The following is an 87,683-nucleotide window of genomic DNA, read 5'->3' as shown; positions in this document are numbered from 1 at the left end:
TATTAAAGTGACGGAAAATAGCAAGTAACTTGGACCAGTGTTGATCATTTAGCATTGTTCGAGGCATAGCGAGTGTAAAATTGGGTTTGGCGATTTAATTTTACTATCTCGCTATTTTTTTAATCAACAAATGTCAACAGACCCTAATATTATGATTTATTTTTTTAAGTAATTTAATTCGAGATGTTGGATTAAATCATTAATATTTTCAGGGCATTGTAGGCGATGATGTCCGCCATCCATGACTTGAAGCTGCATATAGTCTTCGAGTTGTTTTTCTGCCTCATACATATCCAAGATTTCATCACCACGTTCGATATAGGCAATTTGTGGAATATCGTGATCCAAATCCATTTCATTGATTGCAGGGTAGTCGTCACGAAAGTCTGGATGCAGACTCGGGTTAGCAATCACACAAGGAATGCGATGAAACAGCGACATTTTCAAAGCCCAGTATGCCCCGAGACTATGACCGACGATGATATCAGGCTTAATGGTTTCAATACTTTCATGATAAAAGTCCGCAACAGTTTGAAAATTTAAGTTGCGATAGTCCACTTCAATGCAGAATTTTTGTTTTGCATCGATGGCATGGAATTTAGTGGATTCACGGGAAGAATCCAATCCATGTAAAAACAGAATTTTCGATAAGCAGGAAGTCATTGTTTTTCTACACACTGTTTTCAGACATTTTGGATGTGTTGAATATTTTATTTTTCAACAATTTTATGACTTCATTGTAGAGAGAATCGTCAAAAAGAGAATTTAGCTTTTGGTCTAATTTGTAGGCATTTAAAAGACTTTAGTCTTAAAGAAAATAGATTAAAAGGTTGAATTAAGCTATTGAAATATATTTCAATATATTGATAGTTATAAATATTTTAAAGTACGTAGTTGTCATTGTAATATCGCTAAATATTGGCTTGCTAAGTTTAAATATTTAACTTTTATCTCGTGCATATCTGAAAGGTATGGATTAAGCAAACCTGAAGGTATAGCTGTCAAAACAACTTACTTTGATAAATTTCAACTTATTGAAAAAATGCGCACATTGCTTACTGCTCAATTCAAAGGAAATCTGCTATGCTATGCAACTTCCGTTTTTTAACTATTTGAGACAGAGATGACGCAACATAACGCTCAATCGACTTCTGAACAAGCCATTTCCGAAAACGATTTAATTGCACAGCGTCATGCCAAGTTAGAGCACATCAAAGAGCACGCCAAGGAAACAGGTGTTAGCCCGTGGCCTAACACATTTAAGCGTGAACACTATGCACAAGATTTACAAGACCAATTCGCTGAAAAATCAAAAGAAGAAATTGAAGCAGGCGAAAAGGTTTATGTAAAAGTTGCTGGTCGTGTGATGTTGAACCGCGGTTCATTCATCGTAATCCAAGATATGACTGGTCGTATCCAGCTTTATGTACCACGTAAAGAGTTGGATGCTGACGTTCTTGCGACCATTAAAGCACTCGATTTGGGCGATATTATTGCTATCGAAGGTTATATTGGTCGTTCTGGTAAAGGTGACCTGTATGTTCATATTGAACATTTTGAGCTTTTAACCAAATCACTTCGTCCTCTTCCAGACAAATTCCATGGTTTGACTGATACTGAAGTTAAATACCGTAAGCGTTATTTAGACCTCATCATGAACGAAGAAACACGTAAAACTTTTGAAATTCGTGCAAAAGTGGTGTCAGGTATTCGTTCATATTTGAGCAATGAGCGTTTCATGGAAGTTGAAACACCAATGATGCATGTGATTCCGGGTGGTGCATCTGCGCGTCCATTCGAAACTCATCACAATGCATTGGATATGCCTTTATTCTTACGTATTGCGCCTGAACTTTACTTAAAACGTTTGGTTGTCGGTGGTTTTGAGCGTGTGTTCGAAATTAACCGTAACTTCCGTAACGAAGGTGTATCAACACGTCATAACCCAGAATTTACCATGATCGAATTCTATCAAGCGTATGCAGACTACAAAGACCTGATGGCTTTGACTGAAAATATGCTTGAAAAATTGGCGATCGACATCTTGGGTTCGACGGATGTGCCTTATGGTGAAGAAGTGTATAGCTTCAAAGGTCCATTCAAGAAGATTTCGATGTTTGATGCGATTCTTGAACACAACCCAACGTTCACTGCTGAAAATGTGGCTGACCGTGAGTTCCTTGCTAACTTCGTTAAAAATGAACTGAAAGAGCAAGTAAAACCTGGTTTTGGTTTAGGTAAACTTCAAACCATCGTATTTGAAGAAACTGTTGAAACTGAACTTCGTCAACCGACATTCATCACAGAATACCCTGCGGAAACTTCACCATTAGCACGTCGTAATGATGATAATCCACATATTACCGATCGTTTTGAATTCTTCATCGGTGGTCGTGAGTTGGCAAATGGTTTCTCAGAGTTAAATGACCCAATTGATCAAGCTGAACGTTTCCAAGCTCAAGTTGCCGAAAAAGATGCAGGCGATGATGAAGCAATGCATTACGATGCAGACTTCATTGAAGCGCTTGAATACGGCTTACCGCCTACAGCGGGTGAGGGTATTGGTATTGACCGTTTGGTGATGTTATTTGCCAATGCTGCAAGTATTCGTGAAGTGATCTTGTTCCCACATATGCGTCATAAAAACTAATTAAGTTTTGAAATGAAAAACCCGCTTAATGCGGGTTTTTTATTTTGTGCTTTTATTGAGCATTTTAATCGAAATGATAAAAAATTAGGGTAGATACAGTTTCGCCCTTGAATAAATGAGTTGAAAAATCTAAGGTGGGCTGTGAATTAAACTTGAGAAAAAGAGCATGTATTTAAGAAAGTCACTCTATGCTGCTGTACTGTTTGGATTATCAGTTCCTGTTTTTGCTCAGGGGATTGTATTAAATAATGAAGAATTACGCGCAGATTTAAATTGGTTAAATCAGCAAGGCGTCATTCAAATTAGCACCTCAACATGGCCGATGAGTGGTGATGAAATACAGCGCGCTTTATCTGCTGCAAAAGCGACGACATCTGTACAGCAAAAAGTATTACAAAACATTCAAAATAAATTGACTGCTGAAAATACACTATTAAAAGCCGAATTATTTGCTGAGTCAGATAAAAATAATTTACCGCAAAATTTTGGTGATCATCAAAAAGCGCAGTATCAAGGTGCACTTGAACTGAACGTTGGTGGTGAAAATTGGGATGGTCGTTTACGTGTAAATGCTGAAGATAAACAACAAATTAATAATGATCAAGATGTAAATGTAGAAGGCACATACATTGCCGGGAAGCTTTGGACCCAATGGTTAATTGCAGGTCAGATTCCGACTTATTGGGGGCCTGGTCATGACGGTAGTTTAATCCGTGGTGATGCGAGTCGCCCTGTGTATGGTTTTACTGCACAGCGTGCAGAACAGAATGCTTTTGAAACACCGTGGTTATCTTGGATCGGCCCTTGGCAGTATCAAGCTTTTGCTGGTCGATTAGATGACTATGCTGCGGTTCCAGATACGAATTTAATTGGTTTTAGACTTACAGCACAGCCATTACCATATCTTGAGTTAGGGGCTTCACGTACTTTCCAAATTGATGGGGAAGGGCAACCAGGAAGTGCTAAGGCGTATTGGAATGCATTCATTGGCAAAGATAATGAATGTACAGATACGGGTTGCGCGGGTGAAGGAAATCCCTCAAATCAATTGGCTGGTTTTGATGCGCGTTTGAATTTACAACCATTATTGCAAGTTCCAGCCAGTCTGTATGGCCAATATATTGGTGAAGATGAAGCAGGTGGTTTGCCTGCAAAAAGCATGTATCTTGCTGGGGTTGATTATTCTTCAAGTGTGAAAAATATGCCTTATCAACTCTATACTGAATGGGTCGATACTCGAACCAATGGTGATGCTAAAGGCATTTCTTATAACCACCACATATATACAGATGGCTACTATCAACATGGCTATCCACTAGGTCATGCCTTAGGTGGTGATGCTCAAATGGTTTCAGTGGGTGGAAATATACGTATTGATCAACTAAACCGTCTAAATGGTCGTGTACTGTTTGCAAAAGTTTCTGAAACAGAGCGTGCTGCTTTGAATAACGCAGCATTTCCTGAAAAAGATGAATTGAAAGCTCTAGACTTAACTTGGACACATTATTTACGTCCAGATATGCCTTTAAAAATTAACGGTTGGGTAAGTGACTCAGATTTAAATGGTAATGATGGTGGAGTGTCAATTGGAATTGAACTACCATTAGATAACCGTTTATTTCATTACTAACTGATGTTACGCGCGTAAAAGTAATTACGCATTTTTAAAATGATTTTTTTAAGTCTATTCGACGGAGTCTTGCATCTAGGGTTTGAATAAAGGGATTAGCCTTCGGCTGGAGGTACTTTTGTTTCGGCAAAAGTACCCAAAACCATTGTCATCCGCAAAACTCGTTTACTAGCGTCAAATTACTCAAAGTATCGCAAAAACTTTTTTGATTAGAAGTAGTCCTGCCTCGAACAGTTGCGGATGACGTTACTGCGTATCGTTCTTTTATTTGAAGAAAATTGCGCTTCTGATGTTACTGCGTAACATCAGTTACTAATTTATATTCATTTTTAAAATGATGTATTCATTGAAAAGTCCGCTTATAGTGGACTTTTGGATATTGGTAGTTGCCAATTTTCAGACAAAAAAATACGCAATGATTGGGGTGTTCATTGCGTATAACAACGAATCTGTTTCCACAGGTTCGGTAAAGGAGAAATGTTATGAATTTAGGTATTCCTAAAACATAAATAGATAATAGAGTGAACGGTCAGTCATTTCATTGGTGTTCACGTTAAGTGATGTTACCTAACGTTAAAACTAAGGAGATTTTGTGAATACTTTCACAAAAAGTGCCTATAAAAAAGCCTTTCACATTGGAAAGGCTTAATTTTATGGAATTTTTTAAATTTAGAAGTGGAATACACCCAGTCCAGATTTAATCTCATCCAACGTTTGTTGGGTAATATCACGGCATTTATCGGTACCGGTTTTTAAAATATCCATGATGTAGTCAGGATCTTTTTGCAATTCTAAACGGCGTTCACGGATCGGGCCGATGAGCTCTTTTAGCACACCTTCAAGACGCTTTTTCACCGTACCATCGCCTAGGCCACCACGACGATAGTGTTCTTTCAGTTCCGCAACAGCATCTTTATCTGGGTCGAATGCATCAAGGTAAGTAAATACCACGTTACCTTCCACTTGACCTGGATCTTCAATACGTAAATGATTTGGATCGGTATACATTGCGTTTACGGCTTTTTTGATATCTTTATCAGTCGCGTCAAGCACAATGGTATTGCCCAAAGATTTAGACATTTTTGCTTTACCATCAAAACCTGGTAAGCGGCCTACATTAGAGAGTAAAGCTTTACATTCAGGAAGTACGTCACGACCAATTTGACGGTTTAAACGACGAACAATTTCGTTGGTTTGTTCAATCATTGGAATTTGGTCTTCGCCCACTGGAACGACAGATGCTTTAAACGCTGTAATATCGGCAGCTTGAGCCACTGGATAGCATAAGAAACCTGCAGGAATATCACGCTCAAATCCACGCATTTGAATCTCAGATTTGATGGTGGGATTACGCTCTAAGCGAGAAACCGTCACAAAGTTCAAATACAACATGGTCAATTCATTCAATGCTGGTAAGCATGATTGAACGCAAATCGTGGTTTTGGTTGGGTCAATTCCTACAGCAAGATAATCGGTTGCGACTTCAATAATATTGCGACGAACTTTTTCGAAGTTATCGGCATTATCAGTTAAGGCTTGAGCATCAGCTAAAAGGAGATGTTGATGATGCGAATCTTGTAAACCTACACGTGAACGTAAAGAACCTACAAAATGACCTAAATGTAATTGTCCAGTCGGACGGTCGCCAGTCAAAATCACTGGACGATTATCTTGAGTACTCATTATCTGTTCCAAAGTGGTAGTCAAAGCTACGGCTGATTTTCAAAGAATGTCCCCATTGTACGGCATTCTATTTTTGATTGTTACTGACACAGCACAATTGACTGAAAAATGGGTGAATATTTTGTTAATTATTAAAAAACTAAATACAATTTTAGCGTTAAATAGAATTAGAATATTAAAAAATGCCTAAAGGATAAAAATAATGGCGAGTAGCTTATTAATCTTACTTGATGATATTGCAACTGTGTTGGATGACGTTGCTGTGATGAGTAAGATGGCAGCCAAAAAAACAGCGGGTGTCCTTGGAGATGATTTAGCACTGAATGCACAACAAGTCAGTGGTGTCCGTTCCGATCGTGAACTTCCTGTCGTTTGGTCTGTCGCCAAAGGATCTTTTGTTAATAAATTAATTTTGGTTCCGGCTGCTTTATTGATCAGTGTGGTTGCACCTTGGCTGATTACACCGCTTTTGATGATTGGTGGTTTGTTTTTGTGCTATGAGGGTGTGGAAAAAGTCCTGCATAGTTTGCATCATAAAAAAGCCAAAACAGAAGAAGTTGCTCGTGAAGAGATGACCCATATTGAAACGGATTTGGTGACTTTTGAAAAAGAAAAAGTCAAAGGTGCCATCCGGACCGATTTTATTTTATCTGCTGAAATTGTGGTGATTTCATTGGGTACGGTTGCAACTGCGGCATTTGGGACTAAGGTCATGGTGCTTTCGGTGATTGCAATTATAATGACCGTTGGTGTTTATGGTTTTGTCGCGATGATTGTCAAAATTGATGACTTAGGACTTTATCTCACGCAACAAGCATCACAATTTAAAAAGACCGTTGGACAAGGTTTGTTAGCATTTGCACCTAAGTTGATGAAGACATTAACCATTGTAGGTACGATTGCCATGTTTTTAGTGGGTGGTGGCATCATTACCCATGGTGTGCCTCTGCTACACCATTTTATTGAAGGCTCTGTGGATTATGCAGAACATATTCCTACAGTTGGCAGTATTGTGGGTGCATTAACACCGACTTTAATCAATTTAGTGACAGGTTTTATTGCAGGTTTAATCGTGCTGTGCGTCGTGTCTTTAGTTCAAAAAGTATGGCCAAAGTCGCAAAAGGATTAATCTGTAAACGCACGGATATCAACTATTTTATATAAGGAAGATCACTATGCGCTGGAAAGGTCGAAGAGTTAGTTCAAACGTAGAAGACCGTCGCGGTGGTGGCGGTGCAAAAGCGGGTGGTATCAGTATTCTCGGTTTGGTTGTAGCATTTGTTGCGTGGAAGTTTTTTGGTGTAGATCCGCAGCAAGCTTATCAGGCGACTAAACAAGTGACTTCACAGGGTCAAACGGCTGAAGTCAAAGGTTTGGATAATCCAACACCTGAACAACAAGAAGCGATGGATTTTGTTGGAACGGTTTTGGCCGATACGGAAGATACATGGACTAAAGTCTTCCAAGAACAGTTAAATGCCCAGTATAAAGCGCCTAAATTGGTCATGTTTAATGGTGTGGTCAACTCGGGTTGTGGTACAGCACAAGCTGCAATGGGGCCGTTTTATTGCCCAGCAGATCAGAAGGTCTATATTGATACTGCATTCTTTAAAGATATGCGTACGCAAATGGGCATCACGGGTGAACAAAATCAAACTGAATTGAGTCGTCAAGATCAGGCGGGTGATTTTGCGCAAGCCTATGTGGTTGCCCATGAAGTTGGACATCATATCCAAACGATTTTAGGTATTTCTGAGCAAGTTCAGCAGGCGCGTGCGCAAGCGTCTAAAGCTGAAGGTAATCGTTATTCGGTCATGCAAGAACTACAAGCAGACTGCTTTGCGGGTATTTGGGCGCATCATAATCAACAGCGTACCCAATTTTTAGAGCAGGGTGATGTAGAAGAAGCGATGGACGCTGCACATAAGATTGGTGATGACTATTTACAGAAAAGTGCAACTGGGCAAGTGGTCTCAGATAGCTTCACGCACGGCACCAGTGAACAACGTATGAAATGGTTCCAGACAGGGTTGAAATCAGGCAATATCAATAGCTGTGATACCTTTAACCAAGCCATTTAAAACAAAAAAAGGAGGATGCAAACATCCTCTTTTTTTCATTGAAAAATAGATTGAAACTTATTTATTAAGAAATGATTTAAAGTTTCGAACAATACGATAGCTGACATACAATGCGGCAAATGCGAATAAAGCCACGCCAAAAACAGTATATTTAAGGCCTGAAATATCGTTTTGATAGAACTGTTTTAATTGGGCATCGCTATAGCGTAATTGTTGTTTTTGTCCAGTGCGGCTATTGGTGAAACTCACATTTTGGATATATTGAAATTGTCCGATTTTCAGTAAATCGAGGTGTTGAATTTGTCGGGTGTGTTGCTGATTAAATTCATCGAGACAAATATCTTGTGCATAGTTTTCACAATTCAGTTTGGCAAGATAACCATTATTCGCCAGCATGATAAAAATCGCACGATCGGGTGATTCATTATTGGAGACCAAAACCAATTGTTCTTTGGGTGTTGAATCCAGTGAAACCTTTTTTGCCTGACTAAAATAGTGCTCAGCACGTAAAATTTCCTGTGTCTTGCTAAAACAAGTCAGGATCAGCGCTGCAGTAATGATAAAGATCACAGCAGCAAAAAAGAGTCGAAAAATAGTTTTAATGGTCTGATGCATAGGAGAAATAAATTAGAGGATAAAAATGCATAAAATCGATGCAGGCTTGCTATGTTAAATGATCTTGATAAAAGATGTGAAAAAAACTGAATTTATACACGGTATTTAGATAAAATTCGTTAAAATATTTTATTTTTAAATACCAAATAATTTAGTATTTATTTTTAAAATACCTATATCTCACTCTGTAGGCGACACAGCACCAAAATTGGGAACGAAATGGGAAATTATTTTTTTCTACAGGTTTTTACCGTTATTTTTGCACTTTCGATTGCAACCACCATTTTTAATAAACGTATCTTGGCTTTTCCACAAGCCATAGGTGTTCCCATTGTTTCTGCAATTTTTGTCTTTATTTTGCAATGGGGTGCGAGTTTACTCAATGGCAATCAATTTGTGACGATTAATTTGCACAATATTGAAGAGGCAGTTCGTCATATCGACTTTTATGACTTTTTAATTAATGGCGTGATTTGTTTTATTTTGACCTCTTCAGCCTTGAAATTTAAAGTTTCAGATTTACGTTTACATTGGAAGCCGATCAGTATTTTGGCCAGTATTGCCTTGGTGCTTTGTGCGGTGTTTTTTGGTGTTGCTTTATATGGTTATCAGTTCTTAATTGGTCATCATGTTGATTTATTGGTGTTGTTATTATTAGGCGCTGCTTTAGGTGCGACTGACCCAATTGGGGTTAAAGGTGTATTAAGTTCTGTACGTGCCCCACATCATTTGATGGTGAAATTAGAAGGCGAATCGCTCTTTAATGATGCCATGTGTATTGCTGTGTTTATGACTTTACTCAATGTTTTGCAAGGTGAACATTTTACCGTCATTGGTACGCTTGAAACACTGTTATATGAAATTGTTGTTGCAGTCATTATTGGTTGGGCATTTGGTTTAGGGATTTTACGTTTACTCCGCGGTAAACATGAAATGGAGTCCTTGATTTTAACCACAGCATTATTGGCAAGTGGTTCATATCTAGTCGCTTTATTCGCACATGCATCTGCACCAATTGCATGTGTTATTGGTGGTCTGATCGTTGGGAATAAATGGAAAGAAATCCTCCAAGACCGAGAAATCAGGGAAGTGAACCATTTCTGGCATACCGTGGAAGGAATCATCAATTCCTTCTTATTTACCCTGATCGGTCTCGAGTTATTTATCTTAGATTTAAGTATCAGCTTAATTTTAGGCGGTATGGTGGCGTTTATCATTTTGCATGCATCGCGCTTTGCAGCAAACTATTTATCTTTTGCATTCTTCCCAAGTTTCCGCAAAAAAAGCTATAACGGTAGTCTTGCGATTTTATCCTGGGGTGGGGTTCGTGGCGGTATTTCATTGGCCTTAATCCTTGCTGTTGCCAATATTCCTGAACTCAGTGAATACAGCAGTATTTTGATTGGATATACATTTATTGCAGTCTTAATGTCGGGCCTCGTGTGTGGCCTAGGTTTACCCGCTGTGATGAATGCTTTTTATTACAACCCGAATGAAGAAACCAAAGGTTTCAAAGGTTGGTATCAAAGAATGTGCCATAAAATGAATAAAAAGGGTTTCCAATATATCGTGGGCGAAGATATACATGGTAATGAAACCATCACGGTATATAACCCAGAAGCATTAATAGATACCAAAGCGGATGATGGTGTTGCTGCTGTACATAATCCAGAGAAAGTGCAAGAAGTTCGTCGATTAGAAAATCCCGAAAACTTCTAAATTGCTTTGTTCGATTTAAAAAAAGGAAATGCTTGAGCATTTCCTTTTTTTATTTCTAGCTGTGTTCCATCATGAAACAGCAAAATGTGGGAAATTATGACTGGTCATTCAGCAGGAGATAAAAACATATTGATATTGCGATTAGCTATCAAAAAAGTTCTGATGGACTACATCTACTTGTTGACTCTATAGGTTTGAAGTTATTAGCTGAAGGTGAATCGAAACCTAATAAACATCAGTCTGAAGGTCGACGACAATGGCGTAAACTTCGTATTGGTATAGATGCTGAAAACATTGCAAACATGGACAATTCAGCTCATGACAACAATGTCAGCAGTTCATAAGTACTAGAAAACTTACTTGCATAAATTTCACCTAGTGAGCCAATGAATTCTAGCTATACCGATGGCGCATATGACACAAAATGCTGTAGGCATATCATTTCAGATTTATAAGCACTCTAGTCATTCCTCAAAGAAAAAATGCGAAACCATGAAAAGACAAAAAACTGTGGCTTTGGGAAGAAATGAATTCTTAAAGACAGTCCGACGTGTAAGGTGTGCCGTCATGAAGCTTTTAGTCACATCATGATAAAGTTTATTTGAAGTTCTGCTTTAAATGACGCTGTCTTTTTGCATAAGAAATACGATATCTCGCCATGTTTTTAATTGCATAAATGCGCTCTCTACCAAGGGGCGATATTTATACAAATGGTTGTCATAGCCCAAATGTGTCGATAAAGTTGAATTACTCACTTTGAAAAATACCGATGTGACTTTACTAGATCTAATCGATCACAACCAATTACTGTACTAATCTGTCAAAATTAAGTATTAATCAAAGAGAACCTTCGGGTTCTCTTTTTTATGCGGCTCAAAGGAGATCAGATGAAGCAGAGTGATGAATTGGCAACGCAAATTTTGTCGGTCATTCAATTGATACCGCAGGCGAAGATTGCCACTTACGGACAAATTGCCAAATTAGCGGGTTTACCGAAACATGCACGACTGGTTGGCTATGTACTAAAGCATCTAGATACAACATCAACGATCCCATGGCATCGGGTGGTGAATGCTCAGGGAAAAATCAGCACGCAGCGTTGCAATGAAAAAGGTGAAAATATCCAGCAATTGAAATTGGCAGCTGAAAATGTCTTTGTGGTGAATGGACGCATCTCATTGAAACAATATCAATGGTTACCCTAAAAAATCCTTGCCTTAAACATAGAATTATAATTTTATAATTGATGAAGTAGTCAATAAAAAGCCCTCTAGGATCAGAAGGCTTTTTATTTCACGCTATAAATCTAATGGCTTATTTGCGTACAACCAAAACAGGAATGTCTGAAGCACCTAGTACGCTTTGAGCTACGCTGCCCAAGAAGAATTTTTTGATCCCTGTACGGCCATGTGAACCAATAATAATCAAGTCCGCATGTGTTTCTTCTGCAGCTTTAACCAGTTCAGTATGCACCACTTGACCTTCAAGTAAGCGAGTTTCAACAGTGACACCTTCAGTTGAAAATTTCGCTTTTGCTTCTTCAAGTGTATTTAAAATCGATGCACGAGCACGTTCAATTAAATCATTGGTTTGCGCTGCTGAAATATACTCTGCAGCAATATATGGATCGAGCGTCAGTACTTGAACCACAGTAATTTTACTGCCAAAAGTTTTTGCAAACTCGACAGCTTTAGCCACCGCAGCATAAGAAGTTTCTGAACCGTCCACTGGAACTAAAATATTATTTAAAGCCATCTTATTTCTCCTTATCTGATCAATTGAATTTGGATGGAAAAACCTGAAAAAAAGCGCTATTACATTGATCATAGTTTCATCATACGCTTTTTTATTTTGGAATAAAACCAAGTAAATTCATAAGGATATTGTGAATTTTGTAATAAAAATATTGCAAAAATATGGACTTGTCTTCACCATGCTTAGCGATAGCAAAAATGCTCAATAATGTAAGCAGCTATGTCTAGATTGTAAGACAATTTGGTGCTGAAAAATTGAGCCTAGATAATTCATCCAACAGCAGACATATTTTCAATCACACCGTTTCTCTTGCTCTGTCAGGGTAATATGCAACGCTTGTTGCTCAAGCAAGCTTAATTTATGCAAAGTATCTTCAGGAAAGATCTGTTTCTGTAGGCGTTGAATCTGTTGAGCTGATAAATACTGATTGGCACAATACATTGCAGCTTCATTGGCGCGAGCAACACTGACTAATTTCTCCTGATCATTGAAGTCGAGACGAATGATAGGCTGCTGTGCTCGGCTAAGTTGAGCCATGCTGCGCTTTTGTTGCATGCTCAGTAAAGGCTGTTTATTAATCCAAGTCGCCACATCACGTCGCACACCATTATAGTCAACAAAAATAGGTGAGACGATTTGGCAGCCCGTTAAGGTCATGACGGCAAGGCTGAGGGTCAGACAGGCTTTTTTTATCGAATTGAATTGCATGATAAAACTCTAATTTTTAATCAAAAAATATAGTAAATAGGGCTAAAAATAGCATAATTTGCTTAAATAGTAACATCTTGAACTTTGCTTGTTTAAACTCTGAACAATTGCAAACAAAAATGCTTGACGATAATGTGTGAAATCTAGATAATGCCACCACAGTTTACGGCTATGTAGCTCAGTTGGTTAGAGCACCGCACTCATAATGCGGGGGTCACAAGTTCAAGTCTCGTCATAGCCACCATTTTTATAGACCAAGCTCTCAGCTTGGTCTCTTTTTTTGTGCCTAGAAAAAGTCAAATAGATTGAAATAATTACAGCACTAATAAAATGATCTGTTCACGATGTTAATGTAGAAATAAAAGAGAACTCAAATCTTTGATGTTATGAATTGATGTCCTAACTTTTGAAATACACATCTCAATTACTTTTTATATTTACTGCTGTGTTTTTTGCGCCTATAAAAAAGCCCAGTTATAGAACTGGGCTTTTTTGATTTGAATTGAGTAATTAGATACCCGGTTTCCAACCATTCACGATTGGGTAGCGTCGTTCACGGCTAAATGCACGTGAGCTAATACGTGGACCGATCGCGCCTTGGCGACGTTTGTATTCGTTTAGATCAACCAAACGGATGACTTTTTTCACGACTTCAGCATCAAAACCTTTGGCAATGATGTCATCTTGGCTCATGTCTTCTTCGATATACGCATATAAGATGGCATCCAATACTTCGTATTCAGGTAATGAGTCTTGGTCTTTCTGATCTGGACGAAGTTCCGCAGAAGGTGGACGAGTAATTACACGTTCAGGGATCACTGGTGTTTCTGAAATGCTGTTACGGTATTTTGCTAGTTCAAATACAATCGTTTTATAAACGTCTTTAAGAACTGCAAAGCCACCGACCATGTCACCGTACAATGTACAGTAACCAACAGACAATTCAGACTTGTTCCCTGTAGAAAGTACAAGATTACCGAACTTGTTCGATAAGGCCATTAGCAACGTACCACGAGAACGCGCTTGTAGGTTTTCTTCAGTCGCATCAGTCGGTGCATCGCCAAAGAAAGGGAATAAGGTTTGCATAAAGCCATTCACAATTGGATTGATTTCGGCAATACCAAAAGTTACGCCCATATTCTTGGCTTGTTCAGCAGCATCTTCAACGCTGATTTGCGCGGTATAGGTATATGGCATCATGACCGCTTGAACTTTATCGGCGCCAATCGCATCGGCAGCAATCGCTAAAGTTAATGCTGAGTCAATACCACCAGATAGACCTAAAATCACGCCAGGGAAGCCTGAACGTTGTACGTAGTCACGGGTTGCGATTACAAGGCTTTGGTAGATTTCAGCCATGGTATTTAATACAGGCGTGATTGCACCTGTTTTAAAGGCTTTTTGTTCAGCATCGTATTCTGCGATATATAGATCTTCAACAAAACTTGGTGCTTGCAACGCAACTTCACCTGAATTGTTCATCACAAAGCTTGTGCCATCAAAGACAAGGTCGTCTTGACCGCCCACTTGGTTGCAGTAAACCAGATTGATGTTCAATTGTTTGGTCAATGCAGTCATGGTTTCAATGCGATGCTGTGGTTTACCAACTTCATAAGGTGAAGCATTCAACACCAAAGCGGTTTCAACATTTAACTGAGCAAGCTGTTGAACAGTTGGTAATGCCCAAACATCTTCGCAAATCAACACACCAAACTTATGACCTAAATATTCAAAGACAAGGTGTTGATGACCCTCACTGAAATAACGTCTTTCATCAAAAACGCTATAGTTTGGAAGATTTTGTTTATTGTAAATCCCGAGAACTTGACCATTTTTCATGACAGCAGCAGAGTTATAGCGCTGACCATCTTCAGTTTGATTCACAAAACCAAAGACTAAAACGATGTCCTTAATGCTCGCTAATTGTTCAAAAGCTTGCTGTGTACGTTTATTTAAACTTGGACGTAATAATAAATCTTCAGCAGGATAACCAACTGTAGAAAGTTCCGGAAAAACAATAATATCTGCATTCTGTTCTTTTGCAGCATTGGCTTGTTGAAGCATTTTTGCTGCGTTTGATTCTAGGTTACCAATATGCGGAGAGAACTGAGCAAGTGCAATTTTAAAACTATTCATTCCAACTAAATCCTATTCCTATAGGTGAATACACTTAACACACTGATTTGTATTATTGTGATTATTCAGCGAGTGTATTTAGATACGAAAAATACTGCCGAAAGGCGAAAACAAAACACCATCATCGTATGATAATTCACTTGTTTTGATGCAAAGCAAAAAAATAAGGTGAGCCTATTTTATCTGAATTTAAGCGAGATACTAGAGGTATTCATAGCTTTTAAAAGCCTAGCTGAGCTTATGTGCCATAAAGTAAATATTAATGCTGTTTTTTTGTACTCAAAATAGCGTCAATGGTCGAGCACTAGTGTGAAATAGAATGATCAGGCGATATTCAATTTTATCTAAAAATATTCGCTACAGAGCATGGAAGCTTTATAGCTCAATTTGATGAACAAGTTCTGGATATAAAATAATATTTTTAATTCGCTTTAAATAGATGTCACGTGCAATGTCACCTTGTTGCTCAATGTTGTAGTCAAAAAATGCCTTGTGTGCTTTGAGGGTATAGCGGTATGGATTATATTTTTTAAAACTGAAGAAATACGCCATCTGCAAAATAGCACCCCGACCCAAAACATTGATCTGTTGCTGGTATTGATAAACATGGGCCATTTCATGAATAAACAGGGCACGATATCCTAAAGACGCTTTGGCATAGTCCGCTTTAAACAGTAAATTTCGTGCATGGATATACCCCTGAGGCGCCATGACCACATGCGCTGATTGCCAAGGCAAAAAAGGGTGATTCATCACTTTCACTTGCTCATATTGAATCAAATCACCAAACACACTGCGACACATGGATATTTCACCTGCCGTGAGGGATCGATATTTAAAACCTTCAAGTTTTAATAGTCGAATGAGTGTGTGAAAAAAGGGCAACATGATGAAAGGTGTCTAAATCTCTAAAGGGATGTGCAGTTTAACTATAACCTGAAAAAAAGATATCGCACTGTTGCGCTGTATTTAAAAAGCGATATTTTTGCATCTGCTACAGCGAAAAATCGGTTAGGGCGTTACAATTTAGTTTTCGGTCAAACAGATAGTCAGATGCAAGCACGGATCAATACTTTAATTTCTGAAATCAGCAAAAATATGTATGAACGTGAGCAGATTATTGCTTTGAGTTTGTTGGCTGGTGTTGCGGGTATGAATACCTTTTTATATGGTTTGCCCGGCACTGCAAAAAGTTTGATTTCACGTCGAATCGCCTCTGCTTTTGAGGTCCATGACTATTTTGAATATTTGATGAATCGTTTCAGTACGCCTGAAGAAATTTTTGGACCGGTATCGATCAAAGCCTTAAAAGAAGATCAATACATTCGTAAAACAGAACATTATTTACCACGGGCAGATTTTGCATTTTTAGATGAAATTTGGAAAGCCAGCCCTGCGATTTTAAATACTTTACTGACCTTGGTGAATGAGCGGAGTTTTAAAAATGGTGACATTGTCCAAAAAGTTCCATTGAATGTTTTGGTCAGTGCATCGAATGAAATTCCCGAACCGAATCAAGGTTTGGATGCCTTATATGATCGTTTTATTTTGCGTTTAGAAGTGCTGCCGATTGCCGTTGCAGAAAACTTTCATGCACTATTACAGGCCAAGCCGAGTCAAGTCAGTGTTGAAGTCGATGCAACCTTAAAAATAAAAAAAGCGGAGCTACAAGGTTGGCGGGAACAGATTTATCAGGTGGAATTACCTGATTCGATTTTAAATCTGTTTGATCAACTTAAAACTCGACTCAACCATAACTTTGAAGATCACGTGGTCTATGTCTCTGACCGTCGTTGGCAACGTGTGGCTTATTTAGTCAAAGCCTGTGCATTTTTAAATGATCGTCCATCAGTGATTTTGAGTGATTTATTAATTTTAAAACATTGCTTGTGGAATCAGCCCGAAGACATTGCCTTTGTTTCACAGCAGATAGATGAAGTATTGGCCGAAAATGGCTTAAATTACGGGTTGCAGTTTGAACAGCATGTGGCAGAGAAGGATGCACTTGAACAGCGGGTGCTCAATCATTTTTATTATACTGATGATGTGTATGAGAGTTATTTAATTCATGGCACTGACTACTTGCGTGCAGTGACCAATCTAGATCGACACTATAAAGATAAAGTGTTGTATCTCGAACTAGATAAAATGGATACGAAAAAGGACTTCTTTGCCTTAGATGATACCGGTGAAGAAGTGCGTGGCATCGTATGTAATTTTAATGGTTCAAGAGTGTGTACGTTAAAAGGTGGCTATTACGGCTTAGAAGAAGTGGTGACGCCGTATATAAAACATACCAAAGGTAGTCCACGCAGCTCTCTTTCAGCACAAAGCCAATATGAGCTGTTACACGAAGTTCAACAGCTCAAAGCACAGTTTCAAACAGAATTGGAACTGTTAACGGAACGATTTAACAGTCAAAAACATCAGTTTAAATCGGTCTTTGTCACTGAACAGGATATTGAACATTTGATTCAATCTATTGAGCAGCAATTGGCACGATATCAGTTGCAGTTGCAAGATTGTGAGCGTCTGGAACAGTTATGTCGCAATTAAAACCGACAAGACACCAAACCCAATCGGCACTCGATGAATTAAGTTCGCAGCTTTATGATGAATTAAAACAATCCAGCTTAAAACATTGGTTGGATGATCATAAAGTGGCAAAAAAGCTCGATCAAAAAATTCAGGAATGGGCCTTTCAGGCAAAATCGAGTTTAGATCAGCAGCATCCCTATGCAGTGGTGCAGCAGCAATTGGAACATTGGCTTGCGTTAAAGCATTGGGAGCAGGGTGATTTTGTTCAATTCCACACTGAATATGCCGCCTTTATGCAAACCTTGGGGATTCCAGAATTCACTGAAATGTGGCAACAGAGCCAACAGTCGTTGCTGACCGAGCAGCAGCGTCAATTACACATTGAGCTATTCAAAGGTAAATGGCAGCGCAAATTGACCGAAGCCATTGCACATTGGGAGTTTGAACAGCTCCGTTTACAACGCGATGCCTTTTTAGATGAAATCAAAGATTTTCTCGCGACATTGTCGAAAATGGTCAAGCACCATGACAGTGTCGGGTTTGAAACAGGGATTTTTCTGGACTATTCCAAAGGGCAATTAACTGAGCATGATGTACAGAACTTTGAGCAATGGGCGAATTATCTCGAGCAAGATCGGGCGCTTAAACGTTTATGTCAAATGATCGGAAGCGCACAGCCGAATATACCACGTAAGCGGATTTCTGCTCAGTTAGAACAAGAGCCACAGCAGCTTATTCACACCCCGATGGCGCAAGAGGAAATTACTGGAATTAAATTGGCACAAGAACTCAGTATGGCTTTACCTAGTGAGTTGGCGCTGTTAGCCGATCCAGACTTGCAAGTTTTATTTGATTTGAAATATTTAGAATCTAATCTGATGAGTTTTAATCGAGAAGGGCAGCAACAGGGAAGGGTGATCGAAGACCCACGCCATACGCAGCGTCGAGTCGGACAAAAAGGCCCGATGATTGTCTGCTTAGATACCAGTGGCTCAATGAATGGGCAACCTGAACTGATTTCCAAAGCGATTTGTCTATATTTATCGATTCGAGCGCTAAAAGAAAAGCGAGCGATGTATTTGGTAAATTTCTCGACCAATTTAACCGCGCTGAATTTACAACATAATAGTGCTTTGGATGATGTCATTCACTTTTTAGGGCAGTCATTTCATGGGGGAACAGATATTATCCCTGCGATGAATCATGCCGTGGACATGCTGAAACAACCGAATTTTGTACATGCCGATGTGGTGGTGATTTCCGACTTTATAATGGGTCAACTGACTGAAGAACTCATGCAAGAGATCACACATTTGAAGCAGCAGGGCAATGGATTCTATGCTGTGGCTATCGGTAATTTTAAACTGGATCATTTAGACGAAAGCCTGTTTGATCATCAATGGGTCTATCAATCTGCGACTGGTGAAATGCAAAAAATCCAATAATCGTCCCTCACAAAAAATACGCCATGACCTTTAATGACAAGCTTTTGAGCCATGCAGCATTGATGTTTTAAAGATTGTCTGACAAAGAAAATATTTGAGCATTTTTGCAAATCGAGAGGTCGGTTTTGCTAATGGTCTAGTGATCTATCTCACTTAATTTGATCCTCAATCTATGTGTTTTTCCTTCAATCGACATGAAGTCAATGAAGGGGAAACACCCAAATTGAGAGCAAAATCATGAGCGCTTTTCAACCGATAAAAAAAACTTTAGCACGCGTATTTGCAGGCCCTGTCTTTAACCCAACAAAACAGTCTGCCGTTGTTCCTATTCGTCATATGAAATTTGATTTCGAACCAGAAAAAATTGATCCAAAATTTTATATGAATGCAGAATTGGCCAGTGCCTATTTTGCGTCATTGTCTATTTTCTTAACCCGTGGCGAAGATTTGGTGATTGATACTGCTCGATATCATCGCGACTTTATTCAAGATCCTGTATTAAGACAACGTGTCACGTCGTTGATTGGGCAAGAGGCCATTCATTCACGTATGCATGAAGAAATGAATGAAGCATATCGCGCAAGAAATCTGCCTGTGCAATTTTTTAGAAAGTTAGAACACTACGTCTTTGCCTATGGTTTTGAACGTATGCCACAGCCAATGCTTTAATGGCAGCAATTGAGCATTTCACCGCAGTGCTTGCGGAATACATGATGAATCATGAAGAAATCTTTTTTAATTCAATAGATGAAAAGCAGCGCGCTATTTGGATGTGGCATATGTTGGAAGAGTCTGAACACAAAGACATTGCCTATGATGTTTATCAAGAATTATCAGGTAATTATGCTTTACGTATTGCTGGCTTTTTCCCTGCATTAATTACCATTTTGGGTTTGATTTCAATTGGTGCATCGATTGTCCCTTTCTACAGAAAGCCATCGAACTTGATTAGCCTAAGTTACTGGAAGGATGTTCCGCGCAGTTTTCAACTGATTTTCGGTTTAAAAGATGGTGTTTATGGCAGCAGCCTCGGGCATATTTTTGACTATCTACGACCAAGTTTTCACCCGAATGACCATGACACTTCTGCATTTCTTGAATATTACAAAAAGCGCCTGCTGAACCCTGTTGATGGTGTGTTGACACCATATTTTGTCAAAGAATTTACACCAGCATTAAAACGATAAAAGGACAAAACCATGGGTCTATTTGGAAAAAAGAACAAGCCAAGTGAAAACGCCTATGCGGTGGTCACCGGTGCAGGCAGTGGTATTGGACGAAGCTTTGCTTTGGAGTTGGCACGTCGTGGTGGGACAGTGGTCTGTGCCGATATTCATTTAGAGGCAGCGCAAGAAACGGTGGATCAAATTCAATCCATGACCTCATCAAACGCATATGCAGTGCAGTGTGATGTAGGTAAAGCTGAAGAAGTTAAAGCACTGTCACAGCAAGCTGAGCAGTTGATGGGACATGCTGTGACCTTGGTGATCAACAATGCAGGCGTCGGGCTGGGTGGTAAATTTGATGAACTGAGTTTAGACGACTGGCAGTGGTGTATGCATGTCAATTTGTGGGGTGTGGTACATGGCTGCCATTATTTTGTACCCAAGCTAAAACAAAATAAGCAAGGCGGCGCGATTATTAATGTTGCTTCTGCGGCGGCATATACTGCTGCACCAGAAATGACAGCATATAACGTGACGAAGTCGAGTGTGCTGGCATTGTCTGAAACTTTATCGGCAGAGCTGCGATCGGCAAATATCCGTGTGAATGTACTGTGCCCAACCTTGGTGCCGACCAATATTATGAAAAATGGACGCTTGCCCAATCGATATTCAGGCTTGGCCGATCAATTGCTGATGAATCATGCATTTACGACGAGCCATGATGTAGCCAATTTGACATTGAATAATTTAGATGCAGGGAAGTTGTATACCATTCCGCAACCTGATGCCAAATTGTTTTGGTGGTTAAAGCGTTTATCCCCGCAAACCTATACCCGTTTATTGGGGGTGGGTTATCCCTTATTTAACAACTATATTAAAAAGTCGGGAGCAAAAGCATGAATATGCCGACACAATTACATGACGAAGATATAAAAGCATTAGATCAAGAGAAAACTCAAACTAAAAAAGGCAACAACGCAAACTAATGCACGTCGTACTGTAACGTCTTCTGCCAAAGCAAAAAAAGCAGTACAAGATCAATCAGAGTCAGAGCCTAGCCTAGAAAAACCAAGCGTAGAAAATCAAGTGCGTGTCTACGATACCATTGTGATTGGTGCGGGGATATCAGGTTTAGCTGCTGCTCATCAAATGAATGAACGGGGTTATACCGATTATGTGGTTTTAGAAAAAGCCAATCGCGTGGGAGGAACATGGCGCGACAACACCTATCCAGGTTGTGGATGTGATGTCCCTTCGGCTTTATATTCTTTTTCATTTGCACCGAGTCATAAATGGAGTCATTTATTTGCCAAGCAACCTGAGATTCTGAACTATTTAGAAGGTGTTGCGGAGCAGCATGCGCTGTATCGCAACATTCAGTTCAATTGTGAATTAATTGCAGCGGAATGGAATGAGCAATTAAAGCAATGGCAATTGGAGACCAGTAAAGGTAAGTATGCGGCAAGAACAGTGATCTTTTCCACTGGGCCGATTACTGAACCGCAAATTCCAAAAATTAAAGGTATTGAAAGCTTTGAAGGTGAAATGTTCCATTCTGCGCGATGGAACCATGCCTATGACTTAAAAGATAAACGTATTGCGGTGATTGGTACGGGGGCATCTGCGATTCAGTTTATTCCTCAGATTCAACCTATTGCCAAAAATGTGGTGGTGTTTCAACGGACCGCACCATGGGTATTGCCAAAAGCAGATTTGCCACTGAATGACCGTGCGAAAGGCATCATTACCCGCTTTCCAACTGTACAAGAAACTTGGCGCAAAAGTGTGGCCGGTATATTAAATGGTATTAATTTAGGGCTGCGTAATCCTTCACTACTAGAGCCTGTGAATTATTTGGGTCGTCAGTTGTTGAAAACACAAATTCAAGATGCTGAATTACGTGAAAAAGTTACACCAAACTTTTCTATTGGTTGTAAGCGTCTTTTATTTGCCAATAACTATTATCCTGCTTTGCAGCAAGCCAATGTCGAACTTGTACCACATGGTTTAGTTGAAATAGAAGGTAATACTGTTATTGCTGCGAATGGTGAACGTCATGAAGTCGATGTCATTATTTGGGGCACAGGTTTTGAAGTTTCTCATCCGCCGATTGGGCAGCGTGTAAAAAATGCCAAAGGGGAGTTATTGTCAGAACTTTGGAAAAACAGTTCTCCTGAAGCGTTTTTGGGTACCAGTATCGCGCAAGTACCTAATGCCTTCTTGGTGCTTGGGCCAAATATTTTGGTTTATGACTCATTTATTGGGATTGCAGAAGCACAGGTTGGGTATATCGTTGATGCTTTGGTAAAAATGAAACAAGAGAAGATACAACGGCTTGAAATTAAGCCAAATGTATTGGCCTATCACAATGCAAAAGTACAGACGCATTTACAGACTACGGTCTTTAATAGTGGCGGTTGTAAGAGTTATTACTTAGATGCCAATGGGCGCAATTTTGCAGCTTGGCCGTGGTCACTGAAACAGTTAAAGCAGCGTCTTAAACAGGTGGACTTGGCAAACTATGAGACTGTTGCCTAGAGAATATTGCTTAATAAAAGTTACTTAACTTAATAAGCTAAAATAAAGCATCATCAATATTTAAACCTTTTGTTTACAGCCTAATTTCTACGTGGAATTAGGCTTTTTTATGACGATATCTGATGAAGCAGTGTGAGATTTTCTAGAAAATGGCGATTTAAAATACATTCAGCAATAAACAGCATACTTTATAACTTGTGAGGCATCGTTTTATCTAATGATTGAGCAGGAAAATTCAGTCAGATGGGTCTGTTTTAAAGTGCAAAATATATCTAGCTGCATAAAAAAACCGCCCCAAAGGGACGGTTTTTAGATTCGCACAATTCTTTCGAATTAACGACCTTGGATATCGCGTTGAGTTTCGCCAGTGTAAAGCTGACGAGGACGACCGATTTTGTAAGGTGCGCTGTGCATTTCTAACCAGTGGCTGATCCAACCAACAGTACGTGCAAGAGCGAAGATTACAGTAAACATTTCTGTTGGGATACCAATCGCTTTAAGGATGATACCTGAGTAGAAGTCTACGTTAGGGTATAGGTTACGTTTGATGAAGTATTCGTCAGAAAGCGCAATACGTTCAAGTTCCATAGCCAAAGCAAGTTGTGGATCGTTGATACCAAGTGCAGTTAACACTTCGTCACAAGTCTCTTTCATTACTTTCGCACGTGGATCGAAGTTTTTGTAAACTCGGTGACCGAAGCCCATAAGTTTAACTTCTTTAGTTTTCACTTTTTCCATGAACGGAGCAACGTTTTCTACAGCGCCGATTTCATCAAGCATCTTAAGAACAGCTTCGTTCGCGCCGCCATGAGCAGGTCCCCATAGAGCCGCGATACCCGCAGCGATACATGCGTATGGGTTAGCGCCAGTAGAACCAGCAAGACGTACTGTAGAAGTAGACGCGTTTTGTTCGTGGTCAGCATGAAGCGTGAAGATACGGTCCATTGCTTTAGCAAGAATAGGGTCAACTTTGTAATCACGGTCTGCAGGAGTAGCAAACATCATGTACAAGAAGTTTTCTGCGTAGCTTAAGTCGTTACGTGGGTAAACGAATGGTTGGCCTACAGTATATTTGTAAGTCCAAGCAGCTAAAGTAGGAACTTTAGCGATTAAGCGAATAGCAGTGATTTCGCGGTGGTCAATGTTTTCAACATCGAAACCGTTGTGATAGAACGCAGAAAGCGCACCAACAACACCACACATGATCGCCATAGGGTGAGCGTCACGACGGAAACCATTGAAGAAACGGCCAACTTGATCGTGAACCATAGTGTGGTTACGAACTTTAGCATCGAATTCTTGTTTTTGTTCAGCAGTAGGAAGCTCGCCGTTCAAAAGAAGGTAGCAAGTTTCTAAGTAGTCTGCTTTAGTAGCAAGCTGGTCGATTGGGTAACCACGGTGTAGAAGAACACCTTTACCGCCGTCAATGAAAGTGATTTTAGATTCACAAGCAGCCGTTGAGACAAAACCAGGATCAAAAGTAAAGTGACCTGCGGCCAACACATCTTTAACGTCAATTACATCTGGGCCTAGAGTGCCACTGTAAATTGGTAAGTCAATTTCTTTGCCATCAAGCTGTAAAACGGCTTTTTTGCCAGTTGCTTCAGACATTCAATAGATCTCCTGTCCTGGTGAATGTTTTATCTGACTCAGTACTAATCTTTTAATGCGAGAATCAGACGGATCAAAAATTTGCTCTAAGATTAGAGGGAACTGAAATTTTGTCAATTATACTTATGGATATAAATTGAGGATCATTGATTGAAATGAAGCACAATTCATCCGCTTAAAAAATGAGTAAAATCACAGTGCCGACGCAGTATAATAAGTCAAATTGCAGGGGAGGTGCAGATTAAAAAAAGCCTATTGCCTTAATTGTAAGCAATTTTTAATTCTTAAAAACTCTGAAACAAATATGAATTACAAGACCGCTATTTCATTAAATTATTATAATTTTCGTAACTTACACACATCTGTGGCTCTAAATTGCTGTTTTCTTATTCATAATTAAAACGACTTAATCGCCCTTAAAAAAAAGTTCGTTTGGTTAAAAAATAGTTAATTAAACGCCTTAAACAGCCTAATAAATGATCATTTTTGTCATTGGAATGGGAAATAATGGTGTTTTATTGAACGGATTTGCTGTTGCTGAGATTTTTATGCACAGACTAAGTACTTATTTCGTTTCATGATCTTTGAGTTTTATCATTTGAGAAAATGATGCACATTTATTTTTATGATTAAGGCTTGGCGAATGTGCTGGAAGATTTTAAAATGTAGTGGGAAAAGAAAGATTTAGATTTGTTCATCTTTAGTCTAAAAGTTTAAATCACCATATACACACAAAAACAATAAATGAAATTTACATTTAACTGATTAAAACCAACAAGATAGTCTGATTTTCTTAGATAAATAAGGTATTTGTTTTTAGAAAAGTTATTGTTAATGATTCTTATTTAAGGATATTTTGCAAAATTCCTAATTGTCTTCGTTTGTGTTTTGAAAGTTCACGTTTTATAATTCCCTGTCGTTTATAAGATCAGACAGCTGCAGAGTTTATTATATTGTAATGTCTGACTATGCTAGCTTTCCTACGAATTAATTCCAACAAACTCCGGATGGAGTTTTTACTTACAGGATGCCCGCTGTGAAAAGCAACAGACCTGTCAATTTGTCCATGGGTCAAGTTTTAGAAGTAAACTTAAAATCCCCTGTGGCTATTGCATCAATTTTACACCGTCTATCAGGTGTTATCGTATTTTTACTCGTACCGGTCCTTCTTTGGATTTTAGACAAATCTCTATCTTCACCTGAAGGTTTTGCGCAAGTTCAGGCTGTGTTTGACAGCTTTATTGTGCGTTTTGTCGTATGGGTATTTGTAGCCGGCTTAATTTATCACCTTATCGGTGGTATCAAGCATCTATTTGCAGATCTTGGCGTTGCTGAAGAACTTCAAAGTGGTCGTATCGCAGCTACTATTTCATTGATCTTGTCTGCAATCGGTATTGTTGCAGCATTTGTATGGATTGTTCTCTAATGAAAAGTGCTACAGGTTTAACAGGATCAGGTTCACGCGATTGGTTTATCCAACGTGTAAGTGCCGTTGTATTGGCTGTTTATACTATTGTTGTACTGGGCTGGATCCTTTGCAATAGCGGATTCACTTTTGAGCAATGGTATGGCTTTATGATGACAACACCAATGAAGATTTTATCTTTATTGTCTGTCTTATCTCTTGTTGCGCATGCTTGGATTGGTATGTGGCAAGTATTCACTGACTATGTGACTACTCGTCAAATGGGTCCTTCAGCAAACGGTCTGCGTTTAGTGCTGACTTCTGCAGTGATTGTTGCAGTATTTGCATACGCGATCTGGGCGATCCAGATTTTTTGGGCAAATTGATAGGAAGATATCATGGGCGCTATAACCCCTAAAGAAGATTACACAAATATTCCACACCAAACTTTCGATGCAGTCATCGTTGGTGGTGGTGGTTCAGGTATGCGTGCTTCTTACCAACTTGCTCAAGCTGGTTTGAAAGTTGCTGTACTGACTAAAGTATTCCCAACTCGTTCACACACTGTTGCAGCGCAGGGTGGTATTGGTGCATCTCTTGGTAACATGCAAGAAGATAACTGGCACTACCACTTCTACGACACAGTTAAAGGTTCTGACTGGTTAGGTGACCAAGACGCAATTGAGTTCATGACTCGTGAAGCGCCGCAAGTTGTATATGAACTTGAACACCTAGGTATGCCATTTGATCGTAACGCTGACGGTACAATTTACCAACGTCCGTTTGGTGGTCATGCTGCGAACTATGGTGAAAAACCAGTTCCACGTGCATGTGCTGCTGCCGACCGTACAGGTCACGCACTTCTTCACACGCTTTATCAAAGCAACGTGAAAATGGGTACTCAATTCTTCGTAGAATGGATCGCACTTGATTTGATCCGTAACGAAGAGGGTGATGTGCTTGGTGTGACAGCAATTGACCAAGAAACGGGTAAAATTGCAGTATTCCAAGGTAAAGCAACATTGTTCGCTACTGGTGGTGCTGGTCGTGTTTACCGTGCATCTACTAACGCTTATATCAACACTGGTGACGGTCTTGGTATGGCAGCTCGTGCAGGTATTCCATTACAAGATATGGAATTCTGGCAATTCCACCCAACAGGTGTTGCGGGCGCAGGCGTATTGTTGACAGAAGGTTGTCGTGGTGAAGGTGCGATCCTTCGTAACGATGCTGGTGAGCCGTTCATGGAGCGTTATGCTCCGACACTTAAAGACTTGGCACCTCGTGACTTCGTTTCACGCTCTATGGACCAAGAAATTAAAGAAGGCCGTGGCTGTGGTCCTAAGAAAGACTACATCTTGCTTGATATGACGCATCTTGGTGCTGAAACAATCATGAAACGTCTTCCATCTGTATTCGAGATTGGTAAGAAATTCGCGAACGTTGACATCACTAAAGAGCCAATTCCTGTAGTACCTACAATCCATTACCAAATGGGTGGTATTCCTACAAACATTCATGGTCAAGTGGTTGTTCCTGTTTCTCGTGAAACTGAAGCTTTGGTTGCGAACTACAACAAAGAAACTGATGTGTACTCACACAACGCGGGCGACCGTGATTTCACTAAACCAGTGAAAGGTTTTTATGCAATCGGTGAATGTTCATGTGTATCTGTACATGGTGCAAACCGTCTAGGTACAAACTCATTGCTTGACTTGGTTGTATTTGGTAAAGCTGCTGGTGAACATATTGTTGACTACGTAACTAAACACCACGGTGATGAATACGCTCCATTACCTACAACTGTACTTGAAAACACTTTGAATCGTGTTCGTCATCTTGATGAATCTACTTCTGGTGAAAATGCTCAAGAAGTTGCAGATGCAATCCGTGACATCGTTCAAGACCACGCTGGTGTATTCCGTACATCTGCACTACTTGAAGAAGGTGTGAAACAGATTCTTGCGATCGAACCACGTGTACGCAACATTCATTTGAAAGACAAATCTAAAGTATTTAACACAGCACGTGTTGAAGCTCTAGAAGTTGAAAACTTGTATGAAGTTGCAAAAGCGACATTAATTTCTGCAGCTGCACGTAAAGAATGTCGTGGTGCGCATACAGTGGTAGATTTCGAATTACCACCTGATCATGCTGACTACCCATACGGCCGTCGTGATGATGAGTGGATGAAACACACTTTATGGTTCTCTGTAGATAACCGTCTTGAGTACAAACCAGTACGTTACAAGCCTTTATCTGTAGATGCTATTCCACCTAAACCACGTACATTCTAATTGGGAGAAGTAAGATGAGTAGAGGTACTCGTACATTTAATATCTACCGCTACGATCCTGATAAGGATGCAGCTCCGTACATGCAAACTTTTAAACTAGAGTTGACTGACAAGCACCGTATGTTGCTTGATGCGCTTCTAGCATTAAAAGTACAAGACGAATCATTAACATTCCGTCGTTCATGTCGTGAAGGTATTTGTGGTTCTGATGGTGTAAACATCAATGGTAAAAATGGTTTAGCGTGTCTTTGGAACCTAAACGACTTACCAGAAGTGATTACAATTCGTCCACTTCCAGGTCTTCCAGTTATTAAAGACTTGGTTGTAGATATGAATCAGTTCTACGATCAGTACAACAAAATCCATCCGTTCCTAATCAACAATCAGCCTGCGCCTCCTAAAGAGCGTTTGCAGTCTCCTGAAGAGCGTGAACATTTAGATGGTTTGTACGAATGTATTCTTTGTGCATGTTGTTCAACTTCATGTCCATCATTCTGGTGGAACCCAGACAAGTTCTTGGGTCCTTCAGCATTGTTGAACGCATATCGCTTCATCATTGACTCTCGTGATACAGCAACTCAAGAGCGTTTGGCTCGTCTTGACGACCCATTCTCATTGTTCCGTTGTAAAGGTATCATGAACTGTGTATCTGTATGTCCTAAGGGTCTTAACCCAACTAAAGCAATCGGTCACATCCGTAATATGCTTTTAGATCTTGGTTAATAGATTTAGCAGTAAAAAAAAGCGCACCATTGGGTGCGCTTTTTTTGTCATATATAAAAATGATGATAGTGAAAGTTATTCGCTGTCATTGCAGAGTGCTATAAATGGATTTCATAGAAACGTAGTGAATTAAAAGTATAAAGTGATAGATAAATGGTTATTTATTGATGAAACGCTCGTTCAAGTCTGTCAAAAGGATTAGAAGATGTTATTATGTAACGTAGTAAAAAGAGAGAGGATAGGAATGTCAGCTCTCTTTTGTTTTTGTATATGAGATGAGGTAAAAATCGAACGTAGACTTTTGTCTTAATTGAAAGATCATTTTATATGTAGCACCATATCATAGATGAAAATACAAACAGTGTATTTCGCTAATTTATGAGAGGTATGTGTCAAAAAAATCAATTGAAAATGCTCGAACGTGTTAGCATTTAAAGTATCACTATATGTAAAAAATGACTTTGAATTAGGTACATTTTTTCTACAATTTAAGCGCTGTAGACGGTATATAAATGTTAATAAAGTCGCTTTAGAAAAGATAATGGTGCAAATTTTATTTTTTCTAAGACGATTTGCAAAAATTGCCCGATTTATGTCGGGTATTTCTCAATGAGTAATGATGCCGCTGAGGGCGTTATTGTTCATTAATCACATTGGGTAATCCTAATGTAGTGATAACGCCTCAAGGCTTAAGCCTAATGGGGACTAATGTCATATTACCAATTTGACATTACTAATCATGGGTTCGCTTAAAAAGCATCCTGAAATGTTTTGCAATAGGAAATGGGTCCACAAATGCAAGAAGTTGCTGACGCACTGCGTCTTGACACTGAACTTAGCGCTGACAGTGCAGCGTATATTGAAGAACTTTATGAGCAGTATCTAACGGCTCCAGACTCAGTAGAGGCTGATTGGCGTGAATACTTCGATAAATTCCCGAAAGGTGATCAACCACACAGCAATGTACGTGAGCAATTCCTATTATTAGGCCGTAATTCAAGCCGTGTTCAGCCAGTAGTGCAAAGTGCAGTAAGTTCTGAGCATGAACGCCGTCAAATCGGTGTATTACAGTTGATCGCTGCATACCGTAACCGTGGTCATCAAAACGCAAAATTAGATCCACTAGGTCTTGCAAAACGTGAAATCGTACCTGATCTAGATCTTGCTGCGCACGGTTTAACTCAGTCTGACTTAGACACTGTATTTAATACAGGTAACCTTGCAATCGGTAAATCTGAAGCAACTCTTGGTGAAATGGTTCAAGCAATGGAAGCAACTTATACTGCTTCGATTGGTGTTGAATACATGCACATTGTTGATACCAAAGAAAAACGTTGGATTCAACAACGCCTTGAAGGTACTCGTGGTCAATTCGGCTACACTGCAGACCAAAAGAAACACGTCCTTGAACGTCTAACTGCAGCTGAAGGCCTAGAAAAATACCTTGGTAACAAATTCGTTGGTGCGAAACGTTTCGGTGTTGAAGGTGGTGAATCTTTCATTCCTATGGTGAATGAACTTATTCAACGCGCGGGTTCAGTAGGTTGTAAAGAAGTGGTTATCGGTATGCCTCACCGTGGCCGTTTAAACCTTCTTGTAAACATCATGGGTAAAAACCCAGCTGACCTATTTGGTGAGTTCGAAGGTAAAGCACTTCATAAAAAAGGCTCTGGTGACGTTAAATACCACCAAGGTTTCTCTTCAAACGTTATGACTCCGGGTGGCGAAGTTCACTTGGCATTAGCGTTTAACCCATCACACTTAGAAATCGTTGGACCTGTAGTTGAAGGTTCTGTACGCGCACGTCAAGTACGTCGTAAAGATATCGGTGGTGATGATGTATTACCAATCATCGTTCACGGTGATGCTGCATTTGCAGGTCAAGGTGTAAACCAAGAAACCTTCCAAATGTCACAAACTCGCGGTTATACCGTGGGTGGTACAGTTCATATCGTCGTGAACAACCAAGTTGGTTTCACAACGTCTGACCCACGTGATGCGCGTTCTACAGAATACTGTACTGACATCGCGAAAATGATCCAAGCACCGATCTTCCATGTGAACGGTGATGATCCTGAATCTGTATTATTTGTTTCTCAATTGGCACACGATTTTCGTCATACATTCCGTAAAGACGTTGTAATCGATATGTTCTGCTACCGTCGTCGTGGTCATAACGAAGCCGACGAGCCAGCTGCAACTCAGCCAATGATGTATCAAATCATCAATAAAAAAGCGACTACACGTACGCTTTATGCTGACAAGCTTGTACAAGAAGGTGTTCTTGATCGTGCTTCTGCTGATGCAATGGTTGAACAGTATCGTTCTGACCTTGAAGCAGGTAAACACGTTGCAAATGCGTTGGTACTTGAGCCAAACACAAAAATGTTTGTGGACTGGAAACCTTACTTAGGCCACGAATACACAGATAAATGGGATACCACTTTCCCAATCGAACGTCTAAAAGAGCTTGGTGCGAAAATGCGCGAGCTTCCAGAAGGCTTCGTGATGCAACGTCAGGTTGCTAAAGTGATTGATGACCGTCTGAAAATGCAGACTGGTGAAATGCCATTGAACTGGGGTGCTGCTGAAACATTAGCTTACGCGTCTCTTCTAGATGAAGGTTTCCTTGTTCGTTTAACAGGTGAAGACGTTGGTCGTGGTACATTCTCACACCGTCATGCAAAACTTCATAACCAAGTAGATGGTTCAACTTACATTCCATTATGTAACTTGAAAGAAAACCAACCACGTACAGCTATCTATGACTCATTATTGTCAGAAATGGCGGTTCTTGCATTCGAATACGGTTATGCAACGACTCTTCCGAAGAGCCTTGTCATTTGGGAAGCGCAATTTGGTGACTTCGCAAACTGTGCACAGGTTGTAATCGATCAGTTCATCGCGTCTGGCGAAACTAAGTGGGAACGTGTATGCGGTCTGACTATGCTTCTTCCACATGGCTTTGAAGGTCAAGGTCCTGAGCATTCATCAGCTCGTTTAGAGCGTTTCTTACAGCTATGTGCTGAAGAAAACATGCAAGTGATCACACCGACTACACCAGCGCAGATTTACCATGCGATGCGTCGTCAAGCACTTCGTCCAATCCGTAAACCAATGATCGTGACTTCACCGAAGTCTCTTCTTCGTCACAAACTTGCAACTTCTACATTAGAAGAACTTGCAAATGGTTCATTCCAAACTGTGATCGACGAAATCGACAACATCAACAAGTCAGACGTAACTCGTCTAGTGCTTTGTGGTGGTAAGGTTTACTACGACTTACTTGAAAAACGTCGTGAAAAAGAATTGAACAACACAGCAATCGTTCGTATTGAACAATTGTATCCGTACCCAGAAACACGTCTTGCTGAAGTTCTTGCACAATATCCAAATGTTAAAGAATTGGTTTGGGCTCAAGAAGAACCGAAGAACCAAGGTGCATGGTTATTCATCGCTCCGCGTCTGTATGACGACGTGATGAAAGCGGGCAAACAAGTTCGTATTAGTTATGCAGGTCGTGAAGCTTCTGCTGCACCGGCTTGTGGTTCACCATATTTGCACGCAAAACAACAAGCTCAGCTCGTAAATGATGCTTTAGCTATCGTAGCTGAATAACAGGAGATTCTTAATAATGGCAACCGAAATTAAAGCACCGGTATTCCCAGAGTCAGTTGCTGACGGTACAGTTGCAACTTGGCACAAACAACCAGGTGAAGCAGTATCACGTGACGAAGTGATTTGTGATATTGAAACAGATAAAGTTGTTTTAGAAGTTGTAGCTCCTGCTGACGGTACGATTTCTGCAATTGTTAAAAACGAAGGCGATACAGTTTTATCGAACGAAGTGATTGCGACTTTTGAAGAAGGTGCTGCTTCTGGCGCTGCTCAAACTCAAGCTGTTCAATCAGAAGAGAAAGTAGAACAAGCTGCTGCGCAAACTCAAGCGGGTGCTGCTCCTGTTGTTGAACGTGCTCAACCTGTTGCTGATCAAGCTCCTGCAGTGCGTAAAGCATTGACTGAGTCTGGTATTGCTGCAGCTGACGTTGCTGGCACTGGCCGTGGCGGTCGCATCACTAAAGAAGATGTTGCAAACCACCAAGCTAAACCAGCTGCTCCTGCTGCTGCGCCATTAAGCGTTGCTGTTGGTGAACGTATCGAAAAACGTGTTCCTATGACTCGTCTTCGTAAGCGTGTTGCTGAACGTCTACTTGCTGCAACTCAAGAAACAGCAATGTTGACTACGTTCAACGAAGTAAACATGAAACCAATCATGGAAATGCGTGCACAATACAAAGATGCTTTTGAAAAGCGTCATGGTGCACGTCTTGGCTTCATGTCATTCTTCGTTAAAGCGGCAACTGAAGCACTTAAACGCTACCCAGCTGTAAACGCTTCGATTGATGGCAATGACATCGTTTACCACGGTTTCTACGACATCGGTGTTGCTGTATCAAGCGACCGTGGTCTAGTGGTTCCAGTACTTCGTGATACTGACCGCATGAACTATGCTGAAGTTGAAAACGGTATCCGTGCATACGCTGGTAAAGCGCGTGATGGTAAATTGGGTATCGAAGATATGACTGGCGGTACATTCACTATTACTAATGGTGGTACTTTCGGTTCATTGCTTTCTACACCGATCTTAAATACGCCACAAACTGCGATTTTGGGTATGCATAAAATCCAAGAACGTCCTATGGCTGTAAATGGTCAAGTCGAAATCTTGCCAATGATGTACTTAGCGCTTTCTTATGACCACCGTCTAATCGATGGTAAAGAAGCAGTAGGCTTCCTTGTAACAATCAAAGAATTGTTAGAAGAGCCAGCTAAGCTAATCCTTGATCTTTAATACTTCAGAATAATGCAATGGGCTTAGAGCGATCCTCTAAGCCCATTTTTGGAGATACACATGTCTCAATTTGATTTAGTTGTTATTGGTGGCGGTCCTGGTGGTTATGAAGCTGCTATCCGCGCTGCTCAATTAGGCTTTAAAGTAGCTTGTATTGAAAAACGTATTCATAAAGGTAAACCATCTTTAGGTGGTACTTGCTTAAACGTGGGTTGTATCCCATCTAAAGCATTACTTGATTCATCTCACCGTTATGAAGATACCGTTCATCACTTAGATGACCACGGTATTACGACTGGTGAAGTGAAATTTGATCTTGCAAAACTACTTGATCGTAAAGACAAAATTGTTAACCAATTGACGATGGGTATTGATGGCCTACTTAAAGGCAACGGTATCGAATGGTTAAAAGGTACAGGTAAATTACTTGCAGGTAAGAAAGTTGAGTTTGTATCTCACGAAGGTGAAACTCAAATTTTAGAACCTAAATATGTAATCCTTGCATCGGGTTCTGTGCCGGTAAATATTCCTGTTGCTCCTGTAGACCAAGACATTATTGTTGACTCTACTGGTGCGCTTGAGTTCCCAGAAGTGCCTAAACGTCTTGGCGTAATCGGTGCGGGTGTCATTGGTCTAGAGCTTGGTTCTGTTTGGCGTCGTCTAGGTGCTGAAGTTGTTGTATTTGAAGCAATGGATGCATTCTTGCCAATGGCTGATAAAGCTTTGGCAAAAGACTACCAAAAAGTATTGACTAAACAAGGCCTTGATATCCGTGTTGGCGCTAAAGTTGCTGGTACAGAAGTCAATGGCCGTGAAGTTACTGTTAAGTATACGCAAGGTGGCGAAGACAAAACTCAAACTTTCGATAAATTGATCGTTTGTGTGGGCCGTAAAGCATATGCAGAAGGTTTATTGGCTGAAGATTCAGGCATTAAACTCACTGAGCGCGGTCTAGTTGAAGTAAACGATTGGTGTGCAACTTCAGTTGAAGGTGTATACGCAATTGGTGACTTGGTACGTGGTCCAATGCTTGCACATAAAGCAATGGAAGAAGGCGTAATGGCTGTTGAGCGTATCCACGGTCATGCAGCTCAAGTGAACTATGACACTATTATCTCTGTAATTTACACACACCCAGAAGCGGCGTGGGTTGGTTTAACAGAAGAGCAAGCGAAAGAAAAAGGCCACGAAGTTAAAACAGGTCAATTTGGTTTCGCTGCAAATGGTCGTGCAATGGCTGCTGGTGAAAACGCAGGCTTTGTTAAGTTTGTTGCTGATGCGAAGACTGATCGTCTACTCGGTATGCACGTGATTGGACCTGCTGCGTCTGACATCGTACACCAAGGCATGATCGCACTTGAGTTCGTATCAAGTGTTGAAGACCTACAGTTAATGACTTTCGGTCACCCGACATTCTCTGAAGTCGTTCACGAAGCTGCACTTGCAGTCGATGGGCGTGCAATTCACGCGATTCAGCGTAAACGTAAATAAGATGTAAAAAGAGCGGCTTAGGCCGCTCTTTTTTGTTTCAGATGGTTGTTTTAATTTGAATAATCATCTAAAAATAAAGATAAGAAATATTTTAAGATTTAAAAAGGTTAAAGCTGCTTTGACGGACGTCTGGGCTTTAATGGGTCATAACAAAGCGAAAAAAGAGTAAAAGGTTGTTCAATGAATCTACACGAATATCAAGCTAAAGCGTTATTAAAAAAATATGGTATGCCTGTTCAAGAAGGCGTATTTGTAACCACTGCAGAAGAAGCAGTCAAAGCTTTTGAGCAGCTGGGCGGTAAATTTGCAGTACTCAAAGCGCAAGTCCATGCTGGGGGCCGCGGTAAAGCAGGCGGCGTGAAAGTGGTAAAATCTGCGCAAGAAGCCACTGATTATGTGAATCAAATGGTCGGTTCACGCTTAGTCACTTATCAAACAGATGCATTAGGGCAGCCCGTCAGCGGTATTTTAGTATCTGAAGATGTTTATCCAGTAGAGCGTGAATTGTACCTAGGTGCTGTCGTTGACCGTTCTAGCCGCCGTGTGACCTTTATGGCATCGACTGAAGGTGGTGTGGAAATTGAAAAAGTTGCAGAAGAAACCCCTGAAAAAATTATTAAAGTTGAAGTAGATCCTCTAGTAGGTTTATTACCATTTCAAGCGCGTGAAGTGGCATTTGCTTTAAACCTAAAAGATGGTCAAGTGAATCAATTTGTCAAAATCATGTCTGCTGCGTATCAAGCATTCATTGAAAATGACTTTGCCTTATTTGAAATTAACCCGTTATCCGTACGTGAAAATGGCGAGATTTTATGTGTGGATGCAAAAATTGGTATCGACTCAAATGCTTTATATCGCTTACCAGAAATCGCAGCACTACGCGATAAAACGCAAGAAAATGAGCGTGAGCTGAAAGCCTCTGAGTTTGATTTGAACTATGTTGCCTTAGAAGGCAATATTGGTTGTATGGTCAATGGTGCTGGCCTAGCGATGGCAACCATGGACATCATTAAACTCTATGGTGGTCAACCTGCAAACTTCCTAGATGTAGGCGGTGGCGCGACCAAAGAACGCGTAATTGAAGCCTTTAAAATCATTTTGGCGGATAGTTCTGTACAAGGTGTATTAATCAACATTTTTGGTGGGATTGTACGTTGTGACATGATTGCTGAAGCAATTATTGCAGCGGTTCAAGAAGTAAATGTGACTGTACCTGTGGTTGTTCGTTTAGAAGGGAACAATGCAGAGTTGGGTGCAAAATTACTTGATGAATCAGGTTTGAAATTGATTTCTGCAAATGGCTTGGCTGATGCTGCAGAAAAAATTGTTGCTGCGGTAAAAGGCTAAGGGAGTAGAGATCATGAGCGTATTAGTTAATAAAGACACTAAAGTATTGGTACAAGGTTTTACCGGTAAAAACGGCACATTTCATTCAGAACAATCTATTGCTTACGGCACAAAAGTGGTCGGTGGTGTGACGCCGGGTAAAGGCGGTACACAACATTTGAATCTGCCCGTATTCAATACCATGAAAGAAGCGGTACGTGAAACGGGTGCAACGGCAACCTCGATTTATGTACCGGCACCATTTGTCCTAGATTCAATTATTGAATCGATTGATTCAGGTGTTGAGCTGATCGTTGTGATTACGGAAGGTGTGCCTACACTCGATATGCTAAAAGCTAAACGTTACCTAGAAACCTATGGTAATAATGCACGTCTAATTGGTCCGAACTGTCCAGGGATTATTACCCCAGGTGAATGTAAGATCGGTATTATGCCGGGGCATATTCATCAACCAGGTAAAATCGGCATTATCTCGCGTTCAGGGACGTTAACCTATGAAGCTGTAGCGCAAACCACCAAGCTGGGACTAGGTCAGTCTACCTGTATTGGGATCGGTGGTGACCCTATTCCGGGTATGAACCAAATTGATTGCTTAAAGCTGTTCCAAGACGACCCGCAAACTGAAGCGATCATCATGATTGGTGAGATTGGTGGTACAGCAGAAGAAGAAGCAGCTGAATATATCCAGTCGAATGTTACAAAGCCTGTTGTTGGTTATATCGCGGGTGTAACTGCACCTAAAGGTAAACGTATGGGGCATGCAGGGGCAATCATTTCGGGCGGTAAAGGCACAGCTGAAGAGAAATTCGCTGCCTTTGAAAAAGCGGGTATGGCTTATACCCGTAGTCCTGCTGAATTAGGTTCGACCATGTACGAAGTGCTGAAAGGCAAAGGTTTGGTTTAATCGCCATACTTAAACATCAAAAGAGAATCTTCGGATTCTCTTTTTTTTTACGCAAAAAAAAGCGTATTTCAGCCGCTATGCAAAAGCCATAAGGGCATGGCTATGTGTTCTGCTTTGGGGTGCAGTGACGCTGCATAAACGGATGGAATATTGGTTGTTCAATAACTATGAAATGTAAAGAACACATAATAATCCGAATATGTGATGATTGCGGGGATGGTCATAGGTTTATGATTTTTAAAAATAATTTCGTATAGCGTGCAGTATATTGATTTTAGGGAAAATAACTAATTTAATTGAGATTTTTAATGGATCTTTATCATCAAAGAGCTTTTTTACTTGGATGAAGCTTAATATTTTCAATAGAAATTATTTTATTTGTAATTTTCTCAAGCCTTATACAAAGGATGGTAGATCAGGAATATGAGAAGGGGGAGCTTTAAAATTGGTGAAATTTGCTATCTCAGTGATGAAATTTTTTTAAGAAAATCTACATGAGCATATACATCTATAGTCAGCTATTATTTTTTAGTTGATGGTTTGAAGTGCAAAAACCTTGTTAGGCCCTATTTTCAATTTAATAAGCAATTTCCAAGTTTTATAAAAACAATAGATAGAACAAAATGTTATCGAGCTGAATATATAGAAGTAAATATCTTATTCTGTAAGATGAGAAGGATATATCAATTAATTGATTTTAAATATTTTGTTTCATAATTTTATGCTGTTTGCTCTATAGCTTCTAAATGAGTATTTTTATGAAATACGCCATTTGTTCATTGATTTAACATCAGGCTGTGATGCGAAATATAAATGTCAGAAACCATTAAAAGCGCTCTGATAAGACAGAAAATGTTGTTCATTTCTTTGGGAGATTGTATGCCCATAAGTACAAGTATCTAAGCCATAAAAAAAGCAGTGCGGACACTGCTTTTTTAATTCATTTAGAATGTGTTGCTCAAGCAATCACTTCTGAATAAAGAGATTTGATGGAGCCCTATCTCAATCAAAAACTTAGTTTTTGCTGGTTTTTAAGCTCTGAGTTAAACCGTTAATATCGCCACCTTGGATACCAAGCTCACTCATCAAGCTATCAATCAGTGGGGCCTGGCTGCGGTAGCGTAGGGCACTATTCACCACTTGGTCTGACAAGGCAACATTACCGCTGCCTTCGTGGTGAGCATCACCTTGGCAAGAACCTGCATGACCACCATTTAGGCCATTCACTTGCAAAATCTTAATGTCATCAATGTTTTCCATTGGTTTAACACTTTCGCGAATGATTTCAGGTAAGTATTTCAGCATCGCTAAACGAATTTGCATTTCAACCTGTTCAGATGACAATACGTTGTTTGCTTCGTTCACTGCACGTGTACCTTCAGCATCAACTTGGTATTGTTTTTCCATCGCCTGAGCCAAGAGAACTTTTGCGTCAGCTTCACCTTTGGCTTTTAAGCGAACTTTTTCAGCTTCGGCTTCAGCTGCAATACGGATAGCTTCTGCATCATCTGCTGCTGCTTGTTTACCTGCTTCTGCCGCGACAGTAATGGCAATCGCATCTTTCTCCGCTTTTTCTTTCGCAGAGACCAATTCAACAGCTTTTTGACGTTCAGCTTGTTGGATTTGACGAACGGTAATGACTTCTTCTTCGGCTTTTACCGCTTGAGCACGGGCTTGATCGGCATGCGCTTTAGCTTCAGATTCAGCACGAGATTTTTCTGCAATAGCAATGGCACGGTCTTGCTCAGCCAACTCAATGGTTTTCTTTTGTTCCACTTGGGCTTGCTGAATAATTTGTGACTTTTGAATATTTTGATTTTCAACGTCACGTGCAGCAGTAATACGCTTTAAGTCAACTTCACGTTCAGCAGCAATACGCGCTTCTTCGGCTTCACGTTTTTTCGAAGCTTCTTGTGATGCAATTTCTGCAAGCTGTTCTGCACGACGAACTGAAATTTCACGTTCTTGTTGCAGTTTTGCATATTCTTCTTCACGCAAAATTTGTAGACGTGCTTGTTCTGCTTCTAAGTTCTTGGTCTTGATTGCAAGATCTGCATCTTGCTCAATCGCATTACGTTTACGACGACGGTCTTCAATGGTTTCTGTCAGTTTAGTTAAACCTTCAGCATCGAACGCATTTTGTGGGTTGAAGTATTTAAAGCCTGTTTGGTCTAAGCCAGTTAATGAAACGGTTTCAAGTTCCAAACCGTTTTTATGTAAATCTTCAGACACCACTTGCTGAACTTTTTGAACGAAGTCGACACGTTTTTCATGCAATTCTTCCATCGCCATTTCTGCGGCAACTGCACGTAGAGAGTCAACGAATTTACCTTCGACCAAATTTTTAAGCTCATTTGGTGACATGGTCTTTTGACCTAACGTTTGTGCTGCTGTAGCAATCGAATCTGCGGTTGGTTTCACACGGACATAGAACTCCGCCATCACGTCGACACGCATACGGTCACGTGTAATCAGCGCTTGGTCATCTGCACGGCGAACTTCAAGACGTAGGGTGTTCATATTGACAGGGATAATTTCATGCAGCACCGGAAGCACAATAGCACCGCCACCTAAAATCACTTTTTCACCGCCGAAGCCTGTACGCACAAATGAAATTTCTTTACTTGAGCGACGATAAAGTCGAGCAATAATAAAACCAATAAAAATAAGTGCGGCAAAAATTATCCCGACTGAAACAAGGATACCGCTTGGAATAATGTCTAACATGGACGTTTATCTCTTTTGTTGTAGTTCAAGTTAACCCTCTAAAGTGCTAACAAGTTTGGTTTAAAAATCAGTATTTTGTTGACTCATCATGACTTCGAGATTTGCTGAACGTATGACGCGTTAAATGTATTTATATGGTGTTAAAAGAACTGATCGAGCATCAATTCATTCAAAATTTAGAGCATGGTGGCTTGAAAGCCTACATTTGTTTTTTGGGTTAAAACCACTGATTGACCTTGGCTGAAAATTTCATCTTGTTCAGGTTCAACCAAAATATAATGGGTCAATCCGTGTTGATCTTTGACTTTGGCTTGAGCAGGAGACTGTGGTCGTGCATCACCCAAAATGATCGTGGCCGTTCTACCGATCAATTCATCACTATAAATGGCGGTTGTTTCATCTTGCGGTAAAATACGGGCAATGAGCATTGCGCTAAAACGTACGAAGGGCATGCACAGAAAAATACAGGCTGGTGCAATAATCCATGCACTGAACATCATACTGGTCATTTGGTTAACGATGGCTTGAATAGCAAAGCCCAACAAACTATAGACACATAAGAAAATGATGAGCCATACAAACAGTGGAATACGACCCAAATACAACCAATCGAGCACACGTGTCACGATACCTGCATCGGCATCTACACCTAGCTCTGCATTATGACCAACATCCTCAGGTAGGAATTGATCTAAGAAGCCTTGAGAACCACCCCCTAAAATTGTTAACACAATCTCAAAAAGTCCAAACAAGAACATTAAGCAGAGACTGATGCTAAACACGATATTAGACGGGTGAGTAAACAATTCCCACATTATATTTATCTCTATATTTATGCTTATAAAAAATCAAAAAAAATAATTCTGGCCGAATTTTTTTCAGTAAATAAAATAACATTATCTGTCGAAATTGTGTAAAAAAATTACAGATCAGATTAACAAAAAGTCGGCTTTTATGTGAGCTATTACTAAGTTTTTCTTTAAAAATAGTTGATCAATTAAGTCAGGATTATCTAAATCTAAAGTTAATAGTATTTCTGCTTTACCCATTTAAGATTTAAGTCATTGTGATCAATCAAATTTTCAGTCTAATTGCAGATATATAAGTGGTCGTGCTCAAGGGAGAGAAATGGCTTGTTAAAAGGCACAGAAAACAATGTTAGGAAATGTAAATTTATAAGCGTCACGGCAGTGCTGAGAGCTTTACCGTGACTTTTGATGTCATATGGAGATTTGAACTGGTGTTCAATAGAGCTATTTTTAGGTGGCTTTAACCGTTTTTATAACAATGAAGTTTGAATGCGTACTTTCATATCTAAAGCCGCTTGAACAATAAAGGTTTTCATCCACTTCACTTGTTCGCCCATCGGATTGGTTTTAATCGCAGTGTCTAAAAAGCCCATGCTTTCAAGTTGAAACAATTGCTTTTCGATCTCTTCTTCTAACTGGGTGCTATTGGCTGCGAGCGGGAAATGGATTAAGTGAAATGCTTTGGGAAAATTATAAAAAGCATAGAGCAGATTAAATGCGCGTTGATCGGCCTTTAAATTGCCAGCGCCAATTTCGTAGCCGCGATCTTGGTTGCTGTGAGTCACCCCAATCAAAAATTCGAGTTTATTGTCCAAAAGTCGTAGGCCGAACTGAAGGCCAATTTGGTCTGCACTCAGCTCATGTTGGATAAAGTTATTCAGCGGGCTGCCGTCATCATTTAAGGCTTCTTGGAGCACGAGGATGTGTGAAGAATGCTGATAAATATAGCCAGCAAGACCTGCGGCTTCAATCAGCGACTTTAAGGTTTCAAGCGTATAGTGACTATATGGCATATCAATAACTATTGGAGAGCGATATAGCTACTTTAGGTAGTTTGAGCGAGTTTGAATACTGATTGTTTAGAGGATTTAGCGATTAGTTAATTGATAAAAAATTGCGTAAACTTAAGGATCTCGGACTAGAATAATAATGAAATTGATAAGTCTATTGTATTAAATTAATTAAAATTGATAAGCAGTATCAGACAATTTGTATATGACGAATAAGAATATCAATATCACAAAACAAGCAATCGTTATGAAAGCTTAATCACTATAATGTATATATATCTTTAAAAGTGTAATAAGTACACATATTCTAAGCTGGTGTTGTCCATGTCATTAAATGAGGAAAGACTTACTCATCTTAAACAGCTTGAAGCTGAGAGTATTCATATCATCCGTGAAGTTGCTGCTGAGTTCGAAAACCCAGTCATGCTGTATTCAATCGGTAAAGATTCAGCGGTCATGCTGCATCTTGCTTTAAAAGCATTCTATCCTGCCAAACTTCCATTCCCACTACTGCATGTAGACACGGGTTGGAAATTTAAAGACATGATTACTTTCCGTGACAACATGGCAAAAGAGCATGGCTTTGATTTGATCGTGCATCAAAACAAAGAAGGTAAAGACGCAGGCGTGAATCCGTTCGATTACGGTAGCTCAAAATATACTGACATTATGAAAACTCAAGGCTTAAAACAAGCACTTGATAAATATCAGTTTGATGCGGCTTTCGGTGGTGCGCGCCGTGACGAAGAGAAATCTCGTGCCAAAGAGCGTGTTTACTCATTCCGTGATACTAAACACCGTTGGGACCCTAAAAACCAACGTCCTGAACTTTGGAATCTTTACAATGGTAAAGTGAACAAAGGCGAAAGTATTCGTGTGTTCCCATTGTCTAACTGGACTGAGTTGGATATTTGGCAATACATCTACCTCGAAAATATTAAATTGGTTCCTTTGTACTTGGCTGCTGAACGTCCAGTGGTTGAGCGTAACGGTACACTGATCATGGTTGATGATGAGCGTATGCGTTTAAACGAAGGTGAAGTGCCACAAATGAAATCGGTGCGTTTCCGTACTTTAGGTTGTTACCCACTTACAGGTGCGGTTGAATCAACTGCAACAACTTTACCGGAAATTATCCAAGAGATGCTTTTAGCCACCACATCTGAACGTCAAGGTCGTATGATCGACCATGACGAAGCAGGTTCGATGGAAAAGAAAAAGCAGGAAGGTTACTTCTAAGAATCTCATAATCTCCCTTGCGCAGCAGTGCTGCTCACCCTCTTTACGAAAGAGGGGGAACTCCCGAGAAAGAACGGAGCCAAGTCTCCCTTTCTTAAAGGGAGATTTAGAGGGATTAAAAAGATTCAGAAACCGATTTCAAAAGAATATGTGGAGCTTTGAGCAATGTCTCATCAATCAGATTTAATTAGCCAAGACATCTTGGCGTATTTAAAACAACACGAAAATAAAGACCTTCTACGTTTCCTCACTTGCGGTAACGTGGATGATGGTAAATCGACTTTAATTGGTCGTTTGCTTTACGATTCAAAATTGATTTATGAAGATCAATTACAAGCTGTGACTCGTGACTCTAAAAAAGTAGGTACAACGGGTGATGCGCCTGACTTGGCTTTACTTGTCGATGGTCTACAAGCAGAGCGTGAACAAGGTATTACCATTGACGTGGCTTACCGTTATTTCTCTACTGAAAAACGTAAGTTCATTATTGCTGACACCCCGGGGCATGAGCAGTACACACGTAACATGGCAACTGGTGCGTCGACTGCCGATTTAGCGATCATCTTGATTGATGCGCGTTATGGCGTTCAAACGCAAACTCGTCGTCACTCATTTATTGCGAGTCTTTTGGGTATTCGTAATATTGTGGTTGCTGTGAACAAGATGGACTTGGTTGAATTCTCTGAAGCGCGCTTCAATGAAATTCAAGCAGAGTACAACGAGTTCGTAAACCAATTGGGCGACCGTAAACCTGCGAACATTATCTTCACGCCTATTTCTGCGTTGAATGGTGATAACGTTGTAAACAAATCGCCAAATACGCCGTGGTACCAAGGTCAGACTTTAATGGAGACTTTGGAAACTGTTGAAATTTCGCATGATACGAGCAAGCACGAATTCCGTTTCCCAGTTCAATATGTCAACCGTCCGAACCTCGATTTCCGTGGCTTCTGCGGTACGATTGCACTTGGTGAAGTGAAAGTTGGCGATACCATTACTGCATTACCATCTGGTAAGTCGTCTACGGTTAAAGAAATTGTAACTTTTGACGGTAACTTAGACCATGCTGTTGCAGGTCAAGCGGTGACTTTAACACTGAATGATGAAATTGATATTTCACGCGGTAACGTGTTGGTAAAAGCGGGCGAACAGCCTCTAATTTCACGTTCTGCACGTGCCTCTGTGGTATGGATGACGGATGCGCCTTTAGTAGTTGGCAAACCGTATAATGTGAAGTTTGGTACACAAACTATTCCTGCGAAAGTTGCGAAAATTAACTACCGTACCAATGTAAACACATTGGAAAAAACGGAAGTTGAACAGCTTGAACTGAATGCGATTGCAGATGTAACGATTGAGTTTGATGCGCCAGTGGTATTTGACCGTTATAAAGACAGCCGTTACACAGGTTCATTTATATTTATTGACCGTTTAAGCAACGTGACTGTTGGTGCGGGTATGGTTGAGTCTGCAGTGGAATGGACTGCACACAACGAGCCTGTTACTGCTGAAGCGCGTGCTGCACGTTTAGGTCAAAAACCTGCTGCGGTAACTGTAACTGCTAAAGCCCTTGAAAATGCGCAAGCGATTGAAAGCTTGTTGATTCAACAAGGTGTGGTTGCGATTGCGAAAGCAGGTTTAACTGTAGAGCAAGTTGCGCTTGTACGTGAAACTGGTGTGGTTGTGATTACTGATAGTGCTGAAGGTACTGATGTGACTTATACAGTGGAGACTGCTGAAGAAGTTGCTGAGAAAATTGTGGAATTGGTTCGTCTGTAATAGATTGAATTGATTTAAAAAAGACCCGCTGAGAAGCGGGTTTTTTATTGTCTTGAATATAATTGCTGATAAATAAAACACTTGGATTATGTGTGATGGTTCACATAAATATTTTCTCTATAAAATGCTCTTATAGAGGGGTGTTTATGAAAAAAATATTATTTTTAATGGGGTTATGTGTATTAACTTTTAGTGTTGATGCAAAACAGGATAGTCAAAGTACTGAAAAAATTAAGCAGAAGATTATTCAGCAATCAATTGAGAATTATCCTGGTAATTGTCCTTGTCCTTACAATACTGCAAGTAATGGTAGTCGGTGTGGTAAGCGCAGTGCATATAATCGCGCAGGTGGATATATGCCACTTTGCTATCCTGAAGATGTGAGTGATCGGATGGTAAAAGAATTTATTAAGCTATAAAATGCTTTTTTGCGTTATGTATTATTAATTTGGGGGATTTTATGTTAAGAATATTTTGTGTACTTATATCTATGTGTGCATCTTCTTTAGTTTTTGCTAATGATCAATGGCAACGAATAGGTTATGACTCTGATCGTGAATTTTTTTATGAATATAATATAAACTCGATTAGCCAAGTCGCAGAATATCCTTATACAAGTAATAAAAAGGTTTGGGTGAGAAAAACTGTTGTGAATGATATATCTCAGGATGGTTTGTCTGTTGGAGATTATACAATGCAATTAATGTGGATAAATTGTTCAGCTAACACTCTTGGTTTAAAATCTATAGTAGGCTATAAAAAGACTGGTAAGGTAATTCCAAATTATAGCAATACTAATTCATATGTTCAGATGCAAGATGCTATACCCGGGACTATGGGGGAAGCGTATGTAGATAGCGTATGTAGCTGATAAGGTAATGAAACCAAAATTATATATAAGCCATTTCACAGTGGCTTTTTTTAATATCTTAAATAAAACATGACAAATAATAAATTTATGTTAAGATATATCTTAAATAATCTTAAGGTGTATCTTTGCGATGTCAAATTCAGACCTTCTCGACAGTAGCGATAGTCCAGTCAAAACCCGCAAACGCCTGTTTGAAGCAGGGCACATGAAACTATTGGTGCTGCATCTCATATCCCAAGCGCCTAAGTTCAGCTATGACATTATCAAAGATGTCGGCGCAATCGTCGGCGGCGGTTACAGTCCAAGCACAGGTACAATTTACCCAACGCTGAATTACCTCGAAGAACAGCAATACATCCATGCAGAACTGAATGCAGAAGACCGTAAACAATACAACGTTACGCAGTTAGGCCTACAGCACTTAGGTGCAGAAAAGGCCACAGTAGAGAAAATTCTGTGTCGTTTTGATACCCGTAAGCAGATTCATAACAACGAACAATACGTTGATATCAAACGTGCGATGGAAAACCTAAAAGCATCATTGCGTATCAAAATTCAGCACTGTGAACTGACACCTGAACAGGTCTATGCCATTGCAGAAAAAATCGATCAGGCGGCCGTCGAAATCAGCCGTATGGAGGTAACACAATGAAGCAGCATCAATATGAAATCACGCTCAAACACATTGCCGATGCACAGGGCAATCCATCGACCTATACCGAAGCTTTGCAGTTTAATGCTTACAACCATGATGACATGTTTAAGGTGCTAGAGCATTTGACTAAAGCGCAGTTATTAGATGATGAAAAAACCAAAGCCTTTGCCGTGGGGCTGAAACTGTTTGGTGAAACCTTGCTGGAAAATAAAGACCTTCCTTTATTTAAAGATTTCATGCCGCATTTTGGTCAGTTTATGAAAACACTGAAACAAACCGTAAAAGCCCAGAACGCAGCCCAAGACGAATAATAGGTATTTACAGATGAATCAACTCCCAAAATTTCATCCCAAACACATGACTTGGCTGATGCCCCTAATTCTGTCCGGTATTATGAGTGGCTCAATTTCTTGCTTTAACATGCTGATGAATAAAGGCTTAGTTGAAGGCTTTCTTGGCATTTGGCTGCGCGCATGGAGCATGTCGTGGATGATGGCCTTTCCGCTCATTTTGATCGTGTTGCCATTGGTGCGTAATACGCTAATGAAGTTTGTACGCCTACCAAATGAGCCTGCATCCAAATAAAAGGTACATCTATTTAGTCATGAGTTGAGTGTGACTGCATCGCATCTTGAATGATGGCTGTTAATTCAGTCAGTGATTTGACACCTGCAATACGTTGAATCACTTTCCCGCGATAAAACAGCAAGGTAGAGGGTAGTCCATAAACGTTATAACGCAATGTCAGTATCGGTGAGGAATCAATATTCACTTTGCCAAATTTAAGCCGTGTATGCTGCGCTGACATTTGACTTGCGCACTGCTCAAATACTGGGAAGTTCTGTACACAGGGCGCGCACCAGTCTGCATAGAAACGAATCACGGCAAAACCATCAAACCATTCATAGTCGCTGGCGTTATCTTCATTGTATTCAAAGATCTGAGACATGCTTGCCCTATTATTCATTTACGAAATACAGTACAGATTATACATAAGTCCATGTTTATTCATTCTGCGGCATTTCTATGTTCAAATAGTGCAGAGATAGATGAATAGTCAATAATTGAAAAGGAAAAACAATGTCACAGCAAAGCATGCAGCAGGTCATTATTACTGAACCGGGTGGTGTCGATAAACTGGCCTATGAAAGCGTTGCCATCCCAGAAGCGAAAGCAGATGAAGTGTTGGTAAAAGTGCATGCCTTTGGCATCAACCGTCCAGACATCTTGCAGCGTCAAGGTTTATACCCAATGCCGAAAGGCGTAACGCCAGTACCGGGTTTAGAGGTTGCAGGCGAAGTAGTTGCTGTCGGTGCGGATGTTACTTTGTTTAAGGTGGGCGATAAGGTTTGCGGTTTAACCAATGGTGGCGGTTATGCAGAATATTGCGTGGTGCCTGAAAGCCAAACCATTGCGATTCCTGAAGGCGTCAGCTTTACTCAAGCTGCAGCGATTCCTGAAACATTCTTTACCGTTTGGGCGAATGTATTCCAAATGGGCAAAGCCAAAGCAGGTGAAACGGTGCTGATTCATGGTGGAACCAGTGGTATTGGAACTACGGCAATCATGCTGTGTAATGCGTTGGGCATGAAAACCTTTGCAACAGTCGGTTCAGATGAAAAAGTGGCAGCGATCTCTGATATCACGCATGCGATTAACTACAAGACTCAAGACTTTGAGCAAGTGATTAATGAAGCGACCAATGAGCAAGGTGTAGATGTCATTTTAGATATTGTTGGCGCACCGTATTTGGCGCAGAACCTCAATCTATTACGTCGTGATGGTCGTTTGGTCTATATCGCATTTTTAGGTGGTGCAAAGGCCAAAGAGGTGAAACTGGGTCAAATCATGATGAAGCGTTTGACCATTACAGGCTCAACCATGCGTGCGCGTAATACTGCAGAAAAAGCAGAGATTGCCAAAGGCATTCAGGAAAATGTTGTTCCGTTATGGTCTAAAGGTGAATGCCTGCCAATGATTTACAAAACATTTAAGTTTGACCAAATTCAAGAAGCACATGCAGCCATGGATACAGGCGAGCATGTGGGTAAGATTGTGGTTGAAGTGATCTAAAGGATTATTTTTAAAACGCGATGTATTTGCAGGGTGTTTTAAAATAATTAAAGAGGGCAATGTCCCTCTTTTTTATTGTATTCCTATCTGATTTGACGCAGTAACATCAAAAGCACAATTTGATTCAAATAAAAGAATGATACGCGGTAAGGTCATCCGCAAGTGTATGAGACAGGGTTGTTTTTAATCAAAAATGTTTTTGCAATACTTTGAATAAGTAGACGCTAGTGAACGAGTTTTGCGGATGACAATGGTTTTGGGTACTTTTGCCGAAACGAAAGTACCTCCAGCCGAAGGCTAATCCCTTTATTCAATCCCTAGATGTAAGACTCTGTCGAGTAGATTTAAATATCGGTAAATAATGTGAAATTACTTTTACGTGCGTAACATCTGTTGCTAAATTTTAGGCATAAAAAAACCAGCTTATCGCTGGGTTCTTTATTACACCATCTTCAGTAGTAGAAGAATGGTGCCCGAGGCCAGACTCGAACTGGCACGCTTTGTGGGCGGGGGATTTTAAATCCCCTGTGTCTACCGATTTCACCACTCGGGCTTAACAAGATTGGAGGCGGAGGTCGGAATCGAACCGGCGTACACGGAGTTGCAGTCCGCTGCATGACCACTCTGCCACCCCGCCATGTCTTGTTGATGCGTATATTAGCAAGCTCTGAAAAAAAAACAATAGCAGATTCATCTGTATGAGCATAAAAGCAGCATACAAGGTAAAAAATTTAAAATAATCATGTATTATGTGCAAAATTGATTCATATCATCACTTGGAGAAGTGCCGTGGCATTAGTTTTAGATGGTCGTGCATTGGCGAAGAAAATTGAAGCTGACTTGTTGACTCGCGTAGAAGCGCTAAAAGAGAAAACTGGTCGTACCCCAATTCTTGCGACTATTTTGGTAGGTGACGATGGTGCATCTGCAACTTATGTACGAATGAAAGGGAATGCTTGCCGCCGAGTTGGTATGGATTCATTAAAAGTTGAGCTTCCTAAAGAAACCACAACTGAGCAATTGCTTGCTGAAATTGAAAAATTGAATGCAAATCCAGATGTTCACGGTATTTTGTTACAACACCCAGTACCTGCTCAAATTGATGAGCGTGCATGTTTCGATGCGATCTCTCTTGAAAAAGACGTAGATGGCGTGACTTGCTTAGGTTTTGGTCGTATGGCGATGGGTGAAGCTGCGTATGGTTCTGCGACTCCTGCAGGTATCATGACCATTCTAAAAGAAAACAACATTGAAATCGCAGGGAAACACGCGGTTGTTGTGGGTCGTTCTGCAATTTTGGGTAAACCAATGTCTGCGATGCTACTTGAAGCGAATGCAACAGTGACCACTTGCCACTCACGTACTCAAAACTTAGCTGACTTTGTTAAGCAAGCTGACATTATTGTGGGTGCGGTAGGTAAAGCTGAATTAATTCAAAAAGATTGGATCAAACCGGGTGCAGTGGTTGTTGACGCTGGCTTCCATCCACGTGATGGCGGCGGTGTAGGTGATATCCAATTGGTGGGTATTGAAGACGTTGCTTCTGCTTATACACCTGTTCCGGGTGGTGTAGGTCCAATGACCATTACAACGTTGATTCGTCAAACTGTTGAAGCTGCTGAAAAAGCGTTGGGTTAATCTTTTAATTAAAAGATATTTATGTCACAACGGAGTCTTACCGTTATGACTTTTAAATGTAAGAAGACCGTATGTTACTTTTGTTTCGGCAAAAGTAACCAAAACCATTTGTCATCTGCTGAACTCGACATAATCAGTTTTTTGATTAATGGTGTCGCAGAAAAAGTGTTCATTCGATTGAGGTCTGTCTCGCACAGCAGCAGATGACGATGTCGCGTATCTGATACGTTTATAAATTCAAATAAAATCATCCCCAAGGCTTAATATGAGCTGTACTTTCCAATTTCCTAAAGCCCCTGAACATTTACTTAAAGCACTTCATGAAGTCATTCCGCATTGTGAATTACATGCACAACAGTTGCCTGAAACCCCGATTTCTCTATGGTTGATTCCACCGGTATTTCCAACCGATAAATTGGATGATGAAGTCATTCGCCGTATATGGAATGACACGCCGTATTGGATCTTTTGTTGGGCTTCAGGACTTGCTATGGCGCAGTGGTTATTGGCTGAGCCGCATCATGTCAAAGATAAAGTGGTATTGGACTTTGGTGCAGGTTCAGGTGTGGTGGCGATTGCAGCAAAAATGGCAGGGGCGAAACGCGTGATCTGCTGTGACATCGACCAAGTGAGCCTAGATGCATGCCGTGCCAATGCAGAGCTAAACAATGTTGAACTCGAATATTTAGATGATCTGTATAAAGCGGAGCAAGTCGATATTTTATTGGCTGCCGATGTGCTGTATGACCAATGCAATCGTTTCTTTTTGGATGAGTTTTTAAAGTTTGCTCCTGAAGTGTGGGTGGCAGACAGTCGTGTGAAAAACTTTAGTCATCCTAAATATGAAAAACTCGATGAACGAAGCGCGACAACATGGCCTGATTTGGATGAATCACCTGAGTTTCGTAATGTGAGTTTTTATAAAACCCTATAAATATTAAACCCATAAAAAATAAGACGCTTTAAGCGTCTTATTTTTATCTTTTGAACAGCAAATTTGATTAAGAACAGGTATAGCGAACCACACGTAAGGTTGCAGGGCGAGCATCGAGTGCATCACGCGCGCCTAAGTTTTCAGAGTTACGTAGATCAGGAGTATTTGATAGACCGAAGTTCGCACGTGTATTACCAATTTGACGGCCGTACTGGGTATTTTCCAAAGCAGGATTTGCAATTTCGTTCACGCTTAAGATTTGTAATTTATAGGTCTTTTGCGTATTTAATACTTTTTGGCAAGCACGTTGTAATTTATTGGCATCCAGTTGTTGGTTTTGGCGACCCGCTAAAGTATATGCAAGTGTTGCGCTATCTGCAGATTTGGACTCTATTTGAAAGCCCGTTTGACCATTAAAAGCACGTGGAGTGCTTTGGCAAGCAGCCATCGACATTGCAACAATACTCAAACTTAAAACTTTGTAAATATTTTTCATCATTCATTCGCCGTCTTTATTTGTATGCTCAGTATGCCATAGTCCGTCTGTCGACTCGATGGCGAAAACAAAGAAAGCCAAAGAAGTTTGATTAAATCTTTGATGCAGCCGAAACGATGAGTAGATGGAAATGGAGATAAAAAAAGCTCATCAAAATAGGCTTTGATGAGCTTAAGTGGAATAGCAGGGCTGAGCGACTTAATCGTCAGTGATCATGCTATGTTTTTTCGTATCTTTCATGAAGACATACGTGATCAAAGATAAACCAATCATGAACGTAATGTAGTAGAAGAAGTAGTTTTCATGGCCTGCATTTTTGAAGCTCAAAGCCACAAGTTCTGCTGTACCACCAAAGAGTGTATTTGCAATGGCATAAGGCAATGCAACACCTAGGGCACGGATGTGTGCAGGGAACAACTCTGCTTTTACTACGGCATTAATCGCAGTATAACCAGTGACAATCACCATACCGCTCATGCAAAGCATAAATGCTGTGGTTGGGCTGGTAGTTGAACCGATACCATTGAAAATAGGAATGGTAAACAGCACACCAAGCACACCAAAGGCGATCATAATTGGCTTACGACCAATTTTGTCTGAAAGCGCACCGACAGCAGGTTGTAAAAGCATGAAGATGAAAATTGCAGCAGTGGTAATTTCAGTTGCTGTGGTTTTTTCAAAGCCAGACGTGTTGACCAAATATTTTTGTAAATATGTGGTAAAAGTGTTGAACGCTAAAGTACCACCGGCAGTCAACATGATCACAGTGAAGGCTTGTTTAGGGTATTTGGTAAATAACGCTAAAGCACCTGATTTTGGACCACCATTTTTAGCTTGTTCTTGAGCTTCTTTAGAGGATTGAGTTTCAACTAAACCGCGACGAATCCAGAACACCACAATAGCGAGTAATGCACCGATGAAGAACGGAACACGCCAGCCCCATTCAGTTAAAGCTTGTTCTGAGAAATTGCGTTGTAAGATAATTAAAACGCAAAGTGCCAATAGCTGACCTGAAATCAGTGTGACATATTGGAAACTTGAGAAGAAGCCACGATGGTTTTTACCTGCCATTTCAGTCAAATAGGTGGCACTAGAACCATATTCACCACCAACACTTAAGCCTTGGAGTAAACGCGCTAAAAGTAGAATAGCGGGTGCGAGCATGCCTACAGAATCATAGGTTGGTGCACATGCGATCATCAGTGAGCCGACACACATCAACGATACAGACAGCGTTAAACCTGCTTTACGACCTTTACGGTCCGCATAAATACCCATGACCCATGCGCCGATTGGACGCATTAAGAAACCGAGTGCAAAGACTGCAGCTGCTTGTAAGAGTTTTACAGTATTGTCACCGTCAGGGAAAAATTGCGGTGCAAAGTAAAGGGTAAAGGCAGCGTAGACATACCAGTCGTACCATTCAACGAGGTTGCCGGCAGATCCGCCGAGGATAGATTTGACACGAGTTTTTCTATCCAATTGTTCAGGAACAACTGGCTCAGATGAGTTTGACACATCATTCTCCAAGGAATGAATGCAAAACATATCCATTTAAACTCTTTGGGAAAAGTTTAAATCAATATATTTTGTCGAAATGGGAGATGGAACTATATTTATTTAATTTATACTCCTGTTGTCGCAGAAAATCATGCGACTTTAGTCTATAAAATGCGATTTTTTTGATCAGATAGATTTTTCACGACTAAATGAAAACAACAAAGCCTCATCGATTGAGGCTTTGATTGGAAAAACATGCTGTTTTTGATCAGCTTGATCAATAAGTCATCATCAAATGAACCTGATCAATGCTCCTGAATTTTGGAATGGTGTTTGGTGTCTTTCATAAAGACGTAGACCAATAATGAAATAAAAATCATGATGGTTACATAGATGAAGAACCATGTCTCATAGCCAGCTTCTTTGAAACTTAGGGCAAAAAATTCTGCAGTACCACCAAAGATGGTATCTGTAAGTGCATAAACGGGGTACATCAAAACTGAAGGCTTCTGCAGCTGAACATGCAATATATAAAAGCTTGAAATAAAATTTTAAAAAAGATTAGGTTGAAAAAAAATACAAATCAACAACTTGTCATGAATTTTGCTTTGAATAATGGTTTGGGCCTTAAAATGATTGATTTCATACTTGAGCCAGCAGGCTTTTAAACGTACATTTAAAATATAACTTCTCATTTAATGAGGAATACAAAAACTCAGCGTACAGATATCTTGATCAAAATAGGTACTTGATCAAAAAAGCATGATCAATGAGAAAAATAATAAAGCAAAGAAAACGAAGCATTGTTGAATAAAAAGACATAGCGGGAGGGAGCGATGAATACACAACAACAATCAATATATGACATGGTGGTCATTGGTGGTGGAATAAATGGTGTTGGTATTGCCTGTGATGCAGCGGGGCGGGGTTTAAGTGTTTTGCTCTGTGAAAAAGACGATCTCGCGAGCCACACTTCATCTGCAAGTAGCAAATTAATTCATGGTGGTCTGCGCTATTTGGAACATAAAGAATTTCGTTTGGTACGTGAAGCACTGGCAGAACGCGAAGTTCTGCTTAAAAAAGCCCCTCATATTATTCGACCGATGCGTTTTATCATGCCACATGAACCGCACTTACGTCCGGCTTGGCTGATTCGGACTGGATTATTCTTTTATGATTATTTGGGTAAGCGAGAACAGCTTTCAGGCTCAAATGGTATTGAATTTGATGTGGAAGCTAGTCCTTTAGCATCCAAATTTACCCGAGGGTTCGAATATTCCGATTGTGCAGTGGATGACGCACGCTTGGTTGTACTTAATGCGATACAAGCACGGGAACATGGTGCACAGATTCTGACTCGAACAGAATGTTTAAATGCATATAGTAAAGGTGGCATTTGGCGAGTGTGTTTAAAAAATGCTAAGGGTTTGCAAAATGTGCAGGCTAAAGTATTGGTGAATGCGGCAGGTCCTTGGGTTGCTGACTTTATAAAACAGGGGTTAAAGCAAGAGTCACCTTATAGTATACGGCTGATACAAGGTAGCCATATTATTGTGCCAAAGCTCTTTGACGGTGATAAAGCTTTTATTATGCAAAATGATGATCATCGCATTGTTTTTGCGATCCCATATTTAGAACAATTTACTCTGATCGGTACGACAGATCGTGAATATCATGCAGACCCAAATCGAGTAAAGATAAGCCAAGAAGAAATCGATTACTTGCTTGATGTGTCAAATGATCACTTTAAAACTCAATTGACGCAAACGGACATCATTTCAACTTATTCAGGTGTGCGTCCGCTGTGTGATGATGAGTCAGATAATCCAGCCGCAGTCACGCGAGATTATACTTTGGCACTGACCGATGTAGAAGGGGCTGCATTACTTTCAATCTTTGGTGGCAAACTTACCACTTACCGAAAACTAGCAGAAGCGGCATTAGATCAGCTTAAAACTGTTTTTCATCATCGATCCAAACCTTGGACTGCTGATACAGCATTGCCTGGTGCGGAAAATTTAGAATCAATCGAGCAGTTGATAGCTGAAATCCAACAAAAAGTGCGAGGGGTTTCGATCAGTCTAGCCAGTCGTTGGGCGCATGCTTATGGAACACGTGTCTGGATTTTGCTGAATCATTTAACTTCGATTGATGAGCTTGGGCAAAACTTCGGGCATGGCTTGTATGCTCAAGAAGTAGATTATTTGGTTGAGCATGAGTGGGCGAGAAGCTCTGAAGATATTTTGCAAAGACGCACAAAGTTATATTTGCAATTCAGTGCATCTGAAGTTGATGTTTTGGACGAGTACTTAATGGCAATACGTATAAAGCAAAAAGCTCAAGATGTGGCTTAGTTGATATAAAAAAGACCGCGCAAGGCGGTCTTTTAAATCTTTCTTAATCCCTCTTTTAAAGGAGGGAAATTAAAGGCCAATTAAGCAGATTTTTTTACAGCTTCTAAAAGTTCGTCTTGACGTACTTTAAGTGCTTTTGGTAAGCGATCACCAAGTTTGTTGAACAATTCAGTGTGGCTTTCAAGTTCTTTGATCCATTGATCTTTATCTTGAGAAGTTACAAGCTCGAATTGCTCTTTAGTGAAGTCTGAACCAGTCCAGTTCAATTGTTCGTATGTTGGAACAAGGCCGATAGGTGTTTCAACAGCGTCTGCACGACCTTCACAACGGTCAATGATCCACTCAAGAACACGCATGTTTTGACCGAAACCAGGCCATACAAAGTTACCTTCAGCATCACGACGGAACCAGTTCACGTTGTAGATACCAGGAAGTTTATTGCCAGCAGCTTTAGCTTTAGCAGCAACTTCTTCACCAAGTTCTAACCAGTGAGAGAAGTAGTCAGCCATGTTGTAACCCGCAAATGGAAGCATTGCGAATGGGTCACGACGAACGATACCTTGTTTACCAACAGCAGCAGCAGTTGTTTCAGAGCCCATAGTTGCAGCTTTGTAAACACCGTCAACCCAGTCAAATGCTTCTGAAATTAGAGGCACTGTGTCTGCACGACGACCACCGAAGATGAACGCAGAAATTGGAACACCTGCTGGATTTTCCCAGTCAGCATCAATAGAAGGACACTGACCAGCTGAAACAGTGAAACGAGCATTTGGATGAGCTGCTTTTTCTTCGCCGGTGTGTGGTTGACCTTTCCAGTTAGTTAGATTAGCAGGTACTTCTTTAGAAAGACCTTCCCACCATACTTCACCGTTGTCAGTTACAGCAACGTTAGTATAGATTACGTCTTTATGAAGAGTCGCCATACAGTTCGGGTTAGTCTTGGTATTTGTACCAGGTGCTACACCGAAGAAACCAGCTTCAGGGTTGATTGCATATAAACGACCATCTTCACCTGGTTTGATCCAAGCAATATCATCACCTACAGTTTCAATTTTCCAACCTTCGTAACCCGCTGGTGGAATCAACATCGCGAAGTTTGTTTTACCACACGCAGAAGGGAATGCAGCTGCGATGTAGTGTTTTTCGCCTTGTGGGTTTGTCACGCCAAGGATGAGCATGTGTTCAGCTAACCAACCTTGTTGACGACCCATAGAAGATGCAATACGTAAAGCTAGGCATTTTTTACCCAACAATGCGTTACCGCCGTAACCAGAACCGTAAGACCAGATTTCACGAGTTTCTGGGTAATGAACGATGTATTTTTCAGGGTTGCAAGGCCAAGCAACGTCTTTTTGACCTTCTTCAAGCGGAGCACCAACAGTGTGTACGCAAGGAATGAAGTCACCGTCAGTACCAAGTACGTCATAAACAGCTTTACCCATACGAGCCATTTTAGACATGCTTACAGCAACGTAAGGAGAATCAGTAAGTTCGATACCGATGTGAGCAATATGAGAACCTAAAGGACCCATAGAGAAAGGAACAACGTACAAAGTACGGCCTTTCATTGAACCGTCAAATAAACCATTCAGACGAGCACGCATTTCAGCTGGAGCTTCCCAGTTGTTTGTTGCGCCTGCATCTTCTTGTTTTTCAGAACAGATGTAAGTACGACCTTCAACACGAGCAACGTCAGAAGGATCAGAATTAGCAAGGTAAGAACCAGGATGTTTTTCTTGGTTAAGTTCTTGCATAGTGCCGTTAGCGATCATCAAGTCGATATAACGTTGATATTCTTCTGCGCTACCGTCACACCATTCGATTTTTGCTGGTTTGGTTAATTTGGCAATTTCTTCCACCCAAGCAATTAGCTTAGGGTGACGAACGAATTCTGGTGCGTTCACTTGGGTCATGGTGAGGCCTATCTCAAAAATGTACTAACCGTACAAAGTATAATCTGCATCATGGGTTACATCATGCAGATAAAAGATGAAAAAAAGTGGCTGTATTAAAGCATAAAATCATAAAAAAAATAAGACTAAAGAAGTGGTAGATTTTTTTTGGTAGTTAATGCTATTTAAGTTAAATGTAAATAAAATACAATAACTTAATAGATTTTATCGCGAATTTTAACTTTATTTATTAACGTGATGGACAATATTTTATATATTTATTTTTAATAAAAACAAAAAGTTGCATGTATTTGATATTTGAGAATTATTATTGATTAAATAAATGGTGGTAATTCGATTTTTACATAAAGGCGCTATTATTTGCTGTTAAATTCGACAAAATACAAAACTAAGCGGCCAAGATGTATAAAAAGTGATTAAACAAGCCAAGCCTTTATCTATTATTTATAATAAAAAATCAGGATTTCATGCTGCAAACAAAGATGAAGTCTACGAGGAACTTGTGCGGATATTATCCGATCATGATTTCGAAATACAGTCTTTTGAGCTTGGGCAGGAAGCCAGTTTTGATACTTTAATGAGCAAGGTGTTTGCACGCCACCAAGACCCAGATAATTTGGGCGTTGTCGTTGCTGCAGGTGGTGATGGAACCTTAAATGCAGTTGCTCATCGGTTGATGCATACCGATATTCCAATGGGGATCTTACCTTTAGGCACATTTAATTATGTGGCGCGCGTACTCAATATTCCTCTCGATTTAATTCAAGCAGCACAGGTCATTGCGACAGGCAATAATCGACAGGTACATGTGGCGCAAATCAATGAACATATCTATTTAAACAATGCCAGTTTGGGCTTGTATCCTTTATTTATACAAAAAAGAGAATTTTATAATCAGAAGTTTGGGCGTTTCCCATTGCATGCTTATACCTCAGGTTTGGATGTGCTGATTCGAGATCGTAAAGAGCTGAAATTGGAAATCGAAGTGGATCATCATATTTATCCAGTCAAAACGCCCTTGATTTTTTTTGGCAATAATCAATTGCAATTGGCCGATTTAAACTTGCAAATCGCTAAAGATGCAGAGGCAGGTAAAGTTGCAGGTGTGGTTGTCGCAAAAAGTGATAAGAAAACGTTATTTAAAATTTTATGGCAATTGATCCGTGGCAATATCGACAATGCACCAGATGTGTATAGTTTTGCCGCTGATGAAGTCACCATACATACCCAACGAAAAAAAATGACCGTTGCTGTGGATGGTGAGATTGTAGAAATGAAACCGCCGCTTAAAATTCGAGTGCAAAAACAAGCCTTAAAGATACGGGTGCCACATGATACTGCATCTGTCTGATCTGCATTTCGGCACTGAAAAGCCAGAGTGTATGCGCGCTATTCAGCAATTTTGTCGTGAACAGCGTATCGAGGCCGTGGTTGCCAGTGGAGACTTGACCCAGCGTGCGCGTTATCGTCAGTTTTATGCATGTAAGCAATTTTTAGAAAGCTTAAAGCTGCCTTATATCGTTGTGCCGGGGAATCATGATATTCCGCTATATCATTTATGGAACCGTGTTTTTAGCCCTTTTGCACGTTATCAACTTTTTTTTGGTGCCATGGAAAATGTACTGGAAACCGAGCATTTTTATTTAATTGGGATCAATAGTATTCGCCGTCGTTACCATACGCGAGGGCATGTATCGCTCGAGCAAATATATCATGTCGAGGAATTACTTAGACATGCGCCGCCCAATAAAGTGAAATTAATCATAGCGCATCAACCTTTTTATACGCCGCCCAATGACCCGCATGGTGTGAAAGATTGTCCTGTTCAAGGGCGTTTGGCACTCGAACAGTGGAGTCAACACGGTTTAAATGGTTTATTGCATGGACATTTACATGTTCCAGCCAGCTATGACCTCAATCAGATTTATGCTTTAGGTGCTGCGCATCCAGTTTGGGATATTCATGCTGGAACTGCAACGTCATATCGCCTACACGATAACCTTGCCAACAGTTTTAATGTCATTGATGAGCAGATGAATGTGCAGCATTATTTTTATCATTCAAAGTTAAAAATATTCGAAGAAAATCTTAGTACTTATATTTTGGATGAGCTTTAATCCTTTAAATTTAAATTTTGAAGAAAAAAAATACAAAAAAATGAAAAAAATTAAATTTTGCCCTTGAAGGGTTTTTTTCCATCCCCACAAAAGTGTCATCTAAATTATTTTTTGTCGATGGCTTACGGAAATCAAAATGTCATCGTCTTTTATCTAGTAAATAGACTTAGTCTGGAGTTAACTATGAGCAATATTCGTCCTTTGCATGACAACGTTGTGATTCGCCGTGTTGAAAAGGAAACTAAAACTGCTGGTGGTCTTATTTTAAGTACTTCAGCAGCTGAACAACCTGCTCAAGGCGAAGTAATCGCTGTAGGTAATGGCAAAGTAACTGACAATGGCGTACGTGCATTAGACGTTAAAGTTGGTGACAACGTATTGTTTGGCACTTATGCCGGTACAAAAGTAAAAGTAGCAGGCGAAGAGCTTCTTATTATGAAAGAGTCTGACATCTTAGCGGTACTTGAAGCTTAAGTTTCGTACACGCATTTAGACCCTTTTATTCATCATAAATTGTTAAAAATTTTAAAAAGATTCGGAGTTAGACATGTCAGCTAAAGACGTAAAATTTGGTGATTCAGCGCGTTCAAAAATGATCGCGGGTGTAAATGTACTTGCAGATGCTGTAAAAGTGACTTTAGGTCCTAAAGGCCGTAACGTTGTCATCGACCGTTCTTTCGGTGCGCCGCACATCACTAAAGATGGTGTTTCTGTTGCTAAAGAAATCACATTAAAAGACAAATTTGAAAACATGGGCGCTCAGCTGGTTCGTGAAGTGTCTTCAAAAACCAATGACATCGCGGGTGACGGTACAACAACTGCAACTGTACTTGCTCAAGCAATCCTAAATGAAGGGATCAAATCAGTTACTGCTGGTATGAACCCAATGGATCTTAAACGCGGTATCGACATCGCGGTTAAAGCTGTTGTTGCTGAAATTAAAGCGACTGCTAAACCTGCTTCTGACTCTAAAGCCATTGAACAAGTAGGTTCGATCTCTGCGAACTCTGACACCACTGTTGGTAAACTTATTGCTCAAGCAATGGAAAAAGTCGGTAAAGAGGGTGTAATTACAGTTGAAGAGGGTTCAGGCTTTGAAGATTCTCTAGATGTTGTAGAGGGTATGCAGTTTGACCGTGGTTACATCAGCCCGTACTTTGCAAACAAACAAGATACACTAACAGCTGAACTTGAAAACCCATACATTCTTCTTGTTGATAAAAAAATCAGCAACATCCGCGAATTAATTGCTGTACTTGAAGCTGTTGCTAAAACAGGTAAACCGCTTCTTATCATTGCTGAAGATGTTGAAGGTGAAGCACTTGCAACTCTTGTTGTAAACAACATGCGTGGCATTATCAAAGTTTGTGCTGTTAAAGCACCTGGTTTTGGTGATCGTCGTAAAGCGATGCTTCAAGACATCGCGATTTTAACTGGCGCGACTGTAGTTTCTGAAGAGGTTGGTATGTCTTTAGACCAAACTACACTTGAGCACTTAGGTACAGCGCATAAAGTTACTGTTTCTAAAGAAAACACGGTAATTGTTGATGGTGCAGGTGTTGCAGAGCAAATTGCTGAACGTGTAACTCAAATTCGTGCTCAAATTGAAGAATCAACTTCAGAATACGATAAAGAAAAACTTCAAGAACGCGTTGCTAAATTGGCAGGCGGTGTTGCTGTAATCAAAATCGGCGCTGCAACTGAAGTTGAAATGAAAGAGAAGAAAGATCGCGTTGATGATGCACTTCATGCAACTCGTGCTGCAGTTGAAGAAGGTGTTGTAGCAGGTGGTGGTGTTGCACTTGTACGTGCTGCAAAAGCACTTGAAGGTGTGTCTGGTGCTAACGATGATCAAAATGTTGGTATCAATATTTTACGTCGTGCGATTGAAGCGCCGCTTCGTCAAATCGTTGCAAACTCTGGTGATGAGCCTTCAGTTGTAATCAATGCTGTGAAAAACGGTGAAGGTAACTTCGGTTATAACGCTGCGACTTCAGAGTATGGCGATATGTTAGAAATGGGTATTCTTGACCCAGCGAAAGTAACACGTTCTGCGCTTGAGCATGCTGCATCTGTTGCGGGCTTAATGCTTACAACTGAATGTATGATCACTGAAATTCCAGAAGATAAACCTGCTATGCCTGATATGGGCGGTATGGGTGGCATGGGCGGTATGATGTAAGCTAATTGCTGCAAGATAAAATTAAACCCTGCATTTTGCAGGGTTTTTTTTGTGATGTGTGTTGTAATTATGTGATTATTTGAATAACATAACGCAAATTAATGTAAAACATGTGATCATTTTTATTCTTTATATTGAGAATAAGAAATTGTTATTGATTTGTATGATTTATATATTGGAATATTTAAAATTTTAATTTATGATTTTATCAACATGTTCTTTATAAGAATAGCAATGATAAATCAAGACGGTAAGCGAATAAAATGCATGAATAAACATTCAAAAGTATTCGATCCCAATTGTGAAAAAATTCTCGTGAGTAAAAAAGAGTTACAGATGCTTTACAAGACAATACGTGACTATGAAGAGAGAATTAATTTTTACGAACTTGAAAATAAAAAATATTTAAAATTATTGAATAAAGATACTTCTATCTCTGAATGAATTGGTCAATTAGATCTTTAATGATTTGTTTTTGACTTACATTCAATGTCCGAAATTTTAAAAAATAATCAAGTTCTGATTGATCATTTGACTCAAGATTGGACGATCCTAATGTGTTGTCGCCAAAGCGTAACCACTGGCTAGTGACATTGAGCCAAATAGAAAGAATAGCCAGTTTATCTTGATTTGGAATCGCTTTACCTAATAACCAATTATTTGCCGATTGCACTGAAACAGGAGTGCCATCATATCTATGATTAAACTCTTTTGATAAATAAGTTGGGCTAATAGGGTGATTTGAATCTATTAGTGCCTGTTTCAAGCGTTCACTAAAAGCTAACTTTTCTTGTAGATTACTCATATTTCATTGATTCTGCTTACAATAATTAAGGACTCTTAAAAGTAACAGAATGTCGATAAGAGTTCGGTAAATTTTAAATGTTGATTGTAGGAAATAGCCAAATAAATAACAATCATTTTTCGTCTAATTATTGATAAATAAGAGTAATTTTTTGTAAGGAGGATAAACGATACGTGTTTACGAGCAATCAAATATTGATTGATTAAAGAGTAAAAGTTAAAGGAAATATAATTCTTTAATATTAATTGTATTATATAAAAATATCAAAAAAAACAATAAATTATAGTATTTTTTGTATAAAAAAAAGAATTAAAATATTTTTTATTTAAAAATAAATCAAATTTTGATTGATATTAATGTTTCATTTTGTATATTATTGCCACAGCACCGCAGGGGCGGTTGGCTATGAATTGCGGTATCTCCAGACGATAAGCACGCATTCGTATCAGTTTCGCTGGTAAACATCATCCTAGGGTCTACCAGTCTTTTTATAAAAATTGAAGGAATTTGTATGAAATTTCAGAAAACACTTTTGGCAGCAAGTTTGGCATTTTTAGCAGTTGGTGCAAATGCAAAAAATGCAAATCCAACCCAGCAATCTGAAGGTTTGTTTAATAGTACAGGTTATGTGTTCTCACCAGTTCTTAACCAAGGTACTAACTGGGCTGACTTGGGAACTGGTGCTGTTACTTCAGTTACTGGAAGTGGTTCTCAAGTAACTTATGAAATTTTTAACTATAAAACGGCATCTGGTAAAGACGTAGTTAGCGTAACAAAGTTGGGTTCAAAAACATCTGAAGGTTTTTTTGAATTTGTTAAAGATGCTGCTGGAAATGATCAACTAGTAGAATACAAGGGTAATGATGTTTTACTTGACACGCTATCTAATGGCGGTCAATTAACGGATTCTACAGCTGGTACAACAACTACTGGCTATGAGTTAAAAGAAATTAATAATGAACATTTAGTATATGGTTATCAAGGTAATGTTGGTGGTTTGAATCAACAATTACAAGGTGCGTATATTAATCCAGAAGGTGTTTCTACTCAGTTTACAGGTACACTATTCGTTCCAGGTACTTCAAATTCTAAATATGTAAACTCAGGTATTATTGGAAATACTGGTGCATATGATGCCGTAACTGGTCAGCCTTTAGATGTATCAAAAAATATATATGGTGTAAGTGCAAAAGATGGTAATAATTTTGTAGCATTAACAGGTAATGGTATTGCATTAGCTGATCTTAGCTTAGGCACTCTTCAGTATGACGGCAGTGTTATTACAAATGAAAAACAAGTAGGTGCAGCAAATAGTTCGACATTAAAAACTCGTCAATATACTATTGGTGGTCGTACAATTCTTGAAGTTTATAATGATGACGCTGGTAATGAAGTTGCTCCAAAATTCTATGCAGCAACTCAAAATGCTGATGGTAATTATACACTGGCAGGAGTTGCTGATGTAACAGCAGCAGATGTAGCTGATTTATTACCAATTCGTACAGGTACAGCAACATATACAACTGGTAAATTTGAACAAGCAGTTGTTCATAATACAATTACTAATAAAAATGTAACTTATAGCGAATCGGTTACATCTGTAGATAAATCTAAACTTCAAGCAGGTATTGTACAAACTACTACTGCTACTGGTGCTACTGCAGTCGCTAATGAAAACGTTGGTGAGGCTACTATCAAAACTACTCAATCAGTTTCAACTGGTGTGATTAATAAAGTAGATGACCAAAACGTTTATGGCGTTGAAGTTAAGAAAACGACTGTTGATTCAGAAGGTAAGCAAACTACTGCAACAACAAAAATCACTGCTGACTATGTTGACTCTGGTGATTTCCGTATCAATGGCGTAAGTATTGTTGACAACATCAAATCTTCTGTTGATGGTGCTGTAGCAGGTGCAACAGAAGCTATTGATGCTAAAGTTGCTGAAGTTGACCAAAAAATCGTACAAGTTGATGAGCGTTTAACTCAGTTCAATACTGTTGCAGCTGGTTTAAACAGCCGTGTTGACCAATTGAACAGCCGTATTGATGACGTAGAGAAAACAGCTTACCGTGGTGTTGCAATTGCTTTAGCTGCTCAACAACAAATTCCTAACATTGGTGCAGGTCAATTTGCAGTATTTGGTGGTGTTGGTCACTACGAAGGTGAATCTGCAGGTGCTCTAGGTGTTGCAAGCGTATTTGCTGATGGCCGTACTTCACTTAGCGCTGCAATCGGTGTTGCAGGTGGTAGCGAAGTTGGTGGTCGTGTAGGTCTTTCTTATGTATTTGGCGGAAAATAATTAACCCGTTGATACATTTGGATTAAACAAAAAATCCCCGCTTTTGCGGGGATTTTTTATGATTAATATATGACTACAAATGTTAAATAAAACGCTAATCAAGCTTTTTAGTGAGCTGTAAATTTAATTCAGGCATTTCCAATTTTTCACCTTTATCACCACGAAGCTCAATAAAGTTTTCACCTACAAAATAAATTCGATTGTCGCCCTCGGCATCAAGTTGAATCATCCCAGGTTGATCTGGCAAAAACTTAAAACTGCCTTTCACTTTATTTTCAGTGTTCGCAGCTTTACCTAAAAACTCTTGGCTGAGTTCATAGCTCTTATCAAGTTTAAGTTCAAGCTCAGTTTCAATCCCTTTGCAATCATGGCAAGGCAGAATTCCTTTATATTCACCTGCCCAATCAAGTGCATTTTCGGTGTTATCACCTGTAGCAATCGGACTTTCTGAGGCAGCGTCCGTATTGGCAATGACATTATTATCTGGTGGTGTCGCAGTTTCAGATTCATTGCTGGTCTTTGAACATGCCGTTAGGGTTGCACTGACCATACAGAGAGCGAGGATTAGTTTTTTCATGAGATTTATACACCGTATGTACCCAATATAATGCTAAGCTTGACTTTTATTGCTTAAGAAAAATAGCCTATTCCTGTTAACAATTGTGTGTTTGGTTAATACATCAAAACAGAAACTTGATTTTTAAAAATTCGTAAATAGTGAAATATTGGTGACATACCTAAAAGTGAACGCTAAAGGACATTTATATATTAATTGGTGAATAACTAAACAATATAGGCTTTTATAATTATTTTGCGTTGTTAAACTCTGCAGCATAGAAAAAACTGTCGGTGCAAATTGTGTTTGAAAAAACAGCGGAAAAAAGTCTGAACTTAATGGGGTGGCAAATTGATAACCATTGGGATTTAAATATCGACCAATGTGTCATGATTGCAGCGCCACATACCAGTAATTGGGATGCACTTTATGCACGCCTTGCCCTGAAAGCTTTAGGGGTAAATGTTCGTATCACGATTAAAGACAGTTATATGAAATTCCCGTTTGGGCCTTTTGTACGTGCAATGGGCGGAATTGGTATTAATCGTCGTCCAAAACAAGATGGTGAAGCACGTCAAAGTATGGTTGAGCTCATGGCTGACTTATTTAAGCATCATCCGAAATTAGTCATGTTGGTGACGCCAGAAGGGACACGCGCCAAACAAGAGAAGTGGAAAACCGGTTTTTATCATGTTGCCATGCAAGCAGGTGTGCCGATTGCTTTAGCCTATATGGACTATGCGCAGAAAAAAACGGGTGTGGGTAAAATTGTTTATCCTACAGGCGATTATGAAAAAGATATGGCTGAAATCATGGATTTTTACGCGCAAATTCATGCCAAATTTCCTGAAAAATTCAGTGTCGATACACGCTATCACTAATCCAACAAACCAATAAAAAAGGACAGCATCGGCTGTCCTTTTTTATGTTTAGATTCTTCTGTTTAGATTTTTATGTTGATTTTAATCATTAAAGTCGGGATGAATACCGCCCAGATTTTGACATGCCGCCTTATAAATAATGTATTGCTGGTCAACCACATCGATGAGCGGAATACGAAATAACTTTTCGCCATGCTTATAGCTATCGATATAAGACACTACTTTTTGTTTGCTTGATGCTAGTTTTTCTTCATGGAAAGTTGTAATCGAGCTATGAGTCATATGTGAACTTTCAATATTATTGCATTGAAAATGGGAGACTAGTTTTTCAGCTTTTTTAATTTCGCTGGACGTGCCAAACATACAGCCGCTAAGCAGAGTTACACCTGCAAGCAGGATGAACTTTTTCATGGTTTTATTTTAAGCAAAATTATGAGGTGCAATATTCTATTAATTTTCGACAAAAAAATTAATCACTTTTTTACCATTTGGCTAATTTTTATTTAAATGTGAATTGTGTCATTGTTACAAGATGTGAATGTCTAACTGAAAAGGCGATTTTCTAGAATCATCTAGATAAATATCTTTTGGTTTTGAGTCATCAGGTTGAGATACTCATCGTCACCAAGAAGCAGCCTGAAGAAAATAATAGCCCTAACACGATATGCTTAAATTGGCGTTCTGAAATGCGATAAAAAAGTTTGGCACCAAAAATCACGGGAAAAGCCATAATCACCAACAGCACGGCTAAATAGGGCAGATGTTCACGATGGATGATCCCTTGTAGCAGATAGCTGATGAGTGTAACGAGCTGAATGGCTAAATTGAAATGTCGCAAAATATAGCGTTGTTCTGCTTTGGGTGTATTTTTCAGCATGAGCCATGCAGAGGGTAATGCACCACAAAAGCCTCCAAGACCACCCAAGATTCCAGCAATATATCCAATACTAGAATCCGCCCATTTCCCTGATTTTTGGATGAATGAAAATTTAGGATTAAAAAATAAAATTGGGCACCAAAACATTAAAAAAGCGCCCAAAACCAATTTAAATGTATCTGGATTAATGCTGTCTAATAAATACGTACCGAGCGGTACACCTAAAATTCCTGCAATTAAATAGGGATAAATGATTTTTTTATTGATCGGAATGCTTTTACGTTCTGATGATAATGAAATGGCTATAAACTGAAGCGCAGACCACCAAGGGTGCGGCTATTTGAGGGGGGAGTATCCAAACCCAAAATGACATTGCGATAAGGGCGAATGCAAACCCTGTTAATCCTTGTATGAATCCCGCAAAGATGGCACCAAGAATAAAAAACAGCCAAGTCATTAAATTACAGCTTTGAAATACGTGGCGCTATTGTAGTGAATTTTTCTATATAAATGTGGCTGACTGAACAAATGTAGCAAAATTGGATGTCAAATGATGAATAAAACATGAATGTTTAAATACAGCAGATGTACACAGACTTCCGATTGAATTCATTTCGATAAGTGAAAATGCTCTTCATCAAAGAGGAGTGCTACACATGCTTAAACAAGTTGCTTTGCTATCTGTAGTTGCAGTTACATTTACAGGGTGTGTCGTGGCGCCATTTGATGATGGCCGATACCATTCGAATCAATATGGCTATGCAAATCAATATGGTTATTCAGGTCAATATGGGGGGTCATACGGACAGCGCTATGACTCAAGTCAGCGTTATGACCGTTCATATAGTCGAGTGAATAGCCCGCAACATCGACCAAACTCACCACGATCGAATTCGAATAACCGTCCAGACGATACTCATAAACCGAATGTGCATAAACCAAATGCGCATAAACCGAATGTACAGAATCCTTCATCTCAGCATCCGTCAAATGTGCATCGTCCAAGCGCAAAGCCTCAGACGCCAGCTAAACCCAATACAAGCAAGCCCCAGCAGCAAAAACCACAGCAACAACGTCCTAAAGTAACGCCCGTGGATAAAGCTAAAACCCCGGGTGGATTTAACAGCCAGCGTCCACTTCGACCACAGGTTTAATGATTTTCAAGTAATAAAAAAGGACGCATTAACGTCCTTTTTTGTGTGCATTTACATTAAGCCTTTTTATATAAGCCTGCACGTACCGTACCTGCTTTGGTTTGTTTGATTTGCTGCCAACTGCTCGGGAGCTTTAACTGAGCAAGATCACGGTCAGCTTCGATATAAATTAAACCATTGTCTGCAATGCACGGATCGACCAATTCAGCAAGTTCTTGCCATAAATCAAGACTATAAGGGGGATCTAAGAAAATCAGATCAAATTGATCTTTCAAGTTAGGAATGGCTTGTTGTGCCGTCATGTTTTTGAGTTGCACACGTTGTTTGCTCACCCTTAAGAGTTCTAAATTGTCCATGAGAAACTTCGCTTGGGTGCGATCAGGTTCAATTAAAACGGCTTCTGCTGCACCACGTGAGAGTGCTTCAAACGATAATGCCCCTGAACCTGTACAGAGGTCGAGGACTTTGGCATTTTGAACATCCCACATGAGCCAGTTAAATAATGTCTCGCGGACACGGTCAGGTGTAGGGCGTAGACCGTCAATACTGGCAAAAGGCAGTTGACGTCGTTTCCATTCACCCCCAATGATTCTTAATTGATTTTTCATGAATTATTCCTCATCGGTTGCATGTGCTGCACTGGCAGCACGAGGTGGGGTATTTGCAGTATTCGATTGTTGAGTTGCACTGTTGTTCTGCTGAGCTGTTGGGCTCGCATTTGGATCGGCTGATAAAATATTCGAGCCGTTTGGTAACTCACTCGGTTTTAGACCCGCAGTCATGAGACCACCGCTAATTTGATGGCTAGCAGGACGAATTGGATTCTTTTTACGTGTTAATAACCAGTAATCAAACATCGGTTTCGCAATTTGAGCAGCAGAACCACCGTGACGACCATTTTCCCAAACGACGGCAATCGCAATTTCAGGTTTTTCCGCAGGGGCAAAACCAACAAATAAACCATGGTCAAGCTGACGCTCTGTCAATAAAGATTCGTTATAGCGTTTACCTTGGGCAATACTTTTAACCTGTGCGGTGCCTGTTTTACCTGCTATTTGATACATTGGGGTACGAATACCACGACCGGTCCCTGTTTGAACCACATCAATCATGGCATCACGCATTTTGATCCAATCATCTGGCTTACCATTAAATTGAATGCGACCATTCGGGGCGTTATGGACTTTGTGGACTTTAGAGCCTTTACTTTCACGCAAAACGTGAGGTGTAACATGAGAGCCTTGATTAGCGGTAATGGCAGTCGCCATCGCCAGTTGTAATGGTGTTGCTGTAAATGCACCTTGACCAATACTGACAGAAATGGTTTCACCTTTAAGCCAATTGGACTTCCGTGTGCGGAGCTTCCATTCAGGATTTGGATATAGCCCCGTACTTTCACTTGGTAAATCTACACCGGTTTTTTCACCGAAGCCAAACTGACGCATCCAAGTATTCATTTTTTCAATGCCCATACGATAGGACAAGACATAGAAATAGGTATCGCAGGAAATGACTTGAGCTTTGTGTAAATTAACTGAGCCATGACCAGTTTTTTTGTGGTCACGGAAACGATGGCTGTCACCCGGAAGCGTGAAATAGCCCGGATCGGAAATGGCTGTACTCCAATCCACTAGACCATAATGAATACCACCTAAACCAAACATCGGTTTGATCGTTGAACCCGGTGGATAAGCCCCTTGCACAGCACGGTTATATAATGGCTGATCGAGGCTATCACGTAGTTCAGAATAATCTTTGCTGCTAATGCCAGTAACAAATAAGTTAGGGTTAAAACTAGGACTGGACACAAGAGCAAGAATTTCCCCAGTACGTGGGTCAATCGCCACAATTGCACCACGTCGATCTGCAAGCTGCTCTGAAGCGACCATTTGTAGTCCATAATCTAGGGATAAATATAAGTCATTACCACGAATCGGATCTTTACGACCTAGATGTCGTAACACATTACCAAAGGCATCGGCTTCAACCGACTCATTTCCCGGCATACCATGTAAAAGTTCTTCGTATGATTTTTCAACGCCAATTTTACCGATCAGGTTTGAGCCAGCGTATAAATCTTTATCAATCGTTTTTAGTTCTTTGTCATTAATACGACCTACGTAGCCAATCACATGGGCAAACAGTTCACCATGTGGATAGTAGCGAGTCATTTGGGTCTCTATATTGACACCCGGGAATTGATATTTCACCTCACTAAAACGGGCGATATCATTTTCATTTAAATTCAGTTTAATCGAAACGCGTTCAGTCTTTTTAGAGGTTTTAATCCGACTTTTGAAACGTTCGATGTCTTCATCAGTCAGTTCTAACAGAGGCGTTAGGCGCTCTACCGTATCATCAATGTCTTCAACATCCGCACGGCTCATGGTTGCTGAGAAAACCGGATAATTATCCGCTAATAACACACCATTACGGTCATAGATATAACCACGAGAAGGTGCAAGCGGTTGCAATCGAATTCGGTTTTGATCGGCAGCAGTCGAAAAGGTCTCATAACTTTTGATTTGCAAATATGCATATCGTGCCACAAGCAACAGCATAAAGAAGGAGACAATCCCTATCGAAATCACCACGCGATTACGATAAATCCGCTTTTCTTGCTGGACATTTTTTAAAGGATAATGCTGCTTCATACGCGATCGACTTAAAGACTGAGAGCTAAAATAACGGAAGAGGCATATTCTAGCGCAACTGACATTTTTTTGATAAATAAAAACGACTCTGCTGTGATTGCAGTCTATATTTTGACTTTGCAGACATGAAAAATATGGGGCTTTGTGTATAACAGTTCATATTATTCTGCTAAAGTCGAAACGTATAAAAAAGGAATATTCCAAAAAATAATACTAAGGAAGTTTGTGAAAACAATGAATAAATTATATCCATTGCTTGCATTTATGATGCTCGGAAGCATCGCACATGCCAATGACAATTCATTTTTACCTGAGGCAAAGTTAACAGGTAAGGGTTATCAACCATGGAATGTTGGAGCAGGTTTTACTCAAAAAATTATTCACGTGAATGGTGAGTGGGTAAACCCATATGGCATTGCCTATGCAAAAGCTGGTGTTTTCTTGAACGATGATAAAACACCTGGTGGGCAAGTCGGCTTTCGTTACCCAGTTCATTTCACTGGCAAAGATAAAAATGGTTATTATATCGGAGCTTATGCGGGCCACATCGACTCTAAGAAAGTAGATGGTGAAGATGAAGCGCGTTTAGGTGGTGGTATCGATCTTGCTTATGTGATGTTGAGTGCCGAGCGTATTAGTACGTTTAGTGTAGGCTTGGGGGCGGGTGAAAAATTAGAAGACAAATCAGGTAATGTGATTGTGGAAACCGAACCGAGACTACAAATCTCATATACTTTAAGTTTTGGTTTGTAGTGAAAATAATCAACTTTATTTTATAACCGCACTCACTGAATAAAATTAAATATGGAAGTTATGCATGCTTGAGTACGTTAACGAATTGTGGCAAACCTTTTTGCAACGTCCCGATTTTTGGGCTGTGCTGAGTATTATCCCCGTTACCGCATTCGTTACCTGGGCACACGTTTGGATGGCACTGAAAATGGTGTTTTACCCGATTACTTTCTGGGGATTCCATTTAGGTCGATTACCCGTGGGATGGCAGGGGATTGTGCCAAGAAAAGCTGGACGTATTTCTGGCATTATTACGGATAATACATTGTCTAAATTGGGTTCCTTGCGTGAGTTTTTGGAAGCAATGGATCCTGAGGACATGGCGCGCATCATTGGTGAACAAGTTGGCTTTGAGCTTGAACATTTGATTGATGAAGTCATGCTAGACCGAAATGCGGTGCTTTGGGAAAACCTACCGTATTCGATTAAACGTCGTATTTATGCCCAAGCACACAAACAGCTGCCAAATACCTTAAAAGAACTCGTGACCGAACTGACCATGAACGTAGAGTCACTTGTTGACATGCGAGAAATGGTGGTGAGTCAAATGGAAGCGGATCGTCTCTTGATGGTGCGGATGTTCCTTAAAGTTGGCCAGAAAGAAATCAACTTTATTTGGCATATTAGTGCCTTGATTGGGATGTTCTTTGGTATCTTCCAAATGATCGTTTGGTTTGTGGTGCCATGGCATTGGACGGTTCCATTTTGGGCCGCAATCTGGGGCTTTTTGACCAACTGGATTGCCATCTGGATGGTATTTAATCCAATAGAGCCGCACCCTGTTAAGTATTTGCAATTATTTGAATTAACTAAAGATCGTAAATTCCCTTGGATTAAACCTGTGATTCCACGTATTGGAACGTACAATGTTCAAGGGGCATTTATGAAACGCCAAGAAGAAGTTTCAGATGTATTCGCAAGTGTAGTCACAGAAGACCTAATTACGTTAAAATCTATCATGACCGAAATGATGTATGGCGGGAAGAAAGATAAGACTCGTCGCATTGTGAAACGTCATATTAATGAAATTATGGAATCTCCACTGGTTCGTACCTCATTACAGTTGTCTTTAGGTCCAAAAGAGTACGCAAAACTCAAGACAGACTTGATCGATCGCTCAATTGAAATTACGATGGTGCCTGTATGCGACCCTGCGTTTAATGCGAGCCGTGCACAGAAAATCTTTCAAATGTTTAGAGACCGTATTCGTGAGCTAACACCGAAAGAATTTCAAAATCTATTACGTCCTGCATTTCAGGAAGACGAATGGATTTTAATTGTCTTGGGTGGTGTAACCGGTTTTATCGCGGGTACAATACATTTGTTTGTGGCTTTCTTATAATTAGATGCTGGAAGACGATCTGAATCTTGGGTTCAGATCACTACATAGCGTCATATACAATGTTTAAAATGAGGATGTTTTTTTATGCGCATTATATTACTCGGACCACCTGGAGCAGGTAAAGGTACACAAGCTCAGTTGATCTGTAAGCGCTACGATATCCCACAAATTTCAACCGGTGATATGCTCCGTGCTGCGATTCGTGAAGGTACTGAATTAGGTCTACAAGCTAAAAGCGTCATGGACAATGGCGGCCTTGTATCTGATGAGCTTATTATTGGTCTTGTTAAAGAACGCATTGCTCAACCTGACTGTGTCAACGGCTGCATTTTTGACGGTTTCCCACGTACGATTCCACAAGCTGAAGCGCTTGAAAACGAAGGTATCAGCATCGATCACGTAATTGAAATCGATGTACCTGACGAAGAAATCGTTCAACGTTTATCTGGTCGTCGTCAACACCCAGCATCTGGTCGTGTATATCACACCGTTTACAACCCGCCAAAAGTGGAAGGTAAAGATGACGAAACTGGTGAAGATCTTGTTCAACGTCCTGATGACCAAGAAGCAACAATTCGTAAGCGTTTAGGTTCTTACCACGCTGAAACTGAGCAATTGGTTGGTTTCTACCAAGGTCGTGCAGCTTCTGGCGAAAACGCACCGACTTATGACAAATTAAATGGTCTTCGTCCAATCGATCAAGTTCAAACTGATTTGTTCGCGATTTTAGATCAGTCTAAATAATTCAACTTTTTTGAATTTTTGACAATCAAAGAGTCCTACTGCATAGTGGGGCTCTTTTTTTATGTGGCTTTTAGGGCGAATCTGTTATGAAATTTGCTTTGGTTATAATGGTCATCATCGCTGTGGCGGTGTTATTGGGCTTATTATTTGTCAGCTTTAAAATGTTGCGTAAGGTGCAAGTGGAAGAGTTGGCTGAACGCCGTGAAATGCGTAAATTTGTACATGTATCTGAAAAGTATCAGGTACATCCGCAAGTTGAAGAAGAAAAAAAACGCTTGGAAAAGTTAAAAAAAGAGTTAGAAAACAAAGACACCAAATAAAAATGTCTAAATAAATAAGATTTTTTCAGATTATGAGAATTAGATAATGGAGTATTTGAATAGACATACCTGCTTGTTATTTCTTATAAATGTATGCCTTATTGCCTGTAAGAGTGACGTACAAACAGAAGCAGAGATTTTAAAACAGCAATGTCCTGTATTAGTTGAAAGCAATCCGTTATGTAAAATTGTATATGATAAGAATTTAACATCGACAGAGAAAATAGCGGGTATGGGTTTTTTGTATTTTACAGGCCAGAAAAATATTCAAAAAGATTATGTGCAGGCTTTTAATTTATTAAATTTTGCTGCACAACAAGGAGATGCTGAAGCAATCAACATATTGGGTATGATTTATATGAATGGAGCAGGACGAGATCAAGACTTTATAAAAGCAGAAAAATACTTCATGCAGGCAAGCCTGTTAAATGAGCAAAATGCTAAAAATAACTTAGGTACTTTGTACCGAAAACAGAAAAGAAATGCGGAAGCTGAAAAGTGGTATCTTCAGGGAGTAGCTGATGATCCAAGCAAGGCTTACGAAGGATTATCAAAATTATATGTCGAACAAGGGAAATATGAACAGGCATACGAATATTCTATCAAAGCATCTGAATATCGGAATGCGGAAGCTGAGTATAATCTTGGTGTTTTTTATGAGCAGGGGATTCATGTAGAACAGAGCAATGCGCAGGCTATATATTGGTACCAACGAGCAGCAAGTCAAGGGCATCAGGATGCTGCCCATAATATGCGCATTTTGTCAGACAAGGGAGCAATATAGTTCTATTTGAAAGGCTACTCTGATTTAGTAGGCAGAAATTCTTCATTTAATCTAGCTAAATTGATTTAAAGATGCTTTTAATCGCTACTAGGAACGCACTTCGAAATATTGCTATTAGTAAAAAGCTCAACATATTTTTTCATCATTGCTTCTTAAGATTTAACTCTTTCACTGCACCAAACTCATACTTATCATTCCAATTACATACATCAGACACGATACATTCATTGCATTTGGGTTTGCGGGCAATACAGGTATAACGCCCATGCAGAATCAACCAATGATGTGAATCAACAATAAACTCTTTGGGGATGACTTTGACGAGTCGGTGTTCTACTTCCAGAACATTTTTGCCGACAGCCAATCCTGTTCGATTCCCTAAACGAAAAATATGCGTATCGACTGCCATAGTTGGTTGTCCAAAAGCAGTATTCAGCACCACATTTGCAGTTTTACGACCGACACCGGGTAAGGCTTCCAAATCTGCACGATTATTCGGAACGATACTGTTATGCTTCTCAATCAGAATCTTGCAGGCTTTGATGACATTTTCCGCTTTAGAGTTATACAGGCCAATGGTCTTGATATATTCCTTCAGTCCGTCAACACCTAGCGCATAGATAGCTTCAGGAGTGTTTGCCACTGGAAAAAGCTTGTCTGTGGCTTTGTTGACACTGACATCTGTGGCCTGTGCCGATAGGGTAACAGCCACCAAAAGTTCAAATGGACTACTATAATTGAGTTCGGTTTTCGGGTTGGGGCGTTGCTCACGTAAGCGTTCAAAAAAAGTTTGAATTTGCTTCTTAGTCATGTTTTTAACAGCCATGATTAAGCCCCTTGCAGTTGTGTTAGTTGTAGCGTTAGTGTATGGAGTAATTCACGTTTTTTTGCATCTTCTCGAACACTCAGTTGTTTTTCTAATTTCTTAATTTGTGTACGAATTTTTGCAAGTTCAATGGTGGTTTTTGCATCGAGTTGAACGACTGGCGTAGCAGGTTTTTCCACGACTTCAATGACCGGTACCAAGTCTGTCTGGGTCGAAAATTGGGCAAAAAGTTCCGTATCAATTTCTGCGCGTACAATAGGGCCTTTACGATGAATTCGGCGTTTTTCCTCACGTTGAATATGTGCATAGTAGCGGCGACGTAAATCATTCTGTTCTGCGATTCGAACAGGTTCAGATGGCACATGATCAAGCTCTTCGACTAGGTCGATACAATCCACTGGACACGGTGGGATGCAGAGTTCGCAGCCCGTACATAAATCCGTCAAGACCGTATGCATCAATTTGCCTGAGCCAATAATGGCATCGACAGGGCAGGCACTGATACATTTGGTACAACCAATACATTCATCCTCACGAATCACAGCTTTAACCCGTTGCGGGCGTCCATCACTTTGGATTGGCCAAACGCTGGCTTCTGCTGTTAAGTGTGGACGATTTAATAACGCTGCTAGTGAATCTGCCACAGGTTGACCACCGGGTATACATTTATTGGCTTCCTCTCCTTCACTGATGGCTTTGGCATAGGGTAAGCAGCCGTCTCGGTGTCCACAAAGTCCACATTGAGTTTGTGGCAATAGGGCATCAATTTGTTGGATGAGGGAAATTTCAGAAGTCATGGGTAGTCGCGAGTACAAATGAAGGCAGAGAAAAACCAAAGAGGACGTTGAATTCTAGCATGTTTCAGTATGAATTGCTGTGCGCAAAAATGGGTCTATAGATGCATCATAAATGAGCAAAATAATTCATTAAAATATTCCTAAAAGTAATAATATTTATAACTAAAATATCTGATTAATCAATTTAAATCGCTGTTCTTTAAAGAATTTAAAGATTTTTTAAAAAAACTATTGCTGATTAGTTACAAAAGATATTTAATATTTTGCGCCAAAATATATCTTTGATCAAAATTGTGATCAATTTTGATCCATACATCTGCTGAGGATTAAGTGTTGAAATATAACAGCCTTAACGACTTCCTAGACTACGTTAAAACACGTGATGAACATCAACCTGAATTTCTTCAAGCTGTTGAAGAAGTGATGACGAGCCTTTGGCCATTCATCGAAAAGAACCCACAATATGCTGACTACGGTTTGCTAGAACGTCTTGTTGAGCCTGAGCGTGCAATTCAGTTCCGTGTTTCATGGGTAGATGACAAAGGTCAAACTCAAGTTAACCGTGCTTTCCGTGTTCAATACAACTCAGCAATTGGTCCATTCAAAGGTGGTATGCGTTTCCACCCATCAGTGAACCTTTCAATTCTTAAATTCTTAGGTTTTGAACAAACTTTCAAAAATGCCTTAACTACACTTCCTATGGGTGGTGGTAAAGGTGGTTCAGATTTTGACCCTAAAGGTAAATCTGAAGGCGAAATTATGCGTTTCTGTCAAGCATTAATGATCGAGTTATACCGTCATCTTGGTTCTAACACTGACATCCCTGCGGGTGACATCGGTGTAGGTGGCCGTGAAGTTGGCTACATGGCTGGTATGATGAAAAAATTAAGCAATGACACAGCATGTGTGTTCACTGGTAAAGGTTTAACTTTCGGTGGTTCACTTGCGCGTCCTGAAGCAACTGGTTACGGTACTGTGTATTTCGCTGAGGAAATGCTAAAAACTCGTGGCGATAGCTTTAAAGATAAAGTTGTAACGATTTCGGGTTCTGGTAACGTTGCACAATACGCTGCTGAAAAAGCAATGTACTTAGGTGCGAAAGTGGTTTCACTTTCTGACTCAGCTGGTACTGTATACGTGAAAGACGGTTTCACAACTGAACTTCTTGCTGAAGTAATGGAATTGAAAAACGTTAAGCGTGGCCGTATTTCTGAATTTGCATCTAAGCACGGTTTTGAATATTTAGAAGGTCAACGCCCTTGGTCAATCAAATGTGATATCGCACTGCCATGTGCAACTCAAAATGAATTAGATGAAGCTGATGCTGAAGCTCTTCTTGCTAATGGCGTAATCTGTGTTGCTGAAGGCGCAAATATGCCATCTACTTTGGCTGCAGTTGAGAAATTCGTTGAAGCGAAAATTCTTTATGCACCAGGTAAAGCTTCAAATGCAGGTGGTGTTGCAACTTCTGGTCTTGAAATGTCTCAAAACGCAATTCGTTTGGGTTGGACTTTCGAAGAAGTTGACGAGCGTCTACACGCGATCATGAAAGAAATTCACCGCAACTGCGTGAAATACGGTACTGAAGAAGATGGTACTGTGAACTATGTAAACGGTGCGAACATTGCAGGCTTCGTAAAAGTTGCTGACGCAATGCTTGCTCAAGGCGTTTACTAAGTTCTCCGTAAGTTGAACTGAAAACCGAGGCTTCTGCCTCGGTTTTTTTATAGCTTAATGGTTTGGAATATATTGGATTGTTAATTAGTGCTCATCAGGGGAAGTTGGATTTCGCTATCCATAACACTGAAGTGAAAATTTAAGGGCTGGCTGAGCAAACTTTTAATATGAAGCCCTAGCTGATGTAACTGTGGGCGGAACTTCAGAGTACTCCCAACATCTCCTATAAAACGCAAAGTATGCTTTTCTACATCATAATTGCGGCCAATGTGATTACAGCTGCTAAAAAATGTCACAGGGGCATTGTTGAATGTGAGTGTGGTTTGGGAGGTTAGAGCATTATTCTCTACGAGAACCCACGTCTTTTGAGTTAATTGTTCTGCTTCAAAATCGCGTAAATCAGTAATTCACTGTATGCCTTTAAAAATATAGGTCTGTTGATTGTGATTCATCACGATGAATTCAGGCAGGGCATTGGGGCTTTGTAGTAACTTTAGGTTCACATCGCGAAAGCATTGGCTGAACAGCACATTGTGATTTGAAAACTTTGCACGGCTGATTAGCGTTTGCGGTTGTGTAGATATAAAAAACCGAGGCGATGACCTCGGTTTTTTATCGGCTGTAACTTACAAGGTACCTTTTACGGCTTCACGTTCGACTGACATATCAAAAATATAGGCATATTTTGATTGGTCAGCAGCAGGGTTTTTACGTTCAAAACGTTTTACGCGAATAATTTGGCGTTCTGCAGGAGTGTGCTTAAAGCCTTCAATTTGATCGTAAAATAAGGTCCAGTCTTTATCAACTTGTGTTTTTAGGCCTTTTTTATCGTACTTCACTTCACGCACTTGCAAACAAGTTTGTGGAGCAACGCCTGTGCATTGTTTCGTTTCAGGGCTGATTTCAAGGAAAATCGTTTCGCCTTGTGAGTTATATTGGGTTTCAGGTGTTAATTTTCCAGTGAACACCAGTTTCTCACCTGTTGCAGAGATAATGGTTAACGTTGGATTTTGTGGATCTGTAGTATTTAAAACAAAAGGTGCTTTACGGTCACTAAAGAGTGAAGATGCAAGTCCTTCTTGTTTCATCGCATTATCAGGACACGCCATCATGGTAGATGCAATGTTGCCTGTTACAAGTGTATTGTGTTCCACTTTCCATTGGGTTGACATGCTATTACAGCTGGTTGAAATACCCAAAGTGCCATTTTCTAGAAAATTTAAAACTAAAGGTTTTGGTGCATTTTCAGTGGTGGTGCTCCATTGATATGAAGCTAAAGTTTTATCAGCATTTTGTTGTTGTAATACGCTCACGGCTAAATCTCCAGCTTTTTGGATATCGCTTGATTGACATGCTGCAAGGGCTAAAGGGAAGAGGGCAATCGCTAAATATTTTAATTTCATTACGCTAACTGTTCTAAGTGAATTTCAGCCTGTAGCATAACCCATTCATTTTAAAAAAATATGAATACATTCAGCTCAAATAAGTAGCAAAATGTATCCATAAATAATAATTTGTTAACTTATTAATATAAATTATGAATAAGTCAAGCTATCTCGTTTTATTCACGTTTAATCAAAACGATAAATATCCATACCCAGCGAACCCATACTAAAGCTACTGTGAACAATAGAGAAGCGGGGGCCTGCACCCATCGCAAAGAAGATGGGTGCAAAATGTTCAATGGTCGGATGGTTGCGTTGTACAAACGGGATATTTTGCCAATCGAGAACTGCATCAAAATCTTGATGAGTGAGCTTATTGACCACAAAATTACGGAATGTAGACGCCCATTCAGGCACGGCTGCGGCACGACCATCCCAAGCCAATTCACGTAAGTTATGAGTAATACTGCCCGATCCAATCAACAGGATTTGCTTGTCACGTAAAGGTGCAAGCGTTTGTCCAATTTTATAGATCTCTTGCGCAGACATGGTCATCGGCAGTGATATTTCAATCACAGGAATGTCGGCATCAGGATACATATGCAACAACGGCATCCAAACGCCATGATCACGTGGACGAGTGCTGTTGGCATGTGCCGATAATCCTGCATTGGCAAGCAAATGAAGGATTTCTTCTGCAAGCTCTGGGTTACCCGGTGCTGGATAACGAATATCATAAAGTTCCGCAGGGAAACCACGGAAGTCATGCCAAGTTTCAGGACGGGCACTGGTACTTACTTCTAGTGTGTTACTTTCCCAATGTGCTGACATGATAACAATGGCTTCAGGTTTTGGAAGATTCAGGCTTAAACGTTCCAACGCAGGACCGACTTGCTCAGGATTGATGGCAAGCATAGGTGAGCCATGGGAAATAAATAAACCTGGAAGTGTTTGTAAATTCATCGCGGTCGCCGTTGGTTGTTTAAAGGAATATGATGATCATGCACTAAATTATTCAGCGTAACAATTCGGATAATTTCAATGGTTTGTTTCATTGTTGCAACGCTGTAATTGCTGTATACGCTGGATGTCAGTTCGGATTAACCCGCACGATGGTAAGGGTGATTATGATTAATACTCATTGCACGGTATAGCTGTTCGATGAGCATGACACGAACCAGTGGATGCGGCAAAGTTAGTTTAGATAAAGACCAATGCCATGCTGCAGCTTTACGTACTGCTTCAGAATGTCCATCTGGCCCACCAATGGCTAAAACCACATCATTGCCTTCAAGCATCCAGCCTTTCATGGTTTCAGCTAGTTTTTCGGTACTGAACTCACGACCACCGACTTCTAAGGCGATCAGCACTTCAGTCGATTTCATGGCATTTAAAATGCTGTCACCTTCAATTTGACGGTATTTTAAAATGTCGGCTTCTGAGTCGTTTTTGCCACGTTTGGCCATAGGCAGTTCAATGATCTGCGTTTGAACAAAAGGCTGAATACGTTTGAAATAATCTTCAAAACCCGTCAGAACCCATGCTGGCATTTTTTGACCGATTGTCAGAATACGAATTTTCATACAGCGCCTGAAAGTATACAAAAGAGCATTATAACGGTTCGCTTGCACTTTGTATGTTCAGACACAATTTGCAATTGAAATCGTGTTCTGCTTGCTGTTTAAATACGCAGCATAAGCAGATTAGATCGAAGATGAAAATTGGAATAATAACAATGAAAAAAACATGGCAGGACGGTAAATTATTTTTGCTCAAGCAGGCAGCAATGCTTTCAATTTTTGCATGGTGTTCATTTTCGGCGTATGCCAACAATATTAGAACCGCTGAACCGGATAATTTAAAAGTCTATTTAGAACAAATTATTGGTAATGAAGCTGAATATCGTAACTATAAGAACATACAAGAGTTAAATCGCGTGTCTGCTTGGATTCGTGAGCAGATGCGTTTATTTGGTGTGAATTGTCGTTTTCAAACCTATACCGTCAATAGCCAACCATACCGTAATGTGGTCTGTCCCTTAAATGCAGGGCATAGCAATCGAGTGATCATTGGCGCGCATTACGATGTATTTGAGGAGCAGCATGGCGCTGATGATAATGCCTCCGGCGTTGCAGGTGTACTCGAAGCTGCTCGGATTCTTTCGGCTGAAAAAGCGCGTTTAAAACAAAATATTGAATTTGTATTTTATACCCTCGAAGAACCGCCATATTTTAGAACAGAGTCGATGGGCAGTTTTATCCATGCAAAATCGGTAGCAAAGGAAAAGGATAAAATTTCAGGTGTGTATATTCTAGAAATGATTGGTTATTTTGATCCCAAAGTCACCCAAGAATATCCTGTTGGGCTGAAGTGGATTTATCCATCACATACGAATTTTATTGCATCGGTGGGGAACATTCAGTCTCGTGACTTAACCTCATCGTATTGTGCGGCGATGGAGTCATTGAAGCAGTTGCAATGTGAACGCTTAATTTCACCGTCATTTATTCAGGGTGTGGATTTTTCAGATCATATGAATTATTGGCAATTTGATATGCCGGCGATGATGATCACCGATACTGCATTTTATCGTAATAAGCACTATCACACCGAGCAAGATACCCTGGATAAATTAAACTTAGACAAGATGGCTCAAGTGATCAATGGTTTAGTTAAAACCATTTTAAATTTGAAATAGCATGTCTTTAAAAACATGACATAAAAAACGCAGCCCCGAAAGCCTGTGGACTGCGATAAAAGGTCATCTACCTGGAGATGTAGATGACCATCTTGTTCCAATGATCATCACGCTTTTAGACGTGATTGGAACCAATAAAGAAACATACAGCGCGTATATCTCTCTACTATATATGTGGGATAGAGGGCGATATTTCAAGTAATAGCATTCAAATTTTGTAAGACTTTCTTATTGACTATTCTTAATCTTGATGTCGAATTTGAAATAGTAATCCAATCAAAAGTTGTAGCTGTTGTCTTGAGTCTTGTCATAGCGAAGGATTTGAATGAAATTTTTCGAATATTTAGTTGAAAGCATGAATGAAAAAAAGCCCTGTCGAAACAGGGCTTTTTTCTTTTATTGCGAGTTGCTAGCGCTTAGTGACGAGCAGCTTTTCCACCTTCAGTTGCTTTGACAATCGGTGTCTTTGCAAGAGGTTTAGGCATATCAACTAAGGCTAGAGGTAAAATCTCATCAATCGATTTCACTGGTTTAATTTCTAGACCTTCTTTGACATTGTCTGGAATCTCAGTCAAGTCACGAACGTTATCTTGTGGGATAAAGACAAGCTTAATGCCACCACGGTGAGCAGCGAGAAGTTTCTCTTTTAAACCACCAATGCGCATTGCACGGCCACCCAGACTGGTTTCACCAGTCATTGCGATATCTGGACGAATTGCAATGCCTGTAAAAGCTGAAACAAGAGCGGTAGTTAGGGCTAAACCAGCAGATGGACCATCTTTCGGTGTTGCACCTTCTGGTAAATGCACATGCACATCTGTTTCTTCAAAGCGAATCGCTTCAATACCCAGTTCATCTGCACGGGTACGTACAACGGTCATCGCTGTTGTGATCGATTCTTTCATGACATCGCCAAGAGAACCGGTGGTAATGAACTTGCCTTTACCTTTCACTGCTGCAACTTCAATTGTTAGTAGTTCACCACCAACAGATGTCCACGCCAAGCCGTTTACACGACCCACTTCAGCTTCTTCTTCGGCCATACCGAAGTCGAATTTGTGTGGACCTAAGTAGTCAGGAAGATTTTTCGAATTCACTTCAATTTGAAGATTTTTCGCTTTCTTGCTCACTGCTTCTTTTACCACTTTACGTGCAATTTTAGACACTTCACGTTCTAAGCTACGGACACCGGCTTCACGTGTATAACGTTGTACGATATCGCGGATGGCTTCTTCGTGAACGGTTAATTCTTTCGCACGTAGACCATTGTTCTTGATGGCTTTTGGAACAAGGTAACGTTCAGCAATATTCACTTTTTCATCTTCGGTGTAACCCGGTAGACGAATCACTTCCATACGGTCAAGCAAAGCTTCTGGAATATTCATGCTGTTTGCAGTACAGATGAACATCACTTCAGAAAGGTCTAGATCAAGATCTAAGTAGTGATCATTGAACTTGCTGTTTTGTGATGGATCTAGGACTTCAAGCAATGCTGAAGCAGGGTCGCCACGATAGTCTTGCGCCATTTTGTCAATTTCATCGAGTAAGAACAGTGGGTTCTTTACTCCAACTTTAGTCAAAGACTGCACAATTTTACCCGGCATCGCACCGATATATGTACGACGGTGACCACGGATTTCAGCTTCGTCGCGCACGCCGCCAAGCGCCATACGGACAAATTCACGACCAGTTGCTTTGGCAACAGATTCACCGAGTGAAGTTTTACCTACACCTGGGGGACCAACTAAGCAAAGAATTGGACCGCGAAGTTTTTTCACACGTGATTGAACAGCAAGGTATTCCACAATGCGGTCTTTCACGTCGTCTAAACCATAGTGATCGGCATCAAGAATGTCTTGAGCTTTCGCAAGGTTAATGCTGACTTTGCTGGCTTTGTTCCAAGGCGTATCTAAAATAACTTCTAGATAGTTACGCACGACAGCAGCTTCGCTCGAAGCAGGTTGCATTGCTTTTAGCTTACGGAACTCATTTTCAGCTTTTTTACGTACATGTTCAGGTAAATCGGCTTCAGTTAGACGTTTTTCAATTTCTGCAACGTCATCCTCACCACCGCCATTCATATCAGAAAGTTCGCGTTGAATGACCTTCATTTTTTCATTTAAGAAGTATTCACGCTGATTCTTTTCCATTTGGCGTTTCACAGAATCATGTAAGGTTTGCTCAATTTGCTGCTCTTCTGACTGTTGTAATAAATACGTCATGAGCTCAGCTAAATGTGCTTCAAATTCATCATGCTCTAAGAATTTTTGTTTTACATCAATATTCAAAGGCACGCGTGTTGCTACGAAGAATAATAATTGTAGCAAATCATCAATTTTATTGGCTGCTGCAATCAATTCACGTGCGTTACGCAATTTTGCTTCTGCATATTGAGCAAATAAGGTGCGTAATTCTTCCACACGATTATTCTGAGTTTCTGAGTCAACAGAAACCGTCATTGGGCTTAATGAATGCTCGGCAGTCAGGTAATCATCGGCATCGATAATTTTTTCTAACTTGGCACGATATAAGCCTTCAATCAGTACTTTTATACAGTTTTCATCATTCTCATGATTCACAACTTGCACAATCTTCGCGACAGTACCGTATTGATATAAATTGTCGTGATCAATTTCTTCTGTAAGCGAATCTTTTTGTGCAACTACGAATACAAGATTGTCACTGTCACGTGCGACATTGACTGCATTGATCGACTTTTCACGACCCACAAACAGTGCAATTTGCATGTGAGGATATACAACCACATCTCGTAGCGCTAAGAGCGGTAATACGCTCGGAATTGTAGTTTCCAAGCTTTCTTCATTCATAATAATCTCAGACATGGGCACTCCTAATGAGTGACAACGGTGTTGCCATGTTTTTTATAGTGATGTGTATTTTTTAAATTACAAGGGTCATGCCAATTAAAATGTATAAAAAATGACTAAATATGTGATTTATAAGTGTAACTCAGTGTCAAGAATATCAAATTAACGTTTGAAGCTTAAAGTTTGAGATGGGCTAATAAAGCCATCTAGCGGTTGATCCCATGCCTCTCGGACCAAAGAGTCTTGAATGAGTTGAAAATCATGACCAAGTCCTAAACGGTAGGGGGTAGAGTGGGCTGTTGCTAATGTTTTATCGTAGAAGCCACCCCCCATACCAATACGTGTGCCGTACTTGTCGCAAGCGAGCAAGGGCATAATTAAAAGGTCAAGATGAGAAACATGCTTCCCACGACTTGCCATGGGTTCTTTCATACCGAGTGGGTGATGAGAAAAACGTTTACTAATGTATTGATGACGTGAGATTTCAACCCAAACCAGTTGCTGATTCATGTTGCAAATCATGGGTAAATACACGTGTTTTTGATGCGAAAAACAGTAGTGGATAAGCTTTTGAGTGTGAATTTCACCAAATGCATGTAAATAAACGCCTATATGCTGACTGCGCTTAAAATAACTATGTCTGATTAAGCGCTGTAGGACTTGTTGTTCAGCTTGTCGTTGCTCCCATAGGTTTAGGCTACGACGCTGCTTACGGAGTTGTTTACGAAGGCTGGTGGTGCTCAAAGTCATGGTTCATTTCAAAGTAGCACAAAATTCTCAAAGGCATTTTAACGTGTTCAAGCTTAAAAGTCCGAAAAAATAGGTTTTATCTTTTCTTGTAAAAGCGTCCTTAAGAAGCGGTCTGCTCAATGAATGTGTATCTATTTTCCCCCCTCTAATCTTGTTTAAGCCAATGATTTCATAGTTTGAATTTTTGGCTTATTTCGATGGATCAGTAGATGTGCATAGGGACGCGTAAATTTTACTTAAAAAACAGAAATAAGGAATTAAAAAAAGCAGGGCATAACCCTGCAAATAGAGTGAGACAGCCTTTATTTAAGGCAAAAGGATAATAAACCAAGTAAAAAAGATAATTGCTAAAGCAACGAATTGAGCGGCACTCCCCATATCTTTTGCAATTTTAGAAAGTGGATGCTTGTCTAAAGATACGCGGTCGACAACGGCTTCAATGGCAGAATTGAATAACTCAACTATCAAGGCAAATAAGCACACCACTACCATAAGGGCATGTTCAGCACGACTCACATCGAGAAAATAACTGGTAGGAATAAGCACAATATTCATCCAGACAATTTGTCGAAATGCAGCTTCATTTTGATAAGCAGCTTTGAATCCGTCGAGGGAATATTGCGTTGCATTTAAAATTCGTTTAAATCCAGATTTGCCTTTAAACGGGGAAATTTCACTCATAGCACTGTACAGACGTATAGATTTAAAAACTGGCGAAAATATAGCATGCCAAGCTTAAAGTTTTCTTGCATTCAGTTTTTATTTTATTGGGCCTAAAAATTTAAGGGGATTTACATAAGCCTGTATCAAGTTAGTGCTATGTTTATTCATTATTAGACTTAAAATTTGCCTGAATTTCAGGCACAATACAGGCGTTTAAAATTTTTAATTTTGAAGCCTTTGCTTCATTGCATGAAATAATAAAAGTGATATAGGTCAACAATGAAAAACTTTAGTTTTGCTGTGCTTGCAGCAACACTTTTAACCAGCCAGTTTGTCAGTGCAGAGCCGGCAGTTATTCAAACGGAAATCAAAACGAATGTGACACAGCCCATGGGATTTTATCCTTTCCAAGTGGGTGCATATAAAGTCATTGCTTTAAAAGATGGGACACTCGAATTAAGTCCTGATTTATTTAAACAAAATTTAACTCCAGAAGAAGTCAGTGCCTTATTTCAAAAGCTTGCGGTTGATCAGAGCAAAGGCATACAAACCAGTGTCAATGCCTATCTGATTGATGATGGACAAGGTGGCATCAGTCTTGTTGATAGTGGTGCAGCCAGTTGTTTTGGTCCGAACTTAGGATCTATTGCACAAAATATTGAAGCAGCTGGCTATAAGCTTAATCGCGTACGCAGTGTTTTCTTAACCCATTTACATCCTGATCATGCATGTGGCATTGCGAAACAAGGTAAGGCTGTGTTTCCAAATGCAACGATCTACGTCAATGAACAAGAAAGTCAGTATTGGTTAAGTGAAAGCACCGTCGACACTTTAGCTGCTGAAAAGCGTGAAGGTTATTTAGCAACTGTTGCGAAAATTAAAGCTGCGATTGCGCCTTATCAAACCATGCGGAGTTTTAAGACTTTTAGCGTTGGTTCTGTGATTAATGGATTAGAAGTACTACCGAGTGTTGGGCATACACCAGGGCATTATTCTTTTATCTTAAAGTCGCAAGCTAAAAGTTTTGCTATCCTCGGTGATGTGGTTCATTCGTATCATTTACAGTTTGAACAACCCAAGTTATCTGTCGATTTTGATGTCGATCCGGTCAAAGCCAGTGAAACTCGTTTAGCAATTTTTAAACGTTTTACTCAAGAGCAAACCTTCGTTGCATTTGCACATTTACCATTTCCGGGTATTGGTAAAATTAGTGAAATGAATGATGGTCAGTTCCGTTGGAACCCGCTAAATTTAGCTG

At 40.0% G+C, this 87,683-nt stretch carries 74 protein-coding genes, 3 tRNA genes and 4 pseudogenes; 48 read left to right on the top strand and 33 right to left on the bottom strand.

The features are described 5' to 3' along the window. Positions 1-156 precede the first annotated feature (156 nt). Positions 157-663 (bottom strand): YqiA/YcfP family alpha/beta fold hydrolase, encoded by a 507-nt coding sequence (locus FTU79_RS05505; RefSeq protein ID WP_180049141.1) that lies wholly within the window; start codon positions 661-663, stop codon positions 157-159. 460 nt (positions 664-1,123) lie between these two features. On the opposite strand from FTU79_RS05505, the gene lysS reads away from it, so the two are divergent. Further along, a complete protein-coding gene (gene lysS, locus FTU79_RS05500; RefSeq protein ID WP_180003896.1) occupies positions 1,124-2,650 on the top strand; it encodes a lysine--tRNA ligase in 1,527 nt (508 codons plus the stop codon). Positions 2,651-2,816: 166 nt separating this feature from the next. Further along, positions 2,817-4,280 (top strand): capsule assembly Wzi family protein, encoded by a 1,464-nt coding sequence (locus FTU79_RS05495; protein WP_180049139.1) that lies wholly within the window; start codon positions 2,817-2,819, stop codon positions 4,278-4,280. A 669-nt stretch (positions 4,281-4,949) separates the two neighbouring features. Here the strand turns inward: FTU79_RS05495 and trpS are convergent. Continuing rightward, entirely contained in the window at positions 4,950-5,963 is a 1,014-nt protein-coding gene (gene trpS / locus FTU79_RS05490) for a tryptophan--tRNA ligase (protein ID WP_180007457.1), read from the bottom strand. Positions 5,964-6,165: 202 nt separating this feature from the next. Here trpS and FTU79_RS05485 point away from each other — a divergent pair, with 202 nt between their 5' ends. After that, positions 6,166-7,092 carry a DUF808 domain-containing protein gene (locus FTU79_RS05485; protein ID WP_180007458.1) on the top strand — a complete coding sequence of 309 codons (927 nt, stop codon included), beginning with the start codon at positions 6,166-6,168 and terminating at the stop codon, positions 7,090-7,092. Between the two features lie 46 nt (positions 7,093-7,138). After that, positions 7,139-8,044 (top strand): neutral zinc metallopeptidase, encoded by a 906-nt coding sequence (locus tag FTU79_RS05480; protein ID WP_180049137.1) that lies wholly within the window; start codon positions 7,139-7,141, stop codon positions 8,042-8,044. Between the two features lie 57 nt (positions 8,045-8,101). Here FTU79_RS05480 and FTU79_RS05475 read toward each other — a convergent pair whose 3' ends face one another. Then, positions 8,102-8,659, bottom strand: a complete 558-nt coding sequence (locus FTU79_RS05475) for a hypothetical protein (protein ID WP_180026473.1) — start codon at positions 8,657-8,659, stop codon at positions 8,102-8,104. 219 nt (positions 8,660-8,878) lie between these two features. On the opposite strand from FTU79_RS05475, the gene FTU79_RS05470 reads away from it, so the two are divergent. The 3 genes and pseudogenes from FTU79_RS05470 (at position 8,879) to FTU79_RS05460 (ending at position 11,583) form a co-directional block, all read left to right on the top strand. Next, the gene (locus tag FTU79_RS05470; protein ID WP_180007461.1) at positions 8,879-10,378 is read left to right on the top strand and encodes a sodium:proton antiporter; all 1,500 of its coding nucleotides are present in this window, start codon (positions 8,879-8,881) and stop codon (positions 10,376-10,378) included. A 122-nt stretch (positions 10,379-10,500) separates the two neighbouring features. After that, positions 10,501-10,933, top strand: a pseudogene (locus tag FTU79_RS16530) (transposase); the annotation flags it as partial. A 332-nt stretch (positions 10,934-11,265) separates the two neighbouring features. Next, positions 11,266-11,583, top strand: a complete 318-nt coding sequence (locus FTU79_RS05460) for an MGMT family protein (RefSeq protein ID WP_180011029.1) — start codon at positions 11,266-11,268, stop codon at positions 11,581-11,583. A 109-nt stretch (positions 11,584-11,692) separates the two neighbouring features. Here the strand turns inward: FTU79_RS05460 and FTU79_RS05455 are convergent, their stop codons facing one another. Both FTU79_RS05455 and FTU79_RS05450 read right to left on the bottom strand, forming a co-directional pair. Further along, positions 11,693-12,133 carry a universal stress protein gene (locus FTU79_RS05455; protein ID WP_078189919.1) on the bottom strand — a complete coding sequence of 147 codons (441 nt, stop codon included), beginning with the start codon at positions 12,131-12,133 and terminating at the stop codon, positions 11,693-11,695. A gap of 291 nt (positions 12,134-12,424) precedes the next feature. Beyond that, positions 12,425-12,841 carry a hypothetical protein gene (locus FTU79_RS05450; protein WP_180026471.1) on the bottom strand — a complete coding sequence of 139 codons (417 nt, stop codon included), beginning with the start codon at positions 12,839-12,841 and terminating at the stop codon, positions 12,425-12,427. A 167-nt stretch (positions 12,842-13,008) separates the two neighbouring features. Here FTU79_RS05450 and FTU79_RS05445 point away from each other — a divergent pair. Continuing rightward, positions 13,009-13,085, top strand: a tRNA-Met gene (locus FTU79_RS05445). Between the two features lie 266 nt (positions 13,086-13,351). Here FTU79_RS05445 and FTU79_RS05440 read toward each other — a convergent pair. Both FTU79_RS05440 and FTU79_RS05435 read right to left on the bottom strand, forming a co-directional pair. Then, positions 13,352-14,977, bottom strand: coding sequence for an NAD+ synthase (locus FTU79_RS05440; protein ID WP_180026470.1), 1,626 nt, complete (start codon positions 14,975-14,977; stop codon positions 13,352-13,354). 375 nt (positions 14,978-15,352) lie between these two features. Further along, complete coding sequence (locus tag FTU79_RS05435; protein ID WP_180049135.1) at positions 15,353-15,865, bottom strand: hypothetical protein; 513 nt, start codon at positions 15,863-15,865, stop codon at positions 15,353-15,355. Positions 15,866-15,895: 30 nt separating this feature from the next. On the opposite strand from FTU79_RS05435, the gene FTU79_RS05430 reads away from it, so the two are divergent. The 5 genes and pseudogenes from FTU79_RS05430 (at position 15,896) to FTU79_RS05410 (ending at position 22,664) form a co-directional block, all read left to right on the top strand. After that, positions 15,896-17,533 carry an AAA family ATPase gene (locus FTU79_RS05430; RefSeq protein ID WP_373685647.1) on the top strand — a complete coding sequence of 546 codons (1,638 nt, stop codon included), beginning with the start codon at positions 15,896-15,898 and terminating at the stop codon, positions 17,531-17,533. Beyond that, positions 17,521-18,960 (top strand): VWA domain-containing protein, encoded by a 1,440-nt coding sequence (locus FTU79_RS05425; RefSeq protein ID WP_180049133.1) that lies wholly within the window; start codon positions 17,521-17,523, stop codon positions 18,958-18,960. Before FTU79_RS05430 ends, FTU79_RS05425 begins: the two co-directional genes overlap by 13 nt. 237 nt (positions 18,961-19,197) lie before the next feature. Next, positions 19,198-20,147: pseudogene (locus FTU79_RS05420) on the top strand (metal-dependent hydrolase). A 12-nt stretch (positions 20,148-20,159) separates the two neighbouring features. After that, a complete protein-coding gene (locus tag FTU79_RS05415; RefSeq protein WP_180049131.1) occupies positions 20,160-21,026 on the top strand; it encodes an SDR family NAD(P)-dependent oxidoreductase in 867 nt (288 codons plus the stop codon). A 186-nt stretch (positions 21,027-21,212) separates the two neighbouring features. After that, positions 21,213-22,664: a flavin-containing monooxygenase gene (locus FTU79_RS05410; protein WP_373685646.1), complete on the top strand. Its 1,452-nt coding sequence runs from the start codon at positions 21,213-21,215 to the stop codon at positions 22,662-22,664. Between the two features lie 333 nt (positions 22,665-22,997). Here the strand turns inward: FTU79_RS05410 and gltA are convergent, their stop codons facing one another. Continuing rightward, a complete protein-coding gene (gene gltA, locus FTU79_RS05405; RefSeq protein WP_180049128.1) occupies positions 22,998-24,275 on the bottom strand; it encodes a citrate synthase in 1,278 nt (425 codons plus the stop codon). Positions 24,276-25,302: 1,027 nt separating this feature from the next. Here gltA and sdhC point away from each other — a divergent pair. The 9 genes from sdhC (at position 25,303) to sucD (ending at position 37,293) form a co-directional block, all read left to right on the top strand. Beyond that, positions 25,303-25,701: a succinate dehydrogenase, cytochrome b556 subunit gene (gene sdhC / locus FTU79_RS05400; protein WP_078189908.1), complete on the top strand. Its 399-nt coding sequence runs from the start codon at positions 25,303-25,305 to the stop codon at positions 25,699-25,701. Continuing rightward, complete coding sequence (gene sdhD / locus FTU79_RS05395; RefSeq protein WP_078189907.1) at positions 25,701-26,066, top strand: succinate dehydrogenase, hydrophobic membrane anchor protein; 366 nt, start codon at positions 25,701-25,703, stop codon at positions 26,064-26,066. The genes sdhC and sdhD overlap by 1 nt, the downstream gene beginning before the upstream one ends. A gap of 12 nt (positions 26,067-26,078) precedes the next feature. Continuing rightward, complete coding sequence (locus FTU79_RS05390) at positions 26,079-27,977, top strand: FAD-binding protein (RefSeq protein WP_180049126.1); 1,899 nt, start codon at positions 26,079-26,081, stop codon at positions 27,975-27,977. Positions 27,978-27,991: 14 nt separating this feature from the next. Further along, positions 27,992-28,699, top strand: a complete 708-nt coding sequence (locus tag FTU79_RS05385; RefSeq protein WP_078189905.1) for a succinate dehydrogenase iron-sulfur subunit — start codon at positions 27,992-27,994, stop codon at positions 28,697-28,699. 795 nt (positions 28,700-29,494) lie between these two features. Next, positions 29,495-32,317: a 2-oxoglutarate dehydrogenase E1 component gene (locus FTU79_RS05380; protein WP_180049151.1), complete on the top strand. Its 2,823-nt coding sequence runs from the start codon at positions 29,495-29,497 to the stop codon at positions 32,315-32,317. Positions 32,318-32,333: 16 nt separating this feature from the next. Further along, a complete protein-coding gene (odhB, locus tag FTU79_RS05375; protein ID WP_078192990.1) occupies positions 32,334-33,551 on the top strand; it encodes a 2-oxoglutarate dehydrogenase complex dihydrolipoyllysine-residue succinyltransferase in 1,218 nt (405 codons plus the stop codon). A 60-nt stretch (positions 33,552-33,611) separates the two neighbouring features. Continuing rightward, a complete protein-coding gene (gene lpdA, locus FTU79_RS05370) occupies positions 33,612-35,042 on the top strand; it encodes a dihydrolipoyl dehydrogenase (protein ID WP_078192989.1) in 1,431 nt (476 codons plus the stop codon). Positions 35,043-35,222: 180 nt separating this feature from the next. Continuing rightward, positions 35,223-36,389 carry an ADP-forming succinate--CoA ligase subunit beta gene (gene sucC, locus FTU79_RS05365; RefSeq protein ID WP_078192988.1) on the top strand — a complete coding sequence of 389 codons (1,167 nt, stop codon included), beginning with the start codon at positions 35,223-35,225 and terminating at the stop codon, positions 36,387-36,389. Between the two features lie 13 nt (positions 36,390-36,402). Further along, complete coding sequence (gene sucD / locus FTU79_RS05360) at positions 36,403-37,293, top strand: succinate--CoA ligase subunit alpha (protein ID WP_168379215.1); 891 nt, start codon at positions 36,403-36,405, stop codon at positions 37,291-37,293. 1,014 nt (positions 37,294-38,307) lie between these two features. Here the strand turns inward: sucD and FTU79_RS05355 are convergent. From FTU79_RS05355 to FTU79_RS05345, 3 genes are all read right to left on the bottom strand, one after another. Continuing rightward, positions 38,308-40,020 carry a flotillin family protein gene (locus FTU79_RS05355; protein WP_180011015.1) on the bottom strand — a complete coding sequence of 571 codons (1,713 nt, stop codon included), beginning with the start codon at positions 40,018-40,020 and terminating at the stop codon, positions 38,308-38,310. A gap of 176 nt (positions 40,021-40,196) precedes the next feature. Beyond that, complete coding sequence (locus FTU79_RS05350) at positions 40,197-40,835, bottom strand: YqiJ family protein (RefSeq protein ID WP_180007473.1); 639 nt, start codon at positions 40,833-40,835, stop codon at positions 40,197-40,199. Positions 40,836-41,299: 464 nt separating this feature from the next. Continuing rightward, positions 41,300-41,842, bottom strand: coding sequence for a hypothetical protein (locus tag FTU79_RS05345; protein ID WP_180049124.1), 543 nt, complete (start codon positions 41,840-41,842; stop codon positions 41,300-41,302). 321 nt (positions 41,843-42,163) lie between these two features. Between FTU79_RS05345 and cysD the strand changes: the two genes are divergently transcribed. The 7 genes from cysD to FTU79_RS05310 all read left to right on the top strand — a co-directional run bounded on the left by cysD (position 42,164) and on the right by FTU79_RS05310 (position 46,968). Beyond that, positions 42,164-43,078: a sulfate adenylyltransferase subunit CysD gene (cysD, locus tag FTU79_RS05340; protein WP_078189893.1), complete on the top strand. Its 915-nt coding sequence runs from the start codon at positions 42,164-42,166 to the stop codon at positions 43,076-43,078. 165 nt (positions 43,079-43,243) lie between these two features. Continuing rightward, complete coding sequence (gene cysN / locus FTU79_RS05335) at positions 43,244-44,857, top strand: sulfate adenylyltransferase subunit CysN (RefSeq protein ID WP_180049122.1); 1,614 nt, start codon at positions 43,244-43,246, stop codon at positions 44,855-44,857. A 146-nt stretch (positions 44,858-45,003) separates the two neighbouring features. Continuing rightward, a complete protein-coding gene (locus FTU79_RS05330) occupies positions 45,004-45,276 on the top strand; it encodes a hypothetical protein (RefSeq protein ID WP_180049120.1) in 273 nt (90 codons plus the stop codon). A gap of 41 nt (positions 45,277-45,317) precedes the next feature. After that, the gene (locus tag FTU79_RS05325; RefSeq protein WP_180049118.1) at positions 45,318-45,728 is read left to right on the top strand and encodes a surface-adhesin E family protein; all 411 of its coding nucleotides are present in this window, start codon (positions 45,318-45,320) and stop codon (positions 45,726-45,728) included. Between the two features lie 130 nt (positions 45,729-45,858). Further along, on the top strand, positions 45,859-46,380 hold the full coding sequence (locus tag FTU79_RS05320; protein ID WP_180049116.1) for a PadR family transcriptional regulator: 522 nt from the start codon (positions 45,859-45,861) through the stop codon (positions 46,378-46,380). Beyond that, a complete protein-coding gene (locus FTU79_RS05315) occupies positions 46,377-46,694 on the top strand; it encodes a DUF3861 domain-containing protein (RefSeq protein WP_180049114.1) in 318 nt (105 codons plus the stop codon). Before FTU79_RS05320 ends, FTU79_RS05315 begins: the two co-directional genes overlap by 4 nt. Positions 46,695-46,707: 13 nt before the next feature. Beyond that, entirely contained in the window at positions 46,708-46,968 is a 261-nt protein-coding gene (locus FTU79_RS05310) for a DUF2798 domain-containing protein (protein WP_180026651.1), read from the top strand. Between the two features lie 13 nt (positions 46,969-46,981). On the opposite strand, the gene FTU79_RS05305 is transcribed toward FTU79_RS05310, so the two are convergent. Next, positions 46,982-47,332: a co-chaperone YbbN gene (locus tag FTU79_RS05305; protein WP_180049112.1), complete on the bottom strand. Its 351-nt coding sequence runs from the start codon at positions 47,330-47,332 to the stop codon at positions 46,982-46,984. A 131-nt stretch (positions 47,333-47,463) separates the two neighbouring features. Between FTU79_RS05305 and FTU79_RS05300 the strand changes: the two genes are divergently transcribed. Beyond that, entirely contained in the window at positions 47,464-48,456 is a 993-nt protein-coding gene (locus FTU79_RS05300) for an NAD(P)H-quinone oxidoreductase (protein WP_180049110.1), read from the top strand. Between the two features lie 467 nt (positions 48,457-48,923). Here FTU79_RS05300 and FTU79_RS05295 read toward each other — a convergent pair. Together FTU79_RS05295 and FTU79_RS05290 are read right to left on the bottom strand one after the other, a co-directional pair. Beyond that, positions 48,924-49,009, bottom strand: a tRNA-Leu gene (locus FTU79_RS05295). A 10-nt stretch (positions 49,010-49,019) separates the two neighbouring features. After that, positions 49,020-49,093, bottom strand: a tRNA-Cys gene (locus FTU79_RS05290). A 152-nt stretch (positions 49,094-49,245) separates the two neighbouring features. On the opposite strand from FTU79_RS05290, the gene folD reads away from it, so the two are divergent. Together folD and FTU79_RS05280 are read left to right on the top strand one after the other, a co-directional pair. Continuing rightward, on the top strand, positions 49,246-50,094 hold the full coding sequence (folD, locus tag FTU79_RS05285) for a bifunctional methylenetetrahydrofolate dehydrogenase/methenyltetrahydrofolate cyclohydrolase FolD (RefSeq protein ID WP_180020681.1): 849 nt from the start codon (positions 49,246-49,248) through the stop codon (positions 50,092-50,094). A 265-nt stretch (positions 50,095-50,359) separates the two neighbouring features. Then, entirely contained in the window at positions 50,360-51,028 is a 669-nt protein-coding gene (locus FTU79_RS05280; protein WP_078189884.1) for a methyltransferase, read from the top strand. Positions 51,029-51,095: 67 nt separating this feature from the next. Here FTU79_RS05280 and FTU79_RS05275 read toward each other — a convergent pair whose 3' ends face one another. The 3 genes and pseudogenes from FTU79_RS05275 to FTU79_RS05265 form a co-directional block, all read right to left on the bottom strand. Beyond that, positions 51,096-51,524 carry a hypothetical protein gene (locus FTU79_RS05275; protein WP_180049149.1) on the bottom strand — a complete coding sequence of 143 codons (429 nt, stop codon included), beginning with the start codon at positions 51,522-51,524 and terminating at the stop codon, positions 51,096-51,098. A gap of 198 nt (positions 51,525-51,722) precedes the next feature. Further along, a complete protein-coding gene (locus FTU79_RS05270; RefSeq protein WP_078190125.1) occupies positions 51,723-53,042 on the bottom strand; it encodes an MFS transporter in 1,320 nt (439 codons plus the stop codon). A gap of 287 nt (positions 53,043-53,329) precedes the next feature. Beyond that, positions 53,330-53,506: pseudogene (locus tag FTU79_RS05265) on the bottom strand (alpha-ketoglutarate permease); the annotation flags it as partial. A gap of 354 nt (positions 53,507-53,860) precedes the next feature. On the opposite strand from FTU79_RS05265, the gene glpD reads away from it, so the two are divergent. Beyond that, positions 53,861-55,378: a glycerol-3-phosphate dehydrogenase gene (gene glpD / locus FTU79_RS05260; protein ID WP_180049108.1), complete on the top strand. Its 1,518-nt coding sequence runs from the start codon at positions 53,861-53,863 to the stop codon at positions 55,376-55,378. An 80-nt stretch (positions 55,379-55,458) separates the two neighbouring features. On the opposite strand, the gene FTU79_RS05255 is transcribed toward glpD, so the two are convergent. Continuing rightward, positions 55,459-57,291 (bottom strand): phosphoenolpyruvate carboxykinase (GTP), encoded by a 1,833-nt coding sequence (locus FTU79_RS05255; protein ID WP_180049106.1) that lies wholly within the window; start codon positions 57,289-57,291, stop codon positions 55,459-55,461. A gap of 412 nt (positions 57,292-57,703) precedes the next feature. Between FTU79_RS05255 and FTU79_RS05250 the strand changes: the two genes are divergently transcribed. The 4 genes from FTU79_RS05250 to groL all read left to right on the top strand — a co-directional run bounded on the left by FTU79_RS05250 (position 57,704) and on the right by groL (position 61,590). After that, entirely contained in the window at positions 57,704-58,642 is a 939-nt protein-coding gene (locus tag FTU79_RS05250) for a diacylglycerol kinase family protein (protein WP_180049104.1), read from the top strand. Continuing rightward, positions 58,623-59,408 (top strand): metallophosphoesterase, encoded by a 786-nt coding sequence (locus tag FTU79_RS05245; RefSeq protein WP_180049102.1) that lies wholly within the window; start codon positions 58,623-58,625, stop codon positions 59,406-59,408. Before FTU79_RS05250 ends, FTU79_RS05245 begins: the two co-directional genes overlap by 20 nt. A gap of 183 nt (positions 59,409-59,591) precedes the next feature. Further along, the gene (groES, locus tag FTU79_RS05240; protein WP_078192966.1) at positions 59,592-59,882 is read left to right on the top strand and encodes a co-chaperone GroES; all 291 of its coding nucleotides are present in this window, start codon (positions 59,592-59,594) and stop codon (positions 59,880-59,882) included. 73 nt (positions 59,883-59,955) lie between these two features. Then, positions 59,956-61,590: a chaperonin GroEL gene (gene groL / locus FTU79_RS05235; RefSeq protein ID WP_078192965.1), complete on the top strand. Its 1,635-nt coding sequence runs from the start codon at positions 59,956-59,958 to the stop codon at positions 61,588-61,590. 430 nt (positions 61,591-62,020) lie between these two features. On the opposite strand, the gene FTU79_RS05230 is transcribed toward groL, so the two are convergent. Next, entirely contained in the window at positions 62,021-62,395 is a 375-nt protein-coding gene (locus tag FTU79_RS05230) for a hypothetical protein (RefSeq protein ID WP_180049100.1), read from the bottom strand. Positions 62,396-62,906: 511 nt separating this feature from the next. On the opposite strand from FTU79_RS05230, the gene FTU79_RS05225 reads away from it, so the two are divergent. Beyond that, positions 62,907-64,697, top strand: a complete 1,791-nt coding sequence (locus tag FTU79_RS05225; RefSeq protein ID WP_180049098.1) for a YadA C-terminal domain-containing protein — start codon at positions 62,907-62,909, stop codon at positions 64,695-64,697. Between the two features lie 94 nt (positions 64,698-64,791). Here FTU79_RS05225 and FTU79_RS05220 read toward each other — a convergent pair whose 3' ends face one another. Further along, a complete protein-coding gene (locus FTU79_RS05220; RefSeq protein ID WP_180049096.1) occupies positions 64,792-65,274 on the bottom strand; it encodes a copper resistance protein NlpE in 483 nt (160 codons plus the stop codon). Between the two features lie 281 nt (positions 65,275-65,555). Between FTU79_RS05220 and FTU79_RS05215 the strand changes: the two genes are divergently transcribed. Beyond that, positions 65,556-66,134, top strand: coding sequence for a 1-acyl-sn-glycerol-3-phosphate acyltransferase (locus tag FTU79_RS05215; RefSeq protein WP_171262613.1), 579 nt, complete (start codon positions 65,556-65,558; stop codon positions 66,132-66,134). Between the two features lie 81 nt (positions 66,135-66,215). On the opposite strand, the gene FTU79_RS05210 is transcribed toward FTU79_RS05215, so the two are convergent. Then, the gene (locus tag FTU79_RS05210; protein ID WP_180049094.1) at positions 66,216-66,545 is read right to left on the bottom strand and encodes a hypothetical protein; all 330 of its coding nucleotides are present in this window, start codon (positions 66,543-66,545) and stop codon (positions 66,216-66,218) included. A 190-nt stretch (positions 66,546-66,735) separates the two neighbouring features. Next, positions 66,736-67,468 (bottom strand): annotated as a pseudogene (locus tag FTU79_RS05205) (sulfite exporter TauE/SafE family protein). A 199-nt stretch (positions 67,469-67,667) separates the two neighbouring features. Between FTU79_RS05205 and FTU79_RS05200 the strand changes: the two are divergent. Beyond that, positions 67,668-68,165, top strand: a complete 498-nt coding sequence (locus FTU79_RS05200) for a hypothetical protein (protein WP_180049092.1) — start codon at positions 67,668-67,670, stop codon at positions 68,163-68,165. A gap of 56 nt (positions 68,166-68,221) precedes the next feature. On the opposite strand, the gene rsmD is transcribed toward FTU79_RS05200, so the two are convergent. Together rsmD and mrdA are read right to left on the bottom strand one after the other, a co-directional pair. Then, positions 68,222-68,773, bottom strand: a complete 552-nt coding sequence (gene rsmD, locus FTU79_RS05195; RefSeq protein ID WP_168378319.1) for a 16S rRNA (guanine(966)-N(2))-methyltransferase RsmD — start codon at positions 68,771-68,773, stop codon at positions 68,222-68,224. Positions 68,774-68,776: 3 nt separating this feature from the next. After that, on the bottom strand, positions 68,777-70,819 hold the full coding sequence (gene mrdA / locus FTU79_RS05190; protein WP_180049090.1) for a penicillin-binding protein 2: 2,043 nt from the start codon (positions 70,817-70,819) through the stop codon (positions 68,777-68,779). Positions 70,820-71,053: 234 nt separating this feature from the next. On the opposite strand from mrdA, the gene FTU79_RS05185 reads away from it, so the two are divergent. The 5 genes from FTU79_RS05185 (at position 71,054) to FTU79_RS05165 (ending at position 74,801) form a co-directional block, all read left to right on the top strand. Continuing rightward, positions 71,054-71,572, top strand: coding sequence for a hypothetical protein (locus FTU79_RS05185; RefSeq protein ID WP_078192958.1), 519 nt, complete (start codon positions 71,054-71,056; stop codon positions 71,570-71,572). 64 nt (positions 71,573-71,636) lie between these two features. Beyond that, a complete protein-coding gene (locus FTU79_RS05180; RefSeq protein ID WP_218945407.1) occupies positions 71,637-72,953 on the top strand; it encodes a hypothetical protein in 1,317 nt (438 codons plus the stop codon). Positions 72,954-73,037: 84 nt separating this feature from the next. Then, positions 73,038-73,697: an adenylate kinase gene (gene adk, locus FTU79_RS05175; protein WP_078189866.1), complete on the top strand. Its 660-nt coding sequence runs from the start codon at positions 73,038-73,040 to the stop codon at positions 73,695-73,697. An 86-nt stretch (positions 73,698-73,783) separates the two neighbouring features. Further along, positions 73,784-74,017 carry a hypothetical protein gene (locus FTU79_RS05170; protein WP_180011843.1) on the top strand — a complete coding sequence of 78 codons (234 nt, stop codon included), beginning with the start codon at positions 73,784-73,786 and terminating at the stop codon, positions 74,015-74,017. 46 nt (positions 74,018-74,063) lie between these two features. Next, the gene (locus FTU79_RS05165) at positions 74,064-74,801 is read left to right on the top strand and encodes a tetratricopeptide repeat protein (protein WP_180011841.1); all 738 of its coding nucleotides are present in this window, start codon (positions 74,064-74,066) and stop codon (positions 74,799-74,801) included. Positions 74,802-74,943: 142 nt separating this feature from the next. Here the strand turns inward: FTU79_RS05165 and nth are convergent, their stop codons facing one another. Together nth and FTU79_RS05155 are read right to left on the bottom strand one after the other, a co-directional pair. Then, positions 74,944-75,627, bottom strand: coding sequence for an endonuclease III (nth, locus tag FTU79_RS05160; protein ID WP_180011839.1), 684 nt, complete (start codon positions 75,625-75,627; stop codon positions 74,944-74,946). A 2-nt stretch (positions 75,628-75,629) separates the two neighbouring features. After that, entirely contained in the window at positions 75,630-76,424 is a 795-nt protein-coding gene (locus FTU79_RS05155) for an RnfABCDGE type electron transport complex subunit B (protein WP_180011837.1), read from the bottom strand. Between the two features lie 330 nt (positions 76,425-76,754). Here FTU79_RS05155 and gdhA point away from each other — a divergent pair, with 330 nt between their 5' ends. Continuing rightward, entirely contained in the window at positions 76,755-78,101 is a 1,347-nt protein-coding gene (gene gdhA, locus FTU79_RS05150) for an NADP-specific glutamate dehydrogenase (protein WP_227591817.1), read from the top strand. Between the two features lie 80 nt (positions 78,102-78,181). Here the strand turns inward: gdhA and FTU79_RS16725 are convergent, their stop codons facing one another. The 4 genes from FTU79_RS16725 to rlmH form a co-directional block, all read right to left on the bottom strand. Then, a complete protein-coding gene (locus tag FTU79_RS16725; RefSeq protein WP_180007500.1) occupies positions 78,182-78,508 on the bottom strand; it encodes an META domain-containing protein in 327 nt (108 codons plus the stop codon). A 219-nt stretch (positions 78,509-78,727) separates the two neighbouring features. Then, entirely contained in the window at positions 78,728-79,504 is a 777-nt protein-coding gene (locus tag FTU79_RS05140) for an META and DUF4377 domain-containing protein (RefSeq protein ID WP_180007492.1), read from the bottom strand. A gap of 168 nt (positions 79,505-79,672) precedes the next feature. After that, positions 79,673-80,449, bottom strand: coding sequence for a dioxygenase (locus tag FTU79_RS05135; RefSeq protein ID WP_180049088.1), 777 nt, complete (start codon positions 80,447-80,449; stop codon positions 79,673-79,675). A 137-nt stretch (positions 80,450-80,586) separates the two neighbouring features. Beyond that, complete coding sequence (gene rlmH / locus FTU79_RS05130) at positions 80,587-81,069, bottom strand: 23S rRNA (pseudouridine(1915)-N(3))-methyltransferase RlmH (RefSeq protein WP_180026667.1); 483 nt, start codon at positions 81,067-81,069, stop codon at positions 80,587-80,589. A gap of 203 nt (positions 81,070-81,272) precedes the next feature. Between rlmH and FTU79_RS05125 the strand changes: the two genes are divergently transcribed. Beyond that, positions 81,273-82,184, top strand: coding sequence for a M20/M25/M40 family metallo-hydrolase (locus FTU79_RS05125; protein WP_180049145.1), 912 nt, complete (start codon positions 81,273-81,275; stop codon positions 82,182-82,184). Positions 82,185-82,600: 416 nt separating this feature from the next. Here the strand turns inward: FTU79_RS05125 and lon are convergent, their stop codons facing one another. The 3 genes from lon to FTU79_RS05110 all read right to left on the bottom strand — a co-directional run bounded on the left by lon (position 82,601) and on the right by FTU79_RS05110 (position 86,443). Further along, positions 82,601-85,027: an endopeptidase La gene (gene lon, locus FTU79_RS05120; protein WP_180049086.1), complete on the bottom strand. Its 2,427-nt coding sequence runs from the start codon at positions 85,025-85,027 to the stop codon at positions 82,601-82,603. A gap of 147 nt (positions 85,028-85,174) precedes the next feature. Then, positions 85,175-85,762, bottom strand: coding sequence for a 5-formyltetrahydrofolate cyclo-ligase (locus FTU79_RS05115; RefSeq protein ID WP_180026669.1), 588 nt, complete (start codon positions 85,760-85,762; stop codon positions 85,175-85,177). Between the two features lie 306 nt (positions 85,763-86,068). After that, positions 86,069-86,443 carry a diacylglycerol kinase gene (locus tag FTU79_RS05110; RefSeq protein ID WP_168378310.1) on the bottom strand — a complete coding sequence of 125 codons (375 nt, stop codon included), beginning with the start codon at positions 86,441-86,443 and terminating at the stop codon, positions 86,069-86,071. Between the two features lie 261 nt (positions 86,444-86,704). On the opposite strand from FTU79_RS05110, the gene FTU79_RS05105 reads away from it, so the two are divergent. Further along, positions 86,705-87,683: MBL fold metallo-hydrolase (locus tag FTU79_RS05105; RefSeq protein WP_218945405.1), on the top strand; the 979-nt coding region annotated here is incomplete at its 3' end.

Source organism: Acinetobacter sp. YH12144, assembly GCF_013418345.1.
GTDB lineage: Bacteria > Pseudomonadota > Gammaproteobacteria > Pseudomonadales > Moraxellaceae > Acinetobacter > Acinetobacter amyesii.
The sequence above is the reverse complement of the archived record's forward strand: the minus strand, read 5'-3'. Positions and strand labels throughout refer to the sequence as shown.

Coding starts and splice junctions, on each gene's coding strand:
- FTU79_RS05345 (WP_180049124.1), bottom strand. CDS start 41,842: ATGCCATATAGTCACTATACGCTTGAAACCTTAAAGTCGCTGATTGAA.
- gltA (WP_180049128.1), bottom strand. CDS start 24,275: ATGTCTGAAGCAACTGGCAAAAAAGCCGTTTTACAGCTTGATGGCAAA.
- FTU79_RS05470 (WP_180007461.1), top strand. CDS start 8,879: ATGGGAAATTATTTTTTTCTACAGGTTTTTACCGTTATTTTTGCACTT.
- FTU79_RS05255 (WP_180049106.1), bottom strand. CDS start 57,291: ATGACCCAAGTGAACGCACCAGAATTCGTTCGTCACCCTAAGCTAATT.
- FTU79_RS05200 (WP_180049092.1), top strand. CDS start 67,668: ATGCTTAAACAAGTTGCTTTGCTATCTGTAGTTGCAGTTACATTTACA.
- FTU79_RS05450 (WP_180026471.1), bottom strand. CDS start 12,841: ATGCAATTCAATTCGATAAAAAAAGCCTGTCTGACCCTCAGCCTTGCC.
- cysD (WP_078189893.1), top strand. CDS start 42,164: ATGTCATTAAATGAGGAAAGACTTACTCATCTTAAACAGCTTGAAGCT.
- FTU79_RS05185 (WP_078192958.1), top strand. CDS start 71,054: ATGAATAAATTATATCCATTGCTTGCATTTATGATGCTCGGAAGCATC.
- sdhD (WP_078189907.1), top strand. CDS start 25,701: ATGAAAAGTGCTACAGGTTTAACAGGATCAGGTTCACGCGATTGGTTT.
- FTU79_RS05170 (WP_180011843.1), top strand. CDS start 73,784: ATGAAATTTGCTTTGGTTATAATGGTCATCATCGCTGTGGCGGTGTTA.
- FTU79_RS05280 (WP_078189884.1), top strand. CDS start 50,360: ATGAGCTGTACTTTCCAATTTCCTAAAGCCCCTGAACATTTACTTAAA.
- groES (WP_078192966.1), top strand. CDS start 59,592: ATGAGCAATATTCGTCCTTTGCATGACAACGTTGTGATTCGCCGTGTT.
- FTU79_RS05210 (WP_180049094.1), bottom strand. CDS start 66,545: ATGAAAAAGTTCATCCTGCTTGCAGGTGTAACTCTGCTTAGCGGCTGT.
- FTU79_RS05245 (WP_180049102.1), top strand. CDS start 58,623: ATGATACTGCATCTGTCTGATCTGCATTTCGGCACTGAAAAGCCAGAG.
- FTU79_RS05110 (WP_168378310.1), bottom strand. CDS start 86,443: ATGAGTGAAATTTCCCCGTTTAAAGGCAAATCTGGATTTAAACGAATT.
- FTU79_RS05125 (WP_180049145.1), top strand. CDS start 81,273: ATGCTTTCAATTTTTGCATGGTGTTCATTTTCGGCGTATGCCAACAAT.
- FTU79_RS05330 (WP_180049120.1), top strand. CDS start 45,004: ATGAAAAAAATATTATTTTTAATGGGGTTATGTGTATTAACTTTTAGT.
- FTU79_RS05415 (WP_180049131.1), top strand. CDS start 20,160: ATGGGTCTATTTGGAAAAAAGAACAAGCCAAGTGAAAACGCCTATGCG.
- trpS (WP_180007457.1), bottom strand. CDS start 5,963: ATGAGTACTCAAGATAATCGTCCAGTGATTTTGACTGGCGACCGTCCG.
- FTU79_RS05385 (WP_078189905.1), top strand. CDS start 27,992: ATGAGTAGAGGTACTCGTACATTTAATATCTACCGCTACGATCCTGAT.
- lysS (WP_180003896.1), top strand. CDS start 1,124: ATGACGCAACATAACGCTCAATCGACTTCTGAACAAGCCATTTCCGAA.
- FTU79_RS05230 (WP_180049100.1), bottom strand. CDS start 62,395: ATGAGTAATCTACAAGAAAAGTTAGCTTTTAGTGAACGCTTGAAACAG.
- adk (WP_078189866.1), top strand. CDS start 73,038: ATGCGCATTATATTACTCGGACCACCTGGAGCAGGTAAAGGTACACAA.
- groL (WP_078192965.1), top strand. CDS start 59,956: ATGTCAGCTAAAGACGTAAAATTTGGTGATTCAGCGCGTTCAAAAATG.
- mrdA (WP_180049090.1), bottom strand. CDS start 70,819: ATGAAGCAGCATTATCCTTTAAAAAATGTCCAGCAAGAAAAGCGGATT.
- lon (WP_180049086.1), bottom strand. CDS start 85,027: ATGTCTGAGATTATTATGAATGAAGAAAGCTTGGAAACTACAATTCCG.
- FTU79_RS05315 (WP_180049114.1), top strand. CDS start 46,377: ATGAAGCAGCATCAATATGAAATCACGCTCAAACACATTGCCGATGCA.
- FTU79_RS05480 (WP_180049137.1), top strand. CDS start 7,139: ATGCGCTGGAAAGGTCGAAGAGTTAGTTCAAACGTAGAAGACCGTCGC.
- FTU79_RS05300 (WP_180049110.1), top strand. CDS start 47,464: ATGTCACAGCAAAGCATGCAGCAGGTCATTATTACTGAACCGGGTGGT.
- glpD (WP_180049108.1), top strand. CDS start 53,861: ATGAATACACAACAACAATCAATATATGACATGGTGGTCATTGGTGGT.
- FTU79_RS05505 (WP_180049141.1), bottom strand. CDS start 663: ATGACTTCCTGCTTATCGAAAATTCTGTTTTTACATGGATTGGATTCT.
- FTU79_RS05320 (WP_180049116.1), top strand. CDS start 45,859: ATGTCAAATTCAGACCTTCTCGACAGTAGCGATAGTCCAGTCAAAACC.
- FTU79_RS05305 (WP_180049112.1), bottom strand. CDS start 47,332: ATGTCTCAGATCTTTGAATACAATGAAGATAACGCCAGCGACTATGAA.
- FTU79_RS05485 (WP_180007458.1), top strand. CDS start 6,166: ATGGCGAGTAGCTTATTAATCTTACTTGATGATATTGCAACTGTGTTG.
- lpdA (WP_078192989.1), top strand. CDS start 33,612: ATGTCTCAATTTGATTTAGTTGTTATTGGTGGCGGTCCTGGTGGTTAT.
- FTU79_RS05425 (WP_180049133.1), top strand. CDS start 17,521: ATGTCGCAATTAAAACCGACAAGACACCAAACCCAATCGGCACTCGAT.
- nth (WP_180011839.1), bottom strand. CDS start 75,627: ATGGCTGTTAAAAACATGACTAAGAAGCAAATTCAAACTTTTTTTGAA.
- FTU79_RS05475 (WP_180026473.1), bottom strand. CDS start 8,659: ATGCATCAGACCATTAAAACTATTTTTCGACTCTTTTTTGCTGCTGTG.
- rlmH (WP_180026667.1), bottom strand. CDS start 81,069: ATGAAAATTCGTATTCTGACAATCGGTCAAAAAATGCCAGCATGGGTT.
- FTU79_RS05135 (WP_180049088.1), bottom strand. CDS start 80,449: ATGAATTTACAAACACTTCCAGGTTTATTTATTTCCCATGGCTCACCT.
- FTU79_RS05355 (WP_180011015.1), bottom strand. CDS start 40,020: ATGTTAGACATTATTCCAAGCGGTATCCTTGTTTCAGTCGGGATAATT.
- FTU79_RS05115 (WP_180026669.1), bottom strand. CDS start 85,762: ATGACTTTGAGCACCACCAGCCTTCGTAAACAACTCCGTAAGCAGCGT.
- FTU79_RS05180 (WP_218945407.1), top strand. CDS start 71,637: ATGCTTGAGTACGTTAACGAATTGTGGCAAACCTTTTTGCAACGTCCC.
- FTU79_RS05325 (WP_180049118.1), top strand. CDS start 45,318: ATGTTAAGAATATTTTGTGTACTTATATCTATGTGTGCATCTTCTTTA.
- FTU79_RS05460 (WP_180011029.1), top strand. CDS start 11,266: ATGAAGCAGAGTGATGAATTGGCAACGCAAATTTTGTCGGTCATTCAA.
- FTU79_RS05390 (WP_180049126.1), top strand. CDS start 26,079: ATGGGCGCTATAACCCCTAAAGAAGATTACACAAATATTCCACACCAA.
- rsmD (WP_168378319.1), bottom strand. CDS start 68,773: ATGAAAAATCAATTAAGAATCATTGGGGGTGAATGGAAACGACGTCAA.
- FTU79_RS05310 (WP_180026651.1), top strand. CDS start 46,708: ATGAATCAACTCCCAAAATTTCATCCCAAACACATGACTTGGCTGATG.
- FTU79_RS05440 (WP_180026470.1), bottom strand. CDS start 14,977: ATGAATAGTTTTAAAATTGCACTTGCTCAGTTCTCTCCGCATATTGGT.
- FTU79_RS05140 (WP_180007492.1), bottom strand. CDS start 79,504: ATGAAATTAAAATATTTAGCGATTGCCCTCTTCCCTTTAGCCCTTGCA.
- sucC (WP_078192988.1), top strand. CDS start 35,223: ATGAATCTACACGAATATCAAGCTAAAGCGTTATTAAAAAAATATGGT.
- FTU79_RS05220 (WP_180049096.1), bottom strand. CDS start 65,274: ATGAAAAAACTAATCCTCGCTCTCTGTATGGTCAGTGCAACCCTAACG.
- odhB (WP_078192990.1), top strand. CDS start 32,334: ATGGCAACCGAAATTAAAGCACCGGTATTCCCAGAGTCAGTTGCTGAC.
- FTU79_RS05455 (WP_078189919.1), bottom strand. CDS start 12,133: ATGGCTTTAAATAATATTTTAGTTCCAGTGGACGGTTCAGAAACTTCT.
- FTU79_RS05380 (WP_180049151.1), top strand. CDS start 29,495: ATGCAAGAAGTTGCTGACGCACTGCGTCTTGACACTGAACTTAGCGCT.
- sdhC (WP_078189908.1), top strand. CDS start 25,303: ATGCCCGCTGTGAAAAGCAACAGACCTGTCAATTTGTCCATGGGTCAA.
- sucD (WP_168379215.1), top strand. CDS start 36,403: ATGAGCGTATTAGTTAATAAAGACACTAAAGTATTGGTACAAGGTTTT.
- FTU79_RS05225 (WP_180049098.1), top strand. CDS start 62,907: ATGAAATTTCAGAAAACACTTTTGGCAGCAAGTTTGGCATTTTTAGCA.
- FTU79_RS05495 (WP_180049139.1), top strand. CDS start 2,817: ATGTATTTAAGAAAGTCACTCTATGCTGCTGTACTGTTTGGATTATCA.
- FTU79_RS05155 (WP_180011837.1), bottom strand. CDS start 76,424: ATGACTTCTGAAATTTCCCTCATCCAACAAATTGATGCCCTATTGCCA.
- FTU79_RS05275 (WP_180049149.1), bottom strand. CDS start 51,524: ATGAAAAATATTTACAAAGTTTTAAGTTTGAGTATTGTTGCAATGTCG.
- FTU79_RS05165 (WP_180011841.1), top strand. CDS start 74,064: ATGGAGTATTTGAATAGACATACCTGCTTGTTATTTCTTATAAATGTA.
- FTU79_RS05435 (WP_180049135.1), bottom strand. CDS start 15,865: ATGTTGCCCTTTTTTCACACACTCATTCGACTATTAAAACTTGAAGGT.
- cysN (WP_180049122.1), top strand. CDS start 43,244: ATGTCTCATCAATCAGATTTAATTAGCCAAGACATCTTGGCGTATTTA.
- FTU79_RS05350 (WP_180007473.1), bottom strand. CDS start 40,835: ATGTGGGAATTGTTTACTCACCCGTCTAATATCGTGTTTAGCATCAGT.